The 115,343-nt window shown below is 69.1% G+C and carries 93 protein-coding genes, 2 tRNA genes and 1 pseudogene (2 of these 96 only partly in view); 46 read left to right on the top strand and 50 right to left on the bottom strand.

All coding sequences use genetic code 11. From position 1 onward, the window contains the following. The 7 genes from BVIR_RS15355 to fabA form a co-directional block, all read right to left on the bottom strand. Positions 1 to 858, bottom strand: the 5' portion of a protein-coding gene (locus BVIR_RS15355; protein ID WP_055038423.1) for an HAD family hydrolase. The gene continues 1,665 nt to the left of window position 1, outside the view; the window shows 858 of its 2,523 coding nt (coding positions 1–858); its start codon is at positions 856 to 858; its stop codon lies off the left edge, out of view. A 123-nt stretch (positions 859 to 981) separates the two neighbouring features. Continuing rightward, entirely contained in the window at positions 982 to 3,051 is a 2,070-nt protein-coding gene (locus BVIR_RS15350; protein WP_082417236.1) for a M3 family metallopeptidase, read from the bottom strand. Positions 3,052 to 3,483: 432 nt separating this feature from the next. After that, entirely contained in the window at positions 3,484 to 4,728 is a 1,245-nt protein-coding gene (locus BVIR_RS15345) for a hypothetical protein (protein ID WP_055038421.1), read from the bottom strand. Positions 4,729 to 4,878: 150 nt separating this feature from the next. Then, complete coding sequence (locus tag BVIR_RS15340; protein WP_055038420.1) at positions 4,879 to 6,732, bottom strand: AsmA family protein; 1,854 nt, start codon at positions 6,730 to 6,732, stop codon at positions 4,879 to 4,881. A gap of 249 nt (positions 6,733 to 6,981) precedes the next feature. Further along, positions 6,982 to 7,842 (bottom strand): enoyl-ACP reductase FabI, encoded by an 861-nt coding sequence (gene fabI / locus BVIR_RS15335; RefSeq protein WP_055038419.1) that lies wholly within the window; start codon positions 7,840 to 7,842, stop codon positions 6,982 to 6,984. Positions 7,843 to 8,167: 325 nt separating this feature from the next. Next, on the bottom strand, positions 8,168 to 9,388 hold the full coding sequence (gene fabB, locus BVIR_RS15330) for a beta-ketoacyl-ACP synthase I (RefSeq protein WP_055038418.1): 1,221 nt from the start codon (positions 9,386 to 9,388) through the stop codon (positions 8,168 to 8,170). A gap of 58 nt (positions 9,389 to 9,446) precedes the next feature. Beyond that, the gene (gene fabA, locus BVIR_RS15325; protein WP_055038417.1) at positions 9,447 to 10,028 is read right to left on the bottom strand and encodes a 3-hydroxyacyl-[acyl-carrier-protein] dehydratase FabA; all 582 of its coding nucleotides are present in this window, start codon (positions 10,026 to 10,028) and stop codon (positions 9,447 to 9,449) included. A 445-nt stretch (positions 10,029 to 10,473) separates the two neighbouring features. Between fabA and irr the strand changes: the two genes are divergently transcribed. Further along, positions 10,474 to 10,941: a Fur family transcriptional regulator Irr gene (gene irr, locus BVIR_RS15320; RefSeq protein ID WP_145912080.1), complete on the top strand. Its 468-nt coding sequence runs from the start codon at positions 10,474 to 10,476 to the stop codon at positions 10,939 to 10,941. Between the two features lie 150 nt (positions 10,942 to 11,091). Here the strand turns inward: irr and BVIR_RS15315 are convergent, their stop codons facing one another. Next, positions 11,092 to 11,634: an SH3 domain-containing protein gene (locus BVIR_RS15315; RefSeq protein WP_171841646.1), complete on the bottom strand. Its 543-nt coding sequence runs from the start codon at positions 11,632 to 11,634 to the stop codon at positions 11,092 to 11,094. A gap of 187 nt (positions 11,635 to 11,821) precedes the next feature. Between BVIR_RS15315 and BVIR_RS15310 the strand changes: the two genes are divergently transcribed. The 6 genes from BVIR_RS15310 (at position 11,822) to BVIR_RS15285 (ending at position 16,980) form a co-directional block, all read left to right on the top strand. Continuing rightward, positions 11,822 to 12,820, top strand: coding sequence for a 2-hydroxyacid dehydrogenase (locus BVIR_RS15310; protein ID WP_055038416.1), 999 nt, complete (start codon positions 11,822 to 11,824; stop codon positions 12,818 to 12,820). Beyond that, complete coding sequence (locus BVIR_RS15305) at positions 12,817 to 13,278, top strand: cupin domain-containing protein (protein ID WP_055038415.1); 462 nt, start codon at positions 12,817 to 12,819, stop codon at positions 13,276 to 13,278. The genes BVIR_RS15310 and BVIR_RS15305 overlap by 4 nt, the downstream gene beginning before the upstream one ends. Before the next feature lie 134 nt (positions 13,279 to 13,412). After that, positions 13,413 to 13,622, top strand: coding sequence for a DUF3126 family protein (locus tag BVIR_RS15300; protein WP_055038414.1), 210 nt, complete (start codon positions 13,413 to 13,415; stop codon positions 13,620 to 13,622). A 396-nt stretch (positions 13,623 to 14,018) separates the two neighbouring features. After that, a tRNA-Lys gene (locus tag BVIR_RS15295) sits at positions 14,019 to 14,094 on the top strand. A 403-nt stretch (positions 14,095 to 14,497) separates the two neighbouring features. Next, complete coding sequence (locus BVIR_RS15290; RefSeq protein WP_236823625.1) at positions 14,498 to 15,982, top strand: oligosaccharide flippase family protein; 1,485 nt, start codon at positions 14,498 to 14,500, stop codon at positions 15,980 to 15,982. Further along, positions 15,979 to 16,980 (top strand): NAD-dependent epimerase/dehydratase family protein, encoded by a 1,002-nt coding sequence (locus BVIR_RS15285; protein ID WP_055038413.1) that lies wholly within the window; start codon positions 15,979 to 15,981, stop codon positions 16,978 to 16,980. The genes BVIR_RS15290 and BVIR_RS15285 overlap by 4 nt, the downstream gene beginning before the upstream one ends. Before the next feature lie 207 nt (positions 16,981 to 17,187). On the opposite strand, the gene BVIR_RS15280 is transcribed toward BVIR_RS15285, so the two are convergent. Next, positions 17,188 to 17,421, bottom strand: a complete 234-nt coding sequence (locus BVIR_RS15280) for a hypothetical protein (RefSeq protein ID WP_055038412.1) — start codon at positions 17,419 to 17,421, stop codon at positions 17,188 to 17,190. A gap of 237 nt (positions 17,422 to 17,658) precedes the next feature. Next, the gene (locus BVIR_RS15275; RefSeq protein WP_055038411.1) at positions 17,659 to 18,468 is read right to left on the bottom strand and encodes a HesA/MoeB/ThiF family protein; all 810 of its coding nucleotides are present in this window, start codon (positions 18,466 to 18,468) and stop codon (positions 17,659 to 17,661) included. A gap of 91 nt (positions 18,469 to 18,559) precedes the next feature. On the opposite strand from BVIR_RS15275, the gene BVIR_RS15270 reads away from it, so the two are divergent. From BVIR_RS15270 to BVIR_RS16995, 4 genes are all read left to right on the top strand, one after another. Next, a complete protein-coding gene (locus tag BVIR_RS15270; RefSeq protein ID WP_145911933.1) occupies positions 18,560 to 19,411 on the top strand; it encodes a hypothetical protein in 852 nt (283 codons plus the stop codon). Between the two features lie 96 nt (positions 19,412 to 19,507). After that, the gene (locus BVIR_RS15265; protein WP_055038952.1) at positions 19,508 to 20,164 is read left to right on the top strand and encodes an MBL fold metallo-hydrolase; all 657 of its coding nucleotides are present in this window, start codon (positions 19,508 to 19,510) and stop codon (positions 20,162 to 20,164) included. A gap of 40 nt (positions 20,165 to 20,204) precedes the next feature. Continuing rightward, on the top strand, positions 20,205 to 20,624 hold the full coding sequence (gene arfB, locus BVIR_RS15260; RefSeq protein ID WP_055038409.1) for an alternative ribosome rescue aminoacyl-tRNA hydrolase ArfB: 420 nt from the start codon (positions 20,205 to 20,207) through the stop codon (positions 20,622 to 20,624). A 199-nt stretch (positions 20,625 to 20,823) separates the two neighbouring features. After that, a complete protein-coding gene (locus BVIR_RS16995) occupies positions 20,824 to 21,000 on the top strand; it encodes a hypothetical protein (protein ID WP_156331047.1) in 177 nt (58 codons plus the stop codon). Positions 21,001 to 21,032: 32 nt separating this feature from the next. On the opposite strand, the gene BVIR_RS15255 is transcribed toward BVIR_RS16995, so the two are convergent. Then, on the bottom strand, positions 21,033 to 22,094 hold the full coding sequence (locus BVIR_RS15255; RefSeq protein WP_145911934.1) for an AraC family transcriptional regulator: 1,062 nt from the start codon (positions 22,092 to 22,094) through the stop codon (positions 21,033 to 21,035). Between the two features lie 239 nt (positions 22,095 to 22,333). Here BVIR_RS15255 and BVIR_RS15250 point away from each other — a divergent pair, with 239 nt between their 5' ends. The 5 genes from BVIR_RS15250 to BVIR_RS15230 are packed head-to-tail and all read left to right on the top strand — an operon-like array spanning position 22,334 to position 28,577. Then, positions 22,334 to 24,643: a TonB-dependent siderophore receptor gene (locus tag BVIR_RS15250; RefSeq protein WP_082417232.1), complete on the top strand. Its 2,310-nt coding sequence runs from the start codon at positions 22,334 to 22,336 to the stop codon at positions 24,641 to 24,643. Between the two features lie 50 nt (positions 24,644 to 24,693). Continuing rightward, positions 24,694 to 25,602 carry an alpha/beta hydrolase gene (locus BVIR_RS15245; protein WP_055038406.1) on the top strand — a complete coding sequence of 303 codons (909 nt, stop codon included), beginning with the start codon at positions 24,694 to 24,696 and terminating at the stop codon, positions 25,600 to 25,602. Between the two features lies 1 nt (position 25,603). After that, positions 25,604 to 26,719, top strand: a complete 1,116-nt coding sequence (locus BVIR_RS15240) for an ABC transporter substrate-binding protein (RefSeq protein WP_055038405.1) — start codon at positions 25,604 to 25,606, stop codon at positions 26,717 to 26,719. Then, positions 26,716 to 27,783, top strand: coding sequence for a FecCD family ABC transporter permease (locus BVIR_RS15235; protein ID WP_055038404.1), 1,068 nt, complete (start codon positions 26,716 to 26,718; stop codon positions 27,781 to 27,783). The genes BVIR_RS15240 and BVIR_RS15235 overlap by 4 nt, the downstream gene beginning before the upstream one ends. After that, positions 27,780 to 28,577 carry an ABC transporter ATP-binding protein gene (locus tag BVIR_RS15230; RefSeq protein ID WP_055038403.1) on the top strand — a complete coding sequence of 266 codons (798 nt, stop codon included), beginning with the start codon at positions 27,780 to 27,782 and terminating at the stop codon, positions 28,575 to 28,577. The genes BVIR_RS15235 and BVIR_RS15230 overlap by 4 nt, the downstream gene beginning before the upstream one ends. 332 nt (positions 28,578 to 28,909) lie before the next feature. Here the strand turns inward: BVIR_RS15230 and BVIR_RS15225 are convergent, their stop codons facing one another. The 3 genes from BVIR_RS15225 to BVIR_RS15215 all read right to left on the bottom strand — a co-directional run bounded on the left by BVIR_RS15225 (position 28,910) and on the right by BVIR_RS15215 (position 33,489). Next, entirely contained in the window at positions 28,910 to 29,101 is a 192-nt protein-coding gene (locus tag BVIR_RS15225) for a hypothetical protein (protein ID WP_055038402.1), read from the bottom strand. A gap of 582 nt (positions 29,102 to 29,683) precedes the next feature. Further along, positions 29,684 to 31,270, bottom strand: a complete 1,587-nt coding sequence (locus BVIR_RS15220) for an alpha/beta hydrolase-fold protein (RefSeq protein ID WP_145911935.1) — start codon at positions 31,268 to 31,270, stop codon at positions 29,684 to 29,686. A gap of 11 nt (positions 31,271 to 31,281) precedes the next feature. After that, positions 31,282 to 33,489, bottom strand: coding sequence for a TonB-dependent siderophore receptor (locus BVIR_RS15215; RefSeq protein WP_055038400.1), 2,208 nt, complete (start codon positions 33,487 to 33,489; stop codon positions 31,282 to 31,284). 200 nt (positions 33,490 to 33,689) lie between these two features. Between BVIR_RS15215 and BVIR_RS15210 the strand changes: the two genes are divergently transcribed. Continuing rightward, positions 33,690 to 34,547: a helix-turn-helix transcriptional regulator gene (locus BVIR_RS15210; RefSeq protein ID WP_236823624.1), complete on the top strand. Its 858-nt coding sequence runs from the start codon at positions 33,690 to 33,692 to the stop codon at positions 34,545 to 34,547. Here the strand turns inward: BVIR_RS15210 and BVIR_RS15205 are convergent. From BVIR_RS15205 to BVIR_RS15135, 15 genes are all read right to left on the bottom strand, one after another. Then, positions 34,534 to 35,343 (bottom strand): 4'-phosphopantetheinyl transferase family protein, encoded by an 810-nt coding sequence (locus tag BVIR_RS15205; RefSeq protein WP_169788619.1) that lies wholly within the window; start codon positions 35,341 to 35,343, stop codon positions 34,534 to 34,536. The two genes, BVIR_RS15210 and BVIR_RS15205, sit on opposite strands and share 14 nt — an antisense overlap. A 7-nt stretch (positions 35,344 to 35,350) precedes the next feature. Continuing rightward, positions 35,351 to 36,112, bottom strand: a complete 762-nt coding sequence (locus BVIR_RS15200; protein WP_055038397.1) for a 2,3-dihydro-2,3-dihydroxybenzoate dehydrogenase — start codon at positions 36,110 to 36,112, stop codon at positions 35,351 to 35,353. A 29-nt stretch (positions 36,113 to 36,141) separates the two neighbouring features. Further along, on the bottom strand, positions 36,142 to 36,825 hold the full coding sequence (locus BVIR_RS15195; protein WP_055038396.1) for an isochorismatase family protein: 684 nt from the start codon (positions 36,823 to 36,825) through the stop codon (positions 36,142 to 36,144). Beyond that, entirely contained in the window at positions 36,822 to 38,447 is a 1,626-nt protein-coding gene (locus BVIR_RS15190) for a (2,3-dihydroxybenzoyl)adenylate synthase (protein ID WP_055038395.1), read from the bottom strand. The genes BVIR_RS15195 and BVIR_RS15190 overlap by 4 nt, the downstream gene beginning before the upstream one ends. Continuing rightward, positions 38,444 to 39,535, bottom strand: coding sequence for an isochorismate synthase (locus BVIR_RS15185; protein WP_236823623.1), 1,092 nt, complete (start codon positions 39,533 to 39,535; stop codon positions 38,444 to 38,446). The genes BVIR_RS15190 and BVIR_RS15185 overlap by 4 nt, the downstream gene beginning before the upstream one ends. 216 nt (positions 39,536 to 39,751) lie before the next feature. Next, positions 39,752 to 46,963, bottom strand: coding sequence for a non-ribosomal peptide synthetase (locus BVIR_RS15180; RefSeq protein WP_055038394.1), 7,212 nt, complete (start codon positions 46,961 to 46,963; stop codon positions 39,752 to 39,754). 66 nt (positions 46,964 to 47,029) lie between these two features. Beyond that, positions 47,030 to 47,236 carry an MbtH family protein gene (locus tag BVIR_RS15175; RefSeq protein WP_082417230.1) on the bottom strand — a complete coding sequence of 69 codons (207 nt, stop codon included), beginning with the start codon at positions 47,234 to 47,236 and terminating at the stop codon, positions 47,030 to 47,032. An 11-nt stretch (positions 47,237 to 47,247) separates the two neighbouring features. Further along, a complete protein-coding gene (locus tag BVIR_RS15170; protein WP_082417228.1) occupies positions 47,248 to 47,508 on the bottom strand; it encodes a phosphopantetheine-binding protein in 261 nt (86 codons plus the stop codon). Between the two features lie 161 nt (positions 47,509 to 47,669). Next, positions 47,670 to 49,607: an ABC transporter permease gene (locus tag BVIR_RS15165; RefSeq protein ID WP_055038392.1), complete on the bottom strand. Its 1,938-nt coding sequence runs from the start codon at positions 49,605 to 49,607 to the stop codon at positions 47,670 to 47,672. Continuing rightward, positions 49,604 to 50,800 carry an efflux RND transporter periplasmic adaptor subunit gene (locus tag BVIR_RS15160; protein WP_082417226.1) on the bottom strand — a complete coding sequence of 399 codons (1,197 nt, stop codon included), beginning with the start codon at positions 50,798 to 50,800 and terminating at the stop codon, positions 49,604 to 49,606. The genes BVIR_RS15165 and BVIR_RS15160 overlap by 4 nt, the downstream gene beginning before the upstream one ends. A gap of 6 nt (positions 50,801 to 50,806) precedes the next feature. Then, positions 50,807 to 52,051, bottom strand: a complete 1,245-nt coding sequence (gene entS, locus BVIR_RS15155; protein ID WP_082417224.1) for an enterobactin transporter EntS — start codon at positions 52,049 to 52,051, stop codon at positions 50,807 to 50,809. Positions 52,052 to 52,373: 322 nt separating this feature from the next. Then, positions 52,374 to 53,132 (bottom strand): iron ABC transporter ATP-binding protein, encoded by a 759-nt coding sequence (locus BVIR_RS15150; protein WP_055038391.1) that lies wholly within the window; start codon positions 53,130 to 53,132, stop codon positions 52,374 to 52,376. Beyond that, positions 53,129 to 54,010: an iron chelate uptake ABC transporter family permease subunit gene (locus BVIR_RS15145; RefSeq protein WP_236823772.1), complete on the bottom strand. Its 882-nt coding sequence runs from the start codon at positions 54,008 to 54,010 to the stop codon at positions 53,129 to 53,131. The genes BVIR_RS15150 and BVIR_RS15145 overlap by 4 nt, the downstream gene beginning before the upstream one ends. A 73-nt stretch (positions 54,011 to 54,083) precedes the next feature. Continuing rightward, positions 54,084 to 55,094, bottom strand: a complete 1,011-nt coding sequence (locus tag BVIR_RS15140) for an ABC transporter permease (protein WP_055038389.1) — start codon at positions 55,092 to 55,094, stop codon at positions 54,084 to 54,086. A 3-nt stretch (positions 55,095 to 55,097) separates the two neighbouring features. After that, the gene (locus BVIR_RS15135; RefSeq protein WP_236823622.1) at positions 55,098 to 56,117 is read right to left on the bottom strand and encodes a siderophore ABC transporter substrate-binding protein; all 1,020 of its coding nucleotides are present in this window, start codon (positions 56,115 to 56,117) and stop codon (positions 55,098 to 55,100) included. Between the two features lie 233 nt (positions 56,118 to 56,350). Here BVIR_RS15135 and BVIR_RS15130 point away from each other — a divergent pair, with 233 nt between their 5' ends. Next, positions 56,351 to 56,635: a GNAT family N-acetyltransferase gene (locus BVIR_RS15130; RefSeq protein ID WP_055038388.1), complete on the top strand. Its 285-nt coding sequence runs from the start codon at positions 56,351 to 56,353 to the stop codon at positions 56,633 to 56,635. A gap of 135 nt (positions 56,636 to 56,770) precedes the next feature. Next, positions 56,771 to 57,097, top strand: coding sequence for a hypothetical protein (locus BVIR_RS16545; protein WP_082417220.1), 327 nt, complete (start codon positions 56,771 to 56,773; stop codon positions 57,095 to 57,097). Here BVIR_RS16545 and BVIR_RS15125 read toward each other — a convergent pair. From BVIR_RS15125 to fmt, 4 genes are all read right to left on the bottom strand, one after another. Next, a tRNA-Arg gene (locus BVIR_RS15125) sits at positions 57,068 to 57,144 on the bottom strand. The genes BVIR_RS16545 and BVIR_RS15125 overlap by 30 nt on opposite strands. A gap of 675 nt (positions 57,145 to 57,819) precedes the next feature. Next, positions 57,820 to 59,217, bottom strand: a complete 1,398-nt coding sequence (gene ahcY / locus BVIR_RS15120; protein WP_055038387.1) for an adenosylhomocysteinase — start codon at positions 59,215 to 59,217, stop codon at positions 57,820 to 57,822. 217 nt (positions 59,218 to 59,434) lie between these two features. Beyond that, positions 59,435 to 59,686: an HPr family phosphocarrier protein gene (locus BVIR_RS15115; protein WP_055038946.1), complete on the bottom strand. Its 252-nt coding sequence runs from the start codon at positions 59,684 to 59,686 to the stop codon at positions 59,435 to 59,437. 171 nt (positions 59,687 to 59,857) lie between these two features. Then, positions 59,858 to 60,778 (bottom strand): methionyl-tRNA formyltransferase, encoded by a 921-nt coding sequence (gene fmt / locus BVIR_RS15110; protein ID WP_055038386.1) that lies wholly within the window; start codon positions 60,776 to 60,778, stop codon positions 59,858 to 59,860. A 132-nt stretch (positions 60,779 to 60,910) separates the two neighbouring features. On the opposite strand from fmt, the gene lepA reads away from it, so the two are divergent. Together lepA and BVIR_RS16990 are read left to right on the top strand one after the other, a co-directional pair. After that, entirely contained in the window at positions 60,911 to 62,716 is a 1,806-nt protein-coding gene (gene lepA, locus BVIR_RS15105; protein WP_055038385.1) for a translation elongation factor 4, read from the top strand. Further along, positions 62,709 to 63,260: a hypothetical protein gene (locus tag BVIR_RS16990; RefSeq protein ID WP_145911936.1), complete on the top strand. Its 552-nt coding sequence runs from the start codon at positions 62,709 to 62,711 to the stop codon at positions 63,258 to 63,260. Before lepA ends, BVIR_RS16990 begins: the two co-directional genes overlap by 8 nt. A 153-nt stretch (positions 63,261 to 63,413) precedes the next feature. On the opposite strand, the gene BVIR_RS15100 is transcribed toward BVIR_RS16990, so the two are convergent. From BVIR_RS15100 to BVIR_RS15090, 3 genes are all read right to left on the bottom strand, one after another. Then, complete coding sequence (locus BVIR_RS15100) at positions 63,414 to 63,761, bottom strand: GIY-YIG nuclease family protein (RefSeq protein ID WP_055038384.1); 348 nt, start codon at positions 63,759 to 63,761, stop codon at positions 63,414 to 63,416. 89 nt (positions 63,762 to 63,850) lie between these two features. Beyond that, entirely contained in the window at positions 63,851 to 65,050 is a 1,200-nt protein-coding gene (locus BVIR_RS15095; RefSeq protein ID WP_055038383.1) for a multidrug effflux MFS transporter, read from the bottom strand. A gap of 255 nt (positions 65,051 to 65,305) precedes the next feature. Next, positions 65,306 to 66,076, bottom strand: a complete 771-nt coding sequence (locus tag BVIR_RS15090) for an alpha/beta hydrolase (RefSeq protein ID WP_055038382.1) — start codon at positions 66,074 to 66,076, stop codon at positions 65,306 to 65,308. Positions 66,077 to 66,189: 113 nt separating this feature from the next. Here BVIR_RS15090 and BVIR_RS15085 point away from each other — a divergent pair, with 113 nt between their 5' ends. From BVIR_RS15085 to pheT, 8 genes are all read left to right on the top strand, one after another. Next, positions 66,190 to 67,422 (top strand): glycosyltransferase family 4 protein, encoded by a 1,233-nt coding sequence (locus BVIR_RS15085; protein WP_055038381.1) that lies wholly within the window; start codon positions 66,190 to 66,192, stop codon positions 67,420 to 67,422. Between the two features lie 178 nt (positions 67,423 to 67,600). Further along, entirely contained in the window at positions 67,601 to 68,128 is a 528-nt protein-coding gene (gene infC, locus BVIR_RS15080; RefSeq protein ID WP_055038380.1) for a translation initiation factor IF-3, read from the top strand. A gap of 241 nt (positions 68,129 to 68,369) precedes the next feature. After that, a complete protein-coding gene (gene rpmI / locus BVIR_RS15075) occupies positions 68,370 to 68,570 on the top strand; it encodes a 50S ribosomal protein L35 (protein WP_055038379.1) in 201 nt (66 codons plus the stop codon). A gap of 41 nt (positions 68,571 to 68,611) precedes the next feature. Beyond that, positions 68,612 to 68,977, top strand: coding sequence for a 50S ribosomal protein L20 (gene rplT, locus BVIR_RS15070; RefSeq protein WP_055038378.1), 366 nt, complete (start codon positions 68,612 to 68,614; stop codon positions 68,975 to 68,977). 227 nt (positions 68,978 to 69,204) lie between these two features. Further along, positions 69,205 to 70,308, top strand: a complete 1,104-nt coding sequence (gene pheS / locus BVIR_RS15065) for a phenylalanine--tRNA ligase subunit alpha (protein ID WP_055038377.1) — start codon at positions 69,205 to 69,207, stop codon at positions 70,306 to 70,308. A 14-nt stretch (positions 70,309 to 70,322) separates the two neighbouring features. Continuing rightward, positions 70,323 to 70,808, top strand: a complete 486-nt coding sequence (locus BVIR_RS15060) for a hypothetical protein (protein WP_055038376.1) — start codon at positions 70,323 to 70,325, stop codon at positions 70,806 to 70,808. 119 nt (positions 70,809 to 70,927) lie between these two features. Continuing rightward, entirely contained in the window at positions 70,928 to 71,461 is a 534-nt protein-coding gene (locus tag BVIR_RS15055) for an endonuclease domain-containing protein (RefSeq protein ID WP_082417416.1), read from the top strand. Beyond that, complete coding sequence (gene pheT / locus BVIR_RS15050) at positions 71,458 to 73,866, top strand: phenylalanine--tRNA ligase subunit beta (RefSeq protein WP_055038375.1); 2,409 nt, start codon at positions 71,458 to 71,460, stop codon at positions 73,864 to 73,866. The genes BVIR_RS15055 and pheT overlap by 4 nt, the downstream gene beginning before the upstream one ends. Before the next feature lie 90 nt (positions 73,867 to 73,956). Here the strand turns inward: pheT and BVIR_RS15045 are convergent, their stop codons facing one another. Further along, positions 73,957 to 75,387: a flavin monoamine oxidase family protein gene (locus BVIR_RS15045; RefSeq protein WP_055038374.1), complete on the bottom strand. Its 1,431-nt coding sequence runs from the start codon at positions 75,385 to 75,387 to the stop codon at positions 73,957 to 73,959. Positions 75,388 to 75,728: 341 nt separating this feature from the next. On the opposite strand from BVIR_RS15045, the gene BVIR_RS15040 reads away from it, so the two are divergent. The 10 genes and pseudogenes from BVIR_RS15040 (at position 75,729) to BVIR_RS14990 (ending at position 91,787) form a co-directional block, all read left to right on the top strand. Further along, entirely contained in the window at positions 75,729 to 76,445 is a 717-nt protein-coding gene (locus BVIR_RS15040) for a sulfate transporter family protein (RefSeq protein WP_055038945.1), read from the top strand. Between the two features lie 219 nt (positions 76,446 to 76,664). Then, positions 76,665 to 77,318, top strand: coding sequence for a ribosome maturation factor RimP (gene rimP, locus BVIR_RS15035; protein WP_055038373.1), 654 nt, complete (start codon positions 76,665 to 76,667; stop codon positions 77,316 to 77,318). Continuing rightward, complete coding sequence (nusA, locus tag BVIR_RS15030; RefSeq protein WP_055038372.1) at positions 77,318 to 78,937, top strand: transcription termination factor NusA; 1,620 nt, start codon at positions 77,318 to 77,320, stop codon at positions 78,935 to 78,937. The genes rimP and nusA overlap by 1 nt, the downstream gene beginning before the upstream one ends. Before the next feature lie 16 nt (positions 78,938 to 78,953). Beyond that, the gene (locus tag BVIR_RS15025) at positions 78,954 to 79,679 is read left to right on the top strand and encodes an RNA-binding protein (protein WP_082417414.1); all 726 of its coding nucleotides are present in this window, start codon (positions 78,954 to 78,956) and stop codon (positions 79,677 to 79,679) included. Next, the gene (gene infB / locus BVIR_RS15020) at positions 79,676 to 82,471 is read left to right on the top strand and encodes a translation initiation factor IF-2 (RefSeq protein ID WP_055038371.1); all 2,796 of its coding nucleotides are present in this window, start codon (positions 79,676 to 79,678) and stop codon (positions 82,469 to 82,471) included. The genes BVIR_RS15025 and infB overlap by 4 nt, the downstream gene beginning before the upstream one ends. A gap of 239 nt (positions 82,472 to 82,710) precedes the next feature. Continuing rightward, positions 82,711 to 83,160 carry a 30S ribosome-binding factor RbfA gene (gene rbfA / locus BVIR_RS15015; RefSeq protein ID WP_055038370.1) on the top strand — a complete coding sequence of 150 codons (450 nt, stop codon included), beginning with the start codon at positions 82,711 to 82,713 and terminating at the stop codon, positions 83,158 to 83,160. Further along, positions 83,118 to 84,101 (top strand): annotated as a pseudogene (gene truB, locus BVIR_RS15010) (tRNA pseudouridine(55) synthase TruB); the annotation flags it as partial. The gene rbfA and the pseudogene truB, both read left to right, overlap by 43 nt. A 219-nt stretch (positions 84,102 to 84,320) precedes the next feature. Further along, positions 84,321 to 84,590, top strand: a complete 270-nt coding sequence (gene rpsO / locus BVIR_RS15005) for a 30S ribosomal protein S15 (RefSeq protein WP_055038369.1) — start codon at positions 84,321 to 84,323, stop codon at positions 84,588 to 84,590. Between the two features lie 475 nt (positions 84,591 to 85,065). Continuing rightward, complete coding sequence (gene pnp / locus BVIR_RS15000; RefSeq protein WP_055038943.1) at positions 85,066 to 87,243, top strand: polyribonucleotide nucleotidyltransferase; 2,178 nt, start codon at positions 85,066 to 85,068, stop codon at positions 87,241 to 87,243. A 1,196-nt stretch (positions 87,244 to 88,439) separates the two neighbouring features. Further along, entirely contained in the window at positions 88,440 to 91,787 is a 3,348-nt protein-coding gene (locus BVIR_RS14990; RefSeq protein WP_145911937.1) for a sensor domain-containing protein, read from the top strand. On the opposite strand, the gene BVIR_RS14985 is transcribed toward BVIR_RS14990, so the two are convergent. Continuing rightward, positions 91,679 to 92,614, bottom strand: a complete 936-nt coding sequence (locus tag BVIR_RS14985) for a class I SAM-dependent DNA methyltransferase (RefSeq protein ID WP_055038942.1) — start codon at positions 92,612 to 92,614, stop codon at positions 91,679 to 91,681. The two genes, BVIR_RS14990 and BVIR_RS14985, sit on opposite strands and share 109 nt — an antisense overlap. A gap of 904 nt (positions 92,615 to 93,518) precedes the next feature. Here BVIR_RS14985 and BVIR_RS14980 point away from each other — a divergent pair. Continuing rightward, a complete protein-coding gene (locus BVIR_RS14980; protein WP_055038366.1) occupies positions 93,519 to 93,851 on the top strand; it encodes a DUF6460 domain-containing protein in 333 nt (110 codons plus the stop codon). An 82-nt stretch (positions 93,852 to 93,933) separates the two neighbouring features. On the opposite strand, the gene BVIR_RS14975 is transcribed toward BVIR_RS14980, so the two are convergent. Together BVIR_RS14975 and BVIR_RS14970 are read right to left on the bottom strand one after the other, a co-directional pair. Then, positions 93,934 to 95,004, bottom strand: coding sequence for a quinone-dependent dihydroorotate dehydrogenase (locus tag BVIR_RS14975; protein ID WP_055038365.1), 1,071 nt, complete (start codon positions 95,002 to 95,004; stop codon positions 93,934 to 93,936). After that, positions 95,001 to 95,357 (bottom strand): DUF952 domain-containing protein, encoded by a 357-nt coding sequence (locus BVIR_RS14970; protein WP_055038364.1) that lies wholly within the window; start codon positions 95,355 to 95,357, stop codon positions 95,001 to 95,003. Before BVIR_RS14970 ends, BVIR_RS14975 begins: the two co-directional genes overlap by 4 nt. Positions 95,358 to 95,850: 493 nt before the next feature. Here BVIR_RS14970 and BVIR_RS14965 point away from each other — a divergent pair, with 493 nt between their 5' ends. Beyond that, positions 95,851 to 96,477, top strand: a complete 627-nt coding sequence (locus BVIR_RS14965; protein WP_055038363.1) for a S24 family peptidase — start codon at positions 95,851 to 95,853, stop codon at positions 96,475 to 96,477. Between the two features lie 44 nt (positions 96,478 to 96,521). Here BVIR_RS14965 and BVIR_RS14960 read toward each other — a convergent pair whose 3' ends face one another. Further along, positions 96,522 to 97,061 carry a hypothetical protein gene (locus tag BVIR_RS14960; RefSeq protein WP_055038362.1) on the bottom strand — a complete coding sequence of 180 codons (540 nt, stop codon included), beginning with the start codon at positions 97,059 to 97,061 and terminating at the stop codon, positions 96,522 to 96,524. A gap of 448 nt (positions 97,062 to 97,509) precedes the next feature. Between BVIR_RS14960 and BVIR_RS14955 the strand changes: the two genes are divergently transcribed. The 3 genes from BVIR_RS14955 to BVIR_RS14945 all read left to right on the top strand — a co-directional run bounded on the left by BVIR_RS14955 (position 97,510) and on the right by BVIR_RS14945 (position 102,568). Continuing rightward, entirely contained in the window at positions 97,510 to 98,802 is a 1,293-nt protein-coding gene (locus BVIR_RS14955; RefSeq protein WP_055038361.1) for an adenylosuccinate synthase, read from the top strand. A 145-nt stretch (positions 98,803 to 98,947) separates the two neighbouring features. After that, positions 98,948 to 100,561 carry a hypothetical protein gene (locus BVIR_RS14950; RefSeq protein WP_055038360.1) on the top strand — a complete coding sequence of 538 codons (1,614 nt, stop codon included), beginning with the start codon at positions 98,948 to 98,950 and terminating at the stop codon, positions 100,559 to 100,561. Positions 100,562 to 100,828: 267 nt separating this feature from the next. Further along, positions 100,829 to 102,568 carry a hypothetical protein gene (locus BVIR_RS14945; protein WP_145911939.1) on the top strand — a complete coding sequence of 580 codons (1,740 nt, stop codon included), beginning with the start codon at positions 100,829 to 100,831 and terminating at the stop codon, positions 102,566 to 102,568. 84 nt (positions 102,569 to 102,652) lie between these two features. Here BVIR_RS14945 and BVIR_RS14940 read toward each other — a convergent pair whose 3' ends face one another. Both BVIR_RS14940 and BVIR_RS14935 read right to left on the bottom strand, forming a co-directional pair. After that, on the bottom strand, positions 102,653 to 104,191 hold the full coding sequence (locus tag BVIR_RS14940; protein ID WP_082417213.1) for a glycosyltransferase family 39 protein: 1,539 nt from the start codon (positions 104,189 to 104,191) through the stop codon (positions 102,653 to 102,655). Between the two features lie 101 nt (positions 104,192 to 104,292). Continuing rightward, on the bottom strand, positions 104,293 to 104,970 hold the full coding sequence (locus BVIR_RS14935; RefSeq protein ID WP_055038357.1) for a ribonuclease HII: 678 nt from the start codon (positions 104,968 to 104,970) through the stop codon (positions 104,293 to 104,295). Positions 104,971 to 105,173: 203 nt separating this feature from the next. On the opposite strand from BVIR_RS14935, the gene ypfJ reads away from it, so the two are divergent. Together ypfJ and BVIR_RS14925 are read left to right on the top strand one after the other, a co-directional pair. Further along, the gene (gene ypfJ / locus BVIR_RS14930) at positions 105,174 to 106,073 is read left to right on the top strand and encodes a KPN_02809 family neutral zinc metallopeptidase (protein ID WP_055038356.1); all 900 of its coding nucleotides are present in this window, start codon (positions 105,174 to 105,176) and stop codon (positions 106,071 to 106,073) included. Between the two features lie 292 nt (positions 106,074 to 106,365). Beyond that, a complete protein-coding gene (locus BVIR_RS14925; protein ID WP_055038355.1) occupies positions 106,366 to 106,830 on the top strand; it encodes a PaaI family thioesterase in 465 nt (154 codons plus the stop codon). 63 nt (positions 106,831 to 106,893) lie between these two features. Here BVIR_RS14925 and BVIR_RS14920 read toward each other — a convergent pair whose 3' ends face one another. The 7 genes from BVIR_RS14920 to BVIR_RS14895 all read right to left on the bottom strand — a co-directional run. Continuing rightward, positions 106,894 to 107,841: a 1-phosphofructokinase family hexose kinase gene (locus BVIR_RS14920; protein WP_055038941.1), complete on the bottom strand. Its 948-nt coding sequence runs from the start codon at positions 107,839 to 107,841 to the stop codon at positions 106,894 to 106,896. 344 nt (positions 107,842 to 108,185) lie between these two features. Continuing rightward, positions 108,186 to 109,604: an MATE family efflux transporter gene (locus BVIR_RS14915; protein WP_055038354.1), complete on the bottom strand. Its 1,419-nt coding sequence runs from the start codon at positions 109,602 to 109,604 to the stop codon at positions 108,186 to 108,188. Between the two features lie 502 nt (positions 109,605 to 110,106). Then, a complete protein-coding gene (locus tag BVIR_RS14910) occupies positions 110,107 to 111,963 on the bottom strand; it encodes a phosphoenolpyruvate carboxykinase (GTP) (RefSeq protein ID WP_055038353.1) in 1,857 nt (618 codons plus the stop codon). Between the two features lie 490 nt (positions 111,964 to 112,453). Then, the gene (locus BVIR_RS14905) at positions 112,454 to 113,221 is read right to left on the bottom strand and encodes a TIGR02186 family protein (RefSeq protein ID WP_055038352.1); all 768 of its coding nucleotides are present in this window, start codon (positions 113,219 to 113,221) and stop codon (positions 112,454 to 112,456) included. Continuing rightward, entirely contained in the window at positions 113,218 to 114,144 is a 927-nt protein-coding gene (locus BVIR_RS14900) for a sulfite exporter TauE/SafE family protein (protein ID WP_055038351.1), read from the bottom strand. The genes BVIR_RS14905 and BVIR_RS14900 overlap by 4 nt, the downstream gene beginning before the upstream one ends. A gap of 51 nt (positions 114,145 to 114,195) precedes the next feature. Then, positions 114,196 to 114,528 carry a hypothetical protein gene (locus tag BVIR_RS16985; RefSeq protein ID WP_145911940.1) on the bottom strand — a complete coding sequence of 111 codons (333 nt, stop codon included), beginning with the start codon at positions 114,526 to 114,528 and terminating at the stop codon, positions 114,196 to 114,198. A 105-nt stretch (positions 114,529 to 114,633) separates the two neighbouring features. Further along, positions 114,634 to 115,343, bottom strand: partial view of a response regulator gene (locus BVIR_RS14895; protein WP_082781139.1) — the final stretch only. Its footprint extends 1,894 nt past the window's final position; the window shows 710 of its 2,604 coding nt (coding positions 1,895–2,604); its start codon lies beyond the right edge, outside the window; the stop codon is at positions 114,634 to 114,636.

Below are 115,343 nucleotides of genomic sequence, written 5' to 3'. Positions count from 1 at the left end.
CATCACCGGGCCGACCACGGTGACGCCCAGCGCGGTGCCGTCGGTCGGGTGGGTGAGATCGCGGGCGACCACCCGCCGCAGCGTGCGCAGCCCGCCGTCGAGGCGCGAGCCGGTCATGGCCGCGGTGGCGAGCAGCGACACCGTGGTTTCTTCGCGCTGGAGCACGCCGGCGAAATAGTTCGAGGCCTGGGGATGAAAGCGGGTGTCGATGCCGAGCCGGCGCGGCGCGGCGATATCGGCCACCGGATTGTCGCCGATATGGGTTAGGCGGCTGGGCGCCAGTCTCTCCTTGGCCACAATGACCTCGAACAGCCGGGCACTCTTGGCGGTGGCGTGGTCGCAGGAGGTGTAGAGGAAATCCCACATCAGGCCGGGGCGGACATGGCGCAGCAGGCGGCCGAGCCGCTCGCCCGACCAATAGGTGTCGGACACAAAGCCGGTGCGCCGGCCAGCGGCGCGAGCCTGGTCATAGAGCCGGGCGATGTCGGTGTCGGCGAAGCACAGGTCGAGTTCGGCGCGGAACTCCGCCTCGGCGAGGTCCTCCACGCTCACCCCGCCGAGCCCGAACAGCCGGCGCGGAAAGCGGTGGTAGATCTGCTCGATGGTGACCTCGCCGCCGTGACCGCCGGCGAGGTCCTTTTTGCGGGCATTCGATTCCGCAAGGCGGCGGTGCTGAACGAAGGCCTCGACCACGCCGGGACGGCTGACATCGACGCCGGCGAGGCGGCAGGCGCGTTCGAACACGCCGTCCGGCGTGGTGCAGCGCCGCAGCACAAAGGTGTCGAAAACGTCGAATGAAACGGCCTCGCCGGACGAACCGGCGTCGCGCGCCGGTCCCCGCGCAGTCTCGTCCCGCATGAATCGCCCCAGGTTTGTCTCAAATTGAACGCCTGCGGTGGCGAATTCAGGCGCGCAAACGCCCCGCCGGCCCATTTCGGCGAGGGGACGACCAAGCTTCGGCCGGCTCGGCCGGAGTCCGTATCAGACCGAGGGACGCTCCAGGCCGCGTTTCTTGAGCAGCGCCGCGGTGGTCGGCAGCCGGCCGCGAAACCGGGTGTAGGCCTCGGCCGGGTCACGGCGGTTGCCGGCGGCATAGACGAAGCGCTCCAGCCGCGCCGCCGTCGCCGGATCGAACACGTTGCCGCTCTCTTCGAACGCGGCGAAGGCGTCGGCGTCCAGCACCTCGCTCCACAGGTAGCTGTAATAGCCGGCCGAATAGCCATCGCCGGTGAAGACGTGGGTGAAGTGCGGCGTGCGGTGCCGCATCGTGATCTCGGCCGGCATGCCGATGCGGGCAAGCTCGGCCGCCTCGAATGCCAAGGGGTCGAGTCCGGCGGTGTCGGTCAGCTCGTGCAGGGCGAGGTCGACCAAGGCGGAGGCGACGTATTCCACCGTCGAGAAACCCTGGTTGAAGGTGCGCGAGGCCTTGATGCGCTCGATCATCGCCGCCGGCATCGGCGCATCGGTGGCAACGTGGCGGGCGAACGCCGACAGCACCTCCGGCTGCGACAGCCAGTGCTCAAACAGCTGCGAGGGCAGCTCGACGAAGTCGGTGGCGACGTCGGTGCCGGCGAGACTGGCATAGATGACGTCCGACAACAGGCCGTGCAAGGCGTGGCCGAACTCGTGGAACAGGGTGCGGGCGTCGTCGAACGAGAGCAGCGCCGGCTCGCCCTTGGCGAAGTTCATCACGTTGACGATGATCGGCCGAACATCGCCGGCCAGTTTTTGCTGGGTGCGGAAGCTCGACATCCAGGCGCCCGAGCGCTTGGACGGCCGGCCGTAATAATCGCCCAGGAACAGTCCGACGTGGCGGCCGTCCTTGGTGACCTCCCACGCCCTGACGTCGGGGTGATAGACCGGCGCCTCGGCGCGCTCGGCGAAGGTAAGGCCGAACAGGCGGGAGGCGGTGTCGAACGCGGCGGCGATCACGCGGTCGAGCGCCAGATAGGGCTTGGTCGCCGCCTCATCGAGGTCGAAGCGGGCCTTGCGCAGCTTCTCGGCGTAATGCCGCCAGTCCCACGCCGCTATGGTGCCGTTGAAGCCCTCGGCTTCGGCGAGCCTTTGCAGATCGTCGCGCTCGCGCTGGGCGCGGGCCTTGGCCGGTGCCCACACCTCCTCCAGCAGCGCGCGCACCGCTTGCGGCGTCCTGGCCATGGTGTCGTCGAGCTTGAAGGCGGCGAAGGTGGGGTAGCCGAGCAGGCGGGCGCGCTCGAGCCGCAGCGCCACCATCTCGGCGATCAGGGCGCGGTTGTCGGTGGCACCGCCCGATTGGCCACGGTGGGTCCACGCCTCGAAGGCGAGGCGGCGCAGGTCGCGGCGGGCCGAGAAGGTGAGGAACGGCTCGATCGAGGAGCGCTGCAGCGTGATCAAGGCCGCGCCGGGCCGGCCACGCTCCTCGCCAGCGCGCAGCGCCGCCTCGATCACGAACTCCGGCAGGCCGGCGCGGTCGTCCTCCGTCTTCAGCTCCAGCGTCCACGACGCCTCGTCGGCCAACACGTTCTGGGCAAACCAGGTGCCCAAGGTCGCCAACCGCTCGACGATGGCGTTCATCCGCGCCTTGGCCTCAGGCGCGAGGCGGGCGCCGGCACGGATGAAGGCAAGGCGGGTGCGCTGCAACAGGCGCTTCGCCTCGGCATCGAGGCGGTCCCGGTCCGCCTCCAGCGCGTCGATGCGCGCAAACAGCCGGGCGTCGGTGAAGATCGCGGCGTGGTGGGCGGCGAGCCTGGGCGCGATGTCGCGCTCGATCGCCTGCAGCGCGTCGCTGGTGTCGGCGGCAGCGAGGTTGAAGAACACGTTGGCGACGCGATCGAGCTGGCGGCCGCTGTTCTCCAGGCCGAGCAGCGTGGTCTCGAACCGCGGCGGGGCCGTATCCTCGACCAGCGCCGCGATCTCGGCGCGGTGCGCGGCGAGCGCGGCGTCGAACGCCGGCAGGAAATGCTCCGGGCGGATCTCGGCGAACGGCGGCAGGCCGAACGGCGTGGTCCAGTCGGCAACAAGGGGATTGGCGGCGGGCGAGGGGTCGGACAATGCGGTCTCCATCACGGTCATGATGGAGAGTTGGGCGCCGAGGCCGCCGCCGGCAAGCCCGCGCCGCCGAAATGCGCGACTGCGGCCAGTTGCGCGAGCTTGCAGCCACCGCCGATGCGACGGCGCCGAGCGGCCAGCGTTGGGTGTTCGAGCCCTTCCACTTTTGCGGAAAGGCTCCAGGGCGAACGCTCCAGATACGCGAATGGCCGGGACGAACCCGGCCAAACGAGGAGAACCCCAAAACTGAGAACGGCCACGGCTAAGACGAGTGCGCGTACATCCGGCGTCACCCGGCTCTAGCGTGGCCGTACGGTCAACGTCGCAAGTGTTTGCGCCGCCGACGAACGGAATATGGAGCGCCAATACGTCACCTGCAAGACCGCGAGATGTCGTTTTGACGACAGCGAGGCGGAATCGGCGCGATTTCGTCTCGGCCCAGGCGCGGGTGAGCCCTTATGGCGCACAGGTGCAGCTGGCGTCATGGGCGGCGAGGATGCCGTCGAGCGTGGCGGCGAACGCCCGCGACACCCGGCTGGCGCCGGCCTCGGCCACCGTCAGCCACGCCTCGACCTCGATAGCCGACAACGCCGCGGCCGCCGCCGGATCCGGTCGGCTGTCGGGCGACAGCGCCGCCCGCGCCGCGGCCAGCGTCGCAAGCGGCGAGGCCGCCTCGGGCGCATCCGCCGCCACCAGCCCGGCGTCGACGGCGGCACGGCGGGCGCGGGCGGCGAGATCGCCGGCGGCGTCGCCCTCGGCCACGCGCGCCTTGGCGGCCTGGGTGCGAATCAGCGCCAGCCGGTTCTCCACCGGGGTGAACGCCTTGCGATAGGCGTTCACCACCACGCTCGCCCCGGTGCACAGCGTCGGGACGGCGCGCTGGTTCATGTAGTGGTCAAGCTCCAGGATGATGCGCTCGGCGGTATAGTCCAGCGGACTGCGCGACAGCTCGGGATCGCCGCCGCGCCGGCCGGCGATGGCCGCCGCCAGCCGGGCCGGATCGCCCGCCGCGCCGCGGATGGCCTCGCGCGGCGGCAGGAAGCGCAGGCCCTGCGGCAGGGCGGGATCGCCCTTTCGCATCTCCGCCAGCGCCGCTCGCATCTCGGCCAGCGCTCCCGCCCGCACCTCGAGCAGCGCGGCGCGGTAGGCCCCCGGGCAGTCGCGGATGGTCCAGGCGAATTCCGTGGCCGCCGGCGGCTGGCCCTCGGCCCTGGCGTCGACCAGCGCGCGGCCGGCGGCGGCGACGCCGGCCGGAACCTCGGCCGACCGCACCGTCAGCGCCAGCGTGGTGCGCGCACCCGGCGCCAGCGTGGCAATCTCGGCCAGCGCCACCGTGCCGTCGAGCCGCCAGCCCGGGCCGGGCTCGATGCGGGCGCCCTCGACCCGAACCACCACCTTGACGCGGGCCTGCGGCGCGGTGCCGCGATTGGCGACGGCAATGCGCAGCGGGCGCGGCGCGCCGGGCACCATCGCCTTGTCCGGCGCCGGGCGGGCGCTGGTGACCTCGATCGCCAGCGGCGGCGCGGCCGGCGCGGCGGCCGGCTCAGGCGCCGTCAGATCGGCGGGCGGCGCGGTCGGCAGCGACGGCAGGCCGACGGCGCGGTCGATCAGCCGATCGACGTCGCGGTATTCGGGCGGCGCGGCGACGGCAGCCGAGGCGAAACCCGCAAACGCCGCAGCGAGCAAGAGACGGAACAGCATGGCAATGCACGAACCGGAAAGGGAATCGGGACCGCCGGGCGGCCGGGTCGGCCACGCAACGATTGCGCCGGCCGGCGCATTGGGCAAGCCCAAGTTTTAGGGACACGCCGCGGCGACGCAGCTTTTGCTGCCAGCTGCCGCTGGGGGACCTCAGGGCGTATCGGTGCCGGCCGGGGTGCCCGCAGCCGCACCGGCCGCGCCCGCGGCGGTTGCGGCGGTTGCGGTGGGCGCCGCCACCGGCTCGACCTGCTGCACCGCGCGCTCGAGGAGCGGCGCGGCGGCACCGGAGCGGCGAATCAGGCTCTCGGCGTCGGGCACCACCGAGGGGCTGTCCCACGGCCCGCGGATCACAAACGGCAGCTCGAAGCCGTTGCCGGTGGTCTTCACCAGCGCCGCCACCCCCTTGAGATCGAGCATGCGCTCGCCGATCGAGGCGGCGCCGACCACGGAGATGCGCACCAAGGGCCCTTCCATGACGACGTCCTCGCAGGTGGCGCGGCCATCGATCACCTGCAACTGCACCGCCAGCCGGTCGAACGCGGTGCGGCCGCCGCGCAAATCGCCGGTGCCCACCAGCGGCCGCTTCTCGATGCGGCGAAGAATCTGCTCGACATTGACCCCGGTCAGCGCGCCGGCGGTGGCATTGACCTTGACCTCGCCGGTCAGGCTGCGGGCGACCGCCGCGGCGCTGGCGCCGTGGCCCTCCAGGCCCATCACCATCACGCCGCGGCCTTCGAACCGGCGGGTCCCGAACACGTCCTGGCCGAAGCGGTCGAGGTCGACGTCGTGGGCGACGGCATCGACGCGCAGCTCGGCGCCGTCGGCCGCCTGCGTCAGCGCCAGCGTGCCGCGCAGCACGCCGGCGAACGCCTCGGCCTCGCCGAGCGTCAGCGACAGCCGGCCGCCGCGGACGACCACCGCGCCGGCAGTTCGTCCAAACGTAACCGATCCGATGGCGATGCTGCCGGCGGAGAGGCGGAGGTCAGCGTCGAGCGCGGTCAGGGCGGAAATGTCGAACCGCTCGCTGGCCCAGCGCCCCGCCTGCAGCACGGGCAGCTGGACGACGTAGGGATCGAGGTTCAGCACCGGCGCGGCCAGCGTGCCCTGGACGGTCGGTCGGCCGTTCTCGACCCGCACCGTCAGCCCGCCCTCGGCCCGGTTGCCGTCGAGCTCCAGGCTGGCGCGGCGCAGGGCGAACTGCCCGCCCGACACCGTGACGTGCCCGGCCAGGGAGAAGCGGCCAAGGCCGCCGCGCACCGCCGGCTCGAAATCGTACCAGGTCAGCGCGTTGCGCAGCGAGGTGCCGTCCACCGCCAGCGCGCCGTCGAGCTGAAGGTTGCGGCCAGCCAAAGCATGGCCGTTGAACGCCAGCTCCGCCGCCGCCGTCGTCAGCCGCAGCCGCAGCGGGGCGCGGGCGCCGCGGGCGAGCGCGACCGTGTCGCCGAGCGACAGTACCGCCTCGACCGCCTCGCCCCTGAGGCGGAAGGTGCCGGACAGCTTCAGCGTCGAGGAGTCCTGCACGACGTCGGCGGTCACCTCGTCGAGCTGTTCGATCGGGCCGTGGGGGCCGACGATGCTGACGCGGCCGTCGACGAGGCGGATGTCCGGGGTGTCGTCATCCCTGCCGGCGGATACCGCCATGCCGTCGGTGACGGTCAGCACCACCTGCGCGCGCTCCAGCTTGAGGTCGCCGATTTCGACCTTGCCGAACAGCAGCGGCAGCACGTTGAGCGTGGCGGTGACGGTCGGCGCCATCACCCTGGCCGGGCCGGTGTCGCCGAAGGCCACGTCCTCAAGCACCGCGACCGGGCGGGGCCAGGCCAGGATCTTGAGGTTGCCCACCGTAAAGGAGTTCGTGCCGTCCTTGCTGAGCGCCGCGAGCACCGCGTCGTGGACATCCTGGTTCGATACCACCATGCGCAGCCCGATCGCGCCGGCCAACAGCACGCCGGCGAACCCGACCAGCGCAAAGCCAAGACGTTTGGTGAAGGATCGGGCGCTCACGGAAAACCACGGCGGTGATGGAACGCACCCCCAGGTGCCGGGCTGGAACCTTGGCGAGCCTCTGTGACGCTTTCAAGGCCCCACGGCGGAGCGTTTATGGCCGGCATTCCGAAAGGTCATGCCGCGCCCGGCGACGGCTTGCGCCGAGCCGCGCCAAACGGCGGGGGCGCCGGGCCGACCGGACAAAACCCGGCCGTTGCGGCCGGGCCTGGGATCATACGGTTGCCGGCTCGGGCGGCCGGACGCGCATCATTCCGCGGCGGCGCCCTGGGCCTCGGCCGCCTCCTGCGCCTCGGCGGCTTCCTCGGCGGCGTCGACCGTCTTCAGCGCCTCGGGGTGCGGCATCGAGATGATGTTGTAGCCGGAGTCGACGAAGTGGATTTCGCCGGTGGTTCCGGTCGAAAGGTCCGACAGCAGGTAGAGCGCGGCGCCGCCGACCTCATCGATCGACACGGTGCGGCGCAGCGGGGCGTGGCGCTTTTGGTAGTTGAACATCAGCCGGGCGTCGGAGATGCCCGAGCCGGCCAGCGTGCGCACCGGGCCGGCCGATACGGCGTTGACGCGGATGCCGCGCGGGCCGAAATCGGCGGCGAGGTAGCGCACCGAGGCCTCCAGCGCCGCCTTGGCGACGCCCATCACGTTGTAATTGGGCATCACGCGGGTCGAGCCGCCATAGGTCAGGGTGACGATCGAGCCGCCGGCCGGCATCAGCTGGGCAGCGCGCCGGACGATCTCGGTGAACGAGAAGCACGAGATCACCATGGTGCGCACGAAGTTGTCGCGCGTGGTGTCGGCGTAGCGGCCCTTCAGCTCGCCCTTGTCGGAGAAGGCGATGGCGTGGACCAGGAAATCGAGGCTGCCCCAGGCCGCCGAGATTTCGCCGAACATCTGGTCGACGCTGGCGGCATCCTCGACATCGCACGGCACCACGAAGTCCGAGCCGACGCTGGCGGCCAGCGGCTTGACCCGCTTGCCGAGCGCCTCGCCCTGATAGGTGAAGGCGAGCTGAGCTCCGTGCGCGGCGAGGGTTTTGGCGATCCCCCAGGCGATGGAATGGTTGTTGGCCACGCCCATCACCAAACCGCGTTTGCCGTGCAGGAGCCCGTTCATGCCCACGATTCCCATGTGCTGTCCTTCCATCCCGCGCGGTCCAATGACCCGTGATGTCGCGCGCCTGCGACATCCGCGTGACGGATGGTTGGTTTGGCGGCCGTACCCACCGATTTTTCGGCGGCTATCGAACCCATAGCGGTTACACTCAGCCGCTCCGGACGGCATCAGCCGCCGCGCCGGAGCCCGAGACCCTTCGTCACATTGCCGGCAATCACCGGATCGTCCGGGCTTCAGATCGCGCCGAAACCGCGGGCATTGAAATTCAACTTTCGACGACCGCTGGCGCGATCACAATAGGACATACGGTCTGGCCGGCCTGCGGTCAGGCATCCAGTCGCTTCAGAATGACGCAGGAATTGGTTCCGCCGAAGCCGAAGCCGTTGGAGAGCACGCAGCCGAGCTGGGCATTGTCGATGCGCTTGCGCACGATCGGCATGTCGGCGAAGGCCGGATCGATCTCCTCGATATTGGCGCTCTCGCAGATGAAGCCGTTGTTCATCATCAAAAGTGAATAGATCGCCTCGTGGACGCCGGTGGCGCCCTGCGAGTGGCCGGTGAGCGACTTGGTCGCCGAGATCGGCGGACAGCCGTCGGCGCCGAACACCGCGCGGATCGCCTCCATCTCCTTGAGATCGCCGATCGGCGTCGAGGTGGCGTGCGGGTTGATGTAGTCGACCTTGCAGTTGATCTGGTCCATCGCCAGCCGCATCGCCCGCTCGGCGCCCTCGCCGGACGGCGCCACCATGTCGGCGCCATCGGAGGTTGCGGAGTAGCCGGCGACCTCGCCGTAGATGCGGGCGCCGCGCGCCTTGGCGTGCTCCAGCTCCTCCAGCACCAGCACGCCGGCGCCGCCGGCGATGACGAAGCCGTCGCGGTTGACGTCATAGGCGCGGGAGGCGACCTGCGGCCGGTCGTTGTACTTCGACGACATCGCACCCATGGCGTCGAACAGCACCGACAGCGTCCAGTCGAGATCCTCGCAGCCGCCGGCGAACATGATGTCCTGGTTGCCCCACTTGATCTGCTCGAAGGCGTTGCCGATGCAGATGTTGGTGGTCGCGCAGGCGGCCGAGATCGAGTAGCTCATGCCCTTGATCTTGAACCAGGTGGCGAGCGTGGCCGAGGCGGTCGACGACATCGCCTTGGGCACCGCGAACGGGCCGATCCGCTTCGGCCCCTTGGTGCGGGCGATGTCGGCGGCCTCGACGATGGTCTTGGTCGAGGTGCCGCCGGAGCCCATGATGATGCCGGTGCGCGCGTTGGAGACCTCGTTCTCCTCGAGCCCGGCGTCGCGGATCGCCTGGTCCATCGCGACGTGGTTCCAGGCGGTGCCGCCGCCGTGGAAGCGCATGGCGCGGCGGTCGACCACATCCTCGGCGTTCAGGGTGGGGGCGCCGTGGACCTGCGAGCGGAAACCGAGCTTGGCGTAGTCGTCGGCGAACACCACGCCGGACTTCGCCTCGCGCAGCGAGGCGGTAACCTCCTGCACATTGTTGCCGATCGAGGACACGATCCCCATTCCGGTGACGACGACCCGTCTCATTGGAGCCTCTTAAAGCGCTCATGGAGCGGCGCCGGGGGCGTCGCCGCCGCCAGTGGGATCAAACAGCCTGCGGAGCGGACTCGCCGGCCCGGAACAACCCGACCTTCAAATCCTTGGCGCGATAGATCACGGTGCCGTCCGCCGCCAGCCAGCCGTCGGCGATGCCGAGCACCAGCTTGGTGCGCATGACCCGCTTGAAATCGACGCCGTACACCACCTTCTTCACGGTCGGCAGCACTTGGCCGGCGAACTTCAGCTCGCCCAGCCCGAGCGCGCGGCCCTGCCCCGGCGAGCCCAGCCAGCCGAGGAAGAACCCGACCATCTGCCACAGCGCGTCGAGGCCGAGGCAGCCCGGCATCACCGGATCGCCCTTGAAGTGGCAGGGAAAGAACCACAGGTCCGGCTTCACATCGAGCTCGGCGCGAACCATGCCCTTGCCGTACTCGCCGCCATGCTCGGAGATCTCGACGATACGGTCGAACATCAGCATCGGCGGCAACGGCAGCTGCGCATTGCCGGGTCCAAACAAATCCCCACGCCCGCAGGCGATCAGATCTTCGTAGTCGTAGCTCGACTGCCGCACCGTCGACGATTCCTGCAACGCGTTACCCCCGGTTTCTTCCGCAGACTTTGCTGCCATCGGTCGCTCCCAGACGCGCTCTCCTAACACACGAAAATGCCGCCATCCAAGCCGTCAAACGACGCGAAAGGCGTTATGCGTCCGCAAACTGGTCTCATTCGTGAAAGCGCTTGTTGCAAGCTAGTTGCAAGATGCCCTCGTCATCCCTATGATGATGACGCGGACATTACCGCTCTTCGATGGCATCCTACGCTGTCCGGCCCCCGCGTTCAGCCGTTAAGGTGCGCGGGCGGATGGCGAAAGGACGTCAAACGGGATGCGGGGAACGAAAGACAAGCTCGGCCCAGCAGGTTTCAAGGGGCTTGAATCACCTGCGGGCGCGCCGAATCCACCAGTGGACGGGGGATGGGCGGAGCGCCTGCTTGGACCAATGGACGACCGACCCAAGATGAACGAGCTGCCTCGCTTCAATCGCTCAATCGACGCGACGCCGACCGGTGCCGAGATGCTGCCGGTGGCGCGGCTGCGCGATCCGTCGCTGCATCACGCGCGAACCGGCTGTCCGTTCCACGACGTTCGCCAGATGCTGAAGGAAGCCGGCCTGCGGCCGACCCGCCAGCGGCTGGCGCTGGGCTGGCTGCTGTTCGCCAAGGGCGACCGCCACATTTCGGCGGAGATCCTGCACGAGGAGGCCCAGCGCGCCCGCTTCCCGGTGTCGCTCGCCACCGTCTACAACACGCTGCACCAGTTCACCGAAGTCGGCCTGCTCCGCGAGCTGGCGCTCGACGGCTCCCGCGCCTTCTTCGACACCAACGTCCACGACCACCACCACTTCTTTCTTGAGGGGGAGAACGAGCTGCTCGACATCCCCCTGTCGGCGGTGAACATGGACAAGACGCCCGAGCCGCCGCCGGGCTACGAGGTGGCGCGGGTCGACGTGGTGGTGCGGGTCCGGCGCAAGAGCACCAGCTGACCGCCACCGTTGGCGACATCGCCGACCGGCAGACGTGCTTTTTCGCGCCCGCGCGGCCAGCCTTACGCCAGGGTTCCGGGTGCTTCGGTGTGCGGCTATCGTCGCGCGGCAACGCAGATGCCGCGGCCAGGCGACGGTGCGGACCTTCGATCAGTCGATCACTTCGTTGGGGTAGACGCCCCACAGCCGGTCCTGCTGGATCCAGCCGTCGAACCCCTCGCCGGCAAGGCGGCACCAGCCGGCGCGGCAGGCGCGCACGAGACCGAGCACGCCCGGCTGCAGGTGGGCGGTGACGCCGGCCTCGGCCGAACGGTCGGCGCGCAGCGCGAGGGAGATGTCCTTCGACCACGGCGCGATCACCGCGGTACGCCGGCCCGACAGCAGCGAGTGGTAGACCCAGCCCTCCTGGCCGTCGACGTCGCGGATCCGCCGCCAGGTCTCGAACTCGGCGGTGATCTCGACCGGCAGGCTGGGCTTGGTGAACACCCAGACCACCTCGTGCTCGCGGGAGGGGCCGCCGCGCACGTTGACGCGGTCCGCCTTCAGGCTGACGAAGCGCGGGATCGGCAGGCCGGAATAGGTGCCGCGGTTGATCTCCTCGGCCGGGCGCGCCGGTGGCGAGGCTTTGGTCGCGACCATTCCGGCCGCGGCAACGGCCACAGCCCCGATCAGCACCACTCCGACCCAACGCATCAATGGACGATCCCTACCGCGTGCAGAGCGTCGGTATTCGCTCCACTTTCGATCGATGCATGCCGGTCCTCGGCCCCGCCTGCCTTGAGTTTCCGAACCCGTCTGGTAGAGAGGAATCCCCGTCCGCCGATGACGACAGTCGGCTCGGCCGGTTAAAATTGTATTTATCGGGTTTCGGGGTCCCCACATGCCGGCCAAGACAAAGCCCCTGGTCATCGTCACGCGCGCGCTGCCCGCGGCGGTCGAGACGCGCCTGCGCGAATTGTTCGACGCCCGCCTCAACGACGACGACCATCCGATGTCGCAGGCCGAGCTGGCCGCGGCGGTGGCGAGCGCCGACGTGCTGGTGCCCACGGTGACCGACCGGATCGACACCGCCGTGCTGTCGCACGCCGGGCCGAACCTGAAGCTGATCGCCAGCTTCGGCACCGGCGTCGACCACATCGACGTGCAGGTGGCGATGTCGCGCGGCATCACCGTGACCAACACCCCCGGCGTCCTCACCGACGACACCGCCGACATGACCATGGCGCTGATCCTCGCGGTGCCGCGCCGCTTGGTCGAAGGGCTGGAGGTGCTGCAGCACGGCGAATGGCCGGGCTGGGCGCCGACCTGGATGCTCGGGCGGCGCATCGCCGGCAAGCGGCTCGGCATCGTCGGCATGGGCCGGATCGGCTCGGCGGTGGCGCGCCGCGCCCGCGCCTTCGGCATGCAGATCCACTACCACAACCGCCGCCGGCTGCCGGCGGTGGTCGAGCAATCACTGGAGGCGACCTACTGGGAAAGCCTCGACCAGATGCTGGCGCGGGTCGACATCGTCTCGGTCAACTGCCCGCATACCCCGGCGACCTACCACCTGCTGTCGGCGCGGCGGCTGAAGCTGCTGAAGAAGGACGCCTACATCGTCAACACCGCCCGCGGCGGGGTGGTCGACGAGGCGGCGCTGATCCGCATGGTCGAGGCCGGCGAACTCGCTGGCGCCGGGCTCGACGTGTTCGAGAACGAGCCGGCGCTGAACCCCAAGCTGATCAAGCTCGCCCGCGCCGGCCGCATTGTCATCCTGCCGCACATGGGCTCGGCGACGCTGGAAGGCCGCATCGACATGGGCGAGAAGGTCATCGTCAACATCAAGACCTTCATCGACGGCCACCGGCCGCCCGACCGCGTGCTGCTCAGCATGCTATGAAGAAGACGCTGGCCGACATCGCGCCGCGCACCGCGACGCTCTATCCGCCACCTCTCGACGCCATCACCGCCGGCCGCACCAAATACGCCCTCGGCAACGCCTTCGGGCTCGACCAGTTCGGCGTCAACCTCACCGAGCTTGCCCCCGGCGCCGCCTCCGCGCTCCGGCATTGGCACGCGGCCGAGGACGAGTTCGTGTTCGTGCTGGCCGGCGAGATCACGCTGGTCGACGACGCCGGGGCGCAGGTGCTGCAGGCGGGCGAGTTCGTCGGCTTCAAGGCCGGGGTGGCGAACGCCCACCACTTCGTCAACCGCACCGCCGCGACGGCGCGCTATCTCGAGGTCGGCACGCGGGCGCCGCACAGCGACACCGTCCACTATCCCGACCACGACCTGCTCGCCGCGCCCGGCCCCGACGGTCGGCGCCGGCTTCTCCACAATGACGGCACGCCATACTGAGCGCGGCGGCGATTTGATGCGCGCGCGTTAACGTCCTGTCACCAGTTTCAGGGTCCAGATGGCGCCGCGCGGCGCTTGCTCCGCCGTGCCCGGCGGCCTAGGGTCCGCCACCCCATCACGATCAGGAGCGCGGCGTGGACGCAAAAGAAATTTCCAAGCTCGACCGCTATTTGAAGCGCCTTTTCAACAATGCCGGCGTCAAGGTACGTGCGCGACCCCAGAAGAAGGACTCGGCCGAGCTCTATATCGGCGACGAATTCGTCGGCGTGCTGTTCCGCGACGATGAGGACGGCGACCTGTCCTACAATCTGCAGATTGCCATTCTTGATTCGGACCTCGATTGACCGACGGTCAGAATCGGTGGCGGCAGCCATCGACACCAACGGCCCGCCCTGGCGTCCGCGTTGCGGGTGTCAGGGCAACCTGACCCTGCCGCCCGAATTTGCGGCGCACGAATTCCGGCGACCGGAGCTTGGCGGCGATCTGGCCGGGGCTCGGCCGGTTCTGGCCGGGATCTGGCGGCCACCGCGCCGGCGTCCGGTTTCCGGCCGACCCGCGGCCTTGCGTCGCCGCCGGATCGTCAACGCCGCCGGCGTCGGGCGGCAACGCCCTGCGCCAGAATTCCGGCAGCGGTTGCCGTTGGCGGTCCACCGCTGTGGACTTTCTTCGCCAACGATCTGGACACCCACGGTTTGCTCTGTTACCTAGCCGCCCACTCGCGGGGAGCAAACTCCTCGCTGGGGCGCATAGCTCAGTTGGTAGAGCAGCTGACTCTTAATCAGCGGGTCCAAGGTTCGAGCCCTTGTGCGCCCACCATCCATTCCCTGACATTTTCCGGCAGACCTAGCGACATCGCCTTCGGGCGAGCCGTCGGCGGGATTGCAGCGGTTTGGCGGCGCGCCGGCGGATACGGTTTCCGATCCCGTCGTGACCGCGGAAACGACCTCGCCGCACCCTCCCCGATCAAAGACGATTCGCTGCCGGCACCGCGCCGCAGCCGGCGCCACGGCTGGCCGCGGCGATGGGGAAATGCCACTTTAGCGCTATCATCGCTGCGACGCCCGCCTTGGTTATGCGGGGCCGGGCGGCGGCGGCGGCGCGCGCGGTGTGGCGCACGCTGGCAAGCATAAAGGTTTCGGTGCGAGGCTGGTCCCTCGCCGGGCTTGCGTCATCGTTCCGGGCGGCGCGCCGACCGCAGATCGCGAGGGAGGAAGCCGAGGTGAGTGCGGAAACCAAGTCCGGGACCGGACCGGGCACGCGCCTGATCGGCTGGGTCGGCTGGGCCGGGCTCGACGCGCTCGGCCGGCTGGTGCTGTTGACCGGCAGCACCGTGGTGTTCTCGCGCTATCTGGCGCCGAGCGATTTCGGCATCACCGCGCTGGTGCTGACGGTGGTGGCGGTCGCCGCGGTGTTCGTCGGCATGCCGTTCGAGGAGGCGCTGGCGCAGCGCCGGGTGCTGCGCAAGGCCGCGCTCGAGGCGGCGCTGGCGGCGTCGTGGCTGGTCGGCCTGGTGTTGCTCGCGCTGTCGATTGCCGGCGGATGGCTGCTCGCGGAGGCCTATGGCGAGCCGGACATGCGGCTGCTGCTGCCGGTGGCGATGCTGACGATCTTCTTCAGCGGCCATTCCGACATCGTCACCGCGCTGGCCCGCCGCCACCGCCGCTTCAACGAGGTCGCCATCGCCACGCTGGTCGGCAACCTGATCGGCGTCGCGACGTCGATCCTGATGGTGGTGCTCGGCTTCGGCCTGTGGTCGCTGATCGCGCAGCGCGTCGTCATCGCCGCGGCGCGGGCGGTGGTGCTGCAACTGCGGCTCGGCATCGTCGTCGTACCACGATGGTCGTCGTCGCAGCTGAAAAGCCTCGGCCGCTTCGCCGGGCTGACCTTCTTCGACCGGCTGGTCGACAACGTCACCTTCCTGGTCTTCAACAACGTCGTCGGCGCCATCTACGGCGTCACCGTGCTCGGCTACGTCAACATGTCGATGCGGTTCATCGAGCCGATTCGCGGCGCCATCGCCGCGACCGGGCATAATCTAGCATTCTTCTTCTTCGCGTCCGCCCAGCGCGACATCGCCGAGCTGAAGCGCCGCGCCGAGACGGTGGTGTCCCAGGCCGCGCTGGTCAGCACCCCGGTGTTCATCGGCATGGCGGCGGTGCTGCCGGTGCTGCTGCCGATCGTCGCCGGGCCTGGCTGGGACGAGGCGGTCGACATCGCGGTGTGCCTGGCGCTCGGCAGCGCCATCGTGATCCCGGCCCGCCTGATCTACACCGCGCTGTCGGCCATCGCCCGCCCGGAATACAGCGTCGTCGCCAATGTTGCCGCGTTCGCCGCCACCGTGGCCGTCCTGGTCGGGGCGAGCGGGCTGGGGCCGATCAGTGTCGGGCTGTCGCGCATCGCCGGCGATGCGACGCAGGTGGCGGTGGCGATCGGGCTGCGGCCGCGCCACCTGGTCTGGTCGCGGACCGGGCGGCTGATGGCACTGCTGCCAGCGTGGCTGCTGGCCGGCGCAATGGGACTCGCGGTGTGGGCCGCCGCCACCGCGCTGCCGGCACTGAACGCCGCCCTCACCCTCGCTTTGCTGGTGCTGCTCGGGGTGGCGATCTATCTCCTGTTGCTCGCCGTGTTTGCACGGCCGGCACTCCGCAGCCTGATCGCGCTGGTCCGCGCCCGCCGCGCCAACCCGACCGAGGTCCGCCCATGAGGTGTTCGCCCGCTGCCGACGCCATCCTCGTCACCGGCGCTGCCGGTTTTATCGGCTCGGCGGTGGTCGCCGGCCTCGCCGCGACAGGGCGGCCGGTGCGCGCCGGCGTTCGCGGCGCGCGGATACCGCGCGTGCTGCCGCCGTCGGCAACGCCGACACCCTGCGATCTCGACGCCGCCGCCGCGGTGCGCGCCGCCGTCGCGGGCGTCGGCCTCGTCGTTCATGCCGCGGTGGGGGCGCCGGCCAAGATGGCGGCGCAGTGCGCCACCCTGCTCGACGCCATGACCGCCGCGGGCACCACCGCCCTGATCTATCTGAGCTCGGTCGCGGTCTATGGCGGCCGCACCGGCGCCATCGACGAGACCACGCCGCCGGCGCCGCTCGACGCCTACGGCGCCGCCAAGGCCGGTTGCGAGCGGCTGGTCCGCGCCTGGGCCGACGCCGAGCCGCACCGCCGGGCGCTGATCCTGCGCCCCGGCATCGTCTACGGCACCGGCAGCCGGTTCTGGATCGACAAGCTCGCCGAGCGGATCGCCGTCGGGGCGTGGGGGCGGTTCGACGCCGCGCAAGGCCGCGCCGCGCTGGTGCACGTCGACGACGTCGTGGCGCTGATCGGCGTCGCGGCGGAACGGCTGACCGCCGCCGAGACCGACCCCAGGCTGCGTTGCGCCACCCTCAACGTGGTGGGCCCGGACACGCCGCGCTGGAACGGGTATTTCGCCGCGCTGGCGGCCAGGATCGGCACGCCGGAGCTGCGCCGAATCGGCCGGGGCGAGCTTTGGCTAAGACAGGCGGGGCTGATGGCGAAGATCTGGCGCCGGCTCGGGCTGCCCGGCGGGCGACGCCTGGCGCTGGCGCCGCTGCCCGGCGAGATCGCGCTGTTCGCCCGCGATGCCAGCTATGCCACCGCGGCGGCGACCGACCTGCTCGGGTTTACCGCGACCATCGGGCTCGCCGAAGGGTTGGCGCGCACGGCGGTGCCGCATCCCGCCGGCTGAGCCGAAATCAGGCCGATCGGGCCGGCGTCGCGTCGTCCGCGGGCGGCAAAACCCCGTCCGAACAAGACCTTTTCGGCCGTGTTCGGGATCGTGATGCGATCATCCCCGCGCCGTCTCAGCCGGCCGCCGCATAACGATCCGAACCCCACGCCGCGGTCGATCGGACCGCGGGCGCCAGCGCAACGTGCGGGCGGGCGCCGCGGACGGTCAGGATACGATCCAGGAGGCATAGATCGGGTAGACGCGGCCGGTCCGGCTGTTACGGACCACGATACGGTCGCCGTAACAGTTTTCGACGACCCGGCCTTCATAGATCGGGCCGCCGGTCCGGGTTTGCCAGCGGATCGGGGTGTCGGGCGGATAGTCAGCCTCCAGCACCGTCGACAATTGGCGATTGGCCGCCCAAACCGCCTGGAACGCATCCTTCACCCGACTGCTCATCGCCCCCATTCCCCAGCAAGGTCGCCGCTCGATCCGTTGGTCGTGGCAACGCAGAAAAGGTTCGGTAACCACGCAGACTTTTTTTGCGGATCCGCTTTTGCGTCGCATTAGCCGAACAGAGGCATTCGATTTGCGGGAAAAGTCGATCTAAACCGGAAACACAAAGCGTAAAATGCGACCCATCCACCGCCGGTCGTCACCGCGGTGCAATCACGACGCGATCAACCGCAAGCTGGATCAGGCCGGTCCGCCGCCCGGCGCGGTGACGGCGCGGCCGGTCAGCGGATTGTCGGGGTCCCAGCGATACGACAGCGTCTCGAACCGCATCGCCCGGCTGTCGATCATCAACAGCCGGCCGACCAGCGGCGTGCCGAACCCGACCACGGCGCGGATGACCTCCAGCGCCATCAGGCTGCCGGCGACGCCGGCCAGCGCGCCGAGCACCCCGGCCTCGGCGCAGCTCGGCACCGCGCCGGGCGGCGGCGGCTCCGGAAACAGGCAGCGATAGGTCGGGTTGGGCTCGCCGTCCGGCCCGGTCTCGAACGGCCTCAGCGTGGTGATGGTGGCATCGAACGCGCCGAGGGCGGCGGTGACCAGCGGCCGCTGCTCCAGGCAGCAGGCGTCCGACACCGCATAGCGGGTGGTGAAGTTGTCCGAGCCGTCGGCGACCACGTCCCAGCCGCGCACGAGATCGCGCGCATTGGCCGGCGTCAGCCGTACCGCGTTCGCGGTTACCGCAACATGCGGGTTGAGCCGGGCGATGGCGGCGGCGGCGCTGGCGGTCTTGGCGCGCCCGACGTCCGCGGTGGCGTGCAGCACCTGACGCTGCAGGTTGGACAGCGCGACGGTGTCGTCGTCGAGGATGCCGAGCGCGCCGACGCCCGCCGCCGCAAGATAGAGCAGCAGCGGCGAGCCGAGGCCGCCGGCGCCGACCACCAGCACGCGCGCCCGCTTGAGCGCCTGTTGCCCAGGCCCGCCCACCTCGCGCAGCACGATATGACGGGCGTAACGCTCAACTTCGTCGGCGGACAGCGGCGATGTGACCATGGTGGACGGTGATAGCGCGGCCGGCCGCGGTAACCAATTGGTAAGACGTAATTAGTTACCTGAAGGTGAATTCTCCCTCTGGACAAATGCCATGACCAAACGGCGCGGGATGTACAAAGAGTACATCCAGATCCTGCCGACGGCCGAAGCCGGGGCGGCGTTCCCCCTGGTCGCCTGCACCGAAGACTCGGCGGCAAGCCCGGCCGACCCGGCGGAGGCCGACGACGCCCCGTACGCCGAACCCGCCATCGCGGCGGCAGCCCCGGCCCAGGCGGCGCTTCACCCCGCCGCCGCGGTCCAAGCGCCCGACCTCGCCGTCGCGCCCGCCGCCACCCAAGCGCCCGCCGACGGCCGCATCGCCCTGATCGCCGCCACGCTGGCGCTGGCGGTGTCGACCGGCGCGCTGGCCTGGACCCTGACCCATGAGCCCCAGCTCCGCGAGCCGCGCCAGACCGACCAGGTCGCCGCGCTGGCGGCCGAGGTCGCCGCGCTCAAGGACCGCCTTGCCGCCGTCGATGCCCAGACCCGCGCCACCGGCGCCCGCCTCGCTCCGTTCGCCGACCGTCTCGACCGCAGCGAGCGCACCCAGGCGGACGCCGACGCCCGGCTGGCCGAGCTCGAAGCCGGCCTCGATGCCCGCGTGAAGACCGCGGCCGAGGCCGCCGTCGCCGCCGCCATGCCGGCGCTGTCCGACATCACCGCCGCGATCCCGGCGCGCGCCGCGGCCGAGCCGGCCAAGCCGGCGACCGGGAAAGCCGACATCGCCCGCGGCTGGGTGCTGCGCCAGGTTGCCCACGGCGTCGCGCTGGTGGAGAGCCGCCGCGGCGTGTTCGAGGTCGCGGTGGGCACGCCCTTGCCCGGCCTCGGCCGGGTCGAGGCGATCGAGAGCCGCGGCGGCCGGCCGGTGGTCGTCACCTCGCGCGGCATGATCGTGGAGCGGTAGGACACCGCGCGAAACCGCCGACGGATTTACCTCTTGACCGCGAACCGGCCGGACTGCGACACGGACGCACTCCGTCCGCGCCAGAAAGGCGGCCCGATGACACGCTCCGACACGAAGCCCGCGCTCAAGGTCGCGGTGGTTCCGGTCACTGCATTCCAGCAGAACTGCTCGATCGTGATGTGCACGGCCACCGGCCGTGCCGCGGTGGTCGATCCCGGCGGCGACCTCGATGCCATTGCCGAGGCGCTGGCGGAACTCAAGGTCACGGTCGAGCGCATCGTGCTCACCCATGGCCATATCGACCACGCCGGCGGCGCCGCCGAGCTGGCGGAGGCGCTCGGGGTGCCGGTCGAGGGACCGCACCAGGACGACCAGTTTCTGCTCGACGGCATCGCCACCCAGGCCAGCCTGTTCGGCCTCACCGGCGCCCGGCCGGTGACGCCCGACCGCTGGCTGAGCGAGGGCGACCGCGTCACCGTTGGCGAGCTGGCGTTCGACGTGCTGCACATTCCCGGGCACAGCCCCGGTTCGGTCGCGCTGATCGACGCCGAGGACCGCTTCGCACTGGTCGGCGACATCCTGTTCCGCGGCTCGGTCGGCCGCACCGATTTCCCTTACGGCGACCACGCGGCGCTGATCAGCGGGATCAAGACCAAGCTGTTCGCGCTCGGTGACGATCTGGTGTGCCTGCCCGGCCATGGCCCGGCGACCACCATCGGCGAGGAGCGCGCGAGCAACCCGTTCCTCGGCTGAAACCGCCGCGGGCGGTTTTGCGGTTTGCAACGGAGCTGGGATGATCCGCGTCACCGCCAGCCTTGAACTCGACCCACGCGAGATCGAAGAGAGCTTCGTGCGCGCGGCCGGGCCGGGTGGTCAGAACGTCAACAAGGTCGCGACCGCGGTCGAGCTGCGGTTCGACGCGCTGCGCTCGCCCTCGTTGCCGGCGCCGGTGATCACCCGCCTGCTCAAGCTCGCCGGGCGGCGCGCCACCAAGGACGGCGTGGTGGTGCTGACCGCCCAGCGGTTCCGCACCCAGGACGCCAACCGCACCGACGCGCTCGAGCGCCTGCTCGACCTGATCCGCCGTGCCACGGTGGAGCCCAAGCGCCGGCGGCCGACCCGGCCGAGCGCGGGCGCGGTCAAGCGGCGGCTGGAGACCAAGGCGAAATCGGGCACGACCAAGCGGCTCCGTCGCCGGCCGGAACCGGACTGAAACGCCGCCGGGCCGGGCGCTTGTCGGCCGAAATGATCCGAAATCCGGCTGATTGGGACCGATCGACATTCGTTGGAGCGTGAGGGTTGCTGTGACCGCGGGAGCGGCGAGATGGCTCCGGAAATCTGGACAGGTCTGCGGAGCGGCGTTCCGCCTGTGAACAGCCAAGCTGGCTTGGCGAAACCAACGCAGACTCGGGATGTCTGCGACGATCAATCTCGCCAGCGCCGGCAGCGATCTCGTCGGCTATCTTGAAGATTGGATCAGCCGTGGCCGCATCGTGACTGTGATGCGCGAGGCCGGTTTCACCCAGGTTGAGAAGCGCCCCGTCGCGACGCCGTTCGGGCCGATGGTGAGGGAGATCGGGTGCCGTTGACGGTCTCTTCCGCGATGAACACGAAGCGGTGGCTACACGCGGGCGCGGAAATTCCGAGGCGGGACACCGAAGGCCCGCTTGAACGCCGTCGCGAAATTGGCCGGGCTCGCGTAACCAGCCAGGAACGCCACCTCGTTCACCGAAAGGCCGTCCCGCTCCAGCGCCTCGCGCGCCCGCCTGAGCTTGCGACTGCGCACGTAGTCGACCACCGTCGTTCCTTGGGCAGCGCGGAAAACACGCTGCAGCGAACTGACACTCATGCCAGCGTGGCGGGCGAGCGCGGCAAGCGTCACCGCATCGTCCAAGTGTGCCTCGATGAAGTCGCGCACCGCGCGCACGCGCTGAAGGTCGCGTGGCCGTAACGGTGTGTCTGTCTCCTGATCCGATTGAGCGACGACCTGCAACGCCTCGGTGATGAGATCGATGGCCCGGCTCTCGCAATAGAGCTTGCGCAGCATCGGTGCGAATGCTGGCGGGGCCAGCATTTGTTCGGCGAGCGAAAGCAGTCGCGGGGACGAGCGCCAGCGCACCGCGGCGAGATGGGTGCGGCTGAAGGCGTGGGCGTGGCGATGATCGGCGACCGCGTCCAGTCCGCTTTCCTCCAGCCAGTGCGGCAGCACCGTGATGTTGACCTTGCGGACGTGAGTGCCGCGCATCGACTGGCGCCTGAACGTTTCACGCTGGGCGCGTGAGATCATGACCGCCTCAATCGCTCCGTGATCGCCAGTGGTGCGACCCATCTGGAAAGCCCGGTCGCCCTGCCAAATCGTTACGCCCCCATCAAGAAATAGCGACAGCGTCAGGCCCGCCTCCTGCACCGAGCAAGTTTCGAGATCGTACAGATCGGTGGTGTCGGCGGTGTGCAGGATCAGCCCGGAGCGCAACCGCTCGCGCCGAAACTCACCGCGCAGCAACACCGCATGATCGTCGAGAGACGGCGCGACAACACGGAACTCATGGCCGGCCGCGAACGCCTTCAAATCGCCGTGCCGCACCACGTGCGCCGGCAGACGTCTGCTCGTCATGAGCGTGCCGTTCGAATGAACATAAATGTAGAAGTAAGGGGTAGGTCGACACTCGTCAATATCCGCCACGTATACGTTTATTGTAATTACTCAAATGTACGGCCGAATTTTTCAGATGTTTTGAAGCGCTCTAAATTTGATCGGATCGAATTGAGGTCCACAGGAACTCCGTTATCGTTATTTGATGATCCCGCAAACACATTACATGCTACAGCAAATGGTCTTTCCCGGCATCGCTCGGTTATTCCTTCCCACCGCCGTGGGGCCGACGACCCCATGACGGGTTGGGGCGTCGATGGGGACAGAGGATGCGCGTGGAGGCCGACTTCAACAAGTCCGTACGGTTTGCCGCGGTTTTGCTAGCAGGAACGATGCTGTCCGGCGTCGTGATCGCAACCGCACGGGCCCAGAGCACCGAGCTTGCCCCCATCACCGTCGAGGGTCAGCGCGGCGACGAGGACGCCGGCAATGATGGTGGTGCGGCAAATGGCGGGGGCGCTGGCACCGGTGCGCGCGGCCCGGCCAACGGCATCGTGGCCGAGCGAAGCATCAGCGGCACCAAGACCGACGCCGCGCTGATCGAGACGCCGCAGTCGATCACCGTGGTGACCCGCCAGCAGATGGAGGCCCAGGGGGCCAAGAGCGTGGCCGAGGCGCTCCGCTACGAACCGGGCGTCGTCTCGGAGACCCGGGTCGGCGACCGCTTCGACAACGTCTTCATCCGCGGCTTCGGCGGCTTCGGGGCCAACGCGAACTATCTCCACTTTTGGGACGGGTTGCGGCTGCCGCGCGGCGTTTCCTACGCCATGCCCTCGATCGATCCCTATCTGCTCGAGCGCGTGGAGGTGCTGCGCGGTCCGGCCTCGGTGCTGTACGGGCAGAACAATCTCGGCGGCATGGTCAACCTGATCAGCAAGCGGCCGACCGAGGTGCCATTCCGGGAAATAATGGTCGGGATCGGCGATCCCAAGCTTCTCCAGTTCGGCTTCGACGTCGGCGGCCCGGTCGATTCCGACGGCAAGTTGCTCTATCGCATTATCGGCCTTGGCCGGAACGCCGATACCGACGTGAACTATACCGAGAGCGAGCGTCGTCTGATCGCGCCGTCGTTCACGTGGCGGCCCAACGCGGACACCACGCTGACCCTCTACGCCAGCTACGACCACGACCCGAATAGCTTCCAGCAGAACTGGCTGCCGGCGCTCGGGACCCTGCAGGCCAACCCCAACGGACAGATCCCGCGCAGCTTCTTCTCGGGCAACCCGTTCTACAACGGGCACGACCGTGAGCAGTCGGCGATCGGCTACGAGTTCGAGCACAGTTTCAACGACGTCTGGACCGTGCGTCAGAATCTTCGCTACATTCACGTCGACTCGGACTTCAAGGCGCTGCCGGCGACCGGCTTTGCGACCGGCAGCACCTGTGGGGCGGGAACGACGGCCAATCTCTGTCTCGCCCGCACCAGCACCCACTACATCGAGTCGTTCGACGCTGCGGCGGTCGACACCCACGCCCAGGCCAAGTTCGACACCGGTCCGCTACGCCACACCGTGCTGGCCGGCCTCGACTACCAATGGTCCTCGGCGGATGCGGTCTATGGCACCGGCGCAGCGACCTATATCAACTATCTGAATCCGGTCTACACCCCGATCGTTGAGCCTGCGCTCACCAGCCGGACCGACCAGAGCCGCACTCAGCTCGGGCTCTACACCCAGGATCAGATGCGTCTTGAAAACTGGGCGTTTCTGCTCGGCGTGCGGCACGACTGGGCCAAGGCCGACTCGCAGGTCACCGGCGCGGTGAGCAACCACGCCGAGCCCTCCGACCAGGCGACCACCTGGCGCGCCGGCGCGACCTATCTATTCGAGAACGGCCTTGCGCCCTATGCGAGCTACTCGACCTCGTTCGAGCCGACGCTCGGGACCGACTACACCGGCTCGCCGTTCGTGCCCACCACGGGCGAACAGTACGAGATCGGCCTCAAGTACGAGCCGCACTGGTTCCCCGGCATGGTGATGGTGTCGTTGTTCGACATCACCCAGCAGAACGTGCTCACCTCTGATTCCTCGCACAGGAGTTCAATCTATCCGCTCTGCTCCGCTGCCGGCATCTACTGTCAGATGCAGCTCGGCGAGGTCAATTCGCGCGGCGTCGAGGTTAGCACCAAGATGACGCCGCTTCAGGGCCTCGACGTCATCGCCGCCTATTCGTACACCGACATCCGTGTCGCCAAGAGTCCGGTGGTGACCAGCGGCATCCCGATCGAGGGCAAGGTGCCGATCGGCGTTCCCGACCATACCGCCTCGCTGTGGGTCGACTACACGCTGCAGGCCGGGCCGATGCGCGGTCTCGGCTTCGGCGGCGGCGTGCGCTATGTCGGCCAGTCCTACGGCGACGCCATCAACAGCGACGCCATGGTGGTGCCCGCCTACACGCTGTTCGATCTCGGAGTTCACTACGACTTCGCCGAGATGTCCCCGGACCTCAAGGGCTGGAAGGCCGCGGTCAACATCGCCAACGTGGCCGACAAGCAATATGTCTCGGCCTGCGCGTCAGCGACACAGTGCTTCTATGGCAGCGGCCGCGTCGTCATGGGCAAGCTGACTTATCGCTGGTGAAACGGATGGAACCGTTGCTCCAACTTCGATCGTCGCAAAGCAGCGTGGCCATGACTCAACGTGTCCCGTTCGCGGCTTGCCGCCGCGTCGATCTGCCCGGCACGTGGCTGCGGCCGATGCGATCGCGCCAGGGGCGCGACTACCGCGTCTTCGTCGCGGTGCCGGCGGTGCCGCCGCCGGCCGCCGGCTATCCGGCGATCGTGATGCTCGACGCCAACGCCGCCTTCGCCACTCTGGCGGAGGCGGTGCGGCTGCGCTCCCTTCGCCCCGGCGTGAGCGGTGTCGCGCCCGCGGTGGTGATCGGCATCGGCTACCCCACCGACGAGCCGTTCGACATGGCGGGACGGACGCTCGACTACACACCGCCGGGCAAGGTGGCGCGGATGCCGCCGCGGCCGGACGGCACCGCCTGGCCGCCGACCGGCGGCGCCGACACGTTCCTGGATTTCGTCGCCGACGAGGTGTTGCCGGCGATCGGCCGCGAGCTGCCGCTCGATCCGGCCCGGCGGGCGCTGTTCGGCCACTCGTTCGGCGGCCTGTGCACGTTGTATGCCCTGTTCACCCGCCCGGCCCTGTTTCGGACCTACGCGGCGGCGAGCCCGTCGATCTGGTTCAACGACGGCGCCGTGCTGGCGTACGCGCAGGGCTTCGCGGCGGCCGCAACGCCGCTCGACATCGACCTGCTGATCACCATCGGCGGCTGTGAGCAGGAGCCGACGACGGTCGAGATCGCCGGCGCTGACTTGGCCGGGCGAACCGCCTGGAAACGTGGCAACCGGATGGTCGGCAACGCCCGCGAACTCGCTGCTCGGCTGACGCCGCTCGCCGCCCGCGGCCTTCGCACCCATTTCGTCGAATTCCCCGACGAGGACCACGTCTCGGTGCTGCCGGCCGCGATCTCGCGCGCCGTCACGCTGGCGCTGGGCCGGCCGTTGCGGGACGAGCGAGGACCGCGCTGACATGAGCATCGACCGCCGCGCCTTCGTCGCCTCCGCTCTCGCGGCCTGTGCCTGCGGGCCGTGCGTCCGCGCCGTTGCGGCCGACATGATCACGGTGACCGACGTTGCCGGGCGCACCGTGGCCGTGCCGCGCCCGGTCCGCCGGATCGTGCTTGGAGAGGGCCGTCATCTCCTCGCCATGGCGCTGGTGCATCCCGACCCGGTGTCGCTGCTCGCCGGCTGGCCGGCCGATCTGAAGCGCCAGGACACGGTGACCTACGGCCTTTATCGCGACAAATTCCCGGCCATCGACGCGGTTCCGATCATCGGCCACGGCACGGCCGAGAGCTTCTCGGTCGAACAGGCGCTCGCCAGCGAGCCCGACCTCGCCATCTTCAGCGGCGGCTACGGCCCGTCGGCGCGGTCGCAGGAGACCATCGACCGGTTCGAGGCGGCCGGCGTCCCGGTGGTGTTCCTCGATTTCATGACTGATCCGCTCAAGAACACGCTGCCGAGCATGGCCCTGCTCGGCCGGCTGCTCGGCCGCGAGGCGCAGGCCGATGCCTATGTGGCGTTCTGCCGGAGCCGCCTGGAGCGGGTGCGCACCCGCCTCGCGGAGGCGACGCCGCCGATTCCGACCGTGCTGATGCACGCCCACGCTGGCTTTCAGGACTGCTGCAATTCGCCAGGCCGCGCCACCCTGGGCGCGTTCATCGCCGCTGCCGGCGGCCACAATATCGCGGCCGACGTGCTGAAGCAGCCGATCGGTCCGGTCAGTCTCGAATACGTGCTGGAGCGCGATCCCGAGGTCTATGTCGCGACCGGCGGCACCCACCTGGCGGGCACCGGTGGGCTGGTGATCGGCCCGGGCGTCGACGCCGCGCAGACGCGGGCGCTGCTCGCCGCGCTGGCGCGGCGCCCCGGCATCGCCGAGATCAACGCTGTGAAGCATGGCCGCGTCCATGGCCTGTGGCACCTGCTCGGCAACATGGCGCTGAACACCCTGGCCGTGGAGGTGCTGGCCAAGTGGTTCCATCCAACGCTGTTCGGCGACGTCGATCCCGATGCCAGCCTGCGCGAGATCAACACGCGGTTCCTGCCGGTGCCGTTCCTTGGCACCTTCTGGGCAAGCGCATGACCATGGCGGGCACCGGCGAGCTCTCGGCGGTCGCCGCGTCGGCGCTTGCCGGGCACCGGCAGCGCGTACGTCGGCGCGTGCTGGTGCTGGCGGCGCTCGCGGCCGCGGCGCTCGCCGCCTTTGCGCTCGATCTCGTCACCGGGCCGTCGGCGCTCGCGCCCGCCCAGGTGCTGCACGGCCTGATGTTCCCCGACGAGCTCGCCCGCACGGCCCGCGTCATCGTGTTCGAGGTGCGGCTGCCCCAGGCGGTGATGGCGCTGCTGGTCGGCGCGGCACTTGCACTCGCCGGCGCCGAGATGCAGACCGTGCTGAACAATCCGATGGCCAGCCCGTTCACGCTCGGCATGTCGGCGGCCGCGACCTTCGGGGCGGCGCTCGCCATCGTGCTCGGCCTCGGTTTGCCCGGCGTGCCGGCGACCTGGACGGTGCCGCTCAACGCGTTCGTCTGTGCGCTGGGCTCGGCGCTGCTGCTCCAGGTGCTCGGACGTCTGCGCCGCAGCGGCGACACGCTGGTGCTGTTCGGCATCGCCCTGTTCTTCACCTTCAACGCCCTGGTGGCGCTCACCCAGTTCGTCGCCAGCGAGCAGGCGCTGCAGCAGCTCGTGTTCTGGACCATGGGCAGCCTGTCCCGCGCGACGTCCGAGAAGGTCATGATCCTGGCCGGCGTGCTGGCGATGGTCGCACCGTTCTCGCTCGCCGCGGCGTGGCCCCTCACCGCGCTCCGCCTCGGTCCCGAGCGCGCCAAGAGCCTCGGCATCAATGTCGCCCGGCTGCGGCTGCTCTCGCTGGTTCGCCTCAGCCTGCTCACCGGCGCTGCGGTCGCCTATGTCGGCGTCATCGCCTTCGTCGGGCTGGTCGGCCCGCACATCGCCCGCCTGTTGATCGGCGAGGACCACCGCTTCTTCCTGCCGGCCAGTGCGCTTGCCGGCGCGGTGCTGATGTCGCTTGCCTCCTGTGCCAGCAAGACCGCGGTGTCCGGCATCGTGCTGCCGATCGGCCTGATCACCTCGCTGATCGGGGTGCCGATCTTCCTCACCCTCGTGCTGACCCGCCGAGGTGGATGATGCGAAACGGCACGCTCATCGTCGCGGATTTGTCGGCCGGCTATCCGCGCCGGCCGGTGATCGAGAACCTCACCCTGCCGGCGATTGCGGCCGGCACCGTCACGGCGCTGATCGGCCCCAATGCGGCCGGCAAGTCGACGCTCCTGGCCGCGCTCGCCGGCCTGGTGCGGGCGCACGGCACGGTGCGGCTCGATGGCGAGGACCTGATGCGGCTGCCGCTCGCGGCGCGTGCCGCGCTCGTCGGCTTCATGCCGCAAGCGCTGCCCCAAGGAGTGGCGCTGAGCGTGCTCGAATCGGTTGTCGCCGCCTTCGAGGCGTCCCCGCCCGAGGGACTTGCCGGCGACCCGGCCCGCCGGGCGCTCGCGGTGCTCGATCGGCTCGGCATCGCCGACTTGGCGCTCGAAATGCTCGACCGCCTGTCGGGCGGCCAACGCCAGATGGTGAGCCTCGCCCAGGCACTGGTGCGCGAGCCGCAACTGCTCCTGCTCGACGAGCCGACCAGCGCACTCGACCTGCGCCACCAGGTCACCGTGATGGCGGCGGTGCGGGCGCTGGCCAGCGAGGGCCGCAGCGTGATCGTCGTGCTGCACGACCTCAATCTGGCGGCGCGCTGGGCCGACCGGGTGGTGGTGCTCGACCACGGCCGAGTCGCTGCGGTCGGCACCCCTGTCGAGGCACTGACCCCGGAGATTCTCGCGGCGGTATGGGGCGTGGCGGCCCGCGTTACGCCGTCACCTGATGGCGCCCCTCACGTGGTCGTTGAAGGCGCCCTGCGCCGCCCGACGCCGGGCTGAAAGCCATGCCGGAATCTGATGATGGGCGATCGGGCTCCCGCTGTTGGATGGCGCGGCAACAACGGATCAAGACCACGCGTGCCGTAGCGGCATATGAACCGGCGCATCAAAGCTGAACAAAGGCCGCCCCGCTGATTTGAACAGCGTGGTGTGACCCGCCAAGTGGGCTTGCGCCTTGGTCACGCCGGCGCGAGAAGCGGCGGGTGGTGAGATGGCCTGATCCGGCGTCCGCCGGCCAAGGCCCGCGTGGGGACGCGTCGCGTTGTACCAAGCCGGCTAGCGGCCGGCCGAAGTGAACAGCGTCCGGCAAACCCGGGGCGGTTCGCGTGCGGTCACCCCATGAAAAACAGCGCGACCACCCAGACGAACAGCAACATGCCGGGGACGGCGAGGGCCGAAGCGAGCAACCACACCCTGATGGCCGCGGCCTGCCCGCGTTCCTTGTAGATATTCTTAAGCGTGCTGGGAATCACCAGCAAAGGCAAAACAAAACCCAAGGCCACACCTACAAGCAACCAAATCATGCCCTGCCCCTCACCCCATAAACGTTGCCGTCAATGACGGGCCAAAGAGCGCCGAAACTGCGCGCGCGTCAAGAGACCGCGCATAACGGTAACTCGGCGTCCGGCGATGACCCCCTGAGGCCGCAGGTTAAGATTTGAGTTCTGGCGGGGCTGGGTGATGACGGCGGCCGTATCGGGGCGGGTAACCAGCCTGCCCAATCCTTCCAAAGGGAGCGTGATACCCACGGCGGCGGCAGCCGACCGTTGGCTCCGATGGCAGATTTTCGTGAAACCATTGATTTCAAGGACGAAAATCTGCCAACTTCAACGGACCCAGGCGTCAGCATCCGGGGTCGTTGGAATGACACGCGATGAGCAAGACGACCACCGTCGTCCGGCTGCGTCAGCCCAACGAGATCGACGATCTCCTGACCGGCGTGCTGGGCGCGGGTGTCGTCGTCGGGCATCCGCGCGCCTGACCGCGGAGCGGGAGCACGAATAGGAGTGCTGGTGCCGGCGGGATCTGGCAGCGCGCCGGCACCAGCACGTCCCGGCGGACGGCGCGTCCCCGCAGGCGCGGCCGGCGGGACCTGGCGGAGACCCTCAAAGGCGCGGCACCAGGGCGAGGAGGGCGTCGGCCAGGGCGCCGCGCCAGACGAGATAATCGTGCCCTCCGGCATATTCGCGGTAACTCACATCATAGTCCTTCGCCCGCAGCACATCACGCAAGTGGCGCGAGGTGTCGAGTATTCCGGCTGTGCCCGTATGGCCCGCCTCGAACATGCCGGCCGTGAGGTGGAACCTCACGGCCTTGCGTGGGCTGCGCGCCACGAGGTCCGCCACGTGCTCCGGCGCATCGGCGGGGGCATCGTCGGGATGCCACCAGAAGGAGCCCGACAGCGCGATAGCATTGCCGAAACGGTCGGGATGCCGAAGCGCGATGGTCGCGGCGGCAAGCCCGCCGAAGCTGGAGCCCGCGAGGATGGTGCGCGAAGCCGGGATACGGGTGCCGGTCTTCTCGCCGACGAGGGGCAGGACCTGCTCCGCCATGAAATCCGCGAAAGCAGGATTGCCCGGCAGTTCGTGGGCGCGCGTCCGCGGATCGACCTCGGATATGAAGGCCGCAATCATGGGCGGCAGCCGCCGGTTCGCGATCAGGTTGTCGAGGATGGTGGGGGTGGGCACCTTGGTGAGATAGGCACGGGCGTCAAAAACCAGCAGAAGCACGTTGCGCTGGTCGGCGGGATCGAACCCGGCCGGGGTGTAGAGGGTAATGGTGCGGGCGTTGCCGAGGCGGGCGCTGCGGAGGCGGAATTCCGCCAGGGTGCCCTTGGGCGCGCCGCGGTCGTCGAGGCCCGGCTGCGCCGGCGCACGGGGCAGTTCCAGCGTCGACTCCTGGTTGAAGGGGTCCGGGGCGAGGGTGGGCCAGGGCGCAGGGTTGAGTGGATCGGCCTGAGCCGTCGCAAGGATCGCCATTCGCTGCTCGCGGGGTGTCCCGGGCAGGTCCGGCACGTCGGGGGCGAGCTTGTAGGAGAGGCGCGTGTCCTCAGGGACGAGGAAGCTCCTGAACCAGGTGTCGCTCTCGCCCAGCCGGTCCATCCACTCATGGTCACCCGAGGGTGCACCGAGCAGGCGCACGTTGCGCCGCGCACCGCGGGCGACGAAGGTGACCACGGCCATGCCGGGCGGTCCAGGCTCGACGAGGGGCGTTCCCTGCCGTGCCCGCTCCTGCCAGAAGGCGTCGGTGCTGCCGCCTGCGGCGACATGCGTGGCGAGGGCGGCGATGGCGGGGCTCACAAACTGGGCTGTCGGCGCCTTCTGCGCGGCGGGTGCGACCTTGGCGGCGACGGAGAGTGTCGCGCCGCCGCCGCCCGTGCGCGCGGTGACGACGAGGCGGACCGGGGCCTCGGCCACGATGAACTGGAAGCCACCCGGCGCGTCGAGGTCGCTCGCGAGGCGCCGCACATGGTGGCCGCCGGGTCCGACGAGGTCCAGGTCGAAGCGCCCGGCCGTCACGGCAATCTCACCGCGGACATAGTCCCCGGTCGCCGCCGCGAGATCGAAGGCCGCGCGCGCTCCGGCTGCGAGCCCGTCAACCGGCTCCGCCACGCCCGCGTCGAGGCGCAGCGAGGCAGGCGGCGCCGCGTGTGCCGGGGCAGTCACCAGCACCGCGGCGAGGAGAAGCGCCACGACGGGCGGTCTCACCACGTATATTTCAGCGACGCGGTCACGGACCGGCCCTCCCCATAGAAGCAAGCATAGGCGTTCTGGCAAGACGCGACATAGGTGAGATCGCCGATATTCTTGGCGTTCAGCTGTAGCGCAGCCCCCTTGAGGCGGCTGTCCAGCGCGCCGAGATCGTATTTCAACATGGCGTCGAAGAGAGTATAGGACGAGACCTCGAACGTATTGGCATTGTTGCCCCAGCTCTCTCCAATATATCGTACGCCGCCGCCGAGGGTGAGGCCCCTGAATCGGCCCTCATCGATGAAATACGTCGCCCAGAGGGACGCCATGTTCTGGGGAATGCGCGCAGGCGTCTTTCCCAGCTCTTCAGTGACGCCGGTCTCGGTGATCGTCGAGTCGATGTATGAATAGCTCGCGATGACAGAAATGTTCTTGTTGATCTCGGAGCGGGCGGAGAACTCAAAGCCGCTATTATGGACCTCGCCGATCTGCGCATAGACGTAGGCGCCGATGTTGGGATCGTAGACTCTCTGCACCACGCCCTGCTGCCAGATGTCGTAGAAGGCGGCGGTGAGCAGGGTTCGGGTGCCTTCCGGGGCATATTTCACGCCCACCTCGAACTGCTCGGCGGTGGTGGGCGTGAACGGGGCCTCGCCCGCCGGCGGGGCATAGATGGCCGGCTCGAACGAGGTCGAGTAGCTGGCATAGGGCGCGATGCCGTTGGCGAACGTGTACAGCGCGCCGACGCGATAGGTGAAGGCGGAATCTTTGTAGCCGAGGGAACTCGGCGTCACGTATTCGGTGATGGAGGTGTCCGCCCAGTCCTGTCGGATGCCACCGGTGAGGTGGAGGTCACCGATCTTCACCTGGTCCTGGAGATAGGCACCAAGTTGGCTCGCATCGAGTTTCTGTTCCGAGCTGGGGTCGAGCACCACCCCGGCGAAATTATAGCCGTAAATGGGGTTGGTGAGGCTGATGGTGGGCACGTTTGAATCGTAGCCCCAATTGTAGTCGCGAGCCCGATGGCGATAGTCGAGGCCGGTGAGAATGGTGTGCTCTACCGGGCCGGTGGCGAGCTTCAACTCGACCTGGTTGTCGTTGGTGAAGGTGCCCCAGGTATCGGCGCCGCCCGAGGCGGTGCGGTGCACGACGGTGTTGGCGCCGGTATCGGGGTCAGCGCTGGTCCAGCCCCACACCAGAGTCTTCTGTTCATAGTCCACCCAGAAGTAGCGCAGCTTCTGGCGCACGGTCAGGGCGTCGTTCGCCTTGTGCTCGAATTCGTAGCCGATCCAGGCCTGCGTGCGCTCCTCGGTCTCAAAGTTCGGGTCCGAAACGAAGAAGGTGCGCGGGACGTATCCGTATCCGGCGATGGGCGAAACCGTCCCGGCGGCATCCAGGAAGTTGCGGAAGCCGAAGTCCGGCTCGTATTCGAAACCGGACAGGATCGTGAAGGTGGTGTTGTCGTTCGGCCTCCAGGTGAATGAGGGAGCGACGGCAAAACCCTGCTGCTTGGTGAAGTCTTCCTGCAGATTGGTGGAAAGCCCCGTGCCGACGATGCGGAACGCCATGGTGTCGCTGCCGACGATGCGGTCGGCATAGTCGAACGAGCCCTGGAACAGGTTGTTGCTGCCGATGGTGAACTCCACCTCGCGCAGGGGCGTGAAGGTGGGCTTCTTGCTCACCATGTTGATGATGCCGCCCGGGTTGACCTGGCCGTAAAGCACGGAAGAGGGTCCGGCGAGCAGCTCCACCCGTTCCAGGAGATAGGGGTAGATCTTGGAATAGTCGGCGTCGCCCCCCACCAGCATGCCGTCGAGATAGCGCGGGATATAGGAGAAGCCGCGCACGAACACCTCGTCGCGCACGTTCGAGGCGCCGCGATACTCCGAAAACACGCCGGGCGTGTAGCGCAGCGCCTCGGCGACGGATTCGACCTGCTGGTCCTCCATCTGCTGTCGCGGCACCACGGAAATGGATTGCGGCGTCTCGGCAATGGGCGTGTCGGTCTTGGTGCCGGCCTGGCTCTGACGTGCCACGTAGCCTTGGACGGGGCCGTCGCCGCGCTCCTGCGTCCCTTCGACAGTCACGCTTTCCAGCAATACGCCGTCGGTCGACGCCTCTTGGCCCAGCGCGGTGTCCACGGCGAGCAGACTGACTGCGCCAAGCAGTCCCGCGTGAAGCGCGGAGCTGAAGCGCAATGAGGAGAGAGACTGAAACGCCATGGACGATGCCCCTGAAATGTGTCGCGCACGCCTCATCGGGCGAGAAACCTTGACGAGGCTCGTCATGTATAAGATTTAGTATTTCGGGCGTCGACGCTAGAGGTCCCTGCGCGGAAAGCAAAGAGTTCCGTGCAAACGGCGCATCTGGGTGCGGGAATGTCGTTTAGAATCTTAGGAATTCTAAAATGGGATCTTGTGATATGAAGATCCCGCAGCATTTGTTTGTCGGCACCGTCGATGGTGAACCGAACTGCGCACCGGATACGACGGTCTACGAGATTTGGCCGAAATTCCTCGTCATGGTGCTGCTCCAAGGGTCGCAGCACTTCGTCATCGACGACTGTCCCGTCCGGATCGATGCCGGATCGGGAACGGAAGACCGCGCTGTCGTCTTCATGCTCAATGTCGCGCGCTTTTCCCGGCTGCGTTTCGTGAACGACAGCACCGTCCCGCTGCGCAAAGTGATGATTTCCGCGCCTCATCCGTGGATGGAATGGCTGATGCACACGCGCGACAACGGAAGCTCCGCACTGCGCGACTTCCTCGCCACTCATCTTGCGCAGCTCAGCTTTCCGGTGAGCGGGCAGATCCGCCAACTCTCGGAGCAAATCCTCAAGCCACCGCCGTCGATGGACGGCGAGGTGCGCACGCTCTACCGCAATTCCCGGGCGCTCGACATCATGTGCCTCGCCTGCGTCGCGATGGACGAGTGGGCGGAGGAGGAGCGGCCCCGCCCCCAGCTCGCGAGTCGCCGCCGCAGCGAGCGCGTGCGCGATTATGTGCTCGGCAATCTCGACAAGAGCCTGACCATCGAGGAGATCGCCGCCGAGGTGGGAGCGAGCGTGTCCTCCGTGCAGCGTCACTTCAAGGAGCACTTCCAGATGACGGTGTTCGAGTTCATTCGGCGCGAGCGGCTGGCGCAGGCGTGCGCCGCCCTTGAGCGGGAGGGGGTCTCCATCGCCCAGGCGGCCTATGCGGCCGGATACGCCGATCCCTCCAATTTCACCGTGGCGTTCAAGAAGGTCTACGGCGTCCCTCCCAAGTTCAAGCGGCGATAAGGCTCCGATCGTAGAGCCGGCAGATGACGTGTCGCGCCCGCCCTCCCAAGGCGAGGGCGGCGGCGAAGCCGGGAATGTCCGGCATGGCATGGAACCGCCAACTCCCCTCGCCCGAGGAACCACCGGACCAGCGCGGGCGCGGGCGGCCAGGTGCCGGCCGGCCGGAGAGGCGCAGGCCGGGTGAGACGTCGAGGCCGGTCAGGTCCATGTCCAGCCCGCACCCGATGCCTTTGGCGAGTGCCTCCTTCCGCGTCCAGAGCGCGTAGAAGGCAGCCGCCCGCTCGTCCTGCGCGAGCCGAGCCAGCAGCGTCCGCTCGGCCGCGCTGAACGCAGCGGCGGCGATCTCATAGGGCGGATCGGGACACAAGCGCTCCAGATCGACACCCACCCGCACGCCGGCCGAAACCGCGAGGACGGCGAGCCGGCCGCTGTGAGACAGGCTGAAATCGAAAGGCCGTGACGTATCGCTCAGGAAAGGGCGCCCCCAGGCGCTGGTGCAAAAGGCGAGCGTCGCCGCCGGAACGCCGAGATGGACGGACAGGATGCGCCGGAGGGCCCCATGCGCCGCGACATGGCGCGCCCGCAGGGTCGGCGTCGCGAACGCCGCCGCCCGGCCTCGCTCCTGCGGCCCGAGGATCGCAAGATCCTGGCCAAGGGCGACGTCGGTGACGGCATCGAGGTCGATCAGCCAGACCTGGACTTCGCCCGCGCCAATGGGTCCGGGATCGCCCGCGTCGCGGGACGATGCCCAGCGCGGCGGGCCGATGCCGGCGCCAGGGGTGCGACGCGCGCACACGGTTCGCTCAGCCGCGCAGCGTGGCACCGCCATCCACATAAAGGTCCGTCATGGTGATGTGCGCGGCGCGGTCGGACGCGAGAAACACCACGGCATCCGCCACGTCCTGAGAGGTCGCAAGCTTGCCCAGCGGAATGCCGGCCTTGAAGGTGGCGGGCGAGCCCGCGATCACGGCGGCGGCGCCCCGCTCGTCCGCCCACATGCCCGTCTGCATCGGGGTGAGCGTCGATCCGGGCGCGACGACGTTGCAGCGAATGCCGTGCCCTGCGAGTTCAAGGCCGAGGCAGCGGGTGAACATGGTGGCTGCCGCCTTCGATGAGGCATAAGCAGCCATGGCGTGGCGCGGCACGCCGGCGGCGTTGGAGCTCACCACGACGATGCTCCCGCCCCGGCGCTTGACCATGCGCCGCGCCAGCGCGCGGCCGAAATGGAAGACGCCGTGCGTGTTCACCGCGAACATCCGGTGCCAGTCCTCGTCGCGCGTTTCGGACACGAGTCCGGTCGCGAGCATGCCCGCGACGCTGACACCAGCATGGATCGGACCCAGCGTCGCTTCGACGGTGTCGATCACGGCCTCCACGGCGCCGGCATCGGTCACGTCGAGGGCGAGAGGGTGAAGGACATCCGACGGCCGGAATGTGCCGACGTCGAGGTCGGTGGCGACGACGTGTGCGCCTTCGTCGAGGAAGGACTCGACGACCGCTCGTCCGATGCCGCCGGCTGCCCCGGTGACGACGACAAACCTGTCTGCAAGGCCGGACGCCCGCATCAGTTTTCTCCCTGAACGATCGGACGGGGTCACAGTGCATCCAGGATCTGGCCGGTGAGCATGGGCACTCCGCACACCTCGGCGACGTAGGCTCCGGCGGCGTCGTGCTTCTCGCGGGAGAAGTCGGCCACGGCGTCGGCGGCGAAGAACGGCTCGATGTCGCGCATGAAGGCGTCGGCGGCCGTGAGGAGGCAGCCGATATGGGCATAGATGCCGCAGATCACCAATTGGTCGCGCCCGCGTGCCCGCATCAGGGGTTCGAGGTTGCTGCGCTGGAAGGCACTGTAGCGGTGCTTCACCAGCACCACGTCGCCGGGCTGCGGCGCGAGTTCGGGCACCACCGGCTGGTGCGCCTGTGGGTCGCTCATGCCAGGACCCCACAGGTCCGCCTGAAGGCCGCGGTCGCGCCGGTCCTGCCGCACCTCCTGCGCCGTGTAGAACACCGGGAGGTCGACCGCCCGGCAGTGCGCCACCAGCCGCGCGATGTTCTCGACCGCAGGCGCGAGCGGGGACGCCCCGGGCTCGAACGGGCGGACGAAATAGCGCTGCATGTCGTGCACCAGCAGCGCCGCCCGGCTGCGCTTCGGCCTCCAGGCGGCGCGCGCCTTGGGCAGGTCGGCCGCCTGCGGCAGCGCATAGGGCGCGATGCGGGGCAGGCCGGGGGCCGGTGCGGCGGAATCCACCACGGGTCCGGCGGCAAGGATGGCGGTCATGATGCGGTCTCCTCCTGGCCGCCGAGAAAGCCGGCGCGCAGGCGGGCGCGCAGCTCCTTGCGGCTCACCTTGCCGGCGGCAGTGGTTTCGAAGGCGTCGACGAACACCACCTGGTCCGGAACCTTGAACTCGGCGATGCCGCGCCGGCGCATGAACGCCTTGACCTCCGACACCTTCAACGTCTTCACCCTCGGGATGACGAAGGCGCATGTGCGCTCCCCAAGGGCCGGGTCCGGGATTGAGACGATGGCGGCGTCGAAGATTGCGGGATGCGCGATCAGGTGGTCTTCCACTTCCTCGGCCGAGATCTTTTCCCCGGCGCGGTTGATGTGGTCGCCGGCCCGCCCCCGCACCTCCAGATACCCGCCCGGCAGGCGGCGCACGATGTCGCCGGTCCGGTAGAAGCCATCCGCAGTGAAGCTGCGGGCATTGGCGGACGGGTCGTCGTGATAGGCCCGGATGGTGTAGGCCCCCCGCGCCAGAAGGTGACCGGCTGTACCCTCCGGCACCGGGTGGCCGAGGTCGTCGACCACCAGCACCTCGTCGTCCGGGCTGATGGGCCGGCCCTGGGTGCCGATGACGATGTCGCCGGGATCGTCGAGGCGGGTGTAGTTCACGAGGCCCTCGGCCATGCCGAACACCTGCTGCAGCGTGCAGCCGAGGGTGGGGCGCACGCGCCGCGCCGCCTCGGGGGTGAATTTCGCGCCGCCCACCTGCAGCACCGCGAGACTGGAGAGGTCGTGCGGCGTGCCGGGTGCCGCCTGCATCCATAGCAAGGCGAGCGGCGGCACGAGGCCGGTGAGCGTCACCTTCTCCTGTGCGATGAGGGGGAAGGCCACCTCGGGGCTCGGCGCCGGGGCGAGCACGACGCGCCCGCCGGCATAAAGGGTGCCCATGTGCCCGGGCGAGCTCATGGGGAAATTGTGCGCGACCGGCAGGGCCACGAGATACACGGTTTCCTGCGTCACCCCGCAGATCCCGTTGCTGGCACGGAAGCTGTAGATGTAGTCGTCATGGGTGCGTGGGATGAGCTTCGGCAATCCCGTGCTGCCGCCGGAGATCTGCAGGAAGGCCACGGCGGATGGGTCGGGATCCCCCGGCAGGCCGCCCTCGCCGACGCAGGCCTCGAGGGCAGTGAACTCCTGCGCATCCCCACCAATCACGACATGGCGCAGGGTGGGCGCTTCCGCCTTCAGGGCGCGGGCGAGGGCGCGATAGTCGAAGCCGGCATGGTCGCCGGCCATGTAGGCGGCGGCCTGAGAGCGCCTTGCTAGATGCGCCACTTCGGCGAGGCGGTGCGCCGCCAGGGCATAGACCGGGACGAGCCCGGCGCGGAACAGGCCGAAGACCACAGAGAAGAAGTCCGCCACGTTGGCGAACTGCACCACCACCCGCTCGCCCGGCTTGAGGCCCAAGGCGAGGAACCCCGCCGCATGAGCCTCGGCGCGGCGGTGGAGCTCGCCATATGTCCAGCGCTGCCCTTCGTCCACAACGGCCACCGCATCGGGCCGCGCTTCGGCCTGCCGTCGCAGGACGGCGGGGAAGGTCTCGCCTCGCCAGTAACCCTTCGCGCGATAGCGGGCCGCGAACTCCTCCGGCCAGGTCTGCACCGGGGCCGTCACGACCGTTCCTCCCCCAACGGCGGAATGCCGAGTGCCGTGAGGAGCGCGGCGTATTTCGCCGCCGTCTCCTCCGCCTCGGCCCGGGGATCGGAGCCGGGCACGATGCCGGCGCCGGCATAGAGCCGCGCCTGCCGTCCGGAAATCTCGGCGCAGCGTATGGTGACGTACCAGGCGCCGTCGCCACGCCCGTCGCACCAGCCCACGGCACCCGCGTAGAAATCGCGGGCGTAGCCTTCGAGCGAGCCGATGTGACGAGCTGCCTTCTCGCGCGGCACGCCGCAAACGGCGGGGGTCGGATGCAGCGCGGCGGCGAGAACGGCGGCGGGGACTTCGGGATCCTTCAGCTCGCCCTCGATGCGCGTGCCGAGATGCCACATGGTGGCCGTGCTCGCGAGCGCCATGCCCTGGGGCCGGAACAGGCGGCGGCAGAACGGGGCGAGGGTGTCGAGGATGAACTCCGCTACGATGCCATGCTCCTGCCGGTCCTTGTCGGAAGCGGCGAGGCGGGCGGCGACGGCCGCGTCCTCGGCGAGGTCTGCCCGCCGGCGGGCGGAGCCGGCAAGGGGGTGGGAGGAGACACGGCGCCCGGCCTTGGCGACGAGCAGTTCGGGCGTCGCCCCCGCCATGACACGCGGGACGCCGCCACGCTCCGGCAGCGGCACGAGGAAGGCGGTGGCAGCGGGATCGGCGGCGAGGCGCCGGAACAGGGCGGCGACGTCGATGTCCCGCTCGGCCGTGGTGACGAGGCTGCGGGAGAGCACGATCTTCTCCAGCCCGCCGGCCGTCCCCGCCTCGGCCGCCATGAGGTCGAGGGCGCGGCGGACGGCGGCCTCATAGCCCGCGGCGTCCGGCGCGTGGGAGAGCTGCCACGCAGCGTCCGTCGCTGCGCACGGCATCCCCTGCTTCGGAGGCGCGGTGCGGACCACGCGCCGCGCCTGCCACAGGCAGTCGTCGGCTGAGCGGTCAAACGGCAGGGCGCCGGCGAGCATCGCCTCGATGCCGGCAGCGCGGAAGAAGGTGGCAAGCCGCGCTTCGAGGCTCGCGATGGACCCGCGCGGCAGCGCCGCGGCCGTCCCGAGCCCGTGCAAAAGGGTTCCCCGCGACTGAAAGGCGAACAGGCTCCCGCGCTCTCCGGGTGCCGGCGCGGCAGGCCCCGGATCGGCCGCCGGCCGCGCGAAGAGGTGGCGCGGCGGGGCGGGGCGCGAGGGAGCAGTCTGTGGGAGGGCAGCGGGTTCGGGCCGTGTCTGAGTTTTCATGCCGACCTCCTGTCGGGTGTTGGCGCGGGTAGGGAGGACGCGGGGGCGCTATCCCGCCTTCTGGTCGGGCACGCGGATGGTCCGCTGCTCAGTCGCGTCGGCGTCCTCGATCAGCGCGTTGAGCAGCGGGCCGAGGATCTCGAGCGAGGCCGGGGAGACGATGTCCTCGTGCGAGCAGTGGGCGAGCCGGTGGATGGAGAGCCGACCCACCCGGTGCTTCCACGCCCCCTCCGGATCGATCTGCGGCAGCATGGACTTGCCGGCGACGAACAGGGTGACGTGCCCGCCATAGGGCTCGGTCGTGGCCTGCGAAAGCAGGCTGACGGCGTCGCCATAATTCTCGAAGATATGGCCGAACATCTCTTCCTTCTCGCGGCGGAAATCGTCGTCCATCACGTCGGCCATGGCGTCGTTGATGAACTTCTCCTGCTCGCGCTCGGCGCCGAGATGGGCCTCGGCGCCGTCCGGGTCGCTCCAGTCGTGGGCCTCGGCGGGGTAGGTGTCGAGAAGGCCGAGGAAGCGCACCTCCTCGCCCAGGCGCCTCAGCCGCGCCGCCATGCCGTAGGCCACCGTGCCGCCGAGCGAATAGCCGAGGAGATAATAGGGGCCCTCGGGCTGCACCTCGCGCAGGATGGCGAGCTGGCGGTCGCACACCTCGTCCATGCTGGCGCTCAGCGCGATGGGGCCGTTCGGCCGCGGCGACTGCAGCCCGATGATGGGCATGTCCCTGCGCAGGTAGCGCGAGAGCACGCTGTACTGCCAGGAGACGCCGGAGGCGGGATAGACGCAGATGAGCGGGACGCCCCGACCGTCCCGCAGCCGAACCACGAGGTCGAAGCCGGAGCGGGCCATGCCGCCCACCATCTCGCCGGCCACGAGATGCTCGGCGAGCTTTGCGACGGTGGGCATCACCACGATCTGGCCCACCGAAACCTGCCGCTGCAGGTCCCGCCGGATACGGGCGGCAAGACGCATGGCGAGCAGCGAATGGCCCCCGATGGCGAAGAAGTCCTCGTCCGCCTCCACCCGATCGCGACCGAGGAGGTCGGCGAAGATCGCGGCGAGGCGGCTCTCCAGCCCTTCCGCCGGCGGGCGGCTGGTGGCTCGGTCGGCCGAGGCGTTCTGCGGCACCGGCAGCGCCTTGCGGTCGAGCTTGCCGTTGGCCGAGAGAGGCAAGGCGTCGAGCACCATCACCGCCGCCGGCAGCATATGGGCCGGCAGCGTGGCCTTGAGCGCCTCGCGCACCTGGTCCGGAGCGACGGCGACGCCGGGCACGCCGACCACATAGCCCACGATCTGGCGGGCATCGGCGCCGGCGATGGCGCCACCCAACGTCACCGCTTGCGCCGCCGCCCGGGCGACGCCGGGCAGGCGCTCCATCTGCGCCTCGATCTCCCCCAGCTCCACCCGCTGGCCGCGGATCTTGATCTGATGGTCGGTGCGGCCGAGATATTCCACTTGGCCATTAGGCAGAAAGCGCGCCACGTCCCCGGTGCGGTACATGCGCCGGCCCCTGGCGAAGGGATCGGCCACGAAGCGCTGGGCGGTGAGGCCCGGGCGGTTGAGATAGCCGTGGGCGAGTTGCACGCCGCAGAGATAGAGTTCACCCGCGCCGCCCACCGGCACCGGCCGGAGCTGGTGGTCGAGGATGCGCAGCCCGGTGTTCCAGACGGGGCAGCCGATGGGGACGGAGCCGCTGCCCTCCGCGCACACGCCGCAGGCAGGGGCGTAAGTCACGTCCACCGCCGCCTCGGTGGGGCCGTAGAGATTGTGGAGCGCGGCGGCCGGCAGCAGGTCGCGGAAGGATCGCGCGAGGCTCCTCGCCAGCGCCTCGCCGCTCGCGAAGACGGTGGCGAGACTGCGGCATCCGTTCCGGCGGGTGAGGTCGTCGGCCAGCGCCCCGAGGAAGATGGCGAGCATCGACGGCACGAAGTGCAGGGTGGTGACGCCGTGCCGGGCGACGAGATCGGCCAGCGCCTCGGGGTCGCGGTGCGCGTCGGGCGGCGCCATCACGAGTCGTGCCCCAACGGTGTAGGACCAGAAGAATTCCCACACCGAGACGTCGAAGCCGCACGGCGTCTTCTGCAGCACGACGTCGGAGCCATCGAGCGGATATTGGTGCTGCATCCACAGGATGCGGTTGACGATGGCGCCGTGCGACACCACTGCCCCCTTCGGCCGCCCGGTGGTGCCGGACGTGTAGAGCACATAGGCCGGATGGTCGGGTGAGAGCCCGTCCCTCGGCGTGTATTCGCCAGCCTCGATTTCCGGATCGGCGAGCGCGTCGAACAGCAGCATCGGCGCGCCTTCGCCGACCAAAGCCTGCGTCGCGGCATCGGTGACGACGAGGCGGGGCGCCGCATCCTCCAGCATGAAAGCGAGGCGCTCGGCGGGATAGGAGAGGTCGAGGGGCATGAAGGCGGCGCCCGCCTCGGTCACGCCGAGCAACGCGAGGCTGAGACGGGCAGAGCGCGGCAGCGCCACCGCCACCACGTCGCCGGGGCGCACGCCCTGCCGCCTGAGCTGCCGGGCGAGGTGGAGCACCTGGTGGCGCACTTCGCGGAAGGTGAGGGCATGACCCCCGTCAACCAACGCCACATGGTCCGGCGTCCGGGCCGCCTGTGCCACCACGACATCGCGCAGGGTGAGAGGCGGCAGCGGCCGCGCCGTGGCGTTCACGGCGGCAACGAGGTCGAGGTCCGCCGCCGTCGCCATGGGCAGCGCGTACAGCGGCAGGTCCGGCTGCCGCGCAAGGGTTTCCAGCAGGGCGCCGATGCGCGCGGCGAGCACGCCGGCATCCGCCACGGCGCCGCGGTTCTCCACCAGCAGAGTGAGGTGGGGGCCGGGCAGCACCAGCAGCGCGAGCGGATAATGGCTGTAGCCGCGGTTGCGGATCTCGCCCAGGCTGAGACCCGCGAGGTCGTGGCCGAGATAGTCGCTGTCGGGATAGTTCTCCACCACCAGGAGGGTGTCGAACAGGGCGCCTGCGCCAGCCACCTCCTGGATTTCGCCGAGGCCGAGGCCGTCGTGTTCCATGAGCTGGGCGTGGCGGGCCTGCATCGCCGCCATCTGATCCCACAGGCTCGATGCGGGCGAGAGGCGTACGCGCACCGGCACGGTGTTGAGGAACAGCCCGACCTGCGTATCGATGCCCGGGACGTCCGCCGCGCGGCCGGAGACGGGAGTGCCGAACATCACCTCGTCGCGTCCGGCCATGGCGCCGAGCACCGCGCCCCACACCGCCTGCATGAGCACGTTGAGGGTGATGCCGCGCCGGCGCGCTTCGGCGAGGAGGGCGTCGGTGAGTTCCGGCGGCAGGGCCGCCGAGGATTCCTCCACCGTGCCGGTGGCGGCCACGTGCTCGAACAGCCGGCACGGCACAGCGCCGGCGAGGGCCTCCGCCCACACCGCCCGGCTCGCTGTCCGGTCGCGCATGGCGAGGCGGCGCACCACGTCGCCATAGGCGACGGGGAGAGCCGGCAGCCGCGCATCCTGCCGGTAGGCGGCCATGAGATCCCGCAGCAGGAGCGGGGTCGACCAGCCGTCGATCATCAGATGGTGCACGAGGATGAGAAGCACATGGCGCTCCGGCGCCGTGCGGACGAGCTCCGCATGCACGAGGCGGCGGAAGGCCGGCGCCACGAGGCTGCGCTCCGCCGCCGCCGCCTCGAGGCGGGCGAGGGCGGTTTCGCGCCCGCCGGGTTCGAGGGCGGAAATGTCGTGCTCCGACCATGGCCAGAGCGCGCCCTCGTCCGGCAGCTTCGGCACCACCAGCACCGGCTCCTCGCCGCCCGTGGTGTCGAACACTCCGGCGAGCTGGGGATGGCGGCGCATCACTGCATCGAAGGCGCGCCGCAGGCGCGGCACGTCCAGCGGGCCGTCCATCTCGATGCGGGTGAAGGCGTTGTAGTTCTCCGCTTGCGTGCCGAGCTGGGCGTGGAAGAGCATGCCCTTCTGCGTCGGCAGTACCGGCAGCACCGCGTCCACCGCGCCGTAGCGGGCGCGCAGCGCCCTCAGTTCCACCGCCGACACCATTTCGGGCAGGTCCGGCCCGGCTGGCGCGGGCGCAGCAGCGGCCAGCGGCGTCATGGCATGGGCCATGCGGCGTGGGATGCGGTGGAGGAAGACGTCGCGGGGCCTGAGCGAGAAGCCCTCCGCGCGCAAGGCGTTGCATAGAACGATGGCGCTGATGCTGTCGCCGCCGAGGGCGAAGAAATCGCTCTCCGCCCCCACCGCGGGCAGCGTCAGGGCCTGCGCCATGGCCCGAGCCACCCGCATCTCCTCCGGGGTGGCGGGCGGCGCTTCCACCACGGCGGAAGGGGTCGGCAGGCGCGCACCGTCCACCTTGCCATTCACGTTGAGAGGGAAGGCCTCAAGGATCATGACCACCGCCGGTACCATGTAGTCCGGCAGGCGCTCGCGCAGGGCATGACGCAGGTCCTCGGCGCGCCAGTCCCGGGCACGCGGGTCATCCACGCCCTCGAGCGTGCAATAGGCGAGGAGGCGATGACTGTCGTTGACGGCCTCGGCCATCACCAAGGCCGTCTGGACGCCCGGCAGGGCCGCAAGCGTCGCCTCGATCTCCGGGATCTCCACCCGATAGCCGCGCACCTTCACCTGGTGGTCGGCGCGGCCGAGGAACTCCACGCGGCCGTCGGCGGTCCAACGCACGAGGTCGCCGGTGCGGTACATGACACCGCCCTCGGCGAAGGGATCGGCGACGAAGCGCTCGGCGGTAAGGCCGGGGCGTCCACAATAGCCGCGGGCGAGGCCCGCGCCGCAGATATAGAGCTCGCCCACCGCGCCGGCGGGGACCGGCTGGAGCATGCGGTCCAGCACGTGGACGCGGGTGTTGCCGATGGGGCGGCCCACCACCGGCGCCTGCGTGTCGGCGATGGCGGCGCGCAGCGTGTCCACCGTGTATTCGGTGGGGCCGTAGAGGTTATGCGCGTGGAGGTCGGGATGGCGCCGGAGCGCGGTCCACAGCGCGGGGGAGGCCGCCTCCCCACCGATGAGCAGCACGGTGGGCTGGTGGGGCGCCTCCATGAGGCCGCAGCCGAGCATCTGGGCGCAGAAGGAGGGCGGCAGGTCCAGTGCGTCGATGCCCGTCGCGTGGATGTGGTCGACGAGGGCATGGGCATCGCGCCGCATGTCCTCGTCGATGACATGGATTTCCTGCCCCAGCAGCATCCAGAACAGCTGGAGCCAGGAGGAATCGAAGGCGAAGGAATGGGTGTGGGCGGCCCGGAGCGTGCGGCCGGGATATTTCGCGCGGACGGCATCAAGGCCGGGGCGGTAGATCTCCCGCCAGTGGGAGGAGATCAGGTTGAAGAGCGCGCCGTGGGTGTTCATGACCCCCTTGGGCCGCCCGGTGGAGCCCGAGGTGAAGATGATCGCGGCGATGCTCTGCGGCCCCAGCGCCCCTGTGCGCTCCAGCGGACAAATGGGCGAGCCCGGCAGCGCTGCCATGGCGGAAATGATCGCCGGATCGTCGAGGCATAGGGCCGGCAGGTCTTCCGGCAGGCGATGGGCGGCGGCGCGGCAGGTGATTGCCCGACGCGGGCGCGCATCCGCGCACATGGCGGCGAGGCGCGCCGACGGGTGGTCGAGGTCGAGGGGCAGAAAGGCGGCTCCGCTCGCCAGCACGCCCAGCAGCGCGACCACCGCATCAGCCGAGCGCGGCAGCGCCACGGCCACGGTATCGCCCGGCCCGATCCCCGCTGCCATGAGCCGGCGCGCCAGCCGGAAGACGCGTTCCGACAGCACCCGGAAGGACAGGCGATGGGAGCCGCAGACCAGCGCCGTCGCCTCGGGGGTGCGGGCGGCGTTCTGTGTGAACAGGTCGAGGAGGCTGGCGACCCCGGCGAGGGGCGCGGTCGGCGCGCCCGTCGCACAGGTGGCGAGGAATTTCGCTTCGTCCTCCGCCATCACCGGCAGATGGCCGACGGGGATGGCGGGATCGGTGCGGAAGGCGTCGAGCAGCCGCTGGAGACGTGTGCCGTGGCGCACAAGGTCGGTCGCATCGTAGCGTACGGAATCCGCCCTGAGCTCCAGCGTGATGCGGCGGTCCTGGATGAGGATGCCGAACTCGATGTCGTCCACCGGCCCGGTGGCGATGTGATGCGTGACGCCGCGCACGCCGCCGAACGTCAGGTCGTAGTCGAACATGCGGTAGTTCACGACGGGGCCGTAGAGCGTGCGCCCCGAGCCCACATAGCCGAGATCGCGCTGGATCTGCTCGGCGTCGTAGCGCTGGTGCCGGCGTACGTCGCGCAGCGCCGCCTTCACGCGTCCGGCGAGCGCGGGCAGCGTGAGGGTGGGATCGGCCTCGATGCGGACAGGCAGGACGTTCACCACCGGCGCTACCGCGGCCGCCGCCCTGGAGCCCATGCGCCGCATGAACGGTACGCCGACCACCTGCGTGCCGGTCCCCGAAAGCCGGCTGAGATAGGCGGCGACCGTCGCCATGATCATGTCGAACACGGCGAGGCTGGCTGCGGCGGCGGCCTGTTCCAGCGCCGCGAGCGTTTCCGGCGGCAGTCGGTGGGCGTGGGCGATGATGTGCGCCTGCGGCGGCGCGCCGGGGTTTTCAAGGAGCGCTCGGCGCGTCGAGAGGTCCGCGGAGCGGGGCAGATCGCGGCAGTATTCGCGCCAGAAATCGCGGTCCCTGGCGAACGCGGGAGAGGCAGCGTAGCTGCAATGCTCATCGATCACCGAGGCGACGCCGACGAAGGGCGAAGCGCCCGCCGGCCGGCCCTCCGCGACCGCGGTGTAGATGTCCGCGATGCGGCGCGTCAGGGCCGTGAAGCTGAAGCCGTCCAGCATCAGATGGTGATAGCGCTGATACCACAGCCAGCGCGGCGCCTCGCCCGGCGCCGAGAGGCTCATGACGATCTGGCGGCAGAGCGGGCGCTCCCCGGTGGCGGCGAGGTCTTCGCCGATATCCTGCGCTATGATCGCACGGGCCGCGGCATCGGGATCCGGGCTGCCGCCGAGCGCGATGCGCTCGATGGCGACGCCCGCCCCCTGGTCTCCCGCCGAGCGCAGCACCTGCCAGCTGCCGGCCTCATCGGCGAAAAAGCGCGCGCCGACCGTGTCGGCCTCCGCCAGCCCCTGCCGGATCGCCTGCTCCAGCAGGTCCGGGGTGACGGCACCGTCGATCTCCACCGCATGGGCGATAACATAGGTGTTGCCGCGCCCGTCGATCTGATCCGCGAGCCAGATGCCGAGTTGGGTGCCGACGAGAGGAAGGATGCGCATGGCGAAGGTCCTCGCTGCGCCGATGGCGACGGCGGCGGGATGAAGAAGGGTGCCGTGATGCCAGCCTCAAACGGCGGCAGGCATGAGGTCGAGCCAGACGCGCTCGATGTGCGCGAGGCAGGCCGCGCGCTGGTCCGGGCCGTGCACCACGCGCCAGCCGGCGGGCGCCTCGCGGAAGGCTGGCCACAGGCTGTACTGTCCGGCGGCGTTGACCAGCGCCAGAAAGAGGTGGCGCTCGTCGTCGAAGGGGTTGACGTGCTGGTCGTCCATCATCGCCGCGGGCCTCAGGCGTCGCCCATGGACTTGCGCTTCAGCAGATCCCACAAGGCGTCGAGGGTGGGGCAGCGGGCGAACTCCACGAAGTTCACGTCCAGCCGTGCTGCCTTCCATTCCGCGACCAACTGCATGGCGGCGATGGAGTTGAGGCCGAAATCCATGAGGTTGTCGTCGTCGGCCGGGTCGTCGTCGAGGAAGCGGCGCACCTGCGCCCGCAGCGCTTCCTTCGAGACAGGCGCGGTCGCAGATGGGCATGGTTGCGTGTTCATTTGTTTCTCCTGACCCGCGAGTTGGAGAGCGGGCGCTATTGCGTGCAGATTGCGCCTTTTCTTCAGAATTATGCATGTCTTGCGAAGGGAAAAATCTGTGATGAACGGTCAAAGTACTTTTTAATGCTGCAAATCAAAAAGTATTAACTTGTGAAATGACGTCATTCCCTTGCCAGCGCCTGTACCGGATCCAGGCGCGCGGCGCGGCCCGCGGGCATGTAGCCGAACAACAGCCCGGTCCCCACGGCCCCCGCAAGCGCGAGGGCGATGGCCTTGAGCTGGAACACGACGGAAAGGTCCATGGCCACGGCCGCGCCGACGCCCACGGCAAGGCCAAGGGCGAGGCCGGCGACGCCGCCGGCGCCGGCGAGGATCATCGCTTCCGCCAGGAACTGGCTCAGGATGTCCCGCCCCGAGGCGCCCACCGCCATGCGGATGCCGATCTCGCGCGTACGCTCGGTGACGCTCATGAGCATGATGTTCATGACGCCGATGCCGCCCACCAGCAGCGAGACGGAAGCGATGACCGCCAGCAGCCCCGCCATGGCCGACTGCGTCTGCGCCAGCTCGGCGATGCGGCTCGCCATGTCGTTGATGAAGAAGTCCTCCATTCGGTGGCGCGCGAGCAGCGTCTCCCGCACGTGGCGCTTGGTCTCGGCGAGATGGCCGGTGTCCTTCACGGTGACCTGGATGCCGCCGAGGTCGCTCGAGCCAATGAGGCGGCTCGCGGCGGTCGACAGCGGCAGCACCACGCGGTCGTCACGGTCCATGCCGCGCTCGTCGGGCCCTTTGGGCTCCAGAACGCCGGTGACGAGGAAGGGGATGCCGTTGGCGAGCACGTAGCGGCCGGATGGGTCGGCGACGCCCGGAAGAAGCCGCGCTGCCACCGTCGCGCCGAGCACCATCACGGGGGCGCCGGCGCGGTCGTCCTCCGCCGTGAAGAAGGCGCCCTTGCGCGTGGTCCAGCGGAACGTCTCCGGGTAGGCAATGGACGTGCCGAAGGCTTCTGATCGCACGCTGACGGCGCCGGCAGTGAGGGTCACCGTGGTCCAGCGGCCCGGATTGACCGCCTTCACGTTCGGCAGCATCGCCAGCGCCTGCGCGTCGGCGAGGGTCATGCGGCCACCCGGCAGGGCCGGGTTGTCGTTGTCCGGCATCACCACGATCCAGTCGGTGCCGGTGGCGGCTGCGCGGGCGAGCACCTGCCGCCGCGTGCCCTCGCCGATGGCGAGCATGGCGATGACCGAGGCGGTGCCGATGACGACGCCGAGCAGCGTCAGCGCCGTGCGGAACGGATTGCCGGCGAGGGCGGTCAGCGCCGATCGCAGCGCCTCCGAGAGGGCGAACAGTGCCGGCGCGTGCCGCTCGGGCCGGGCTGCGGGCGCCGGCGGCGGCTGGGTCGCCTCCCCGTCGCCGCTGTCGCCGACGATGACCCCGTCGCGGATCTCCACCACACGGCGGGCGATGCACGCCACGGCCGGATCGTGGGTAATGAGGATGACCGTGTGCCCTTCCGCCGCCAGCTCGCGCAGGAGGTCCATGACCGCGCCGCCGCTGGCGCTGTCGAGCGCGCCGGTGGGCTCATCGGCGAGGATCACCTCGCCGCCGTTCATGAGCGCACGGGCGATGGAGACGCGCTGCTGCTGGCCGCCGGAGAGCTGGTCCGGCCGATGGTCGAGGTGATCGCCGAGGCCCAGGCGCTCCAGAAGCGCCGCTGCCCGCCGTTCCCGCGCCTCGCCGCCCATGCCGGCATAGACCGCCGGCAACTGGGCATTCGCCCGCGCGCTGACGCCGGGCAGGAGGTGGTAGCGCTGGAAGACGAAGCCGAACACCTCGCGCCTCAGTTCGGCCTGCGCCTCACGCGAGAGCGAACTCACGTCCTGCCCGGCAAAGCGGTAGGTGCCGCCGGTCGGGCTGTCGAGCAGGCCGAGGATGTTCATCAGCGTCGACTTGCCGGAACCGGACTGGCCGACGATGGCGACGAATTCCCCCGCATGGATGGTGAGGCTGATGCCGCGCAGCACCTCGCTCGTCACCCCTCCCTGAGTGAAGGCCCGGCGGATGCCGGCGAGTGCGATGAGGGGCTCGGGCGTCGTCATTGGGTGAAGCGGACGGCGCTCCGCTCCTTCTCCACGCGCTCGCCGGTGATCACGCGCTCGCCTTCAATGAGCCCTTCGAGGACCTCCGCCTTGAAGCGCGTGCGCACACCGATCCGCACCGTGCGCGGGACGGCGCCATCGGACTCCAGCACGCGCACAGTGAAGCGGCTGCTCTCGCCCTCCACCGGTTTCAGCGCCGCCGCCGGTACGATGAGGGCATTCTCGGCGCGGGCCGTGATGAAGAATGTCTGTGCGCTCATCTGCGGGCGCAACTCGCCGTCAGGATCGGGCACGTCGAACAGGGCGGTGTAGAGGACGACACCATTTCCGGGCGATCCGCTGATGCCCGTCCCGCCTGTGCCGACCTGGCTCGGGGCGGGCAGGATCTGGCGCACCCGGCTTTCCCAGCGGCGGTCGGGGTGGCCGAGGGTGGTGAACCAAACCGGCATGCCTGCCTTGAGCTGCGGCACGTCCGCCTCGGCCACCTGGGTCCACACCGTCATCACCGACAGGTCGGCGATGCGCAGCAGTTGCGGGGTCTGGTAGGTGGCGACCAGCGTCTGGCCCTGCCGCGCCTCAACCGAGACGACGGTGCCGGCCATCGGGGCGAACACCTTGGTGTAGCGCAGCTGCGCTTGGTTGGACCGGAGGTTGGCCGCCACCTGCCGGATCTGGGCACGGGTCATCTCCAACTGCGCGGTCGCGGTGGCCGATTCCATGGCGGCGCGGTCGTTTTCCTCCGCGCTGGTGAACTGGTTGCGCACCAGGCGCGCTTGCCGGTGTGCGCGGTCGGCGGCGAAGCGGGCGCGGGCTTCGAGGTCGATGAGCTGCGCCTTCAGCCGTGCGATCTCCGCCTCGCCCGCCTCCACCTGTGCTTCCTGGAGCGTCGGGTCGATCTCGGCGAGAAGTTGGCCGGCGGCCACCACATCGCCCTCATGGGCGTAGAGACGCAGCAGTTGGCCAGAGGCCTGGGCGCCGACGTCGACATAGTCGCGCGGCTGGAGCTTGCCGAGAGCGGTGACGCTGTCTTCGATGGTACCGCGCGTCACCACGGCGGTCTCGAAGTGCGGCTCCTGCGAATGGGCGCCGGGCCAGGCATCGAGAAAATAGCCGGCGCCGGCCAGAGCCACGCCCAGCCCTGCCAACAGGCCGGCGTGGTGGCGGATCAGGCCTGCGGTTCCGGGCGGCCACATGGCGTGTCAGCCTTCCCCAGCCGCCGGCTGCCCGGCGGGGACGTCCGCGCGCCGCTTGGCGTTGAAGGCGACGGCAAGGAGGCCGCCCACAGCGAGTGCGGCAATGCCCATCACGGCGATGCCCGTCTTCGGCAGCGCCTGAACGAGGGCGCCGATGCCCACCGCGCCGAGGCTGTCGCCGGCGACGTCCTGCGCTGCCCAGAGGCTGTTGATGCGGCCAAGGAGATGGTCCGGCGTGTGGTCCTGGATGATGGTGTATTGCAGGAGCGAGGCGATGGAATTGGCGTAGCCGTAGATCACGAGCGCGGCGAGGATGAGGGGAAAGTGCGCCGCCGCGCCGAGCGCGACCACGCAGGCGAAGGCGACGGCGCACAGGCCGGACATCGCGCGTTCCGGTTGGCGCAGCCCCCGCGCCCAGCCGCTGAGGATCGCGCCCAGCGTCGCGCCGAGCGGAACGGCCGAATACATGAGCCCGATCTCGAATGCGCCGCCGCCCAGCGTGTCGGTGACGATGGCCGGAAACAGGATGCGGATGGAGGTTGTGAGCGTCAGCAGCGTGCCCATGGCGAACACCACGAGCAGATGCTTGTGGCGCAGCAGGAAGCTGAACGCCGACGACATCATGGCGAGCGGATGTTCGATGGCGCGGCGCTCCGGAACCATCGAGGGCAGCGAGAGTAGGGTGAGCACGGTGAGCAGCGTCCCCGCCGCCGCAATGCCGTAGTTCCAGGCGGGGCCGCTCGCGACGATCACCAAACCGCCGACGGCCGGCGAGACGATGGTGGCGAAACGCGTGACCAGCATTCCGAGCGCGCCCGCCTGCATCAGGTTCTCGCGGCCGACGATGAAGGGCATGGCGGCCATCAGCGCCGAGACGCCGAGGGCACCGAAGAAGCCGTCCCAAAACGCGAGCGCGTAGATGACCGAGAGCGACGGCGTTGCCATCAGGCTGTTGACGGCGAGACCGACGAATCCGATGCCGCAGACGCTGCGGGCGACGAGGATGAGGCGCCGCCGGTCGTATATGTCCGACAGCACACCGCCGAGCAGCAGCCCCAGAAACATGCCGATGCCGTCGAGGGCCGCCACCACGCCCACCTGGAAGCTGGAGCCGGTCAGCGCATAGACCTGCACCGGCACGCTCACCACCAGCATTCCAAGGCTCATGAGCGAGATGCCTCGGGCGACGAGGAGGTTGCGGAACGCCGTGTTGCGCTGAAGCAGCGAGAGATCGAGGAAGAAGCGGCGCACGGGGTGATCTCTTGTGATGGATCGGGTGCGGCAACCCGCACGTATGCGGGCCGGCACGGCGCAAGCGACTGCGCGGACGCTGCGCAGAAGGCTCCTGGCAGTGCTCACTCCAAAGAATAAGCGCCGATAACCCTGCCGTCCATGAACAGAATCAGTGTTACGGCGTCAAATAATCCTGCATTAGCGGCATGATTTGTCTATTTCTTGAGTTGTTATTTGAACAATTAAATACTGTTCGTCATAGCTATGCCATGGCTGTAGTGCCAGCGGCCCCGGATTAACAGCGCAGTGCGTGCGCTCGGGCGGGCCTGACCCGGCGCGATCATCGGTAGTACGCGCCGAGCCGAAATCCGTTCAGCTCATGCACGGTGACGTCCATGTCGTAGACCGCTTTCAGCACGTCCGAGCGCATGATGTCGTCCGGCGTGCCATGGACCACGACGCGGCCGTCCTTCATGGCGACGATGCGATCGGCGTAGCAGGCGGCGAAATTGATGTCGTGGATCACCACCACCACCGTCTTGCCCAGTCCGTCGGCCGCCCGGCGCAGCAGCTTCATGGTGCTCGCGGCGTGCTTCATGTCGAGATTGTTGAGCGGCTCGTCGAGCAGCAGGCAGGTGGGATCCTGTGCCAGCACCATGGCGATGAAGGCGCGCTGGCGCTGGCCGCCGGAAAGCTCGTCGATGAGGCGGTCGCGGAGCCCCGAAAGGTCCACGTAGCCGATGGCTTCGGCAATCTTCTCGGCATCCGCCCGCGTGAGCCTTCCGCGAGAATGGGGAAAGCGACCGAAGCCCACGAGTTCGCCGACGGTGAGGCGCGGCGTGATCTGGTTGTCCTGCTTCAGGATGGCCACGCGCTTCGCCAGCACGATGCCCGGCGTCGTGGTCACGTCGAGGCCGTCGATGGTCACACGGCCCGTATCCATAGGCAGCAGCCGCGCCACGATGGACAGCAGCGTGGACTTGCCGGCACCGTTGGGGCCGATGATGGCGGTGAGTCCGCCCGCCGGCAGCGCGAGCGACACGTCGTCCAGGACGCGCGCGGCGCCGTAGGATTTCGATACGTGGGCGATCTCGATCACGTGCGGGTGCCCCTGAGCAGAAGCAGGATGAAGACGATGCCACCGGCGAATTCGATCACCACGCTGAGCGCCGCATCGTAGCCGAGGACGCGCTCGAGCACCGTCTGCCCGGCGGCAAGGCACGTCACGGCGATGAGCGCCGCGGCCGGCAGGGTGTAACGATGCCGGTCGGTGCCGAGCGCGAGATAGGCAAGGTTCGACACCAGCAGGCCAAAGAACAGCACCGGCCCCACCAGCGCGGTGGACACGGAGACCAGCACGGCGATGACGATGACGAGGATCGTCACCATCCGCTTGTGGTCGATGCCAAGATTGACGGCAGGCTCGCGGCCGAGCGCCAGCACGTCCAGCGTCGGAGCGAGGCGAACGGCGAAAACGCCCGCCGCGATGATGATCCCCGCCGCCACGGGCAGCAGCGCGGTGTCCGCCACGCTGAAGCGGGCAAACAGCATGCCTTGCAGAACCGCGAATTCGTTGGGGTCGAGGACGCGCTGGAGCAGGTTCGACAGGCCCCTGCACAATATGCCGAAGACGAGGCCGGCCAGCACCACGAGGTGTAAGCCGCGCCGCCCGTCGAACAGCCAGCGGAACAGGCCGAGCGCCACCACGGCAAGCAGCAGCGCCTCCCCGGCGAAGCGCCAGCGCGGATCGATGGCGGCAGCGCCCTGCGCACCGAGGGCGAACACGACGGCCGTCTGGATCGTCACATAGAGCGCGTCGAACCCCATCACCGCCGGGGTGAGGATGCGGTTCTCGGTGAGGGTCTGGAACAGGACGGTCGAGATCGCCACCGCCGTGCCCACCAGCACCAGCCCCGCGAGCTTGCCGCCGCGCAGCGACAACACAAACCCCCAGTTGCCCTGGGCGCCCACCGTCATGAAGCAGACGGCCGCGGCAACGGCGGCGAGAGTGAGGACGAGAAGGACGCGCCGCGCCCTGTTGGCCCGCAGGTCAGCCAAGGTGGAAGCGCCGCCCGAGCAGCAGATAGAGGAACACGACGCTTCCCGCGACGCCTGCCACCGTGCCGACCGGGATCTCATAGGGAAAGCGGATGAGCCGGCCGATGATGTCGCAGGCGAGGAGGAAGGCGGCGCCCGAAAGCGCGATCCAGGGCAGGGTGCGGCGCAGATTTTCGCCCATGACGAGCCCCACCACGTTGGCCACGAGGAGGCCGAGGAATGGCACCGTGCCGGCGGTGGCGATGCTGGTCGCGGTTGCCAGCGCGACAATCGTGACGCCCAGGGCGACGATCCTGCGGTAGTCGAGCCCGAGATTGCGGGCGAAGGCGTCGCCGAGGCCGGCAACGGTGAAGCGGTCCGCCGTGACATAGGCGACCGCGGCGAGGGCGACGTTGAGCCACAGGAACTCGTAACGCCCGCGCAGCACGCCGGAAAAGTCGCCCATGGTCCAGGCGGCGAGCGACTGGAGCAGGTCGGTGCGGTAGGCAAGAAAGGTGGTGAGGGCATTGATGACCCCCCCCAGCATGAGCCCAACGAGCGGCACGATGACCGCGCCGCGGAAAGCGATGCGGTTGACGATCTGCAGGAACAGAACGGTTCCGGCCACGGCGAACAGCGCCGCCACCGCCATTTTGCCGATCACCGGAAAGCCGGGGGCGAGGAGGGTGGCGCACAGGAGGCCGAGGCTCGCCGCCTCCGCTGTGCCGGCGGTTGTGGGTTCGACGAAGCGGTTGCGGAACAGCATCTGCATCAGCGCCGCGCACACTCCCATGGACAGGCCGGCAAAGAGCAGCGCCAGCGTGCGCGGCACCCGGCTCGCGGCGAGCAGCAACGGTGCATGGCCCTGGGCGTCCCCGCCGGCGAGAGCGGCAAGCGACATGTCTCCCACCCCGATCAGGACGCTTGCCGCGCTGAGAGCGAGAAGGCCGAGGCCGGCGAGACCGAAGGCCGCTGCGCGCCCGGCCCGCGGCGCCGGCGCGACGCCCGATCCGCAGTTCGCCATCGCCTATTGGCTCCTGCCGGCTTCGAGCGCCAGCGCCAAGTCTTCGGCGATGGTGGCGAACGCCGCGCCGCCGCCGCCCGTGATGTACCAGCGCACCGGGTCGAGATAGAGGATGCGACCCGCCTTGGCGGCGCGGGTGGCGGCGATGAGGTCGTTGTCCAGCACCTTGCGAGCCGCCTCGGTGCTGCGCCCGACGGCGGCATCGCGGTCGAGCACCAGCAGCCAGTCGGGGTCGGTCTTCAGGAGGAACTCGAAGGAGATCACCTCGCCATGGGTGGCGGCCTTCACTTCGGCGATCGCCGGCTTCACCCCGAGTTCGTCGTGCAGCCAGCCGAAGCGGGATCCGGGCCCGTAGGCGGTGAGCTTGCCGCCGTTGACCATCACCATCAGCGCCGTGCCTGCGCCGGGCGCATCGGCACGCACGCGCGCCACCGCCCCGTCGATGCGCGACAGCAGCGCCGAAGCCTCCGCCTCCTTGCCGAAGACACGGCCGAGGGTCTCCACATTGCGTTTCACGCCGTCCACGAAATGGCGATCCTCGACGGCGAGGTTGATGGTGGGCGCGATCGAAGAAAGGTCCCGGCGCTTTGCCGCCGAGCGTGCGCCGACGATGATGAGATCGGGCGTGGCTGCGGCGACGGCCTCGTAGTCGGGCTCGAACAGGGTGCCGATCTTGAGGTAGCGGGGGTCGCGATATCCGGCGAGGTAGTCGGGCAGGTTCGAGCCCGGCACGCCCGTCACCTCCACGCCCAGTTTGTCCAGGGTGTCGAGGGCCGCCGGATCAAAGACGAGCACCCGCTGGGGGCGGTCGGGCAGGGTCGTCGTTCCGCCGCCATGCGTCACGACGATTTCCGCACGCACAAACGGGCTCGCAAGAGGAAACGCGGTCAGAACGCCGGCGACGACGAGTGTGCGCACCACGCCGGCACCGCCCGTGCCTCGGTTGGCGCGAGCGACTGACAGGCCCGCTGATCGCATGGCCGCGCGCTTATGCGGGAATCCGGTCCGCAGCAGGAACGTCATGATTTCTCGCATCATCGCTTTCCCTGCAGGATTGGAATCATTTCATTTGATGACGGGGTGGGAAAATTATGCCGTTCCTTCACTGGAATTTTCTTTTGTTTCACTAAAAGCAACAAATTCGAAGCATGTCTGAAAATCGTCTACGTATTTCTGTTCGTCAAGGGTGTTGAGCGGCTACATGTCGGCCGCATCGCGCCGGGCGCCGGCTCGCGGCGTTGGCGCGGCGACTCCAGATGGCGGCCGAGCGCGAGCTGAGCTATCCGACCGTTCCGGCGGTACTGATCGGCTGGCTTGGGCGGCATTGCGACTACGCTGGACGAGGGCTTGGAGAAGCCCTGCTGCTCGACGCCATCAAGACGGTGGCGACCGCACCGATCGGCGCGCACGCCATGTTCGCCGACGCCATCGACGACACGGCAGCGGCCTTCTACGCGGCCCTCGGCTTCACGCCTTTGATCCGGCGGCCACGCACCCTCTATCTGCCGGTGGCAACAGCGTTGAGCCTGCTGTCGCCATGATGCGCGCCGCCGTTCGAACGCAACAAGCGCATCACCGAGACCGACCAGCGGCTCAACAGGCTCTTCGACGCCATCGAATCCGGCGTCGCCGATCTCGACGCTCCCGGCCTGAAGGAGCGCATCGCCGGTCTCAAGGTGGTTCGGGAGCAAGCCGGCGCCGACGCCGAGCGCGCCCAGGCCGCGCTCGACCATGCCGGCAATCAGGCTGTCGGCCCTGATATGGTCAGGACCTTCGCCTGCACGGCCCGCCAGCGTATGCGGCTGGAAAACCGCGGCTACCGCCGCGACCACCTGCGCGCCCTGGCGCAGCGTGTCGGGGTCGCCGACAAGGAAGTCCGCATCATGGAATCAAAATCCGAGCTACTGCGCACCCTGGTCGCCGCCTCAGGCGGAAAACCGAGCGTAGTCGGTGTTCAGAGTTCTGTACTGAAATGGCGCGCCCGAAAGGATTCGAACCTCTGACCCCCAGATTCGTAGTCTGGTGCTCTATCCAGCTGAGCTACGGGCGCCTGTCTCGGCACCGCCGAGAGGTCGGTTCCATACCGGCTTGATCCGGGCATTTCAAGGTCTCTTCGCCCGGTTGGCGGTGCGAATTGTCATCAAGGCGTAGAAATCCACAGCGGCGCTTCCGCAGCGGCCGTTCGCACCGCGCCAGGGGCGGGCCCGCCCGCGCGACCCTATGCCATCGCGGACCGCGAACGTGCCGGGCGGGTGAGGGCAGCCGAAATCACACGAGCGAGCCGTGGACGCAGGGCGGCGTTTGGCGATGCGCGGAGGCGACTTCGGCGACGCGCCGGCACGCCCGATGCGACCGGTCGGCGCGGTGGGGCGCGTCCGCGCGCCATCGCCGATCATGGCTGCGCGAGGATCGAGGCGAGCAGGACGACCGGAAACAGATTCCGGCTGGTCACCGTGATCCCCGGCGACCTCGCGGAAAATTCTTGATCGGACGGTGGTTTCGGCGAGCGACCGATGGGACGATCGGCCTGAGTTCGGATGTTGGCGCCGCAACAATCGATCTGCGGTACCTCAAGCCAAGAGGCGTGTCCGGACCTGCTGGCGCAATCCGGAAGGTGTCGCGCCAGCGCGGGCACGGGTCCGTCCCGGCCGCGTTCGCCGGCCGCGCGAGGCGGCGAAGATGGCACGGCCGACGGTGGCGGATGCCGCCGTCGGCCGTGGCGTTGTCAGTAGCGGTAATGGTCCGGCTTGTAGGGGCCGGCCACCGGAACGTCGATGTAGGTGGCCTGCTTTTCGGACAGCTTCGTCAGCTTCACGCCGATCTTGTCGAGGTGCAGCCGCGCCACCTTCTCATCGAGGTGCTTGGGCAGGGTGTAGACCTTCTTGTCGTACTGGCCCGGCTTGGTGAACAGCTCGATCTGCGCCAGCGTCTGGTTGGTGAACGAGGCGCTCATCACGAAGCTCGGGTGGCCCATGGCGTTGCCGAGGTTCACCAGGCGGCCTTCCGACAAAAGGATGATGCGCTTTCCTTCCGGGAACTCGATCTCGTCGACCTGCGGCTTGACGTTGTGCCACTTGAGGTTCTTGAGCGAGGCCACCTGAATCTCGGAATCGAAATGGCCGATGTTGCAGACGATCGCCCGGTCCTTCATCGCCCGCATGTGGTCGATGGTGATGACGTCGAGGTTGCCGGTGGCGGTGACGAAGATGTCGGCGCGAGCAGCGGCGTCCTCCATCGTGGTGACCTCGTAGCCCTCCATCGCCGCCTGCAGGGCGCAGATCGGGTCGATTTCCGACACCAGCACCCGGCAGCCGGCCTGGCGCAGCGAGGCGGCCGAGCCCTTGCCGACGTCGCCGAAGCCGGCAACCATCGCCACCTTGCCGGCCATCATCACGTCGGTGCCGCGGCGGATGCCGTCGACCAGCGATTCGCGGCAGCCATAGAGATTGTCGAACTTCGACTTCGTCACGCTGTCATTGACGTTGATCGCCGGGAACAGCAGCTTGCCTTCGCGCTCCATGATGTAGAGGCGGTGGACGCCGGTCGTGGTCTCCTCGGTGACGCCGCGGATCGAGCCGGCGAGCTTGGAGTACCAGCCCGGCTTGTGCTTGAGGCGCCGCTTGATGGCGGCGAACAGCACTTCCTCTTCCTCATTGGTGGCGCCGTCGAGGAACGCGGTGTCGCCCTGCTCGGCGCGCAAGCCGAGGTGAACCAGCAGCGTCGCGTCGCCGCCGTCGTCGAGGATCATGTTGGGCACGCCGCCGTCGGCCCACTCGAAGATCTTATGGGTGTATTCCCAGTAGTCTTCCAGGCTTTCGCCCTTGACGGCGAACACCGGAATGCCGCGGTCGGCGATGGCGGCGGCGGCGTGGTCCTGGGTCGAGTAGATGTTGCACGACGCCCAGCGGATGTCGGCGCCGAGCGCGGCCAGCGTCTCGATCAGCACCGCGGTCTGGATGGTCATGTGCAGCGAGCCGGCGATGCGGGCGCCCTTCAAGGGCTGCGCCGGGCCGTACTCGGCACGGGTCACCATCAGGCCGGGCATTTCGGTCTCGGCGATGTCGATTTCCTTGCGGCCCCACTCGGCGAGACCAATGTCCCTGACCACGTAATCCTTGCTCATGATCCCCTCAAGGTTTTCGGAAACGGTGCGGCGGGAACAGCCCGGCCGCCGGTTGCTGCCTCGTCTAGCAGACCGTCAAACCAAGTCAATAAACATATAAAGATTTCTTTATGCCGACTCGGGCGGCCGCCACCGATCACGTCTGCCGGCGCCGCTGCAGCAGCGCAGCCGTCCGCTGGCGCCGCTCGGCCCGAGGTGGCCCAGGTCGCGGCGGGCGTTACTCGCCTTCGCCGAACTTGTCGGTCACCAGCGCGCTCAAGGCGTCCATCGCCTCACTCGCCTGCGGCCCGTGGGCGGTGATCTCGATCGAGGTGCCGGGCGCTGCCGCCAGCATCATCAGGCCCATGATCGAGGTGCCGCCGACCGTCTCGCCGGCGCGCGAGACGGTGATTTCGGCGTCGAAGGTTTCCGCCAGCATCACGAACTTGGCCGAGGCACGGGCGTGCAGGCCGCGCTTGTTGATGATCATCAACTCGCGGCGCAACGCGCCAGCGGCCGGGGGGGTACTCGAATCCACGCCGGAGGTTCCGTTGGTCTGGGTGTCGCTCATCGGGACCGCATCCTAACCGGGAAGGGGCGGGGTTCGCCAATGCTGATGCGGAATGCCGCTTCAGGAAAAATACAACCGTCGTCCCGCCGCTCAGCCGAAACCGGCGCCGGCCGCCACCGGCGTGCCGCGCAAAAACACCTCGGCCGCCATCGGCGCCTTGCCGGCGCGCTGCAAGTCGATCAGGCGCACCGCGCCGCTGCCGCAGGCGACGGTCAGGCGGTCGTCAAGCACGGTGCCGGGCGCGCCGCTGCCCTCGGCCCGGGCCGCACGCAGCACCTTGACCCGCACCCCGTCCAGCTCGAACCAGGCGCCGGGGAAGGGGCTGAGGCCGCGGATGTGGTTGTGGACCTCCGCCGCCGACCTCGCCCAGTCGATGCGGGTCTCGGTCTTCTCGATCTTCTTGGCGTAGGTGACGCCGGCCTCGGCCTGAGGAGAGAAGGTCAGCCCGCCGCGCTCAAGTGCCGCGAGCGCCCGCACCATCAGGTCGGCGCCGAGCGCCATCATGCGGTCGTGGACGTCGCCGGCGGTGTCGTCCGGCGTGATGGCGAAGCGCTCGGCCATGGCGACCGGGCCGGTATCCAGCCCCTCGTCCATCTTCATCACCATCACCGCGGTCTCGGCGTCGCCCGCCATCACCGCGCGCTGGATCGGGGCGGCGCCGCGCCAGCGCGGCAGAATCGAGCCGTGGAGGTTGAGGCAGCCGTACACCGGCGCCTCCAGCACGGGCGTCGGCAGAATCAGGCCATAGGCCACCACCACCGCGACGTCGGCGCCATGGCCGCGGAAGGTCTCCTGCGCCTCTTCAGTGCGCAGCGTCTTGGGGTGCAGCACCGGGATGCCGAACTGGTCGGCGAGCTGGTGCACCGGACTTTTGGTCAGCGCCATGCCGCGGCCGGCCGGCGCCGGCGCGCGGGTGTAGACGGCGCGGACCTGATGGCCATGGCCGATGAGCTCGGCCAGCGTCGGCACCGAAAAGTCGGGCGTGCCCATGAAGACGATGTTGAGCGGCATGCTCTCTCCTCGGTTCTCCGGCCGTCCGGGAAAAGCGCCCGGCCTTGGCGACGCTGGTCTCCACGGCAAAACCCGCATGGCAGGGCTGCGCGGCGCTTTGATTCGGCGAACGCGGATGCTATCCCCGCGCGCATGACCGCGCCCCCGATCGACCACATCCGCAACTTCACCATCGTCGCCCACATCGACCATGGCAAGTCCACCCTGTCCGACCGGCTGATCCAGCTCACCGGCACGCTGGCCGAGCGCGACATGGTCGAGCAGGTGCTCGATTCGATGGACATCGAGCGCGAGCGCGGCATCACCATCAAGGCCCAGACGGTGCGGCTGGCCTACCGCGCCAAGAACGGCAAGGACTATATTCTTAATCTGATCGACACCCCAGGGCACGTTGACTTCGCCTATGAGGTCTCCCGTTCGCTGGCCGCCTGCGAGGGCTCGCTGCTGGTGGTCGACGCCTCGCAGGGGGTGGAGGCCCAGACCCTGGCCAACGTCTACCACGCCATCGACGCCGGCCACGACATCGTGCCGGTGCTGAACAAGGTCGATTTGCCGGCGGCCGAGCCCGACAAGGTCAAGGCGCAGATCGAGGACGTCATCGGCCTCGATGCCTCCGAGGCGGTGATGATCTCGGCCAAGACCGGGCTCGGCGTGCCCGACGTGCTGGAGGCCATCGTCAACCGGCTGCCGCCGCCCAAGGGCGACCGCGCCGAGCCGCTCAAGGCGCTCTTGGTCGATTCCTGGTACGACGCCTATCTCGGCGTGGTGGTGCTGGTGCGCGTCGTCGATGGCGAACTGAGGCGCGGTCAGAAGATCCGCATGATCGGCACCGGTGCGAGCTACGAGGTCGACAAGGTCGGCGTGTTCGCGCCCAAGATGAAGGATACCGACGTGCTCGGCCCCGGCGAGATCGGCTTCCTCACCGGCTCGATCAAGGAGGTGGCCGACACTCGGGTCGGCGACACCATTACCGACGAAAAGCGCCAGACCGCTTTCGCCCTGCCGGGTTTCAAGCCGGCCCAGCCGGTGGTGTTCTGCGGGCTGTTTCCGGTCGATGCCGCCGATTTCGAGGCGCTGCGCGCGGCGATGGGCCGGCTTCGGCTCAACGATGCCAGCTTCACCTACGAGATGGAAACCTCGGCCGCGCTCGGCTTCGGCTTCCGCTGCGGCTTCCTCGGCCTGCTCCACCTCGAAATCATCCAGGAGCGGCTGGAGCGCGAGTTCAACCTCGACCTCATCGCCACCGCACCGTCGGTGGTCTACAAGATCAGCCTGACCAATGGCGATGTGATCGAGCTGCACAACCCGGCCGACATGCCCGATCCGGTCAAGGTGTCGGACATCGCCGAGCCGTGGATCGAGGCCACCATTCTGACGCCGGATGATTATCTCGGCTCGGTGCTCAAGCTGTGCCAGGACCGTCGCGGCGAGCAGCTCGATCTATCCTATGTCGGCGCGCGCGCCATGGTGCGCTATGCGCTGCCGCTGAACGAGGTGGTGTTCGATTTCTACGACCGGCTGAAGTCGGTGTCGCGCGGCTACGCCTCGTTCGACTACCACATCACCGGCTACCGCACCGGCGACCTCGTCAAGATGCAGATCCTGGTCAATGCCGAGCCGGTCGACGCGCTGGCGATGCTGGTGCATCGCGCCAGAGCCGAGGGCAGAGGCCGGGCGATGTGCGAGAAGCTGAAGGAGCTGATCCCGCCGCACATGTTCCAGGTGCCGATCCAGGCGGCGATCGGCGGCAAGATCGTGGCGCGCGAGACCGTGCGCGCCTTCCGCAAGGACGTCACCGCCAAGTGCTACGGCGGCGACATCTCCCGCAAGCGCAAGCTGCTCGACAAGCAGAAGGAGGGCAAGAAGCGCATGCGCCAGTTCGGCAAGGTCGAGATCCCGCAGGAGGCGTTCATTGCGGCCTTGAAGGTGGATGGGTGAGGAACGAAACGTGTGTTTCAAAATCGATTCTGTTCAAGCCTTTATAGACAAGGTGCTCGTGCCAGATCATTCAGAATTCATGAATGATTCGGCAAATATCAGGCTAGCCTTTCATGATGCGATTGATTTATTCCACTTGGTGGACTGGGTATTTCATTCGAATAAGACAATAGGGTCTCTAAATTTCATTGGGCCTTTCGGATCTGAGAAAAAAGCAAAGGATGAAAAAGAATTTGCAAATATACTCGAATCTGAAGACTCAAGCTTTGGCATTATTCGTGGGGTGGCTAACAGCTTAAAGCACTTGGAGCTTCGTGCTGTACCCAAAACACTTGGAGCTCCGACCCACGCCGCAAATACATTTGTCAGCGGCACAGGTTATGGAATGGGCCGATTCGGGGAGGGGCCGTTCGGCGGGACCGAGACCGTGAAAATACAAGGCCCGGACGGTGATGACCGGCCCTACTCGGTCTTCTCTACGTCGGTGCTCGATATGTGGAGAGACCTATTTGCGAAAAATGGCTGGGGAGAGATCCCACAATGACCAGCTCCGTGTCTCTCTGGAAAAGATGGAAGTCAAAACCCTAAATCAGCCAAAATGTGAACTTCGCCATAACAACACCCGCCGCCGTCGTCCCCGGCGAGCATCGCGAAGCGATGCGAGGGAAGGGGACCCATTTTCTGTCAACCCGGCGCATCAACCGGCCAATTCCTCGAACAGATCCCGCCACGAAGGGTTCGCCTGTTCGATCAGCCGGATTTTCCACGCCCGGTTCCAGCCCTTGAGCTGCTTTTCGCGGCTTTGGCTTTGGTTTGTCGCATTTTCTTCCGCAAAACCGGTGCCCACTTTTGCGGAAAATGCTCCGATTGCGCTCTCCGGACCATCGAAGGTCTCGACATAGACGAGGCGGGTGACGCCGTACTTGGCGGTGAAGCCGGGCACCGCTTTGGTCCGGTGCTGATGGACGCGGCGGATGACGTCGCGCGTCACGCCGATGTAGAGCGTGCCATTGGGCTTGCTGGCGAGCATGTAGACGAAGAACATCCGAGGCCCGCTTGCATTCAAGATGGGTCCTCTTCCCTCGCGTGGCTGCGCCCCGCTCGGCCGGGAACGACCGGCGCCGAGGTTACGCCTCACCCCCGCTCATGGATGCGGTCGGCTCGCGTGAGTCGCCACGTTGCCGCGGCGGCGAGGCCGGAGCCGGCGATCGTCGCGGCCATCGGCAGCGCGGTCGCCCCCAGCGAGTGGCCGATCCACACCCCGACCACGGCGCCGAACGTCATCTGGGCGAAGCCGACCAGCGAGGATGCCGCCCCGGCCCGGTCGGGAAACGGAATCAACGCCCCGGCGATGGCGCTCGGGAACGACAGCCCGAACCCCAGCATGTAGATCACCATCGCCGCGACGATCAGCATCGGCGCTTCGATCGGCGTCAGCACCACGGCGAGCATGGCGACGCCGCCGAGCGCGCTCGCCGCGGTGCCGAGCCCGACGGTGCGGTCGATGCCGATGGCGGGGTTGAGCCGGGTCGCGATCACCGTGCCGGCGACATAGCCGAGCACGCCGACCGAGAACGCCGCGCCGAAGGCGATCTGGCTGAAGCCGTAAAGGCCCTGCAGCACGAAGGACGAGCCCGATATCCAGGCGAACAGCCCGGCATAGACGGTGACGACGATGCCGAGATAGCCGCGGAAGCCGCCGTCGCGCAGGATGACGCCGAACACCCGCGCGATGGCGAGCGGGGAGGGCACCTCCGGCGCCCGCCGCGTCAGCGTCTCCGGCAAGGCCAGCAGCACCGCGGCGCTGGCGGCCACGCCATAGGTCAGCATCACCAGGAAACTGCTGCGCCAGCCGAACGTCATTTCCAGGATGCCGCCCAGCACCGGCGCCACCGCCGGCACCAGGCCCATGATCGAGCCCATCCGCGCCAGCTCCTGGCCGGCGCGGGCGCCGCTGTAGAGGTCGCGCACGATGGCGCGGCCGATCACCATCGGCCCGCACGCGCCGATGGCCTGGACGAACCGCGCCGCGATCAGCATCTCGACCGAGGTCGCCATGGCGCAGGCGGCGCTGGCGGCGACGTAGATGGCAAGTCCGGCCAGCAGCACCGGCTTGCGGCCGTAGCGATCCGACAGCGGGCCGTAGACCACCTGGCCGAGAGCGAAGCCGACCAGGAAGGCCGACAACGTGAGCTGCACGTCGGACGCCGCCGCCGCCAGTTCGCCGGCGATCGAGGGCAGCGAGGGCAGATACATGTCGGTCGACAGCGCCGCCAGCGACGTCAGCAGCGCAAGCAGCACGGTCGAGGCGACCGTGTCGGGGCGGATCGGCATGAACGGCTCCGGTGGGCGCGATGGGGCATGGCAGAGCCGTCGTCCTATCCGGCACGCCGGAGACTGTCGAGACGCGGTGGGTTTGCGGCGCAATCACCTTCAGGCGCGCGACCCGGGACGACGCGGCTCAGGCTGTCGTCCCGGACAAGGGCCGCAGGCCCGCGATCCGGGACCGTTGGCAGGAAGGGGCCTTTCTCGAACACGATCCCGGCTCTCGGTGGACGCCTCGGCCGGGATGACGAGGTTAAGAGTCGGTCAGGCGCTCACATCCTCGACCGCGCGCACCAGTAGCGTGAGGTCTTCCGGCCGCGACAGCCGGTGGTCGCCGTCCTTGATCAGGGTCAGCGCGGCGTCGTCCTGGGCAAGCCGCTCGACCAGCGTCATGGTGTGCTGCCAGGGCACGTCGGGATCGGCCATGCCCTGCAGGATGCGCACCGGGCAGCCGGTGCGCACCACCTCGCCGAGCAGGAGGTGGGTGCGGCCGTCTTCGATCAGCCCGCGGGTGATGGGATAGGGCTCCTCGCCGTATTGCGAGGGCGCCAGCCATGCCCCCGCCTCCATCACCGCGCGCCGGCCCTCGGGCGGCAGCTTGGGCCACATCAGGTCCTCGGTGAAGTCGGGCGCGGGCGCCACCAGCACCATGCCCTTGAGCCGCCCCGGCTCGGCCAGGAGGGCGCGGGCGAGCAGCAGCGCGACCCAGCCCCCCATCGAGGAGCCCACCACCACGGTCTCGCCCGGACAGAAGGCGTCGAGCACCGCCTGCGCCTCCTCCGCCCAGCGGCCGATGGTGCCGTCCTCGAACCGGCCTTCGGACTCGCCGTGGCCGGAATAATCGAAGCGGACATAGGCCCGGCCGGCCGACGCCGCCCACGCGGCGAGGTGGACCGCCTTGGTGCCGCCCATGTCCGACCGGAACCCGCCGCACCACAACACCATCGGGCCGCGGCCGGCGGCGGCGCGCACCGCGATTTCGCGCTTGGCTGCACCGGTACCGACAGCAAGGAATTGCAGATCATCGCCGTCCATGTCACACGTCCACTGTCAAATCCCGACTTGAAGCGGCCGGAATGCCTGAGGCATGGCGCGCCCGCAAGAGGCGGGGAAGTAAGGTCAGAGGCCGGGGGCCGAGGTTTGGGTCCATGGAGCAGCCAGGACACGAGACGGCCGGTCCCAACGGGCGGCTGACCGTGATGCAGATCATCCCGGCGCTGGAGTCGGGCGGGGCGGAGCTTGGCACCGTACAGGTCGCCGAGGCGCTCACCGCCGCCGGCCATCGCGCGCTGGTGGTCTCGCGCGGCGGACGGATGGAAACGCCGATCGTGGCCTGCGGCGCCGAGCTGATCCGGCTCGACGTCGCCTCCAAGAACCCGATTGCCATCATCGCCAACGGCTTCAAGCTCGCCGCGCTGGCGCGCAAGGAGCGGGTCGACGTGCTGCACGTGCGCTCGCGGGCGCCGTCCTGGAGCACGCTGATCGCCTCCAAGCTCACCGGCATTCCCTATATCGGCACCTACCACACCATTTACCGCGAGCAGTCCGGCCTCAAGAACCTCTACAATTCCGGCGTGGTGCGCGGCGCGCGGGTGATCGCGGTCGGCGACGAGACCGCCGCGGTGATCCGCCAGCGCTACGCCATCCCGGACGCCCGCACCGTCACCATCCACCGCGCCGTCGACCTCACCATCTTCGACCCCGCCGCGGTGACGGCGGCGCGCAAGGCGGCGTTGGCGACGGCCTGGGGCCTGGCGGAGGGCGCCGAGGTGGTGCTGCTGCCGGGCCGCCTGGTCCACCGCAAGGGCCACCACGTCCTGATCCGCGCCATCCACCGTCTGGTGGAGGGCGGTCGCGACAATCTGGTCGGCATCTGCGCCGGCGACGACCAGGGCCGGAGCCGCTACCACGACGAGATGGTGGCGCTGGTCGGCAACCTTGGCCTCAACGACCACGTCCGCTTCATCGGCCACTGCGAGGACATGCCGGCGGCCTACGCGCTGTCGCGGGTGGCGGTGTCGGCGGCGGTGGAGAGCGAGGGGCTGCAGCGCGCCATCCTGGAGGCGCAGGCGATGGGCGTGCCGGTGGTGGTGTCCGACGTCGGCTCCGGCACCGAAGTGGTACGGGCAACGCCGCGGGTGCCCGAGAGCGAGATCACCGGCTACAATGTCCAAGCTGGCGACCCCGAAGCCCTGGCCGAGGCGATCGACCGCGTGCTGCGGTTGGCGCCGGATGACTATGCCGCGTTGAGCCGGCGCGCCAGCACCTGGGTGCGCGGGAGCTTTTCGCACGACATCTTCACCAGCAAGACGCTGGCACTGTATCGGGAGGTGGTGGCAGAGGCGTGTGCCGGCGGGCCCGCCGGAAAGCAGAAAGCGTAAACGAAGTCATTCTTGAAGAATTGACTTCCCTTCCAAGAGTCCCAATCTTCACCCGGCCCGCGGCGATGGTGCGCCGTCGTACCGGCTCTGCCGGACACCGGCCACCGACTGCCCGAGGCGACCGACTGAAACCGACCGCCCGAAACAGCTAGAGGAGACACCTGCCATTCGCCGTCCGATGAAACCGTTGCCGGTCCCGCCCAAGGATGGGCCGCGCGTCAACCGCGAGATCCGCATCCGCGAAGTGCAGCTGATCGACCAGAACGGCTCCAACCTCGGGGTAACCCCGACGTTCGAGGCCCTGAAGCTGGCCGAGGAAGCCGGGCTCGACCTGGTCGAGGTCGCGCCCAATTCGAGCCCTCCGGTCTGCAAGATTCTCGACTACGGAAAATACAAGTTTCTGGAGCAGAAGAAGGCTGCCGAGGCCCGCAAGAACCAGAAGATCGTCGAGGTCAAGGAGATCAAGCTCCGGCCCGGCATCGACGACCATGACTACGACGTCAAGATGAAGGCGATGAAGCGCTTCTTCGAGGAAGGCGATAAGGTCAAGGTGACGCTTCGCTTCCGCGGTCGCGAGATGGCGCACCAGGATCTCGGCGCCAGGCTGCTCGACCGGGTGAAGGAGGAAGTTGGGCCGCTCGCCAAGGTTGAGCAGGACCCCAAGATGGAAGGCAAGCAGATGATCATGATCCTGGCGCCGCGTTGAGACGCCGGATCGAGTGCATTCTCCCGCGCAGGCCCGGCCCCGTCCGGGCCTTTTGCGTCGAACCAAGCAGCGCCGGTGATGGCGCAGTCCCAGTTGCGCCCCCGGGGGCCTTGGTGTAAGACCCCGCCCTTCGAACCGCCCGGCTGTATGGGCTGCCGCGGCGGTTTCGGTTTGCTCACGCAACATCAAGAGCGTGGCCGGCCCTCGTTGGGGCCAGATTGCCGCGCGCATGGAGAGCTGAATGCCCAAGCTGAAGACCAAGTCTGGCGCCAAGAAGCGCTTCAAGATCACCGGAACGGGTAAGGTCAAGTACACCCAGTCCGGTAAGCGCCACGGTATGATCAAGCGCAGCAACAAGACCATCCGCGAGCATCGCGGCATGACGGTGCTGTTCAAGACCGACGGCGATAACATCAAGAAGTACTTCCTGCCCAACGGCTGATCGCCCGGGCTTTCCTTAAAGAAAATCGAAGGAGATCGGCCATGGCTCGCGTCAAGCGCGGTGTCACCGCCCATGCCAAGCACAAGAAGGTGCTGAAGGCTGCCAAGGGCTATTTCGGGCGCCGCAAGAACACCATTCGCATCGCCAAGCAGGCGGTCGAGAAGGCGATGCAGTACGCCTATCGCGACCGCAAGAACCGCAAGCGGACGTTCCGCGCGCTGTGGATCCAGCGCATCAACGCGGCGGTGCGTGCGACGGGTATCGATTTGACCTATTCGCGATTTATCGACGGGCTCGGCAAGGCCGGGGTCGAGATCGATCGCAAGGTGCTGTCCGACCTCGCGATCCGCGAGCCGGAGGCGTTCAAGGCGCTGGCCGAGAAGGCCAAGGCCGCGCTCGCCGCGTAACGCACCTGTCCCTCCCCTGATCCGACATTTGCTCGCGAGTTGCCCCAGCGGGGTGCAAATGTCGGATGGGGACCACGAGGGGAGGGACCCCAGCCTTTCCGAGGCCGCCTGCCGGCGGGGATTCGTCCCCGCCCGGCCCGACGCGGGCTCGCTTTTCCCTCGCCGGGCCGCATGCCAGGGTCGTATCGACCCGAGGCAGAACCGACCGCCCGATCCGAGGGAATGCCATGACCGACACCACCCGTTCGTCCGACGCGCTCGACAGCCTCGAGCGCTCGATTCTCGACGCCGTCGCCGCAGCGAGCGACGAGGCGGCGCTGGAGGCCGTCCGTGTCTCCGCGCTCGGCAAGAAGGGCTCGGTGTCGGCTCAGCTCGCCTCGCTCGGCAAGATGAGTCCGGATGAGCGCAAGGCGAACGGCCCGTTGATCAACGGCCTCAAGGAGCGCGTCACCGCCGCCCTTGCCGCGCGCAAGGCCGCATTGAAGGACGCCGCGCTCAGCCAGCGCCTCGCCGCCGAGCGGGTCGACGTCACGCTGCCGTTGCGCGAGCCGCCGGCCGAGCTTGGGCGCATCCACCCCATCAGCCAGGTGACGGACGAGATTACCGCGATCTTCGCCGACATGGGCTTCAGGATTGCCGAAGGGCCGGACATCGAGACCGACCAGCACAATTTCACGGCGCTCAACTTCCCCGTCGGACACCCGGCGCGGGAGATGCACGACACCTTCTTCTTCAATCCCAAGCCCGATGGCTCGCGGCTGTTGCTGCGCACCCACACCTCGCCGGTGCAGATCCGCACCATGCTGAGCTCAAAGCCGCCGATCCGGGTGGTGTGCCCCGGCCGCACTTATCGCTGCGACTCCGACCAGACCCACACCCCGATGTTCCATCAGGTCGAGGGCCTGGTGATCGACACCGGGAGCCACCTCGGCCACCTCAAATGGATCCTGGAGGAGTTCTGCAAGGCGTTCTTCGAGGTGCCCGACGTCAAAATGCGGTTCAGGCCGTCGTTCTTCCCGTTCACCGAGCCGTCCATGGAGGTCGACATCCAGTGCCGGCGCGGCAAGGACGAGATCAGGTTCGGCGAGGGCGAGGACTGGCTGGAAATCCTCGGCTGCGGCATGGTTCACCCCAACGTGCTGCGGAACTGCGGCATCGATCCCGACGTCTACCAGGGCTTCGCCTGGGGCATGGGCATCGACCGCATCGCCATGCTGAAGTACGGCCTGCCGGACCTGCGCGCCTTCTTCGAGGCCGACGTGCGCTGGCTGAAGCACTACGGCTTCCGCCCGCTCGATTTCCCGACGCTGGCGGGTGGATTGAGCGCCTAGGCTGGAGGCCGCCCGTGCGCCTGATCGACCTCATCGACGTGGTGGATGACCGGCTCAAGGCCTTCCTGCTCAAGGGGTGGGATACCGCGACGCTGCAGCGCTTTCTCGTCAATATCCGCCGCAGCCACACGCAGCCGACTGAACTCGGCGCCATTCGCCAGGCGGTCGATCAGATCGACGTCCAGGCCACCGGCATCCTGACCCATGTCTCGATGATGATCGCTGCGCTCGGGGTCACAGCGGCGTCCGACATCACCTCCGAGTTCCAGGAGACGGTGCTCTACGTCACCATCGTCTGTTACCTGTTCGTCGCCATCATCTGCCTGCGCTGTATCCGCCCGCCAGCAGTGGAGCACGGCGAGTACGACGAGGACGCCTACATCAAGGAGCTGCTGCTCGAACTGGTCTATGAGCGCGAGCTCAACCGACGCGCCAACAGCGCGGCCATCGCGCTGACGCTGTTCGTGTTTCTCTATCTGCCGTTTTCCATGCTGCTGTGATGGCGGTGGCAGGCAACCGGCGCGGTTTCTTGGATCGGGATGCGGGACAATGCCGTGAGCCGGCACGTGGCGCAGGTTCCCTCCCCCCTTGCGGGGGAGGGTCAGGGAGGGGGGTGACGATGCCGCACGAGCAGGTAGGCGACCGCCAGCGCACGCGCGCCAGAGTGTTGCGGCGGACCATGACGCGCGCCGAGACGTTGCTGTGGCGGCATCTCAAGGCCCATCGGGTCGAGGGTCTTGGCGTCCGCCGCCAGACGCCGATCGGTCCCTACATCGTCGACTTCGTCTGCCACGCCGCGCGCCTGATCGTCGAGCTTGACGGAGAAAGCCACGATTTTGCCTCCCGGCAGCGCCGCGATGAGGTTCGCGATGCTTGGCTCAAGGCGCAGGGGTTTGACGTGCTGCGGTTCACCAATGCCGAGGTGCTCGGCAATCTTGAAGGCGTCGTCGCGATGATCCGGGATCAGGCAATGGCGTCGATGCGCAGGGCACCCCCCTCCCTGCCCCTCCCCCGCAAGGGGGGAGGGAACGCTCCCTTCATTGAGGACCCGTCGCCTTTCGATCGTCCATCACAAACAGACGGCGACACGCCTGCGCCTGAGGCGGGCAATGGATCCTGCATAACCGCCGATCGGCATGAGATACGACAATGAAATTCACCCTGTCCTGGCTGAAAGACCATCTCGACACCGACGCCACGCTCGACAGCATCGTCGAGACGCTGACGCTGGTCGGCCTAGAAGTGGAAGGCGTCGAGGACCCCGGCGCCAAGCTCAAGGGCTACGTCATCGCCCAGGTGGTCGAGGCGAAGCCCCACCCCAACGCCGACCGGCTGCAGGTGCTCACCGTCGAGGCCGGCAACGGGCCGCTGCAGGTGGTGTGCGGCGCGCCCAACGCCCGCGCCGGTCTCAAGGGCGTGTTCTCGCCGCCCGGCACCTACATTCCCGGCAAGGGCATCACCCTGCAGGTCGGCTCGATCCGCGGCGTCGAGAGCTTTGGCATGATGTGCTCGGAGGCCGAGCTGGAGATCTCCGACAATCACGACGGCATCATCGAGCTGCCCGCCGATGCGCCGGTCGGCGTTGCCTACGCCGAGTGGGCCGGGCTCGACGACCCGGTGATCGACGTCGCGGTGACGCCCAACCGCGCTGACGCGCTCGGCGTCCACGGCATTGCCCGCGACCTCGCCGCCGCCGAGCTCGGCAAGCTCAAGGACCGCACGCCAAAGCAGGTCGCCGGCAAATTCCCGTGCCCGGTCGGTGTCACGCTCGATTTCGCCGGCGGTGACAGCCTGTGCCCGGCCTTCGCGCTGCGGCTCGTGCGCGGCGTCAAGAATGGCCCCTCGCCGGATTGGCTGCAGGCTCGGCTGCGCGCCATCGGCCTTCGGCCAATCAACGCCTTGGTCGACATCACCAACTTCATGACCTTCGACCGTGGCCGGCCGCTGCACGTGTTCGACGCCGCCAAGGTCAAGGGCAATCTGGTGGTTCGCCGCGCCAGGGCCGGCGAGAGCCTGCTCGCGCTCGACGGCAAGACCTACGCCCTCGACAACACCATGTGCGTGATCGCCGACGACACCGGCGTCGAATCGCTCGCCGGCATCATGGGCGGCGAGGTGTCGGGCTGCTCGGACACCACCACCGACGTGCTGATCGAGTCGGCGCTGTGGAACGAGCTCAACATCGCCCAGACCGGGCGCAAGCTCGGCCTCAACTCGGACGCGCGCTACCGCTTCGAGCGCGGCGTCGACCCGGCGTTCTGCCTGCCGGGCCTGGAGCTGGCGACGCAACTGGTGCTCGACTTCTGCGGCGGCGAGCCGTCCGAGCTGGTGGTGGCGGGCAAGGTGCCGGACGCCGACCGCGTCATCCAGTTCCCGGTCGCCGAGGTCAAGCGCCTCACCGGCGTCGAACTGAAGCCGATCCGCATCGCCAACATCCTGCGTTCGCTCGGCTTCCACGTTGTCGGCCAAGGCGACACGGTCAAGGTGGCGGTGCCGTCCTGGCGCGCCGACGTCGAGGGCAAGGCGGATCTGGTCGAGGAGGTGGTGCGCATCCTTGGGCTCGACAACGTGCCCGCGGTGCCGTTCCCGCGCGGGCCGGAGGCGCGCCGTCCGGTGCTGACCACGCTGCAGCTGCGCACCCGCCGCGCCAAGCGCACGCTGGCCGCCCGCGGCATGGCCGAGGCGGTGACGTGGTCGTTCGTGTCGAAGCCGGAGGCCGAGACCTTCGGCGGCGGCAAGCCGGAGCTGGCGCTGGCCAACCCGATCGCGGCCGATCTGTCCGACATGCGGCCGAGCCTGATCCCGGGCCTTCTCGGGAGCGCCCAGCGCAACGCCGACCGCGGCTATCCCGACGCCGCGCTGTTCGAGGTCGGCCAGGTGTTCGCCGGCGACCGGCCGCAGGACCAGAGCGTCGCGGCTGCCGGTATCCGCCGCGGCCTTGCCGGTGGCGCCGGCCTTGGCCGCCACTGGACCGGCAGCGCCGCGCCCGGCGTGTTCGACGCCAAGGCCGATGCGCTGGCGGTGCTGGCCGCCTGCGGTGCGCCGATGGGAAGCCTGATCATCGAAGCCGGCGGCCCGGCGTGGTGCCACCCCGGCCGTTCCGGCACCATCAAGCTGGGGCCGAACGTGTTCGGCTGGTTCGGCGAGATGCACCCCAAAGTGCTGGAGACGCTGGAGGTGGATGGCCCGGTCGCGGCGTTCGAGGTGATCCTCGACAAGATCCCCGAGCCCAAGGCCAGGCCGACGCGGGCCAAGCCGCTGCTGGAGCTGTCGGCGTTCCAGCCGGTGGTGCGCGATTTCGCCTTCGTGGTCGACAAGGCGGTGAAGGCCGGCGATCTGGTGCGCGCCGCCCAGAGCGTCGACAAGAAGCTGATCACCGAGGTCGGCGTGTTCGACGTCTATGAGGGGCCGGGCCTGGGCGAGGGCAAGAAGTCGGTGGCGGTGGCGGTGACGCTGCAGCCGCGGGAGAAGACGCTGACCGACGCCGAGATCGAGGCGGTGGCCGGCAAGATCCTCGCCGAGGTGACCAAGAAGACCGGCGCGACGCTGCGCGGGTAACGCCGGTCTCGTCTTCGGCGCTTGGTTCGTCGACATCACGAGGCGCCCGCGCCGGCGGGCGTCTCGAAGGGTTGCCCGGCAAACCTCAGCTCAATCGCGCGCCGGCATGTCGCTCGGCCGCGGCTGGCGGCGCTTGCGCTGCAATGGTTGCGCCGGCTGACGCGGCAGCGTCGGCGCGGGTGCGGTGGTCGGCACCGCGACGCCAAGCGCGCGCAGCGCCTGCTCGGCGGCGCGCTCGCCCGACAGCCAGGCGCCGTGCAGGGTGCCCCACGCCGTCTCGTGGGTGGCCTCGCCGGCGATGAACAGCCGGTTGTCGAGCGGCTGGCCGAGTTGGCGCCGCATCGGTTGGGCGCCGGGCGCTGCCACCGACATCGCGCCGAGGATGGTCGGCGCCGCGCCCCAGCGGGTGGCGAAGCTGCGGCCGATGGCGGTGCGGATGTCGGCACCGTAATGGGCGGTGAGCTGCTCGGTGACGAACGCCACCATCGCCGCCTCGCCGGCCTGCTCCAACTCGCGCCCGGCCTTGCCGCCGAGCGTGGCGACTGCGAGGTCGGTGCCGGAGACGCGGCCGAGCAGCGCCATCGTGTCGGCGCTGGCGGTCTTGAACGTCACCAACTCGTCGTCGCGCAGCCGCAGCGGGTTGCCGGCAAGCTCGATCCCGACCTGGTTCAGGCTGCCGAGCGCCAGCTTCTGGCAGGCCGCCGCCACCGCCGCCGGCAGCGCCGGCTTGAAGCGGATGGCACCGCCCGCCAGCGCCGCGGTCGACACCGTCAGCACCACGGCGCGGGCGCGGATCGGGCCGCGCGGGGTTGCGAGCGTGATCAGCTTGCCGCCCCATTCGATCTCGGTCACCGGCGTCGAGTGCTGCACCGGCAGCGTCAGCGCCGTCAGCGCCAAAATGGCGCCGGCGCCCTGGCGGCAAACCGCCGCTTCGGCGCGCTCCTCGGCGCGGGCGTAGTCGGCCGCCGACACCTCGTCGAGGTCCTTGCCGAACGTCGCCGGGCCGAGCCGGAACGCCACCGTCGCCTGCCATTCGCCGAGGTCGGCCATGGCGCGGGCGGCGGCGACGTCGGTGCGCTGTTCGCCGGCGGTGACGATGGCGCGGTTGGCGCGGCTCAGTGCGATGGCGAACGCCTCGGCGTCGGCGGCGCCGGCGTCGCGCGCGCTGAGCCGAAGGCGCTGCGTCCGCGTCGCGGGGTAGATGTCGAGCCCGTTGGTGCGCGCGAGCGGTATCAGCGGGTTGGTGCGGGGGGCATAGAGCCAGTGTGCGCCGAGGTCGAACGGCACGTCGAACCGCCCGACGTCGGTCACCGCCCGGCCGCCGACCCGGTCGAGCGCCTCGATCAAGGCGTAGCTGCGGCCGAACGCGGCGACGCGGCGGGCGGCGGCCAGGCCGGCGGCGCCGGCGCCGACGATGGCAACGTCGACCTCGCCGGAGGCGGGCACCAAACCCTGGGCGCGCGCCGGAGTGGTCAACGCGGTCATGCCGCCGAGGGCAATGAGGAAATTCCTGCGGTTCATCGGCGATTCACACCCCTGTCAGCCGCGGACGCTAGAGCATTTTCCGCAAAAGGGGGAACCGGTTTTGCGCCCTCCGGATCGGGCGCAAGGCGCGGCGGGCGCAGGCCCGGCGGCTGCCGGGGGCTTGGCCGGGCCGCCGCGCCCTTGCGGGCCCGCCTCGCGCGGCCTACCTCAGCCCGGTCTCAAGGGATGGCGCACGACACCGCTGCCGAGCGGGTGAGGTCGCGTCGCTCGCAGACATGACGAGTCCGTGGTGCGAAGGTCTGGTCAACCCGGGCCGGTGCGGATGCAGGCGGCGAGGCCGGATCACCCGGCCCGCCAAGTTGGAGAGCGAGATGAACCTGATCGATGCCGCGTTTCGAGCCCTGCGCCAGACCTTGAGTCCGGCGTTGCGCGGGGTGCTGTGGAAGTCGATCGGGCTCGCGGTCGGCCTTCTGGTGGTGGGCGGCGTCCTGTTGCAGCGCGGGCTGGTGTGGTTCGCCGACCGCGGCGCCGACCAGTTGCTGGCGGCGACCGGCGGCGACTATTCGGGCGCGATCGGCATCGCCGAGAGCGTGGTCGCCATCATGGCCGGCCTTGGCCTGTTCGTCGCCTTCATGTTCCTGGTGCCGTCGGTGACGGCGCTGGTCGCCAGCCTGTTCACCGACGACGTCGCCGAGATCGTCGAGCGGCGCGACTACCCGCACCATCCGCCCGGTCGCGCCCTGCCGGTGTGGATCGCGATCTGGGAGGCGGTGAAGTTCTTCGGCGTGGTGCTGCTGGTCAACGTCGCAGCACTGCCGACGCTCCTGATCGCCGGCATCGGCGTGGCGGTGTTCTTCCTGGTCAACACCCATCTGCTCGGCCGCGAGTATTTCGAAATGGCGGCGATGCGGTTCCGCTCGCCGGAGGAGGCGCGGGCGATGCGCCGGGCCCATGCCGGCCGGGTGTTTGCCGCCGGGCTGCCGATCGCGGCGCTGGTGTCGGTGCCGATTCTCAACCTGATCACCCCGATCTTCGCCACCGTCTACATGGTCCACGTCCACAAGACGCTGTCGGCCGAGCGCGGCGAGACCTGACCGCGAGCGATCTCCTGCTTGAAGCGGGCGGGCCGGGCTGTCCGGTTTCGGGGTGCGAATCGCCGGTGCGGCCGTCTTGCGTCCCCCTTGCGTTTCCGGCATAGTGCCACCGTCTGTTATGGACATCTCATCCGGGCCTGATGGCCGCAGTTGAGAGTGGGCCCCACCCGGGACCCGCTCTTTTTTATTACCTGCGTCCGGCCGCCCGCGGGAGCGACGATGACCGAGACCGTCGCGGCAAACGAGCCGCGTTTTGCGATTGAACGGGGCGTGGCTGCGCGGGTTGCCGCCGTGGTCGAGCCGGTATTGCAGGGCATCGGCCTTCGGCTGGTGCGCGTGCGCGTCAGCGGCCTGGCCGGCAAAACCGTGCAGATCATGGCCGAGCGCCCTGATGGCACCATGACGATCGACGATTGCGAGGCGGCGAGCCAGGCAATCTCGCCGGCGCTCGACGTCGACGATCCGATCGACGGCGCCTATCACCTCGAGGTGTCCTCGCCCGGTATCGACCGGCCGTTGGTGCGCCGCAGCGATTTCGAGCGCTGGGTCGGCCACGTCGCCAAGATCGAGATGCAGGTGCCGCAGCCGCCGCGCGGCCGCAAGCGCTTCCATGGCGTGCTCAAGGGCGTCGAGGGCGAGGCCGTCGTGCTCGACCGCGACGACGTCAAGGGGGACGATGCGGTCGAGGTCAAGCTTGCCATCGCCGAGATCGAGGAAGCGCGGCTGGTGCTGACCGACGATCTGATCGACGACGCCCTCCGGCGCGGGCGCGGCACTGACGAGCCCGACGACGAACCCGTTGTTTCCCCCACCGACGCCGACCGGGCGCCGCGCCGCGGTCCCGGGCGTTTCAAGCGCAAGGAGATCCACTGATGGCGACGGTCAGTGCCAATAGGCTGGAGTTGTTGCAGATCGCCGACGCGGTGGCCCGCGAGAAGGCGATCGACCGCCAGATCGTCATCGCGGCGATGGAGGACGCCATCCAGAAGGCCGCCCGCTCGCGCTATGGCAGCGAGACCGAGGTGCGCGCCGAGATCAATCCCAAGACCGGCGAACTTCGGCTGTCCCGCCTGCTGCTGGTGGTCGACCGCGTCGACAACGACGCCACCCAGATCGCCGTCGAGGACGCCCGCCGCAAGAACCCCGCGGCCCAGGTCGACGACTACATCGCCGAGACGCTGCCGCCGCTGGAATACGGCCGCATCGCCGCCCAGTCGGCCAAGCAGGTGATCGTGCAGAAGGTGCGCGAGGCCGAGCGCGACCGCCAGTATCAGGAATTCAAGGACCGCATCGGCGAGGTCGTCAACGGCCAGGTCAAGCGCGTCGAATACGGCAACGTCATCGTCGACCTCGGTCGCGGCGAGGGCATCGTGCGGCGCGACGAGATGTTGCCGCGCGAGGTGTTCCGCAACGGCGACCGCATCCGCGCGTTCGTCTACGACGTCCGCCGCGAGGCGCGCGGCCCGCAAATCTTCCTGTCGCGCACCCATCCGCAGTTCATGGCCAAGCTGTTTGCCCAGGAAGTGCCGGAAATCTACGACGGCATCGTCGAGGTGAGGGCGGTGGCGCGCGACCCCGGCTCCCGCGCCAAGATCGCGGTGGCCTCGCGCGATTCCTCGGTCGATCCGGTCGGCGCCTGCGTCGGCATGCGCGGCTCGCGCGTGCAGGCGGTGGTCAACGAGCTGCAGGGCGAGAAGGTCGACATCATCCCCTGGAACCCGGACTTCGCCACCTTCATCGTCAACGCGCTCGCCCCGGCCGAGGTGGTCAAGGTGGTGCTCGACGAGGATCGCGAGCGCATCGAGGTGGTGGTGCCCGACCAGCAGCTCTCGCTCGCCATCGGTCGCCGCGGCCAGAACGTCCGCCTCGCCTCCCAGCTCACCGGCTGGGATATCGACATCCTCACCGAGCAGGAGGAGTCCGAGCGGCGCCAGAAGGAATTCGCCGACCGCACCAGGGCGTTTATGGAAGCGCTCGACGTTGACGAGATGGTCGGCCAACTGCTCTCGTCCGAGGGCTTCAATTCGGTCGAGGAACTGGCCTTCGTTCCGGTCGAGGAACTCGCCGGCATCGAGGGTTTCGACGAGGAGACCGCGGCCGAGTTGCAGACCCGCGCCCGCGACTATCTCGACCGGGTCGAGGACGAACTCGACACCGAGCGCAAGGACCTCGGGGTCGAAGATGCCGTGCGCGAGGTGCCCGGCGTCACCACCAAGATGCTGGTGGCGCTTGGCAAGGCCGGCATCAAGTCCATCGAGGACCTCGCCGGCTGCGCCACCGACGATCTGGTCGGATGGACCGAACGCCAGGACGGCGAGACCGTGCGCACCCCCGGTGCCCTCGACGGCTTTGAGCTGTCGCGGGAAGATGCCGAGGCGCTGATCATGCAGGCCCGTGTCAAGGCCGGCTGGATCAACGAAGCGGACCTGGCCAAGCCGGCCGCCGAAGCTGAGGACGAGGCTGAAGCCGCTCCGGACGCGCCGGCGGCCTGACGGAGAGTTCGGATTGTTGGCAGACCACCTCGATCATCCGGCCGACGGCCCCGATGTTGAGACCGATCGCGGCCCCCGCGACGGTCGCAAAGGGCCGGTGCGCACCTGTATCGCCACGCGCACGAGCGGCGCGCCGGACGATATGGTGCGGTTCGCGGTCGGCCCGGACGGCGTGGTGGTACCTGACCTCGCCGGGCGTCTGCCCGGCCGGGGGGCGTGGGTCAGCCTCGCCCGTGCTGCGGTTGAAACCGCAGTCAAGCGTCGGGCGTTTGCCCGAGCGTTCCGACGCGAGGTGACAGTTGACCCGGCGCTGGCCGAGACGGTGGACCGTCTGCTGGAGCGGGCAGCCCTCGAAGGGCTGTCTTTGGCCAACAAAGGCGGTGCGGTGCTCTGCGGCTTCACCAAGGTTGCAGATGCCATCGCAAGCGGTCGTGTCGTGGCGTTGATCCACGCGCGCGAGGCGGCCGACGATGGGGTTGAGCGTCTGGACCGGGCGTTACGCACGTCTTTGTCCGGATACGCTGACCCGGACGGTGAAATACCGATCCTTCATCTGTTCACCGTCGAACAATTGAATTTGGCACTCGGACGGGCAAATGTGATACATGCAGCTGTGCTCGCTGGACCAGCGAGCAGCGGGTTTCTCGCGCGAATAAAACGGCTCGATCAGTACCGCACGGGTGACCCGGCGGCGATGGTCGGCCGAAAGCTTGCGTGCGACTTTAGGACCAGGACCGGATGACCGAGACGAAAAGCCCCGGCGACAAAACTCTGAGCGTCTCGAAGACGCTGACTCTGAAGCGCCCCTCGGAATCGGGGGTGGTGCGCCAGAGCTTCAGCCACGGGCGCAGCAAGGCCGTGGTGGTTGAGAAGGTGAAGCGTCGAACTGGCCCCGGCGAAGCCGGCGGGCAGAGCGGCAGTGCGCCCGCGCCGGCGAAGCCCGCTTCGGTAACGACGCCGCTGTCGACCAAGCCGCGCGTCGGCGGTCCGCCCGCCAGTCCGTCAGCCGGAACCCGGCCGTCGGGCGTGGTGCTGCGCACCTTGACCGACGACGAGCGCGACGCTCGCACCCAGGCGCTGCAGGAGGCCCGCGTCCGCGAGGCCGACGAACGTCGTGCCGCCGTGGAAGAGGCGCGCCGCCGGATCGAGCGCGAGGCCAAGGAGCGTGTCGAACGCGAAGCTGCCGAAGCGCGCAAGCGTGAAGAGGAAGCTCGCCGCGCGCTGGAAGATGAAGCTCGCCGCAAGGCCGAGCAGGAGGCGCGCAAGCGCTTCGGTGAGGAAGAGGCCGCCCGCCGGGCCGCCGGCGCTCCGGCGCAGGCGTCCTCGGCATCCCAGTCGCCGTCATCGCGTCCGCCCTACCGCTCCGGCGGTCCCGGCAGCGGACCGCGCCCCGCCGGTGCGGGACCGCGTCCCGCTGGCGCCGGAGGACCGCGTTCGAGCGGACCCGGCGGTGGTGCGCCGCGTCCGGGCGGTGCCGGTGCGCCGGCGATGGCCCGCCCCGGTGGCGCGGCTGCGCCCGGCCGGCCGGGTGCTCCTGGCGGAGAGGAAGAAGAGGCACGCCGCGCCCGCCGTCCCAGCGGCGGCGGTCCGGCCAAGCCGGTCATTCCGCCCAAGGCGCCGAAGGCGACGCCTGGCGAGGAAAAGCGCCGCGGCCGCTTGACCGTGGTCACCGCCTATCAGGAAGGCGAGCAGCGCGAGCGTTCGGTCGCCGCCTTCCGCCGCCGCGTCCAGCGCATGACCGGCCAGCGGCAGAGCGAAACGAAGGAGAAGATCTCGCGGGAAGTCACCATTCCGGAGACCATCACCATCCAGGATCTGGCCAACCGCATGTCCGAGCGGGCGGTTGACGTCATCAGAATGCTGATGCGTCAGGGTCAGATGATGAAGATCAACGACGTCATCGACGCCGACACCGCGCAACTGATCGCCGAGGAACTCGGCCATACCGTCAAGCGTGTCGCCGAAGCGGACGTCGAGGAAGGCCTGTTCGACACCCCGGACGATCCGGAGGCGCTGCAGCCGCGGCCGCCGGTGGTCACCATCATGGGCCACGTCGACCACGGCAAGACCTCGCTGCTCGACGCCATCCGCCACACCCATGTGGTGGCGGGCGAAGCCGGCGGCATCACCCAGCACATCGGCGCCTATCAGGTGACCGCGCCGTCCGGCGGCCGCGTCACCTTCATCGACACGCCCGGCCATGCCGCCTTCACGGCGATGCGTGCCCGCGGCGCCAAGGTCACCGACGTGGTGGTGCTGGTGGTGGCGGCCGACGACGGCGTCATGCCGCAGACCATCGAGGCCATCAATCACGCCAAGGCGGCCAAGGTGCCGTTGATCGTGGCGATCAACAAGATCGACAAGCCCGACGCCAAGCCGGAGCGGGTCCGTACCGAACTGCTGCAGCATTCGATCGTGGTTGAATCGATGGGTGGCGATACCCTTGAGGTCGAGGTTTCTGCCAAGCAGAAGCTCAATCTCGACAAGCTGCTCGAAGCGGTCGCGCTGCAGGCCGAGGTGCTCGATCTCAAATCGAACCCCGCCCGTCCCGCCGAGGGCACGGTGATCGAAGGCAAGCTCGACCGTGGCCGTGGTCCGGTGGCGACCGTGCTGGTGCAGCGCGGCACGCTGAAGGTCGGCGACATCGTGGTGGCCGGCGCCGAATGGGGCCGGGTGCGCGCGCTGGTGGCCGATACCGGCGTCCAGGTCGACACCGCCGGGCCCTCGCTCCCGGTCGAGGTGCTGGGCTTCAACGGCACGCCGGAAGCCGGCGACCGCCTCGCGGTGGTTGAAAACGAGGCGAGGGCCCGCGAAGTCGCGGACTATCGCTCGCGTCAGCGCCGCGACAAGGCCGCGGCCAAGATCACCGGCCGCGGCTCGCTCGCCGAGATGATGAAGGAGCTCAAAGCCGGCGCCGGCCGCAAGGAGTTCACGCTGCTGGTCAAGGCCGACGTGCAGGGCTCGCTGGAGGCCATCGTCGGCTCGCTCGACAAGCTCGGCACCGACGAGGTGATGGCCCGCGTGGTCCATTCCGGCGTCGGCGGCATTTCCGAATCGGACGTCACGCTGGCCGCGGCGTCCGGGGCGGCGATCATCGGCTTCAACGTGCGCGCCCATAAGGAAGCGCGCGAGGCGGCCGAACGCTCCGGCATCGAGATCCGCTACTACAACATCATCTACGACCTCGTGGATGACGTGAAGCAGGCGATGAGCGGCCTGTTGCCGCCCACCGTGCGCGAGATCATGCTCGGCAACGCGCTGGTGCTGGAGGTGTTCAACATCACCAAGGTCGGCAAGATCGCCGGCTGCCGCGTCACCGACGGCACCGTCGAGCGCGGCGCCCACGTCCGCCTGATCCGCGACAACGTCGTCATCCACGAAGGCAAATTGAGCCAGCTCAAGCGCTTCAAGGACGACGCCAAGGAAGTTCTCGCCGGCCAGGAATGCGGCATGTCGTTCGAGAACTACCAGGACATGCGGGCCGGCGACGTCATCGAGTGCTACCGCGTCGAAACGGTGAAGCGCTCGCTGTGACCTTGGCCTGATCCGTGCTGCCATCCGCCCGGGCTGGTCCCGGGCGGATGAGGCGTCATTCGCAAGTGCGGACGGCGTTTCGCATCAGAACGTGCGAACAGACGACAACCTGGAACCGCTGGTCTGACTTGGTCAGACGTCAGCTCCCGCCGCGCCGGCTTGGCGATACGGCGCGGTTCGCCAACTCCGTGTCCGAACCCGCCGCCGCCACACCCGCCGCCGCCATACCCGTTGACGCCATGTCCCGAGCCCATTCCGACAGCGCCAAGTCCGGCCCCTCGCAGCGACAGCTCCGGGTGGCAGAACTGGTGCGCCACGCCATCTCCGACATCCTCTCGCGCGGCGACATCAACGATCCGGTGATCGCCGCCCACCTCATCACCGTGCCGGAGGTGCGGATGTCGCCCGACCTTCGCCTGGCGACGATCTACATCGTCGCGCTCGGCGGCAAGGACGAGGCCTTGGTGCTCAAGGCGCTGGGGTCGCACCTGAAGTTCATCCGCACCGAGATCGCCCGCCGCGTCAATCTGCGCTACGCGCCGGACATCCGCTTTCACCGCGACGACCGCTTCGAGGAGGCCGAGCGCATCGACCGTCTGCTGCGCTCGCCCGAGGTGGCGCGCGACCTCGGCGCGGCCGAAACGCCCGACGATCCGGAAGACTCAGACGACGAGGAGACCAAGTCTTGAACGCTCCGCGGCGCCCCAAGCGCGATGTCGACGGCTGGCTGATCCTGGACAAGCCGGTCGGCATGACTTCGACCCATGCCGTCTCCATCGTCAAGCGGGCCTTCCAGGCCAAGAAGGCCGGCCATGCCGGCACGCTCGACCCGCTCGCCTCCGGCGTGCTGCCGATCGCGCTCGGCGAGGCCACCAAGACGGTGCCGATGGTGATGGACGGCCGCAAGGCCTACCGCTTCACCGTGCGCTGGGGCGTTGAGACCGACACCGACGACGCCGAGGGCCGCGCGGTCGCGACCTCGGAGGTCCGGCCCGACCCGGCTGCGGTGCGGGCGCTGCTGGCGCGCTTCACCGGCGAGATCCTGCAGGTGCCGCCGCGCTATTCGGCGATCAAGATCGACGGCGAGCGCGCCTACGACCTCGCCCGCGAGGGCGAGGAGGTGGTGCTGGAGGCGCGCCCGGTGATCATCGACAGCCTGGAGCTGGTGGCGGTGCCCGATCGCGACCACGCCGAGTTCGAGGCAATCTGCGGCAAGGGCACCTATGTGCGGGCGCTCGCCCGCGACATCGGCCGCGTGCTCGGCACCCACGGCCACGTCGTTGCGCTGCGGCGGACCTCGGTCGGCCCGTTCCACGCCGACACTGCGGCGGCGATTGCGCCGCTCGAGGCGCTGTTCGACGCCGAACCGGAGGCGCGGCTCGCCGCCATCCGCGCGCTGGTGCAGCCGGTCGAATCGGCGCTGACCCAGCTCGCCTGCGTTCCGGTCAGCTCCAACGACGCCGCACGGCTGCACCGTGGCCAGCCGGTGCTGCTGCGCGGCCGCGACGCCCCGGTGATGGCCGGGCTGGTCTACGTCACCGCCGGCGGCAATCTGGTTGCGCTGGCCGACGTCGAGCAGGGCGAACTGGTGCCCAAACGGGTGTTCAAGCTGGCCGGAGCGCGGCTCTGAAGATGCGTCAGCGAGCCCCGGTTGCAGGCGATTTGCCGCGCTCCTGGGAAGGTGTTATACGCGCAATCCCCCGCCTCGGCCGTATCCCGGCCGGGCGGATCTCGATGCGACGCGGCTGGACGACATCCCGGCCGCTGCCGCAACCGCTTTGGCGGATGGGCAAGACCAACAACGGCGCTCACCGCCGCCGATTTTTCCACGACATAGAAAGGACTCCTGATGTCGATCACGGCCGAGCGCAAGGCGCAGCTGATCCAGGAATACGCCACCAAGCCGGGCGATACCGGCTCGCCTGAAGTCCAGGTCGCGGTGCTCACCGAGCGCATTGCCAACCTGACCGGGCACTTCAAGACCCACGGCAAGGACAACCACTCTCGCCGCGGCCTTCTCAAGATGGTGTCGACGCGCCGCTCGCTGCTCGACTACGTCAAGGCCAAGGATGAGCAGCGCTATCGCACGCTGATCGAGCGACTCGGCATCCGCCGCTGACGCCGGCGCCGCAAGGACGGGGAAGACCAGTCTTGCGGCCGAGGTTGCGACAGGCCAAACGCGTTGGAGGCGCTCCGATCGGGCTCGACCTGGCGGCAGGCGGCTCCAACGAAACAGCGGGTCGGGCGGTTCGCCCGGTCCACCGGCGGCGCGCCGCGCCGCCGCCGCATTGCGGCATCAAGCGGAGGGTCGCGACCCGTCCGCCAGGATGGAGGTCCAGCGCCTTCGTTTGGGGGCTGGTGCGCATCATCCGACGTTCAACACGCTGGGCCGACCTCTTGACGTTCGCGGAAGGCGAGGTCGCCCGCAAGGATTTTTTCGCCCGTGACGAAGGCCTCGGCAGGATCGCCGGATGCTGTTGCGCTCAAGGACTGGGCGCGCGCCGATTTGGCGTGCGCGCGTCGGGTCCGCCCCGCAGCCTCCCGCCGTCTTGCTCGCGGCCTTCGCCTCGGCGATAGCCAAGGAGAAAGACCACATGTTTGAAATCCATCGGGAAGAGCTGATCTGGGCCGGCCGCAAGCTGACCATCGAGACCGGAAAGATGGCGCGTCAGGCCGACGGCGCCGTCGTCGTCACCTATGGCGAGACCAAGGTGCTCGCCACCGTGGTGTCGATGAAGGAGCCCAAGCCGGGCGTCGACTTCTTCCCCCTCACCGTCAATTACCAGGAGAAGTTCTACGCCGCGGGCCGCATCCCCGGCGGCTTCTTCAAGCGCGAAGGTCGCCCGACCGAGCGCGAGACCTTGATCTGCCGTTTGATCGACCGCCCGATCCGCCCGCTGTTCCCGGACGGCTATCGCCACGACACCCAGGTGGTGGTGACGACGCTGTCGCACGACCTTGAGTCCGATCCCGACATTCCGGCCTTGCTGGCGGCGTCCGCCGCGCTGACCATCTCGGGCATTCCGTTCATGGGTCCGGTCGGCGCCGCCCGCGTCGGCTACATCAATGGCGAGTTCGTGCTCAACCCGCAGCTCGACGAGATGAGCGAGTCCAAGCTCGACCTCGTGGTCGCCGGCACCGCCGACGCCGTGCTGATGGTCGAGTCGGAAGCCAAGGAGCTGCCCGAGGACGTCATGCTCGGCGCGGTGATGTTCGGCCACAAGCACTTCCAGCCGGTGATCGACGCCATCATCCGCCTCGCTGAGAAGGCGGCGAAGGAGCCGCGCGAGCTGAAGGTGGCGGACTCCTCGGAGCTCGAGAACGCCGTTCTCGGCCTGATCGAGGGCGATCTGCGCGAGGCCTATCGCATCGCGGCCAAGCAGGAGCGCCACGACAAGGTCGACGCCGCCCGCGCCAAGGTCATTGCGGCGCTGCTGCCGGAAGGCGGCGAGGCGCGCTGGACGGCGTTGCAGGTGAAAGAGGCGTTCAAGACGATCGAAGCCAAGATCGTGCGCTGGAACATCCTCGACACCGGCATCCGCATCGACGGCCGCGACGTCAAGACCGTGCGCCCGATCGTGGCCGAAGCCGGCGTGCTGCCGCGCGCTCATGGCTCGGCGCTGTTCACCCGCGGCGAGACCCAGGCGCTGGTGATCGCCACGCTCGGCACCGGCGAGGACGAGCAGTTCGTCGATGCCCTGGAGGGGACCTACAAGGAACCCTTCATGCTGCACTACAACTTCCCACCATTCTCGGTCGGCGAGACCGGCCGCATGGGCGGGCCCGGCCGCCGCGAAATCGGTCACGGCAAGCTGGCCTGGCGCGCCATTCACCCGATGCTGCCGCCGCACCACGAGTTCCCCTACACCTTGCGCGTGGTGTCGGAGATCCTGGAGTCGAACGGCTCCTCGTCGATGGCCACGGTGTGCGGCACCTCGCTCGCCCTGATGGACGCCGGCGTGCCGCTGCGCCGGCCGACCGCCGGCATCGCCATGGGCCTGATCCTGGAAGGCGAGCGCTTCGCGGTGCTCACCGACATCCTGGGCGATGAGGACCACCTCGGCGATATGGACTTCAAGGTGGCGGGCACGTCGGAAGGCGTCACCTCGCTGCAGATGGACATCAAGATCGCCGGCATCACCGAAGAGATCATGCGGGTCGCCCTCGGCCAGGCCAAGGACGGCCGCCTGCATATTCTGGGCGAAATGTCCAAGGCGCTGACCTCGGCGCGCGCCGAGCTCGGCGAGCACGCCCCGCGCATTGAGGTGATGCACATTCCGGTCGACAAGATCCGCGAAGTGATCGGTTCGGGCGGCAAGGTGATCCGCGAGATCGTCGAGAAGACCGGCGCCAAGATCGACATCCAGGACGACGGCACCGTCAAGGTCGCATCCGCCAACGGCGAATCGATCCGCGCGGCGATGAACTGGATCAAGTCGATCGCCTCCGAGCCGGAAGTCGGCCTGATCTATGACGGCACGGTGGTGAAGGTCACCGACTTCGGCGCGTTCGTGAACTTCTTCGGCTCGCGCGACGGCCTCGTCCACATCAGCCAGCTTGCCTCCAAGCGGGTGCAGAAGGCTTCCGACGTCGTCAAAGAAGGCGACAAGGTCAAGGTGAAGCTGCTCGGCTTCGACGAACGCGGCAAGGTGCGGCTGTCGATGAAGGTGGTCGACCAGGAGACCGGCGAGGACATCGAGGCCAAGCAGAAGGCCGAGGAGGCCAAGCAGCGCGAGCAGCAGGGCGACGGCGAGGCCGGCCAGGCGCAGTGACCAAACGTCCCGCGATCACGCTGTGATCGGGACGGTATTCGCGAAAGGGCGGCCCAACGGCCGCCCTTTTTCGTCGCGGGGTGTCACGTTTGCCGGTTATCCGCACCAGCCCGTCGCGGTCGGCGATGACGATTGCCTCGGTCGAGGTCTCGATCAGCCGCTGGGCGTGGCAACCGCGGCAGTCCTCCATGGTTGTCGCCAGCGGTAACGACGTTTCGCGGTGTGCGGGAAAGGCTGGCCCACGTTACGAGCATGCCGGCGGCGTGCCGGAGCGTCCGTTTCGCGTTCGGAATTTCCAAGAAATCCAGCGGCTTGCGCTCCGCTGCCATGCCGCCGCCGCACCGGCAATGCCGGGCGAATCGGCCAGGCAACGCCCCCGCCGACGGGACGTTAAACCCTTGATTAACGCGAGGTAAGTTGTAGCTTATTTCCGTTACTTGACCGATTCGCACCCGAAATTCCATTGGGCAGGGCCACGATGAGCTCCCTCCCTGTCATCGGCGGACGCCTTGCCGGGTACCTCGAAGACTTCGCCAAGGCACCGACCGAGCGAGGGGCGGTAGACCCGCGGCCCCGCCTCTCCGCCTCCGCCGATGACGGCGGGGCGTCGGGCGGGCGTGACACCGCGCGCGATACCGAAACGGTGGCGAGCGCGAGGCTGGAGACGGCCCCGGAGCCGAGCACCCCGCCGATACGAGCGACCCACCTGCGCGGCCGGCTGGTCGATCGGCTCGTTTAGTATTCCGGATACGGTTTCCGGATGATCACGTCGTGATCCCAGCAACGCCCTCGCCAAAAATCCTTGATCGGAAGGGGTCTTTCCGGCGACCGGACTTTGAAGCTGAGGCCGGATCGGCCGGATTTCGGTGTCCGGAGCGACCGTCCGGATATCGGACGATGGCGCATTTTGGGCGAACGGTGGCCGAATAGCGCAACAGCAAAGCGACCAGCCCGGAATTGCAGCCATAACGGGCGCATTCGAACGCGCCGGCGTCAGGCCGCGACCGTAATGCCGGCGTGGCGGCTGTCGCAGAAACCACCCGAATTTTCGAAGTTTCCATCAATCTCGTTTTTACGAACGGTGGTTACCATTACAACCGTTAGCCGTCACCATCACTCGCAACGTGCGACTGGCCGTCCCACCCGGGTGCGGATCGCCGGTCGATGCGGTGCGCAAGGGCAGCGAACGCCAAGCCATGACCGGAATTGGATCACACGGCGCTAGTTTTCGCTCGTCCGAGGGCGAAGGTCATCACCTCGCGCCGCCGGTCGCGGCAGCGGACCTTGCCGCCCGGCTCGGCGCGCTCGACCGCACCGCGCTGGTCGCCGAGTTCGATGGCGCCGGCCGCTTCGTCAGCGTCAACGACACGCTGTGCCGCGCCATCGGCGTCGTCGGTGCGGCCCTGATTGGGAAGAGCTACCTCGCGCTGACCGCTGGCGTGCGGCCGCCCGAGGCGGCGGCATTCGCCGCGGCGATGGCGGCGGGGCGAACGTGGCGCGGCGACGTTCGCGTTCGCACAGGGCGCGGCGACCACATCTGGCTCGACCTCGCTTTGACGCCGCGGCCCGACGCCGAGGGCCGGGTCGGCTGCACCGCCATCGGCCTCGACATCACCGGCCGCAAGGACACCGAGCACGCCCTTCGCCGCCGCGAGACGCTCTATCGCTCGATGATGATGGCGCTCGGCGAGGGCATCTTCATCCTCGACGCCGAGGCCCACATCATCTCCGCCAACCCGGCCGCGGGCCGCATCCTCGGCGTCAACCACGAGGAACTGATCTATCCCAACTCCGGCGGTCCGCGCTGGGATGCCGTCACCGAGCACGGCCAGCCGCTGCCGGTGCGGCGGTTTCCGGCGATGGTGACGCTGGCCACCGGCCTGCCGCAGCGCAACGTGGTGATGGGGCTGCGCGGCGCCGGCAGCGGCACCACCTGGGTTTCCGTCAATTCGGAGCCGATCTTCGAGGCCGGCAGCACAAGACCGAGCGCGGTGATCACCTCGTTCACCGACATCACCGCCCGCAAGCAGGCCCAGGAGGTGCTGGCCGAGGCGGTCGCCGCCATTCCGGACGGTTTTGCGGTCTATGACGACAGCGATCGGCTGTTGATGTGCAACGATGCCTACCGCGCGTTCTACGCACACTCCGCGACGGCGATTAGGCCCGGCGCCGGCTTCGAGGAGATCCTGCGCTATGGGCTCGCCCACGGCCAGTATCCGGAGGCGGGCGAGGCCGCCGAACAGCAAGAAGCGTGGGTGGCCGAGCGGCTCAGGCTGCACCGCTCCCCCTCCAGCGACAGCCTTCAGTTGCTGGAGAACGGGCGCTGGCTGCAGCTGCGCGAGCGGCGCACCCCGTCCGGCTACACCGTCGGCCTTCGCATCGACGTCAGCGAGATCAAGCGCCACGCCGCGACGCTGCAGGCGGTGGTCGACAATTTTCCCGGCGGCGTGTCGTTTTTCGACAGTGACCTCAATCTGGTGGTCTGCAACGTGCAGTTCCGCACCCTGCTCGAGCTGCCGGACGAGCTGTTCGCGCACGGCCTGCCGACGCTGGAGATGATCTTCCGCACCAATGCCGAGCGCGGCGAATACGGCCCCGGCGACCCGGCGCGGCAGGTGCGGGCGCGGCTGGAGCTGGCGCGGCGCGGCGAGCCGCACCTGTTCGAGCGCGTCCGCCCCGACGGCACCGTGGTCGAGATCCGCGGCACGCCGGTGCCCGGCGGCGGCTTCATCACCACCTATGTCGACATGACCGCGCGCCGCGCCGCCGAAAAGCTGCTCAGCGACAGCGAGCGCCGCGCCCGCGAGAAGTCGGCGGCGCTGCAGATCACACTGGCGCACATGAGCCAGGGCCTCACCATGTTCGACGCCGACGGCAAGCTGAAGGTGTGGAACGACCGCGTCGTCGATATGTACGGCCTGCCGTCGGACGTGATGAGCCGCGGCGCCAGCTTTGCCGACATCCTGAAGGCCTGCCAACCATTTCACACCTTCGACGACGGCGTTGACACCTTCGTCGGCGCGCTGTGGCAGGAGCTCGCCCAGGGCAACACCTTCGCCGACACATGGCGCCTCAGCGACGGGCGGGTGATCGCGGTGGTCCACACCCCGATCGCCGACGGCGGCTGGGTGTCGACCCACGAGGACGTCACCGAGCGCGAGCACGCCGCGCGGAAGATCAGCCATCTCGCCCACCACGATCCGCTCACCGGCCTTGCCAACCGCGCCCATTTCAAGGCTGAGGTCGAAGCCGCGCTGGCCCAGGGCGCTGCCCGCGGCGACAGCCTTGCCGTGCTGCTGGTCGACCTCGATCGCTTCAAGCCGGTCAACGACACCCTCGGCCACGCCGCCGGCGATCAGCTGCTGCAGGTGGTGGCGGCGCGGATGCGCGCCGAGGTCGGCGCCGGCGACGTGGTGGCGCGGCTCGGTGGCGACGAGTTCGCCATCCTGCAGCGCAGCCGGCCCGACCAGCACGCCGCCGCCGTCGCGCTCGCCGCCCGCCTGATCGAGCGCATCGGCAGCGTGTTCGATCTGGACGGCCGGCAGGTGGCGATCGGCGCCAGCATCGGCGTTGCCATCGCGCCGGAGGGCGGGCGCACCGTCGGCGAGCTTCTGCGCGCCGCCGACCTCGCGCTCTACAAGGTCAAGGGCAGCGGCCGCAACGCCTTCCGCGTCTTTGACGAGGGGCTCGACAGCGAGGCCAGCAGCCGCTGCCGCACCGAGGCCGAGTTGCGCGAGGCGATCGCCGCCGGCGCGCTCGAACTGCATTTTCAGCCGATCGTGGCGTTTCCGGACGAGAGCGTGTGCGGCATGGAGGCGCTGGTGCGCTGGCGCCACCCCAGCCGCGGCCTGTTGATGCCCGACCAGTTCATCGCCCTCGCCGAGGACACCGGCCTGATCGTGCCGCTTGGCGAGTGGGTGCTGCGCCACGCCTGCTTCGAGGCGGCGCGCTGGCCGGGCCACGTCCGCCTCGCCGTCAACATCTCGCCGAACCACATCAAGAAGCGCACCCTGGTCCGCAGCGTCATCCAGGCGCTGGGCGCCGCCCGGCTGCCACCCGAGCGGCTGGAAATCGAGGTCACCGAAACCGTGCTGCTGCTGCACGACGAGGCGATCCTGGCCGAACTCCAGCAGTTGCGCGATCTCGGCGTCGCGGTGGTGCTGGATGATTTCGGCACCGGCTATTCCTCGCTGTCGCACCTTCGGATGTTCACGTTCGACAAGATCAAGATCGACCGGCTGTTCGTCGCCGAGGTTGCCGAGCGGCCGGACTGCGCCGCCATCGTCTGCGCGGTCACCGGCCTCGCCCGGAGCCTGGGCATGGCCGCCACCGCCGAAGGCGTCGAAACCGCGGAGCAGGCGCGGCTGCTGCGCGCGGCCGGCTGCACCCACGCCCAGGGCTATCTGTTCGGCCGCCCCCAGCCGGCCGCGGCGGCCTACGACGTCGCCGTCTCCGGGCTGGCGGTTTCCGGTTTGGCCAGCACCGCGACCAGGCCCGGCACCGGCACGCCGCCGTCCTGCCGCGCCGAGGCCTCGGCGAGATAGGCGATCTCGAGCCCGGCGGCATCGGCGCGTTCGCGCAGATAGTCGGCGCCGTGGCGGTAGCGCAGGCTCAGGTGCAGCTCGACCCCGGCCTCGCAGCGCTCCAGGGTGGCGGCGAACAGGCCCCCCGGCTCCAGCACCCGCGCCACCTGCGCCAGCACCGGGCCGAGTTCGCCGACATAGACCATGGTGTCGGCGGCGACGATCAGGTCGGCCGCCGCGGCCGGCTCCAGCGTCAGCGCGGCGAGCAGGTCGGCGCGCACCAGCGCGTCGTAGCAGCCCCGCCGTTTCGCCTGCGCCAGCATGCCGGCCGAGAGGTCGATGCCGATCAGCGTTGCGCAGTGCGGCCGCAGCGCGGCGCCGATCAGCCCGGTGCCGCAGCCGAGGTCGAGGCAGCGGCGGACACGGAAGTCGCCGCCGCGCAGCGAGGTCAGCGCCGCCGCCAGCAACTGCGGCCCGTTGTAGCCGAGCCGGTCGACCAAAGCGTGGTCGAACTCCGGCGCGTACTGGTCGAACAGCTGCTCGACGTAACCCGACGCCATGGCGTCGGCGACCTCGCGGTCGCCGAGCCGCGCCAGCCACAGCCCGGCGCCGAGCTCGTCGCCCGGATCGGCGTCGCGCGCGTGGCGGAACGCGTTGGCAGCGGCCTCGCGCACGCCGAGGATCTGGTTCGCCTCGCCCAGCGCAAACCAAGCCGCGGCCCAGCCCGGCGCGATTTCCACGGTCTGGGCGAGAAGGTCGGCGGCGGCGGCGAGGTCGCCGTCGCGGCGATAGTCCAAAGCGAGATTGTACCGGCGGTCGGCCAGGGGATCGCCGGAGGAGCGGAACACGGGAGTTTTGAGACGCACGGGCGGTGACGCGGGGTTGTGGGTCGCGAAGTCGCAGAGCCGATCTCGCCGAACACCCTGTTCGGGAGGGTTGGCGGCGAGCCCAGCCCGGCATCCGGCGGGGTATCCGGCGGCGCCATAACTCGGCCGGATCGCCGCCGTCCGCAAGCGGTTTTGCGCCGGCTGCCGCCGCGCGGGCTTGGTTCGGTGTGCCGATACTGGACGCCGCTCTCGCCGCGAGCGCGGCGATTTCGAACGAGGCCGGAACGAACCCGGCCCGAATCGCGCGCCGGCGGGCGCTGCTTGGCGCAGCGGCGCGGTGTGCCGATCCTGGACGCCGCTCTGGCCGCGCGCGGGGCGTTTTCGAACGGGGCCTGAACGAACCCGGCCCGAATCGCGTGCCGCCGGTGGCGCCGTGATCTGGGTTACTGGCGGGTTGATGCAACGGGCCGTGCGCGGTGACGGTCTCGTCCGGGCCGGCGGCGGGCCGATCGGCGCCGCCCGGCCGGTTACCGCCGTCTCTCGCCGCGACAATGCCAATTTGACGGTTACCGGAAAGTCGAACAAGAAAGGAACAAAGGCGGCCCGAATCGCGTGCCGATCGACGCCGCCCGACTCGGCTTAACGTCGGGTTGCCGGGCGGCGGGCGCCGTCCCTGCCTGCGACATCCGCGAGTTGCCGTATCGCCAGCGGGTCGAACGAGTCCCGAACGAACCCGGACCGAATCGGTGACCTGGGAAATCGCGCCGATCAGGCCGGAGTTTCGCGGCCGGGAAATTCCTTTCGGGATCACGATGTGATCGGCCGGAAACAGCATCCAGCGGCGCCGGCGCTGGCATGGCCTTGAATGGCTGCGGTCCGCGCCCGATATTGCGAACGACTGAAACCCGCCACGCCGGAGACCGCGATGACGAACCCCGACCCCGCGTCCCCGCCGCCGGACTGGCGCGAGCCCTCCGCCGTCGACCGCTTTTTCGGCGGGCCGCCGGTGTGGGTGGCGCTGCGGCTGTTGATGCTGTCGCTGGTGGTCGGGGTGATTTTGTCGGTGATCGGGCTCGACCCGTTCAACATCATCCAGTCGCTGGTCGATTTCGTGCGCTGGATCATTCACCGCATCGAGAACGTCTTCCACCTCGGCTTCGACACCGTCGAGTGGATCGTCCGCTACGTTCTGCTCGGCGCTGCCGTGGTGGTGCCGATCTGGCTGATCGTCCGCTTCGCCAAGATGAACGAGCGCTGAGACGAATCCGGCCGGTCGGGCCGGAGGCTCGACCAGAGGCTTTTCGGGCAATCAGGCGGCGACGAGACCGACGGCTTTGGGGTTAGGCCCGGCCGGTCCAGTCGGCAACGCCGCAGCCCACCGCATCGGCGATGCTGGCATAGCCACCCTGGCTCAGCTTGCCGATCAGGCCGGCCTTGATCTCGTCCATCAGGCTCAACCCCTTGAAGATGAAGCCGCTGTAGAGCTGCACCAAACTGGCGCCGGCGGCGATCTTGGCCCAGGCCGTCTCGGCGGAGTCGACGCCGCCGACGCCGACCAGCGGAAAGGCGCCGCCGACCCGGACGAAGGTTTCCGCCAGCATCCGGGTCGAGGGCTCGAACAGCGGCCGGCCCGACAGCCCGCCGCTCTCCCCGGCGCGGGCACCCGTCAGCGTCGCCGGCCGCGCCACCGTGGTGTTCGACACCACCATGCCGTCGAGCCCGCGCCGCTTGGCGACCTCGACGATGGCGTCCAGCGCGGCGAGGTCGAGGTCGGGCGCGATCTTCAGCAGCAGCGGCCGGCGCGGCGTGGTGGCGTCGCGCGCCGCGACACAGCGCGCAACCAGATCGTCCAGCGCCGAGGCTTCCTGCAGGTCGCGAAGTCCCGGCGTGTTGGGCGAGGAGATGTTGAGGGTGAAATAGCTGGTCACCGGCGCGAATGCCGCGATCAGCGCGACATAGTCGGCGGCGCGGTCGGCCGAGTCTTTGTTGGCGCCGAGGTTGAGTCCGACCACGCCGCCCTTGCCGGCGCGGGCGGCGAGGTGCGCCCGCACCGCCTCGGCGCCCTGGTTGTTGAAGCCGAACCGGTTGATCAGGGCGCGGTCGGGGTCGAGCCGGAAAAAGCGCGGCCGCAGGTTGCCGGGCTGCGGCCGCGGCGTCACCGCGCCGGCCTCGACGAAGCCGAAGCCGAGCCTCAGCAGGGCGTCGGGCACCTCGGCGTTCTTGTCGATGCCCGCCGCGGCGCCGACCGGGTTTGGGAAGGCAAGGCCGAACACGTTGACGGCGAGACGCGGGTCGTCGGCCGGCGCCGGCAGCGGCAGCCATTTCAGCGTGGCGATGATGAGGGCGTGCACCAGTTCGGGGTCGAGCGTGCTCAGCACCGGGCGGGTCAGGCGGTCGAGAAAGCCGATCATGGCGCAAGTTCCGGAAAGACGTGGTGGCCGTCGCGGCCGAGCGCAAGCGGCTCGGCCCGCACCACCGCGGTAAGATCGAGCGGGGCATAAAGGTGCGGGAACAGCGCGCCGCCGCGCGAGGGCTCCCAGGTCAGCGCGGCGCCGAGCCGGGCGGCATCCACCGCGACCAGCACCAGATCGTCCTGGCCGGCGAAGTGGGTCGCGGCGGTCTCCGCCACCTGCGCGGCGGTGGAGAAGTGGATGAAGCCGTCGGCGAGGTCGACCGGCGCGCCGTCGAACCGGCCGGCGCTCGCGGCGGCCTGCCACAGCAGGCGCGGGACGATTTTGTAAAGGGTGATCGAGGCGGCGGACATGGCGCACGCTTAGAGCATTTCCCGCCAGCGTGGGAACCGGTTTTGCGCGCCAACAGGCAAGACGCCGAACCTGCGGGCGTCCGACCCGATGCAATAACCGAAATCCGGCGATCACGCCGGCGTCGGCCCATCCGGTCGTGGCGATGGAGGCGATGGCGTGACGGCGACCCGTCAAATCGCAGCCGTTGAAGCTTTTGCCAAGGCGGGCGGTTGGTTTGGCGCCTCGGTCGCAAGGTCTCGCCGGCGACTCGATGCGCTGAGGTAAGATACGGTCGGATCCGCAGCGATCGCGCGGTGCAAATGCAGCCAAGCTTCAGGTTGTTCGCCTGTTGTTGCGAGAAACTGATGCGTCGTTTGGCAACAACCGCCGCGATGATCGGCGAAACTACTCACAAAAGGCCATAAAGTCCCACCGCCTGCGCGCGATGCGTGGACATTAAGACGGAAGTCCTTATAGTGGAAAAGAAGCCAACGAGCCTTCGCGGAGGACGCTTTGCTGACCCATGGAGAAATCTGGGCGGCGATTGATAAGCTCGCCGAGCGGCACGGCCTGTCGACCTCAGGCTTGGCGAAGCGGGCCGGGCTCGATCCCACCACCTTCAATCGCTCCAAGCGCATCACTCCGGACGGCCGGCCGCGGTGGCCATCGACCGAGTCGATCGCCAAGATCCTGGCCGCGACCGGCGAGACCGTCGATGCCTTCATGTCGCTGCTGTCGGGCGTGTCGATGGCGCGGCGCACCGTGCCGCTGATCGGCCTGGCGCAGGCCGGCGAGGGCGGCATCTTCGACGACGCCGGCTTTCCGGTTGGCACCGGCTGGGACGCGGTGGAGTTTCCGGCGGTCGGCGACGAGAACGCCTATGCCCTGGAGATTACCGGCGATTCGATGATCCCGGCCTATCGCGACGGCTGCGTGGTGATCGTCTCGCCCAACGCCCCGGTGCGGCGCGGCGACCGCGTCGTGGTCAAGCTCAAGGAGGGCGAGGTGATGGCCAAGGAATTAAAGCGGCTGTCAGCCAAGACCATCGAGTTGAAATCGCTTAATCCGGAGCACGCCGATCTCAGCTTCAACCGCGACGCCGTTGCCTGGGTCGCCCGTATCCTGTGGGCGAGCCAGTAGCGAGGCCGCTCCCCCTTCTCGCATCCGTAAGTTCGGTCGGCTCGCTACAGCGAGTTAGGCGCCGGGGGCGGCGTTTGCGGCGGCGGCTCCGGCCGCAGCGTCTGCACCATCGCCATGAAGCGGCGGAACAGCTTTTCGACGAAGGTCATCACGCGGTCGAGCTCGGCGTCGCTCGGCAGTTCGCGCCCGGCCGGCGGCGCCGTCTCCGGCGGCCGGGTCGGGTCGGGCACCACGCCCGGCGGTACCGGCGGCGGACCGATCCGGCTCTGCTCGATCCGCCTTTCAAGCTCGGCGACGCGGGCGGACAGGCGCTGATTGTCGGAGGTCAGCCGCGCGATCTCCGCATCCAGCGCGGCACGTTCGTCCGGCGCCGTCTCGCAGGTCCATCCGGCCGGGCGGCGGGTGCAATGGCTCACCGCACCGGTGCGGCTGTCGAGCCGCATCACCCCGCCCTCGACCGGGGCGAAGCTGTAGCGGCCGGCCTCGCTGTTCGGCGTATCGGGGGGCGTTTGCGCCGCCGCCGGCGAGGCCAACAGCGCGGCAAGCGTGGCGGCTGCCGCCGCCTTGGCCAGACGATCGATCATCGCATCCTCCCTCATACGGCTTTCTGGATGATCACGTCGTGATCCCGCAAATACCCTCGCCAAAAAATCCTTGACCGGAAAGGGATTTTTCGGCGGCCGGCCGGCGATACGCCGGCTTGGCCGGCCAGGTGTCGTATCATGCCTTCATATGGGGCAGGCCGGCAGCGGCGGAAGGGCACGGTGGCGACCGCGCGACCCGGCGTCCGGCGCGAGCGCCGATCACGCCTGGCCACCGCCTGGGCGTACCGCTGCGCCGGCAGCGCGGCCCGGAGGTTTGGCGCAACCGCCCCGGCGCTGCATCGGCAAAGATCGGTCGATAGATCGCGGCATTGTCCCGCCGCGCCTTGCTTCGCTACCATCGATCCGGTACGGGGAACGAGCCTCGACAGGAAATGTCGGGGTTTGCTTAATTTTTGGCCCGGATCGGGCAGTGGCGTGGCGGGCAGATATGGCCAATGTCGTCGTCGTCGGTTCCCAATGGGGCGACGAAGGAAAAGGCAAGATCGTCGATTGGCTCTCTGAACAGGCGGACATCGTCGTCCGGTTTCAGGGCGGCCACAATGCCGGGCACACGCTGGTCATCGACGGCACCACCTACAAGCTGTCGCTGCTGCCGTCCGGCATTGTCCGGCCCGGCAAGCTGTCGGTGATCGGCAATGGCGTGGTGCTCGACCCCAGGGCGCTGGTCGAGGAGATCACCCGGCTGACCGGGCAGGGCGTGACGATCTCGCGCGACGTCCTGCGCATCGCCGACAACGTGACGCTGATCCTGCCGCTGCACCGCGAGCTCGACGCCCTGCGCGAGAGCGGCGCCGCCGGCACCCGCATCGGCACCACCAAGCGCGGCATCGGCCCGGCCTACGAGGACAAGGTCGGCCGCCGGGCCATCCGGCTGATGGATCTGGCCGAGCCGGCTGCGCTGCCGGCCAAGATCGACCGCCTGCTCGCCCACCACAACGCGCTGCGGCGCGGGCTCGACCTGCCGCCGATCGCGGCGGCCGAGCTGACCGATGAGCTGTTGGCGCTGGCGCCCCAGGTGCTGCCCTACATGGACCGGGTGTGGGCGCTGCTCGACGACCATCGCCGCGCCGGCTCGCGTATCCTGTTCGAGGGCGCCCAGGGCGCGCTGCTGGATGTCGACCACGGCACCTATCCGTTCGTGACGTCGTCGAACACCGTCGCCGGCGGCGCCGCCACCGGCTCCGGGCTCGGCCCCACCGCCATCGGCTACGTGCTCGGCATTGCCAAGGCCTACACCACCCGCGTCGGCGAGGGGCCGTTCCCGACCGAGCTTTTCGACGACATCGGTCGCCGTATCGGCGAGCGCGGCCGCGAGTTCGGCACCGTCACCGGCCGGCCGCGCCGCTGCGGCTGGTTCGACGCGGTGATCGTGCGCCAGACCGTCAAGACCTCGGGCATCACCGGCATCGCACTGACCAAGCTGGATATTCTCGACGGCTTCGACGAAATCAAGGTGTGCGTGCGCTACCGCCTCGATGGCCAGGAGATCGACTATCTGCCGGCCGGCCAGGGCGCCCAGGCGCGGGTCGAGCCGATCTACGAGACCATTCCCGGCTGGTCGCAGTCGAGTGCCGGCGCAAGGTCGTGGGCCGATCTGCCGGCGCAGGCGATCAAGTACGTGCGCTGGATCGAGGAGTTGATCGGCTGCCCGGTGACGCTGTTGTCGACATCACCGGAGCGTGACGACACCATTCTCGTTCAGAACCCATTCGAGGCCTAGAGCATGATGTGCAAAACGGGCTGCCGGGTTTTGCGAACACATCATTCTCGAACAAGAGTTCATGGCGCGCCGGTGATTTAATCGCAGCCCAGCGCGCTCCGGCTCGAGACGCCTCGGGAGAAGGGACCAAACCGATCGGGACAAAATGGCGGATTTTGCACCTCTGATCTCACGCGCCATCGCGGGCCTCGAGACCAACACCCCGGAGAACCGGCGCGTCCTCTACGATCGCGCCAGGGCTGCGCTGGTGGCCCAGTTGCGCTCGATCGCGCCGCCGCTGTCCGAAACCGATATCACGCGCGAGCGGCTGGGGCTGGAAGAGGCGATCCGCCGGATCGAGTCGGACATCGTCCGCAGCCAGCGCGAGGCCGCGCTGCGTCCGCCGCCGGCGAGCGGCGAGGCCCAATCCCGCGAGAGCCATTTCCGCCCGCCGCAGGCGCCGGCGGCACCGGCCGACCTGCCGCAGCGCGATGTGGCGCCAGAGCCCGCCGCGGCCGCGCCGCCGCCGGCCGAACGCAAATCCGCGTTCCAGGCCCGCGTCGATCGCCTCGCCCCCGGCGAGGGCCGCCAGCGCCTTCAGGCGGGCCTTCGCGACGAAAAGACCCTGCTGGAGGCCAGGCAGGAGCCAAGAAACGAGGCGAAGCCGGCCGGCGAAGCCGGCAATCCGACGCCCGAACCCGTTGGCAACGGCGATGGTGCGTCCGCCGACGTCGGGTCTTCCGCCAAGGCATCGGGCGGGTCGGCCGCCAGATCGTCCCAGACCGGCGAGCAGCCGCCGTCGCAACGGCCGGGCCGGCCTCCGCCCAGTCAGCAGGCCGGCGCGGCCCCGGCTGAGCCGGATGCGCCGCCCACCCTGCGCCGCTCGAAGATCGAGCCCCGCCCGTCGGCGCGCTCGCTGGGCGGCCGGCCGCGCTACGACGAGATCGAGATGGCGGACGAAGCTGCCGGCGGTCGGGCGCGGTTCTGGGCCATCGTCGTCGGGCTGGTGGTGCTGGTGCTGGTGGCCGCCGCGATCGGCCTGCTTGCCGCCTCCGGCCGGCTGCCGCTGTTCGGCAACGGCGCCCCGCCGCGCCCGGCCGCGCAAACGTCGCAACCCGCCGAACGGCCGAAGATTTCCGACCGCATCACCCAGGACGAGCCGCGCTCGCAGGCGCCCCAGTCGCAGGCGCAGCCGGCGCCGCAGTCCTCCCAGCAGCCGCCGGCCGAGGGCCTCCAGGTGGCGCAGCGCGCCATCCTCTATGAGGAAGACCCGGCCGCCGGCCAGCAGGGCCAGGTGCTGATTGGCACGGTGGCGTGGCGCACCGAGACGGTGACGCCGGGCGCCGGCCTGCCGCCTGACCTCGCCATTCGCGCCGAGGTGCAGGTTCCCGACCGGCGGATGTCGGCCTCGGTGACGCTGCGCCGCAACGTCGACACCGCGCTGCCGGCCAGCCATACCATCGAACTGCTGTTCACCACCCCCGCCGACTTCCCGTTCGGCGGCGTCGCCAAGGTGCCCGGCATCCTCGCCAAGCGCGGCGAGGGGCAGCGCGGCGCCCCGCTCGCCGGGCTCGCCGTCGATGTCACCGCCGGCTTCTTCATCGTCGGCCTGTCGGCGATCGAGGCCGACGTCCAGCGCAATCTGCAGCTGCTCAAGGAGCGCGCCTGGCTCGACATTCCGCTGGTCTACAAGAACGGTCGCCGGGCCATCCTGTCGATCGAAAAGGGCATTCCGGGCGATCGGGTGTTCGCCGACGTCTTCGCCGCCTGGGGGCAATGATCTGGGCCAATGGGCCCGGCGCAACGAACCGAACGAGAACGGGGCCGTCGGCGGCCCCTGCGGCCAGCACGCGAGCCGGATGGTGAGCCTGGGTTGACTTTGTTTCATGCCAGCCATGCAGATTGGGCGCGTTGTGCTGTACTGTGGCACTGGAGTGCCGCCGCGTAACGCGTTAACCCGCGGTCCGGTGGTCCCGCCCCGTAACATTCACCCGCGCGACGCTGCCCAGACGGCGCGGCCGTCGCCGGGTTGGCTGAGTTGAACTCCGTGTCTCCCATCGACGTCCTCCAGTGGGTCGACCACTCCCCGGCGCTGCAAGCGGTCTTCCTGTTCCTGCTGCCGTTCCTTCACGAGGACGTCGCCATCGCGGTCGGCACGCTGCTGCTGCAGGATTCGGCGGTATCGTCCGCCGTCGTCGTCCCCAGCCTGTTCTCCGGCATGGTGGCGAGCGACGTTGCGTTCTACGGCCTGGGTGTCTTCGCCGCCCGGCTCCCGTGGACCGACCGCTTGATGAGCAGGCCCGGCCTGCAGACGGTGGCCGGCGTGCTCGAAAAGCGCATCCTGGAGACCATGCTGGTGGTGCGGCTGGTGCCCGGCCTGTTGATGCCGTGCTTCATGACGTTCGGCGCCCGCCGGTTCTGCTTCAAGAGCTTCGTCGGCGCGTCGTCGGTGTTCTCGACCGTCTATCTCGCCGTCGTGCTCGGCACCGCGCTGTTCTTGTGCCGGCACTGGCCGGCGGCGACCGAGGGGCGGACGATGCTGCTGGCGGTGCCGGTGGCGCTGGCGGTGTTGTACGGCATGCGCTGGATCGCAACGGTGGCGGCGCCGCAACTGCGCGCCCGCGCCACCGCGGGCGGTGCCGGCGCCGGCGTTCCGGTCGCAGGCACCAAGGCCGGGCTGGTGCTGCCGCCGCCGACGGTCGCCAGCTTTCCGCGGCCGGTTGCGACCGCCGAGCGCATTCCGCCGCTGTTGTTCTACGCACCGCTCGCCATCAACTGGCTGCGGCTCGGGCTCGCCTATCGCAGCCTCAGCCTGCCGACCGCCGCCAATCCCGCCATCACCACCGGCGGCATGTGGGGCGAGCGCAAGAGCGAGTATTTCGCTGAGGCTGGCGCGCTGGCGCGCCGCTTCATCGCTCCCACGCTGGAGATCGTGCGGCCGCAGGCCGGTACAGACGACTGGATCGGCGCGACGCTGGCGCGGCTCGCCGCCGGCGGTTTCGGCTGGCCGGTGGTGCTGAAGCCCGACGTCGGCTGGCAGGGCTATGGCGTGCGGTGCGTGGAGAGCGACGTCGAGTTCCGCCGCGATTTGGCGCGGCTGCCGGCCGGCGTGCCGTTCCTGGTGCAGCAGCTGTCGCCGTTCCAGGGTGAGGCCGGGCTGCTCTATGGCCGCCTGCCGGGCGTTGCCCGCGGACGCATTCTGTCGCTCGCCATCCGCCACCACCCCGCCGTGCGCGGCGATGGCCGGGCAATGGTGCGCCAGCTGATCGCCGCCGATCCCAGGCTGAGCTGGAAGGCGTCGTGCTATCTCGACCGCGGCGGCCAGCACCGCGGCCTGGACGACGCGCTGTTGGCGGTGGTGCCGGCGGCCGGCGAGGTGGTCAAGCTGTCGTTCATCGGCAGCCAGCGGGTCGGCGGCTTCTACCGCAACGGCGCCAGCCTGATCACCGCGGCGCTGGAGGATCGCCTCGACGCCATCGCCCGCGACCTGCCCGAGTTTCACTACGGCCGCTTCGACATCCGCTTCGACAGCGCCGCGGCGCTGATGCGCGGGAACGACTTCCAGATCATCGAGATCAACGGCATCGGCGGCGAGGCGATCCACGTCTGGGACCCGGCGCTCGGGCTCGCCGAGGTCTATCGCGAGCTGTTCCGCCAGCAGGCGCTGCTGTTCGAGATCGGCGACCGCCAGCGCCGGCGCGGCATCGCGCCGTGCGGCGCCGCCGAGCTGATGGCCGCCGCCGCCCGCCAGTCGCGGCTGATCGGGCGCTATCCGGCGTCGGAGTGATCCGGCCGGTTGCCGTGTAGATCGCGGCGTGCCCCTGGGAACGACCTCGCAGCGAAGCCGCGTCGAGGTCGGCCGGAGTTCGCGTCAGTCCGCCCGCGGCGGGATCACCGCCCAGCCGATGCGGATCGGCGGCAGGCGGCCGGCGATCGCCCACTCGAAACTGCGCGGCGTCTCGACCGTCATGCCGGGAAAGCGGGCGCGCAGGCTCGGTGGCGGATTGGCATTGCCGCCGTCCACCCGCCACACCGCCAGCACGCCGGCGCGGGCCACCGCGTCGTCGGTGATCCACGGCGCCCGGGCGGGGTCGGCGTCGAGATAGAGCCGCGGCTGGTCGCGGCTGGCCAGCACCAGCGTGCCGCCGGTCCAGCCGTCGCCGGCGACGATGGCCAGCTGCTGGTCGGTGCGGATGCGGTAGACCTCGGTGAACCAGCGCGCGATGTCGGCGCTCGGCCAGTTGGTGTCGGCACCCTGGCTGCGGGTGTAGGGCAACGCGAGCGCGGTCAGCACCGCGACCGCCGCCGGCGCCAGGGTGAGCACGGCCAGGGCCTGTCCGGCCAGTCCGTGGCGATGGAAGGCAATCGCTGGCCCCAGCAGCAGCACCGCGGCAAGGCCGGAGAACGCGAACAGCGGCACCAGGGTTTCGAACGTCGGCGTCTCGCCGACGGCGAGCCCGACCAGCGCGAACGCCGGGGCTGGTGCGAACGCCAGCGTCACGGCGTAACGGCGGGCGGTGACGTCGGGGGTCGGGCGCGCGAACGTTGGGGCGTCGTCGCGCTCGCCCCGGCGCGGCACCACCAGCAGCGCCAGAAGGCCGGCCAGCCCGGCGTGGCCGAGCACGCCCAGCCCGAGGGCGGCCAGCCAGGCGGCGGCGCGGGCCTGGATCAGCCCGGCGATGTCGGAGAGGCCGCCGAGGCCGTGCACGGGAGCGACCTCGCTGGTGGCGACCCACAGGAAATGCGGCCACACCAGCGCGCCGGCGATGGCCAGCGCCCCCCACGGCTCGGGGGCGCGGAAGACGGCGCGGCCCCGCTCGCTTGCCGCCAGCGCCAGCATCAGCACCAGCGCCAGCACGATCGCCTCGTATTTGGTCGCGATCATCAAGGCGAGGTCGAGCGCGACCAGCACCCAATAATGCCGGCGGCCCTGGCCGGCGGCGCGCCACAGGTGCAGCGCCGCCAGCGTGAACAGCGGCAGCAGCAGGCGGTCGTTGTCGAGCGCCGGCGGCAGCCAGGTCAAGGAGGCGACCCCGGCTGCCAGCACGGTGGCGAGCGCGCCCTGCCGCTCGCCGACGATCGAGCGGGCAAGCTGGAACACCGCCCACAGCGCCAGCGCGTCGGCAAGGGCGCCGGCCACCGCCAGCGCTCCCAGCCGGCCGCCGCCGAGCCAATAGGCGAGGCTCAGCACCCAGGCGGTCAGCGGCGGCTGCGCGGCAGTGCCGAGCACGTGCTCGCGGCCGACGGCGAGCGCCTCGACCACTTCGCGCGGCGGCGAGGCGTCCACCATCAGCATCGCCACTGCCATGGCCACGGCGTGGCCGGCGATGACGGCATAGACCAGCGCTCGCGGCTGGCCGCGCATCGCCTCAAGCAGCCGCGAAGACCTCAAGGGGGTGTCGATCTGCATCGGTCCGGGTCCTTCGGTCTCGTCGCTGGCGCGCGTCGCGGCCCGCGGGTGGGGTGAGCGTTGGCGCAAAGAGCGCGCGCCCGCATGCGCGCGCGGCTGCCCTATCCGGCCTCGACCCGGAGCAGCGTCGGCTCGTCCGGCGCCGCCACCGCGTCGGCGAGCCGGATCGGGGCGAACGAGCGGCGGTGGTGGCAGCACGGGCCGAGCGCCGCCAGCGCGCTGCGGTGGGCGGCGGTGCCGTAGCCCTTGTGGGCGGCGAAACCGTAGCCGGGGTGGAGGCGGTCGAGCCCCTGCATCATGCGGTCGCGCACCACCTTGGCGACGATCGAGGCGGCGGCGATCGACAGGCAGAGCGCGTCGCCCTTGACGATGGCGGTGCCCTCGCAGGCGAAGATCGGCAGGTCGCGGCCGTCGACCAGCACGTGGCCGGGCTGGCGCGGCAACGCCCGCACCGCCGCCGCCAGCGCCCACAGCGAGGCCTTGCGGATGTCGTCGCGGTCGATGCGCGCAGGAGGCGCCAGCGCCACACCGACCTCGGCGCAGGCCACCAGCGCCGCATAGAGCTGCTCACGGCGCGCGGCGTCGAGCTTCTTGGAATCGTCGATGCCGTCCGGGATGTTTGCTGGGTCGAGGATCACCGCCGCCGCCACCACCGGACCGGCCAGAGGGCCGCGCCCGACTTCATCGCAGCCGGCAACCGGCGCCACCCCGCGCGCCAGCACGGCGGATTCGCGCTCGAAGGTCGGCCGGGACTGCGACAGGACTCGGATGCGCACCATCGCGTGGTGTTAGAGCATTTTCTGCAAAAGTGGGAACCGCTTTTGCGAAAGACACGACGGCCGCGGCGGCGGGCAAGAACGTCAAATCATTCAACAGGTTGTTGCGGGAATGCCGGCGGCGCGCGCCGCCGCGGCCGAACCGCCGCCCTGGTCCGGCCGCAGCCGGCGGCCATATAGGCGAGGTTATCGGTAAGGAGAAGCCCATGCGGTGGGAAGACTTCCGGCGCAGCGACAATGTCGAGGACCGGCGCGGCGATGGCGATTTCAGCCCGGGCGGGTCGGGCGGCTTTCCCGGCGGCCGCGGCGGGCTCGGCATCGGCGGCTTGATCGTGGTCGGGGTGATCGCCTGGGCGACCGGCATCAACCCCGCGCTCCTGATCGGTGGCCTCGAAATGCTGCAGGGCGGCCCGCAGCAGGTCCAGCAGCAGCGGTCGGTACCGACCAGCCAGCCGACCGACAAGCAGGGCCAGTTCGCCGCCACGGTGCTGGCCCAGACCGAGGATGTCTGGAAGGACATCTTCCGCCGAAACGGCCAGACCTATTCACCGCCGCGGCTGGTGCTCTACACCCGCGCCACCCAATCGGCCTGCGGGCTCGGCCAATCGGCGATGGGCCCGTTCTACTGCCCCAACGACCGCAAGGTTTATCTCGACCTCAGCTTCTTCAACGATCTGTCGCGCCGGTTCGGTGCGCCGGGCGAGTTCGCCGCCGCCTACGTCATCGCCCACGAGATCGGTCACCACGTGCAGAACCTGCGCGGCGTATTGGGCAAGACCAACGACGCCAAGCGCTCGATGTCGCAGCGCGAGGCCAACGCGCTGTCGGTGCGGGTCGAGTTGCAGGCCGACTGCTACGCCGGCATCTGGGCCTATCAAGCCGACAGCCGGTTCAAGATCCTCGAACAGGGCGACGTCGAGCAGGCGATCGCCGCTGCCAGCGCGATCGGCGACGACCGCCTGCAGCAGCGCTCGCAGGGCCGGGTGGTGCCCGATTCGTTCACCCACGGCTCATCCAAGCAGCGCGTCAGCTGGTTCACGCGCGGCCTGCGGAGCGGCGACGTTGCCGTTTGCGATACCTTTCAGAGTGCCCGCCCGCAGCAATAGCGCCGGCCGGCGTCGGCGCTCGCAGCTTGTTACGGTTTCCGGATGATCGCGGCGTGATCCCGGAAACCTCGCGCAATCCTCGATCAGGGGCGTTTTCGGCAACCGCCAAGGAGCTCCGGCCAGGCCGGCCGAAGTTCGTATGAGCTGGCCGCGTGATGCATGGCGGGGGTGCGGGCGCCCGCGCCAGCCTTCCGTATCGGCCGGCTGCGCGCTATTATGAGCATATGTTCAAAAACACCAAGGTCGGCCCAGCGCTCCCCCACGGGTCGCTGGGCCATGACGGGCAGCCCTCATGACGCCAGCCCCGCCGGCCGGCCGGCCGGCGCCGTCACGGGCGGGCGCGGAGTCCCACGCCCACTGTTTGCTGTGCGGCAGCGATAACCCGCTGTCGCTGAAGCTCGAATTCGTTCCCGATGGCAATGACGGCGTCCGCGGCACGTTCGCCTGTCGCGAGGTGCTGCAGGGTTATCAGGGCATCGTCCATGGCGGCGTCATCGCTGCCCTGCTCGATTCGGCGATGACGCACTGCCTGTTCCACCGCGGCATCGAGGCGGTCACCGCCGATCTCAATGTTCGGTACCGCTTTCCTCTGTCGTGCCGGAGCCGCGTCGAGCTGGCGGCGCGCATCGTCCAGTTTCACCCGCCGCTCTATCGGCTGACCGCCGAGCTGACGGTCGGCGACCGCCTCATCGCCCGCGCCGCAGCGGCATTCGTCGACGCCGCCCGCCGGCCGGCGGCGGTTAACGCGGCGATGTAACGGTCGGTGACGCGCTTTCTTCCGCGCCACCGGGACCCGTTGGCGCGGAAGACGCTTGAAACCTCACTCCGCCGCCGGCTCGGGTGCCGCGGTGAGCTCGGCGAACAGCCGCTCGACGTCGGCGCGGGTGCACAGCTCGGTGCCGGGCGTGAGCACCGCCGCGGTGCCGGCCGCCATGCCGAGCTTGAACGCCTCGCGCGCCGGCATGCCGCGCGCCAGCCCCAGCGTCATCGCAGCGAGGAAGCTGTCGCCAGCGCCGACCGCGCTCTTGGCCTCGATCGGCATCGCCGGCAGCCGCAGGATGCCGTCGGGCGCGGCGAGGAATGCGCCGAGGTGGCCGAGCGTGACCGCGATCAGCGCGACCTTGCCGGAGTTGACCAGCGCCATCGCCGCCGCGTGCTGGGCGGCCGCGTCGGGCAGCTTGGCGCCGACCAACTGCTCGAATTCGCCAAGGCTCGGCTTGATGAGATAGAGCCCGCCGGCCTCGACCACCGCCGTCAACGCCGTGCCGGAGGTGTCGACCACCAGCCGGATGCCGAGGCGCCGGGTGAACTCGGCAACGCGGACGTAGAAGTCGGCCGGAACCCCGCGCGGCAGGCTGCCGCTGGCGACCAGATAGTCGCAGTCGAGGTGGGACAGGGTGTCGAGGCAGGCTTGCCATTCCTGGGTCTGAAGCTCAGGCCCCTCCGGCACGAAGCGGTATTCCAGCCCGGAGGTGCGCTCATACACGCTGTGGCTGATACGGGTGTCCTCGTCGATGCCGATCCGCTGGATGGCGATGCCGCGCTTTTCGATCAGCGCATCGAGGATCGGTCCGGTCGCGCCGCCCGCGGCGTAGACCGCACGGGTCGGCCCGCCCAGCTCGGCCACCACGCGCGCGACGTTGATGCCGCCGCCGCCCGGATAATAGCGCTCGTTCGACGTCCTTATCTTGTGGGTCGGGCGGATGGTGTCGGTCTCGGCCGCACCGTCGATGGACGGGTTGAGGGTCAACGTGACGATCGGCTTCATGCACATATCTCTTTCGGAAGCTCTGCAGACGTCCAAAGCGCGGCCGGCAGCTCCGGGTGCTGGCGCGGCGTTTCACGGCTCCCGGCATCGATGAACGAAAGGTTATGCCCGCCGGTCGAATCAGCCGTCCCGAGAGAGGGCGGTTCTAGCACGGGCCCGCTGATGCGAAATCGGGCCGATCCGGCCCGGGTTTCGCCTCCGGTCGCCGAAAGACGCCTTTACGATCAAGGCTCTTTCGGCGCCGTTGTGTCCGGGATCACGAAGGGAACATCCACAAACCGTATAACGTCGGCGCCGCAGCGACCAGGGAGGGCCGATCTGGCGGTTGCGCCCGGGATGCGAGGTCAGGGCGACGGCGTGACCGCGGCGTCCTCGCCGGAGGTGAACGGCGTTAGCGGTGGGCTGGCGAGCGGCGGCGCGCCGCTCTCGCCGTCGCCGCGGCCGAGCCGGGCGACGACCTTGAACGCCACGATCACCCCGACCACGCCGAACACCACCCCGCCCAGCGCCTGCCCGGCCAATACGCCCTCCGCGCCCCAGGCGGCGCCGGCCCACACGAACGGCACCGTGCCCAGCGTCGCCCGCCCCCAGTTGAACACCATCGACAGTACCGGGAAGCCGAGATTGTTGAAGGCGGCGTTGGCGACGAACAGCGCGCCGTTGAACACGAACAGCCCGGTCAGCCACAGCGCGTAGAACGCCGCCAGTGCCGCCGCGGGCTCCGACAGCCCGAACATGTGGGCCACCGGCCAGCGCAGCAGCGCCAGCACCACCCAGATCACCAGCACATAGACCGTGACCAGCATCAGGCTGTCTGCCAGCGCCCGCCGGACCCGCTCGAACAACCGCGCGCCGACGTTCTGGCCGAGGATCGGCCCGATCGCGCCGGTCAGTGCGAACACCGGGGCGAACGCGAGCGGGATGATGCGGCCGATCACCGCCCATGCCGCCACTGCGGCGTCGCCGAAATCCGCCAGCGACGCCGTCACGAACACGTTGCCGACCGGGGTGGCGACGTTGGTCAGCACCGCCGGCACCGCAATCACCGACAGCGCGCGGCTGTCGGCGCGGAGTTCGGCGAGGCTCGGCCGCCCGAGCAGATCGTGCACCCGGATGGCGCCGTGCAACGCCAGCCCCGCCAGCACCAGTCGCGACAGGATCGAGACGATGGCGGCGCCGTCGACGCCAAGGCCGAAGGCGAAGATGAACACCGGGTCGAACACCGCAGTGACGAGGCCGCCGCCGAGCGTCACCCACATTGCGCGGTGGGGATCGCCGACCGCGCGCAAGATGCCGGAGCCAGCCATGCCGAGCGCCAGCAGCGGCGTCGACGGCATCACCATCCACAAGAACCGCTCGGCGACGGCGTGGGTGCGGCCGGTGGCCCCCAGCAGGGAGAGGACGTCGCCGAGCAGCGGCTGGGCGATGGCGGTCGCCGCCACGGTGATCGCGAGCGAATAGACCAGGAAGGAGCCGCCGAGCCGCCGCGCGGCGTCGCGGTCGCGGCTGCCGAGTGCGCGCGACACCAGCGCGGTGCCGGCGATGGTGACGCCGATCGACACCGCGGTGGCGAAGAACAGCACGGTGCCGGCGTAGCCGATGGCGGCCGCCAGCTCGACCTCGCCGAGCAGCGAGATGTAGAACAGATTGAGGAAGTCGACCGCGAAGATCGCCATCAGCCCGACCGAGCCGGTCGAGGTCATCACCACCACATGCTTGAAGGTCGAGCCGTGGGTGAAGGCCGGGGCGGCGGTGTCGGTCATCCGGTCTTGGGGTCCTGCTGCGATTGTGCGCTGACGGCCGGCATCGCCCGGCTGATACGGTTTCCGGTTGATCAGTTCGGCTCTTTCTTCCCTCTCCACTTGTGGGAGAGGGTGCTGAGCGATCGCAAAGATCGCGAGGCGGGTGGGGGTGCTTTCGCCGAGTAGGCTGAAATACCCCCCGGCTCGGATGTCGCTTCGCTCATCCTCTCCCGCAAGGGGAGGGGAAAGACGCGCCCCTCGGCCAACGGCCGTTCCGAGCTGATCAACCGGGAATCGTATGACACGAAAACCGCCGATCGGGCCGGAGTTTCGTATCAAGCGCCGTGGATCGTGGACCCTCGGGTCACCGCCGGATGCTGCATCCATCTCGCCCGAGGATGACGGGCGGCGGCGCGGCAGCCTCGAACGACGCGGGTTCCGCCATCAGCGGTCGCCTGAAACGGACCCGGACGGCGCGTGCCGCGCCGTCCGGGGGAGGTCAGTCACAGCGCAGCGGTTGCGCTCACTGGTTCTGGGCGTAATCCGGCAATTCCCAGTGATTGGGCGAACGCCAGAGGTTGGACAGAAGGAGTTCGCGCATCGCGATGAATTCCTTCGGAAGCCGGTCGAACAGCTTGATGAACAGCTCCTCGTGGCCGAGGACTTCCTTCTGCCAGTCGGCGCGGTCGACCGACATCAACTGGTGGAACTGCTCGCGCGAGAAGTTGAGGCCGCGCCAGTCGAGGTCGTCATAGGTCGGCACATAGCCGAGCGGGCCTTCGATGGCGCGGGCGGTGCCGCAGCTCCGCTCGACGATCCACTTCAGGACGCGCATGTTCTCGCCGTAGCCGGGCCACAGGAACTTGCCGTCCTTATCCTTTCGGAACCAGTTGACGGAGAAGATCCGCGGCGGCTGCTGGATGCGCCGGCCCATGTCGAGCCAATGGCTGAAGTAGCTCGCCATGTGGTAGCCGGTGAACGGCAGCATCGCCATCGGGTCGCGGCGTACTTCGCCGATATTGCCGAACGCGGCGGCGGTCATTTCCGAGCCCATGGTGGCGCCGGCATAGACGCCGAACGCCCAGTTGACCGGCTGATAGACCAGCGGCACCACGGTGGAGCGGCGGCCGCCGAACACGATGGCCGAGATCGGCACGCCGGCCGGGTTCTCCCAGTTCTTGTCGATCGCCGGGTTCTGGCCGGCGGGCGTGGTGAAGCGGCTGTTGGGATGGGCCGCCTTGCGGCCGCAATCGGGCGTCCAGTCGTTGCCCTGCCAGTCGATGGCGTGGGCCGGCGGCGCGCCGTCCATGCCCTCCCACCACACATCGCCATCGTCGGTCAGCGCGACATTGGTGAAGATGGTGTTGGCCTCGATGGTCTTCATCGCATTGGGGTTGGACGTATAGTTCGTCCCTGGTGCGACGCCGAAATAGCCGGCCTCCGGATTGATGGCGTAGAGCCGGCCGTCGGCGCCCGGCTTCAGCCAGGCAATGTCGTCGCCGATGGTGGTGACCTTCCAGCCCTCGATTTCCTTGGGCGGGATCAGCATGGCGAAATTGGTCTTGCCGCAGGCGCTGGGGAAGGCGGCGGCGACGTAGGTCTTCTTGCCCTTGGGGTCCTCGACGCCGAGGATCAGCATGTGCTCGGCCATCCAGCCTTCGTCGCGGCCCAGCACCGAGGCGATGCGCAGCGCCAGGCACTTCTTGCCGAGCAGTGCGTTGCCGCCATAGCCCGAGCCGTAGGACCAGATCGAGCGCTCCTCGGGGTAATGGACGATGTACTTGACCGTCGGATTGCACGGCCAGGACACGTCCTTCTCGCCCGGGGCGAGCGGAGCGCCGACGCTGTGCACGCACGGCACGAACACGTCCGACTCGCCGAGCGCGTCGTCGACCGCGCGGCCCATGCGGGTCATCAGCTTCATGTTGACGACGACGTAGAGCGAGTCGGTGATCTCGTAGCCGATATAGGAGATCGGCGAGCCGATCGGCCCCATGCAGAACGGGATGACGTACATGGTGCGACCGCGCATCGAGCCGTCAAACAGCGGATCGAGCGTCGCCTTCATCTCCTTCGGGTTCATCCAGTTGTTGGTCGGACCCGCATCGTCCTTGTTCAGGCTGCAGATGTAGGTGCGGTCCTCAACGCGGGCGACGTCGGAGGGGTCGGAGAAGGCGAGAAAACTGCCGGGGCGCTTCTCCGGGTTGAGGCGCTTGAAGGTGCCGCTCGTCACCAACTGCTCGCAGAGCGCATCGTATTCTGCCTGCGAGCCGTCGCACCAATGGATCTGATCCGGCTTGCATAGCGTCGCAATTTCGTTGACCCAAGCGCGCAGACGTTGGCTTTTGACGTGCGCGGGGATGCTGGACGTTGCAGGCATGTTGTCTCTCAATCTTCGTGAATTGCAGAGTTTGGTCTCGTGTCGCAGCGAAAATGCGTCGGGTCGGCAATCCGGGATACAACGGTTCCTTGTTGTACGGGGTCGGACAGATCGCATCCTGCCCGCCGTTCCCGGCCCGTGACCAAATGTGTGTTCGGAACCAAGCCCTTGGGTGGCTTGCCAGCCGCCCGGCCGATTGGCCGGGACTCATATAGCCCTTTACTGTCGGCTCCGCATCACATCTTGCGGCCAGGTCTTCCGATTCGAGCGTGTGCGCCGGCCGGTGACGGCGCGGATGCGTGATTTTCTGGATCGGCGGGTGCGCGGTGAATCGAGTCAAGCATTCGCACCCGCACGTCGGTGCCGGCGCGCGTGCCGCAAAGCCTTCTTGCGACCTTCAGTCTATTGCGAACGCCGGCGGACGCAACCCGGGGTCGGGTTTCGCCGAACCTGGGATCGGCGAACGCGACGCGATCGCCCGAATTCCGCATCAATCGCGCCGGAAGATCACGCTGGCCAGCCAGCCGGTGGCGAGCGCCATCAGTGCGACCGTGACGCCGTAAAGCAAAGCATTGTCGCGGGCCTGATTGGCGACATACTGTTCGAAGCCGACTTTGCTGATGATCAGCGTCGCCAAATCCTGCGCGATCAGGCGGCCGCCGGCGAACACCTTGACCTCGACGTCGTAATTGCCGGTCGGCACGTTGGACGGCAGCGGAATGGTGGCGCGGAACACCGTGTCGGTCAGGAAGGTCACGGTACGCTCGCTCTCGCGGTAGAGCCCCCTGTCGCCGCGGATGCGCACGAACGCCTGGCGAAAAGCGTCGTCCGCAACCGTGTCGGCGAAGTCGGGGCCGATGCGCTGCAGCAGCCGGACATAGGCGATGCCGAGCCGCTCGCGGCGGCGCACGTCGTCGTCGGCGATCTCCGCCAGCGGCCGGTTCGACAGCACCGCGAGATAGGCCGGCGCCTCGACGAACTGGCGCGAATCGACGTTCACCCACAGTCCGAGCACGCGCTCCTTGCGGCGGGTGACGAACGATTGCCGCGGTCCCAGCGCCGTCACCACCACGTCGTAGCTCGCATCGCGGCCGCCGGGTGGGGCATTGTCGACGGTGCCGAACACCGCGATCTCGGTGCCGGTGAAGTTGGAGGCGATCTGAACGTGATGGCTCGACAGCGAGGTCACGAGGCGCTCGGCGAAGGCCGGCGCCGGCGCCAACAGCAACGCGACCACGATCGCCGCCGCCGCGATCATTGCGCCTTCTCCGCCCGCAGCACGGTGAACAGTTCCTCCGGCGGCACCGCAAGGTCGATCAGGAAGCGGACGCCGACCGCCAGCACCAGCAGGCCGAGCAGCAGGCGCAGATGCTCGCCGCGCAGAGCCTGGCCGGCGCGGGCGCCGAACTGCGCCCCCATCACGCCGCCCGTCATCAGGATCAGCCCGAGCACCACGTCGAGCGACAGGCTGGAGACCGCGTGCATCACCACCGCCGCCACCATCGTCACCAGCGTCAGCACCAGCGAGGTTCCGAGCACCACGCCGGTCGGCACCCGAAGCAGATAGATCAGCGCTGGAACCAGCATGAAGCCGCCGCTGATGCCCATCACCGCGCCGAGGAAGCCGATGCCGAGGCCGATGGCGACCACCGGCAGTACCGAGAGCTCGATGCCGGAGCGGTGGAACCGCATCCGGAACGGCAGGGCGCCGAACCACCGCGGCTTGGCCGGCGCGCGCACCAGCGGCGCCTCGTTGCGGCGTTGGCGCAGGATGGCGCGAATGCTCTCGGCGATCATCAGGCAGCCGATGATGCCGAGCAAGACGACGTAGGACAGGCCGATGGCGAGTTCGAGCTGGCCGAACCGGCGCAGCAGGGTGAACACCCACACGCCGAGCCCGGTGCCGACGATGCCGCCAAGCAGGAGCATGCCGGCAAGGCCGAAGTCGATTGCGCCTTTTCGCCAATAGGCGATGGCGCCCGAGGCGGAGGAGGCCGACATGTGTGCGGTGACAGTCACCACCGCCACCGCCGGGGGAATGCCGACGAAGATCAGCAGCGGGGTCATCAGGAACCCGCCGCCGACGCCGAACATGCCGGAAATGAAGCCGACCGCGATCCCCATGCCGAGGATCAGGAACATGTTCACGGGCAGTTCGGCGATCGGAAGGTAAATCTGCACGGGACCCGGCCTCGCAGGCGACGGCAAGCGCCCGGCCTGCTTGCGTTGCTGTCACGGCGTTGCACGACGGCCGGCCGGCGTCGGTCGGCGCGCCTTTTCGTTCGCCGAAATTGCGTTGGCAAACAAGGCGAAAATGAAGGCGGTGCGGGCCGGTCGGGAGGACGGGAGGTCGCGCCGGCTGGCGCCGCTGCCCGAAGCCGCCGGCTTGCGACGGCCACGCTGGCATCCGCGCCGACGGTTTGCGGGCGATCGCTTGGCGACCGAATGCAACAACCTCGCCGGAAAATCCTTGATCGGATAGGGATTTTTCGGCGAGGTTGCGTGCGGGATTACGACGTGATCGCCCCGAAACCGTATCCTGGGTTCCGGATCGCGCGGCTTCACCGCTTGTCCGGGACGGCGGCGCGACCGACGTCTCCGCCGGGGCCTGCCGGCCTTGGGCGCCGGATGGCACGGCGCCGTGGAGCGCAAAGCGCAGTGTTTTTCCATTCAGTCGGGTTGCGGCTCGCCGCTGCCGGCGTCGGCGCGGCCCATCGCCGCCGCGATTGCCTGCCGCACCTGCTCGAGGCGGTAGGGCTTGTCGAGACGCGGCAGCTCGTTGGCGGCGTCGTCGGGCAGCTCGACGTGGCCGGTCGACAGCACGATGCTGACGTTCGGCCAGGATTTGCGGATGAGACGGGCGAGTTCGCTGCCGGTCATGCCCGGCATGGTGTGATCGGTGATGACGAGGTCGTACACCTCGGTCGACAGCCGTTCGACCGCCTCCTTGGCCGAGGAGGCCTCGACCACGCTGTGGCCCTGCTCCTCCAGAAGATCCACCAGCCCGAGGGCGACCAGCGGCTCGTCGTCGACCACCAGAATGCGCAATTTGTCAGGTCCGTTGCGTGAGGGGGCCGCTGTCGGCGGCAAATCGGGTTCGGCTGCCAGCGCCTCCTGCACCTTCGTCGCCAGCTGACTGAGAGTAAAGGGCTTGCTGATCAGCCGCGTCTGCGGATCGAGCACGCCGTTGTGAACGATGGCGTTGCGAGTATAGCCGGTCATGAACAGCACGCGCAGCGCGGGACGGAGCGCCTGCGCCCGGTCGACCAATTCGCGCCCGTTCATTTCCGGCATCACCACGTCGGTGAGTAGCAGCGCGACGTCCGGGTGGGCGGTCAGCAGCTCCAGCGCTTGGCGCCCGCCCGCCGCCTCCACCACGC

This window comes from Blastochloris viridis (genome assembly GCF_001402875.1).
GTDB lineage: Bacteria > Pseudomonadota > Alphaproteobacteria > Rhizobiales > Xanthobacteraceae > Blastochloris > Blastochloris viridis.
This window is presented reverse-complemented; position numbering and strand designations above follow the sequence as displayed.

Bases quoted from the DNA above. Each gene is read 5' to 3' on its own strand.
- BVIR_RS15350 (WP_082417236.1), bottom strand. From the start codon at position 3,051: ATGACCGTGATGGAGACCGCATTGTCCGACCCCTCGCCCGCCGCCAAT.
- BVIR_RS15345 (WP_055038421.1), bottom strand. From the start codon at position 4,728: ATGCTGTTCCGTCTCTTGCTCGCTGCGGCGTTTGCGGGTTTCGCCTCG.
- fabI (WP_055038419.1), bottom strand. From the start codon at position 7,842: ATGAACGGGCTCCTGCACGGCAAACGCGGTTTGGTGATGGGCGTGGCC.
- fabB (WP_055038418.1), bottom strand. From the start codon at position 9,388: ATGAGACGGGTCGTCGTCACCGGAATGGGGATCGTGTCCTCGATCGGC.
- fabA (WP_055038417.1), bottom strand. From the start codon at position 10,028: ATGGCAGCAAAGTCTGCGGAAGAAACCGGGGGTAACGCGTTGCAGGAA.
- irr (WP_145912080.1), top strand. From the start codon at position 10,474: ATGCTGCCGGTGGCGCGGCTGCGCGATCCGTCGCTGCATCACGCGCGA.
- BVIR_RS15315 (WP_171841646.1), bottom strand. From the start codon at position 11,634: ATGCGTTGGGTCGGAGTGGTGCTGATCGGGGCTGTGGCCGTTGCCGCG.
- BVIR_RS15310 (WP_055038416.1), top strand. From the start codon at position 11,822: ATGCCGGCCAAGACAAAGCCCCTGGTCATCGTCACGCGCGCGCTGCCC.
- BVIR_RS15305 (WP_055038415.1), top strand. From the start codon at position 12,817: ATGAAGAAGACGCTGGCCGACATCGCGCCGCGCACCGCGACGCTCTAT.
- BVIR_RS15285 (WP_055038413.1), top strand. From the start codon at position 15,979: ATGAGGTGTTCGCCCGCTGCCGACGCCATCCTCGTCACCGGCGCTGCC.
- BVIR_RS15280 (WP_055038412.1), bottom strand. From the start codon at position 17,421: ATGAGCAGTCGGGTGAAGGATGCGTTCCAGGCGGTTTGGGCGGCCAAT.
- BVIR_RS15275 (WP_055038411.1), bottom strand. From the start codon at position 18,468: ATGGTCACATCGCCGCTGTCCGCCGACGAAGTTGAGCGTTACGCCCGT.
- BVIR_RS15270 (WP_145911933.1), top strand. From the start codon at position 18,560: ATGACCAAACGGCGCGGGATGTACAAAGAGTACATCCAGATCCTGCCG.
- BVIR_RS15265 (WP_055038952.1), top strand. From the start codon at position 19,508: ATGACACGCTCCGACACGAAGCCCGCGCTCAAGGTCGCGGTGGTTCCG.
- arfB (WP_055038409.1), top strand. From the start codon at position 20,205: ATGATCCGCGTCACCGCCAGCCTTGAACTCGACCCACGCGAGATCGAA.
- BVIR_RS16995 (WP_156331047.1), top strand. From the start codon at position 20,824: ATGTCTGCGACGATCAATCTCGCCAGCGCCGGCAGCGATCTCGTCGGC.
- BVIR_RS15250 (WP_082417232.1), top strand. From the start codon at position 22,334: ATGCGCGTGGAGGCCGACTTCAACAAGTCCGTACGGTTTGCCGCGGTT.
- BVIR_RS15245 (WP_055038406.1), top strand. From the start codon at position 24,694: ATGACTCAACGTGTCCCGTTCGCGGCTTGCCGCCGCGTCGATCTGCCC.
- BVIR_RS15240 (WP_055038405.1), top strand. From the start codon at position 25,604: ATGAGCATCGACCGCCGCGCCTTCGTCGCCTCCGCTCTCGCGGCCTGT.
- BVIR_RS15235 (WP_055038404.1), top strand. From the start codon at position 26,716: ATGACCATGGCGGGCACCGGCGAGCTCTCGGCGGTCGCCGCGTCGGCG.
- BVIR_RS15230 (WP_055038403.1), top strand. From the start codon at position 27,780: ATGATGCGAAACGGCACGCTCATCGTCGCGGATTTGTCGGCCGGCTAT.
- BVIR_RS15225 (WP_055038402.1), bottom strand. From the start codon at position 29,101: ATGATTTGGTTGCTTGTAGGTGTGGCCTTGGGTTTTGTTTTGCCTTTG.
- BVIR_RS15215 (WP_055038400.1), bottom strand. From the start codon at position 33,489: ATGGCGTTTCAGTCTCTCTCCTCATTGCGCTTCAGCTCCGCGCTTCAC.
- BVIR_RS15210 (WP_236823624.1), top strand. From the start codon at position 33,690: ATGAAGATCCCGCAGCATTTGTTTGTCGGCACCGTCGATGGTGAACCG.
- BVIR_RS15200 (WP_055038397.1), bottom strand. From the start codon at position 36,112: ATGCGGGCGTCCGGCCTTGCAGACAGGTTTGTCGTCGTCACCGGGGCA.
- BVIR_RS15195 (WP_055038396.1), bottom strand. From the start codon at position 36,825: ATGACCGCCATCCTTGCCGCCGGACCCGTGGTGGATTCCGCCGCACCG.
- BVIR_RS15180 (WP_055038394.1), bottom strand. From the start codon at position 46,963: ATGCGCATCCTTCCTCTCGTCGGCACCCAACTCGGCATCTGGCTCGCG.
- BVIR_RS15175 (WP_082417230.1), bottom strand. From the start codon at position 47,236: ATGATGGACGACCAGCACGTCAACCCCTTCGACGACGAGCGCCACCTC.
- BVIR_RS15170 (WP_082417228.1), bottom strand. From the start codon at position 47,508: ATGAACACGCAACCATGCCCATCTGCGACCGCGCCTGTCTCGAAGGAA.
- BVIR_RS15165 (WP_055038392.1), bottom strand. From the start codon at position 49,607: ATGACGACGCCCGAGCCCCTCATCGCACTCGCCGGCATCCGCCGGGCC.
- BVIR_RS15160 (WP_082417226.1), bottom strand. From the start codon at position 50,800: ATGTGGCCGCCCGGAACCGCAGGCCTGATCCGCCACCACGCCGGCCTG.
- BVIR_RS15145 (WP_236823772.1), bottom strand. From the start codon at position 54,010: ATGACGGTGGGCGCCCAGGGCAACTGGGGGTTTGTGTTGTCGCTGCGC.
- BVIR_RS15140 (WP_055038389.1), bottom strand. From the start codon at position 55,094: ATGGCGAACTGCGGATCGGGCGTCGCGCCGGCGCCGCGGGCCGGGCGC.
- BVIR_RS15135 (WP_236823622.1), bottom strand. From the start codon at position 56,117: ATGACGTTCCTGCTGCGGACCGGATTCCCGCATAAGCGCGCGGCCATG.
- BVIR_RS15130 (WP_055038388.1), top strand. From the start codon at position 56,351: ATGGCGGCCGAGCGCGAGCTGAGCTATCCGACCGTTCCGGCGGTACTG.
- ahcY (WP_055038387.1), bottom strand. From the start codon at position 59,217: ATGAGCAAGGATTACGTGGTCAGGGACATTGGTCTCGCCGAGTGGGGC.
- BVIR_RS15115 (WP_055038946.1), bottom strand. From the start codon at position 59,686: ATGATCATCAACAAGCGCGGCCTGCACGCCCGTGCCTCGGCCAAGTTC.
- fmt (WP_055038386.1), bottom strand. From the start codon at position 60,778: ATGCCGCTCAACATCGTCTTCATGGGCACGCCCGACTTTTCGGTGCCG.
- lepA (WP_055038385.1), top strand. From the start codon at position 60,911: ATGACCGCGCCCCCGATCGACCACATCCGCAACTTCACCATCGTCGCC.
- BVIR_RS16990 (WP_145911936.1), top strand. From the start codon at position 62,709: ATGGGTGAGGAACGAAACGTGTGTTTCAAAATCGATTCTGTTCAAGCC.
- BVIR_RS15100 (WP_055038384.1), bottom strand. From the start codon at position 63,761: ATGTTCTTCGTCTACATGCTCGCCAGCAAGCCCAATGGCACGCTCTAC.
- BVIR_RS15095 (WP_055038383.1), bottom strand. From the start codon at position 65,050: ATGCCGATCCGCCCCGACACGGTCGCCTCGACCGTGCTGCTTGCGCTG.
- BVIR_RS15090 (WP_055038382.1), bottom strand. From the start codon at position 66,076: ATGGACGGCGATGATCTGCAATTCCTTGCTGTCGGTACCGGTGCAGCC.
- BVIR_RS15085 (WP_055038381.1), top strand. From the start codon at position 66,190: ATGGAGCAGCCAGGACACGAGACGGCCGGTCCCAACGGGCGGCTGACC.
- infC (WP_055038380.1), top strand. From the start codon at position 67,601: ATGAAACCGTTGCCGGTCCCGCCCAAGGATGGGCCGCGCGTCAACCGC.
- rpmI (WP_055038379.1), top strand. From the start codon at position 68,370: ATGCCCAAGCTGAAGACCAAGTCTGGCGCCAAGAAGCGCTTCAAGATC.
- rplT (WP_055038378.1), top strand. From the start codon at position 68,612: ATGGCTCGCGTCAAGCGCGGTGTCACCGCCCATGCCAAGCACAAGAAG.
- pheS (WP_055038377.1), top strand. From the start codon at position 69,205: ATGACCGACACCACCCGTTCGTCCGACGCGCTCGACAGCCTCGAGCGC.
- BVIR_RS15055 (WP_082417416.1), top strand. From the start codon at position 70,928: ATGCCGCACGAGCAGGTAGGCGACCGCCAGCGCACGCGCGCCAGAGTG.
- pheT (WP_055038375.1), top strand. From the start codon at position 71,458: ATGAAATTCACCCTGTCCTGGCTGAAAGACCATCTCGACACCGACGCC.
- BVIR_RS15045 (WP_055038374.1), bottom strand. From the start codon at position 75,387: ATGAACCGCAGGAATTTCCTCATTGCCCTCGGCGGCATGACCGCGTTG.
- rimP (WP_055038373.1), top strand. From the start codon at position 76,665: ATGACCGAGACCGTCGCGGCAAACGAGCCGCGTTTTGCGATTGAACGG.
- nusA (WP_055038372.1), top strand. From the start codon at position 77,318: ATGGCGACGGTCAGTGCCAATAGGCTGGAGTTGTTGCAGATCGCCGAC.
- infB (WP_055038371.1), top strand. From the start codon at position 79,676: ATGACCGAGACGAAAAGCCCCGGCGACAAAACTCTGAGCGTCTCGAAG.
- rbfA (WP_055038370.1), top strand. From the start codon at position 82,711: ATGTCCCGAGCCCATTCCGACAGCGCCAAGTCCGGCCCCTCGCAGCGA.
- rpsO (WP_055038369.1), top strand. From the start codon at position 84,321: ATGTCGATCACGGCCGAGCGCAAGGCGCAGCTGATCCAGGAATACGCC.
- pnp (WP_055038943.1), top strand. From the start codon at position 85,066: ATGTTTGAAATCCATCGGGAAGAGCTGATCTGGGCCGGCCGCAAGCTG.
- BVIR_RS14990 (WP_145911937.1), top strand. From the start codon at position 88,440: ATGACCGGAATTGGATCACACGGCGCTAGTTTTCGCTCGTCCGAGGGC.
- BVIR_RS14980 (WP_055038366.1), top strand. From the start codon at position 93,519: ATGACGAACCCCGACCCCGCGTCCCCGCCGCCGGACTGGCGCGAGCCC.
- BVIR_RS14975 (WP_055038365.1), bottom strand. From the start codon at position 95,004: ATGATCGGCTTTCTCGACCGCCTGACCCGCCCGGTGCTGAGCACGCTC.
- BVIR_RS14970 (WP_055038364.1), bottom strand. From the start codon at position 95,357: ATGTCCGCCGCCTCGATCACCCTTTACAAAATCGTCCCGCGCCTGCTG.
- BVIR_RS14960 (WP_055038362.1), bottom strand. From the start codon at position 97,061: ATGATCGATCGTCTGGCCAAGGCGGCGGCAGCCGCCACGCTTGCCGCG.
- BVIR_RS14955 (WP_055038361.1), top strand. From the start codon at position 97,510: ATGGCCAATGTCGTCGTCGTCGGTTCCCAATGGGGCGACGAAGGAAAA.
- BVIR_RS14950 (WP_055038360.1), top strand. From the start codon at position 98,948: ATGGCGGATTTTGCACCTCTGATCTCACGCGCCATCGCGGGCCTCGAG.
- BVIR_RS14940 (WP_082417213.1), bottom strand. From the start codon at position 104,191: ATGCAGATCGACACCCCCTTGAGGTCTTCGCGGCTGCTTGAGGCGATG.
- BVIR_RS14935 (WP_055038357.1), bottom strand. From the start codon at position 104,970: ATGGTGCGCATCCGAGTCCTGTCGCAGTCCCGGCCGACCTTCGAGCGC.
- ypfJ (WP_055038356.1), top strand. From the start codon at position 105,174: ATGCGGTGGGAAGACTTCCGGCGCAGCGACAATGTCGAGGACCGGCGC.
- BVIR_RS14925 (WP_055038355.1), top strand. From the start codon at position 106,366: ATGACGCCAGCCCCGCCGGCCGGCCGGCCGGCGCCGTCACGGGCGGGC.
- BVIR_RS14920 (WP_055038941.1), bottom strand. From the start codon at position 107,841: ATGAAGCCGATCGTCACGTTGACCCTCAACCCGTCCATCGACGGTGCG.
- BVIR_RS14915 (WP_055038354.1), bottom strand. From the start codon at position 109,604: ATGACCGACACCGCCGCCCCGGCCTTCACCCACGGCTCGACCTTCAAG.
- BVIR_RS14910 (WP_055038353.1), bottom strand. From the start codon at position 111,963: ATGCCTGCAACGTCCAGCATCCCCGCGCACGTCAAAAGCCAACGTCTG.
- BVIR_RS14905 (WP_055038352.1), bottom strand. From the start codon at position 113,221: ATGATCGCGGCGGCGGCGATCGTGGTCGCGTTGCTGTTGGCGCCGGCG.